106 protein-coding genes and 1 pseudogene (1 of these 107 running past the window's edge) are annotated in these 114,219 nt (G+C 73.7%); 55 read left to right on the forward strand and 52 right to left on the reverse strand.

Annotation, left to right across the window (positions count from 1 at the left end):
- Positions 1-108 precede the first annotated feature (108 nt).
- Positions 109-1,281, reverse strand: coding sequence for a macrolide family glycosyltransferase (locus ACFYON_RS24105; RefSeq protein WP_387321100.1), 1,173 nt, complete (start codon positions 1,279-1,281; stop codon positions 109-111).
- A 127-nt stretch (positions 1,282-1,408) separates the two neighbouring features.
- On the opposite strand from ACFYON_RS24105, the gene ACFYON_RS24110 reads away from it, so the two are divergent.
- Positions 1,409-2,002, forward strand: a complete 594-nt coding sequence (locus ACFYON_RS24110; RefSeq protein WP_355047553.1) for a TetR/AcrR family transcriptional regulator — start codon at positions 1,409-1,411, stop codon at positions 2,000-2,002.
- On the opposite strand, the pseudogene ACFYON_RS24115 reads toward ACFYON_RS24110, so the two are convergent.
- Positions 1,982-2,727: pseudogene (locus ACFYON_RS24115) on the reverse strand (SDR family oxidoreductase). The gene ACFYON_RS24110 and the pseudogene ACFYON_RS24115 sit on opposite strands and share 21 nt — an antisense overlap.
- Positions 2,728-3,235: 508 nt before the next feature.
- On the opposite strand from ACFYON_RS24115, the gene ACFYON_RS24120 reads away from it, so the two are divergent.
- Positions 3,236-3,481: a hypothetical protein gene (locus ACFYON_RS24120; RefSeq protein WP_354869434.1), complete on the forward strand. Its 246-nt coding sequence runs from the start codon at positions 3,236-3,238 to the stop codon at positions 3,479-3,481.
- Here the strand turns inward: ACFYON_RS24120 and ACFYON_RS24125 are convergent.
- Positions 3,478-4,335: an MBL fold metallo-hydrolase gene (locus ACFYON_RS24125; RefSeq protein WP_387190054.1), complete on the reverse strand. Its 858-nt coding sequence runs from the start codon at positions 4,333-4,335 to the stop codon at positions 3,478-3,480. The two genes, ACFYON_RS24120 and ACFYON_RS24125, sit on opposite strands and share 4 nt — an antisense overlap.
- A 43-nt stretch (positions 4,336-4,378) precedes the next feature.
- On the opposite strand from ACFYON_RS24125, the gene ACFYON_RS24130 reads away from it, so the two are divergent.
- The 3 genes from ACFYON_RS24130 to ACFYON_RS24140 are packed head-to-tail and all read left to right on the forward strand — an operon-like array spanning position 4,379 to position 6,744.
- Positions 4,379-5,365 carry a hypothetical protein gene (locus ACFYON_RS24130; RefSeq protein WP_387190051.1) on the forward strand — a complete coding sequence of 329 codons (987 nt, stop codon included), beginning with the start codon at positions 4,379-4,381 and terminating at the stop codon, positions 5,363-5,365.
- A 39-nt stretch (positions 5,366-5,404) separates the two neighbouring features.
- Positions 5,405-6,181 (forward strand): class I SAM-dependent methyltransferase, encoded by a 777-nt coding sequence (locus ACFYON_RS24135; protein WP_387190048.1) that lies wholly within the window; start codon positions 5,405-5,407, stop codon positions 6,179-6,181.
- A complete protein-coding gene (locus ACFYON_RS24140) occupies positions 6,178-6,744 on the forward strand; it encodes a maleylpyruvate isomerase N-terminal domain-containing protein (RefSeq protein ID WP_354869443.1) in 567 nt (188 codons plus the stop codon). Before ACFYON_RS24135 ends, ACFYON_RS24140 begins: the two co-directional genes overlap by 4 nt.
- A 7-nt stretch (positions 6,745-6,751) precedes the next feature.
- Here ACFYON_RS24140 and ACFYON_RS24145 read toward each other — a convergent pair whose 3' ends face one another.
- Positions 6,752-7,222 carry a DUF1992 domain-containing protein gene (locus ACFYON_RS24145; RefSeq protein ID WP_354869445.1) on the reverse strand — a complete coding sequence of 157 codons (471 nt, stop codon included), beginning with the start codon at positions 7,220-7,222 and terminating at the stop codon, positions 6,752-6,754.
- 134 nt (positions 7,223-7,356) lie between these two features.
- Between ACFYON_RS24145 and ACFYON_RS24150 the strand changes: the two genes are divergently transcribed.
- Complete coding sequence (locus ACFYON_RS24150) at positions 7,357-7,752, forward strand: YkvA family protein (RefSeq protein ID WP_387190044.1); 396 nt, start codon at positions 7,357-7,359, stop codon at positions 7,750-7,752.
- Here ACFYON_RS24150 and ACFYON_RS24155 read toward each other — a convergent pair.
- Positions 7,747-8,289, reverse strand: coding sequence for a GNAT family N-acetyltransferase (locus ACFYON_RS24155; RefSeq protein WP_387190041.1), 543 nt, complete (start codon positions 8,287-8,289; stop codon positions 7,747-7,749). The genes ACFYON_RS24150 and ACFYON_RS24155 overlap by 6 nt on opposite strands.
- Positions 8,290-8,417: 128 nt before the next feature.
- Between ACFYON_RS24155 and ACFYON_RS24160 the strand changes: the two genes are divergently transcribed.
- Positions 8,418-9,068 (forward strand): LysE family translocator, encoded by a 651-nt coding sequence (locus ACFYON_RS24160; protein ID WP_387321055.1) that lies wholly within the window; start codon positions 8,418-8,420, stop codon positions 9,066-9,068.
- Between the two features lie 43 nt (positions 9,069-9,111).
- Here the strand turns inward: ACFYON_RS24160 and ACFYON_RS24165 are convergent, their stop codons facing one another.
- On the reverse strand, positions 9,112-11,121 hold the full coding sequence (locus ACFYON_RS24165; protein WP_387190038.1) for a beta-galactosidase: 2,010 nt from the start codon (positions 11,119-11,121) through the stop codon (positions 9,112-9,114).
- A 115-nt stretch (positions 11,122-11,236) separates the two neighbouring features.
- On the opposite strand from ACFYON_RS24165, the gene ACFYON_RS24170 reads away from it, so the two are divergent.
- The 4 genes from ACFYON_RS24170 to ACFYON_RS24185 all read left to right on the forward strand — a co-directional run bounded on the left by ACFYON_RS24170 (position 11,237) and on the right by ACFYON_RS24185 (position 18,517).
- Positions 11,237-13,600 carry a TIM-barrel domain-containing protein gene (locus tag ACFYON_RS24170; RefSeq protein ID WP_387190035.1) on the forward strand — a complete coding sequence of 788 codons (2,364 nt, stop codon included), beginning with the start codon at positions 11,237-11,239 and terminating at the stop codon, positions 13,598-13,600.
- A gap of 48 nt (positions 13,601-13,648) precedes the next feature.
- Positions 13,649-14,845, forward strand: a complete 1,197-nt coding sequence (locus tag ACFYON_RS24175; RefSeq protein ID WP_387190032.1) for an ROK family protein — start codon at positions 13,649-13,651, stop codon at positions 14,843-14,845.
- A 241-nt stretch (positions 14,846-15,086) separates the two neighbouring features.
- Positions 15,087-17,495: a glycoside hydrolase family 3 C-terminal domain-containing protein gene (locus ACFYON_RS24180; RefSeq protein WP_387190029.1), complete on the forward strand. Its 2,409-nt coding sequence runs from the start codon at positions 15,087-15,089 to the stop codon at positions 17,493-17,495.
- Complete coding sequence (locus tag ACFYON_RS24185; RefSeq protein ID WP_387190026.1) at positions 17,492-18,517, forward strand: LacI family DNA-binding transcriptional regulator; 1,026 nt, start codon at positions 17,492-17,494, stop codon at positions 18,515-18,517. The genes ACFYON_RS24180 and ACFYON_RS24185 overlap by 4 nt, the downstream gene beginning before the upstream one ends.
- Before the next feature lie 53 nt (positions 18,518-18,570).
- Here ACFYON_RS24185 and ACFYON_RS24190 read toward each other — a convergent pair whose 3' ends face one another.
- From ACFYON_RS24190 to ACFYON_RS24215, 6 genes are all read right to left on the reverse strand, one after another.
- A complete protein-coding gene (locus ACFYON_RS24190; RefSeq protein WP_387321058.1) occupies positions 18,571-19,095 on the reverse strand; it encodes a hypothetical protein in 525 nt (174 codons plus the stop codon).
- A 164-nt stretch (positions 19,096-19,259) separates the two neighbouring features.
- The gene (locus ACFYON_RS24195; protein ID WP_387189888.1) at positions 19,260-20,303 is read right to left on the reverse strand and encodes a hypothetical protein; all 1,044 of its coding nucleotides are present in this window, start codon (positions 20,301-20,303) and stop codon (positions 19,260-19,262) included.
- Positions 20,297-20,986, reverse strand: a complete 690-nt coding sequence (locus ACFYON_RS24200) for an ATP-binding cassette domain-containing protein (RefSeq protein WP_387189891.1) — start codon at positions 20,984-20,986, stop codon at positions 20,297-20,299. Before ACFYON_RS24200 ends, ACFYON_RS24195 begins: the two co-directional genes overlap by 7 nt.
- Complete coding sequence (locus ACFYON_RS24205; protein ID WP_354869475.1) at positions 20,983-21,828, reverse strand: zf-HC2 domain-containing protein; 846 nt, start codon at positions 21,826-21,828, stop codon at positions 20,983-20,985. Before ACFYON_RS24205 ends, ACFYON_RS24200 begins: the two co-directional genes overlap by 4 nt.
- 17 nt (positions 21,829-21,845) lie before the next feature.
- Positions 21,846-21,983: a sigma factor-like helix-turn-helix DNA-binding protein gene (locus tag ACFYON_RS24210; RefSeq protein WP_387188518.1), complete on the reverse strand. Its 138-nt coding sequence runs from the start codon at positions 21,981-21,983 to the stop codon at positions 21,846-21,848.
- Positions 21,944-22,414, reverse strand: coding sequence for an RNA polymerase sigma factor (locus ACFYON_RS24215; RefSeq protein ID WP_387188473.1), 471 nt, complete (start codon positions 22,412-22,414; stop codon positions 21,944-21,946). The genes ACFYON_RS24210 and ACFYON_RS24215 overlap by 40 nt, the downstream gene beginning before the upstream one ends.
- A gap of 126 nt (positions 22,415-22,540) precedes the next feature.
- Here ACFYON_RS24215 and ACFYON_RS24220 point away from each other — a divergent pair, with 126 nt between their 5' ends.
- Positions 22,541-22,957: a hypothetical protein gene (locus ACFYON_RS24220; RefSeq protein WP_357710827.1), complete on the forward strand. Its 417-nt coding sequence runs from the start codon at positions 22,541-22,543 to the stop codon at positions 22,955-22,957.
- On the opposite strand, the gene ACFYON_RS24225 is transcribed toward ACFYON_RS24220, so the two are convergent.
- Genes ACFYON_RS24225 through ACFYON_RS24240 form a run of 4 tightly spaced genes read right to left on the reverse strand, consistent with a single transcriptional unit; the run spans position 22,954 to position 26,381 of the window.
- Positions 22,954-23,463, reverse strand: coding sequence for an NUDIX domain-containing protein (locus tag ACFYON_RS24225; protein ID WP_354869480.1), 510 nt, complete (start codon positions 23,461-23,463; stop codon positions 22,954-22,956). The genes ACFYON_RS24220 and ACFYON_RS24225 overlap by 4 nt on opposite strands.
- Positions 23,464-23,472: 9 nt before the next feature.
- Positions 23,473-24,360, reverse strand: a complete 888-nt coding sequence (locus ACFYON_RS24230) for an SDR family NAD(P)-dependent oxidoreductase (RefSeq protein WP_357710831.1) — start codon at positions 24,358-24,360, stop codon at positions 23,473-23,475.
- Positions 24,357-25,664 carry an NAD(P)-binding domain-containing protein gene (locus ACFYON_RS24235; protein ID WP_357710834.1) on the reverse strand — a complete coding sequence of 436 codons (1,308 nt, stop codon included), beginning with the start codon at positions 25,662-25,664 and terminating at the stop codon, positions 24,357-24,359. The genes ACFYON_RS24230 and ACFYON_RS24235 overlap by 4 nt, the downstream gene beginning before the upstream one ends.
- Before the next feature lie 54 nt (positions 25,665-25,718).
- A complete protein-coding gene (locus ACFYON_RS24240; RefSeq protein WP_354869486.1) occupies positions 25,719-26,381 on the reverse strand; it encodes a TetR/AcrR family transcriptional regulator in 663 nt (220 codons plus the stop codon).
- 73 nt (positions 26,382-26,454) lie between these two features.
- Between ACFYON_RS24240 and ACFYON_RS24245 the strand changes: the two genes are divergently transcribed.
- From ACFYON_RS24245 to ACFYON_RS24255, 3 genes are read left to right on the forward strand one after another with little or no spacing between them, the layout of a single operon-like run.
- Positions 26,455-27,807, forward strand: a complete 1,353-nt coding sequence (locus tag ACFYON_RS24245; RefSeq protein WP_354869489.1) for an MFS transporter — start codon at positions 26,455-26,457, stop codon at positions 27,805-27,807.
- Between the two features lie 12 nt (positions 27,808-27,819).
- Positions 27,820-29,025: a hypothetical protein gene (locus ACFYON_RS24250; protein WP_354869492.1), complete on the forward strand. Its 1,206-nt coding sequence runs from the start codon at positions 27,820-27,822 to the stop codon at positions 29,023-29,025.
- A 58-nt stretch (positions 29,026-29,083) separates the two neighbouring features.
- On the forward strand, positions 29,084-29,674 hold the full coding sequence (locus tag ACFYON_RS24255; RefSeq protein ID WP_354869495.1) for a pyridoxamine 5'-phosphate oxidase family protein: 591 nt from the start codon (positions 29,084-29,086) through the stop codon (positions 29,672-29,674).
- Positions 29,675-29,680: 6 nt separating this feature from the next.
- Here ACFYON_RS24255 and ACFYON_RS24260 read toward each other — a convergent pair whose 3' ends face one another.
- On the reverse strand, positions 29,681-31,162 hold the full coding sequence (locus ACFYON_RS24260) for a peptide MFS transporter (protein WP_354869496.1): 1,482 nt from the start codon (positions 31,160-31,162) through the stop codon (positions 29,681-29,683).
- 226 nt (positions 31,163-31,388) lie between these two features.
- Between ACFYON_RS24260 and ACFYON_RS24265 the strand changes: the two genes are divergently transcribed.
- The gene (locus tag ACFYON_RS24265; protein WP_181568348.1) at positions 31,389-31,730 is read left to right on the forward strand and encodes an RNA polymerase-binding protein RbpA; all 342 of its coding nucleotides are present in this window, start codon (positions 31,389-31,391) and stop codon (positions 31,728-31,730) included.
- A gap of 64 nt (positions 31,731-31,794) precedes the next feature.
- On the opposite strand, the gene ACFYON_RS24270 is transcribed toward ACFYON_RS24265, so the two are convergent.
- From ACFYON_RS24270 to lnt, 3 genes are read right to left on the reverse strand one after another with little or no spacing between them, the layout of a single operon-like run.
- The gene (locus ACFYON_RS24270; protein WP_354869498.1) at positions 31,795-32,316 is read right to left on the reverse strand and encodes an FxsA family protein; all 522 of its coding nucleotides are present in this window, start codon (positions 32,314-32,316) and stop codon (positions 31,795-31,797) included.
- A 53-nt stretch (positions 32,317-32,369) separates the two neighbouring features.
- A complete protein-coding gene (locus tag ACFYON_RS24275) occupies positions 32,370-33,161 on the reverse strand; it encodes a polyprenol monophosphomannose synthase (protein WP_354869500.1) in 792 nt (263 codons plus the stop codon).
- Positions 33,162-33,183: 22 nt separating this feature from the next.
- Complete coding sequence (gene lnt, locus ACFYON_RS24280) at positions 33,184-34,794, reverse strand: apolipoprotein N-acyltransferase (RefSeq protein ID WP_387188485.1); 1,611 nt, start codon at positions 34,792-34,794, stop codon at positions 33,184-33,186.
- Positions 34,795-34,898: 104 nt separating this feature from the next.
- Here lnt and ACFYON_RS24285 point away from each other — a divergent pair, with 104 nt between their 5' ends.
- The 3 genes from ACFYON_RS24285 (at position 34,899) to ACFYON_RS24295 (ending at position 39,822) form a co-directional block, all read left to right on the forward strand.
- Positions 34,899-38,003 (forward strand): BTAD domain-containing putative transcriptional regulator, encoded by a 3,105-nt coding sequence (locus tag ACFYON_RS24285; RefSeq protein ID WP_357710844.1) that lies wholly within the window; start codon positions 34,899-34,901, stop codon positions 38,001-38,003.
- Between the two features lie 65 nt (positions 38,004-38,068).
- Positions 38,069-39,043: an ATP-binding cassette domain-containing protein gene (locus tag ACFYON_RS24290; protein WP_357710848.1), complete on the forward strand. Its 975-nt coding sequence runs from the start codon at positions 38,069-38,071 to the stop codon at positions 39,041-39,043.
- Positions 39,040-39,822, forward strand: a complete 783-nt coding sequence (locus tag ACFYON_RS24295; RefSeq protein WP_387321062.1) for an ABC transporter permease — start codon at positions 39,040-39,042, stop codon at positions 39,820-39,822. Before ACFYON_RS24290 ends, ACFYON_RS24295 begins: the two co-directional genes overlap by 4 nt.
- Before the next feature lie 433 nt (positions 39,823-40,255).
- Here ACFYON_RS24295 and ACFYON_RS24300 read toward each other — a convergent pair whose 3' ends face one another.
- The 6 genes from ACFYON_RS24300 to ACFYON_RS24325 are packed head-to-tail and all read right to left on the reverse strand — an operon-like array spanning position 40,256 to position 46,930.
- Positions 40,256-41,590 (reverse strand): glutamate mutase L, encoded by a 1,335-nt coding sequence (locus ACFYON_RS24300; protein ID WP_354869811.1) that lies wholly within the window; start codon positions 41,588-41,590, stop codon positions 40,256-40,258.
- A gap of 17 nt (positions 41,591-41,607) precedes the next feature.
- Positions 41,608-42,000, reverse strand: coding sequence for a hotdog domain-containing protein (locus ACFYON_RS24305; protein WP_355015187.1), 393 nt, complete (start codon positions 41,998-42,000; stop codon positions 41,608-41,610).
- Positions 42,000-42,752 carry an OAM dimerization domain-containing protein gene (locus tag ACFYON_RS24310; protein WP_355097244.1) on the reverse strand — a complete coding sequence of 251 codons (753 nt, stop codon included), beginning with the start codon at positions 42,750-42,752 and terminating at the stop codon, positions 42,000-42,002. The genes ACFYON_RS24305 and ACFYON_RS24310 overlap by 1 nt, the downstream gene beginning before the upstream one ends.
- Positions 42,749-44,308: a lysine 5,6-aminomutase subunit alpha gene (locus ACFYON_RS24315; RefSeq protein ID WP_387257513.1), complete on the reverse strand. Its 1,560-nt coding sequence runs from the start codon at positions 44,306-44,308 to the stop codon at positions 42,749-42,751. The genes ACFYON_RS24310 and ACFYON_RS24315 overlap by 4 nt, the downstream gene beginning before the upstream one ends.
- Positions 44,305-45,876, reverse strand: coding sequence for an amidohydrolase (locus tag ACFYON_RS24320; protein WP_387321064.1), 1,572 nt, complete (start codon positions 45,874-45,876; stop codon positions 44,305-44,307). Before ACFYON_RS24320 ends, ACFYON_RS24315 begins: the two co-directional genes overlap by 4 nt.
- Positions 45,877-45,880: 4 nt before the next feature.
- The gene (locus ACFYON_RS24325; RefSeq protein ID WP_354869813.1) at positions 45,881-46,930 is read right to left on the reverse strand and encodes a zinc-binding alcohol dehydrogenase; all 1,050 of its coding nucleotides are present in this window, start codon (positions 46,928-46,930) and stop codon (positions 45,881-45,883) included.
- 155 nt (positions 46,931-47,085) lie between these two features.
- Here ACFYON_RS24325 and ACFYON_RS24330 point away from each other — a divergent pair, with 155 nt between their 5' ends.
- Complete coding sequence (locus ACFYON_RS24330; RefSeq protein ID WP_354869516.1) at positions 47,086-48,492, forward strand: lysine 2,3-aminomutase; 1,407 nt, start codon at positions 47,086-47,088, stop codon at positions 48,490-48,492.
- Positions 48,493-48,548: 56 nt separating this feature from the next.
- On the opposite strand, the gene ACFYON_RS24335 is transcribed toward ACFYON_RS24330, so the two are convergent.
- On the reverse strand, positions 48,549-48,743 hold the full coding sequence (locus tag ACFYON_RS24335; protein WP_354869518.1) for a CsbD family protein: 195 nt from the start codon (positions 48,741-48,743) through the stop codon (positions 48,549-48,551).
- A 151-nt stretch (positions 48,744-48,894) separates the two neighbouring features.
- Between ACFYON_RS24335 and ACFYON_RS24340 the strand changes: the two genes are divergently transcribed.
- Entirely contained in the window at positions 48,895-49,506 is a 612-nt protein-coding gene (locus tag ACFYON_RS24340) for a histidine phosphatase family protein (protein ID WP_354869520.1), read from the forward strand.
- Here the strand turns inward: ACFYON_RS24340 and ACFYON_RS24345 are convergent.
- From ACFYON_RS24345 to ACFYON_RS24355, 3 genes are read right to left on the reverse strand one after another with little or no spacing between them, the layout of a single operon-like run.
- Positions 49,439-49,942, reverse strand: a complete 504-nt coding sequence (locus ACFYON_RS24345) for an Lrp/AsnC family transcriptional regulator (RefSeq protein ID WP_354869522.1) — start codon at positions 49,940-49,942, stop codon at positions 49,439-49,441. The genes ACFYON_RS24340 and ACFYON_RS24345 overlap by 68 nt on opposite strands.
- Positions 49,943-50,001: 59 nt before the next feature.
- On the reverse strand, positions 50,002-50,217 hold the full coding sequence (locus ACFYON_RS24350; protein ID WP_354869524.1) for a DUF433 domain-containing protein: 216 nt from the start codon (positions 50,215-50,217) through the stop codon (positions 50,002-50,004).
- A gap of 9 nt (positions 50,218-50,226) precedes the next feature.
- Positions 50,227-51,369, reverse strand: a complete 1,143-nt coding sequence (locus ACFYON_RS24355; RefSeq protein ID WP_355095564.1) for an acyl-CoA dehydrogenase family protein — start codon at positions 51,367-51,369, stop codon at positions 50,227-50,229.
- 330 nt (positions 51,370-51,699) lie between these two features.
- Between ACFYON_RS24355 and ACFYON_RS24360 the strand changes: the two genes are divergently transcribed.
- Genes ACFYON_RS24360 through fxsT form a run of 3 tightly spaced genes read left to right on the forward strand, consistent with a single transcriptional unit; the run spans position 51,700 to position 58,138 of the window.
- Complete coding sequence (locus ACFYON_RS24360) at positions 51,700-53,190, forward strand: hypothetical protein (RefSeq protein WP_354869528.1); 1,491 nt, start codon at positions 51,700-51,702, stop codon at positions 53,188-53,190.
- Complete coding sequence (locus ACFYON_RS24365) at positions 53,187-54,197, forward strand: ATP-binding protein (RefSeq protein ID WP_354869530.1); 1,011 nt, start codon at positions 53,187-53,189, stop codon at positions 54,195-54,197. The genes ACFYON_RS24360 and ACFYON_RS24365 overlap by 4 nt, the downstream gene beginning before the upstream one ends.
- Positions 54,194-58,138: an FxSxx-COOH system tetratricopeptide repeat protein gene (fxsT, locus tag ACFYON_RS24370; protein WP_387321066.1), complete on the forward strand. Its 3,945-nt coding sequence runs from the start codon at positions 54,194-54,196 to the stop codon at positions 58,136-58,138. Before ACFYON_RS24365 ends, fxsT begins: the two co-directional genes overlap by 4 nt.
- Positions 58,139-58,185: 47 nt before the next feature.
- On the opposite strand, the gene ACFYON_RS24375 is transcribed toward fxsT, so the two are convergent.
- Positions 58,186-60,024: an HEXXH motif domain-containing protein gene (locus ACFYON_RS24375; RefSeq protein WP_357710865.1), complete on the reverse strand. Its 1,839-nt coding sequence runs from the start codon at positions 60,022-60,024 to the stop codon at positions 58,186-58,188.
- A gap of 25 nt (positions 60,025-60,049) precedes the next feature.
- Positions 60,050-60,229, reverse strand: coding sequence for a hypothetical protein (locus ACFYON_RS24380; RefSeq protein ID WP_354869538.1), 180 nt, complete (start codon positions 60,227-60,229; stop codon positions 60,050-60,052).
- Positions 60,230-60,347: 118 nt separating this feature from the next.
- Between ACFYON_RS24380 and ACFYON_RS24385 the strand changes: the two genes are divergently transcribed.
- From ACFYON_RS24385 to ACFYON_RS24430, 10 genes are all read left to right on the forward strand, one after another.
- Positions 60,348-61,346, forward strand: coding sequence for a hypothetical protein (locus ACFYON_RS24385; RefSeq protein ID WP_387321068.1), 999 nt, complete (start codon positions 60,348-60,350; stop codon positions 61,344-61,346).
- Positions 61,347-61,454: 108 nt separating this feature from the next.
- Entirely contained in the window at positions 61,455-61,835 is a 381-nt protein-coding gene (locus ACFYON_RS24390) for a YccF domain-containing protein (RefSeq protein ID WP_354869542.1), read from the forward strand.
- A gap of 287 nt (positions 61,836-62,122) precedes the next feature.
- Positions 62,123-62,845: an FkbM family methyltransferase gene (locus tag ACFYON_RS24395; protein WP_357710935.1), complete on the forward strand. Its 723-nt coding sequence runs from the start codon at positions 62,123-62,125 to the stop codon at positions 62,843-62,845.
- 218 nt (positions 62,846-63,063) lie between these two features.
- On the forward strand, positions 63,064-64,071 hold the full coding sequence (locus tag ACFYON_RS24400; protein WP_357710871.1) for a LacI family DNA-binding transcriptional regulator: 1,008 nt from the start codon (positions 63,064-63,066) through the stop codon (positions 64,069-64,071).
- A 118-nt stretch (positions 64,072-64,189) separates the two neighbouring features.
- The gene (locus tag ACFYON_RS24405) at positions 64,190-65,866 is read left to right on the forward strand and encodes an ABC transporter substrate-binding protein (RefSeq protein WP_354869547.1); all 1,677 of its coding nucleotides are present in this window, start codon (positions 64,190-64,192) and stop codon (positions 65,864-65,866) included.
- 87 nt (positions 65,867-65,953) lie between these two features.
- Positions 65,954-67,060 carry an ABC transporter ATP-binding protein gene (locus tag ACFYON_RS24410; RefSeq protein WP_354869549.1) on the forward strand — a complete coding sequence of 369 codons (1,107 nt, stop codon included), beginning with the start codon at positions 65,954-65,956 and terminating at the stop codon, positions 67,058-67,060.
- Complete coding sequence (locus tag ACFYON_RS24415) at positions 67,057-68,034, forward strand: ABC transporter permease (protein ID WP_354869551.1); 978 nt, start codon at positions 67,057-67,059, stop codon at positions 68,032-68,034. Before ACFYON_RS24410 ends, ACFYON_RS24415 begins: the two co-directional genes overlap by 4 nt.
- Before the next feature lie 3 nt (positions 68,035-68,037).
- Positions 68,038-69,084, forward strand: coding sequence for an ABC transporter permease (locus ACFYON_RS24420; RefSeq protein ID WP_354869553.1), 1,047 nt, complete (start codon positions 68,038-68,040; stop codon positions 69,082-69,084).
- Positions 69,081-70,088, forward strand: coding sequence for an ABC transporter ATP-binding protein (locus ACFYON_RS24425; protein ID WP_387321070.1), 1,008 nt, complete (start codon positions 69,081-69,083; stop codon positions 70,086-70,088). The genes ACFYON_RS24420 and ACFYON_RS24425 overlap by 4 nt, the downstream gene beginning before the upstream one ends.
- 39 nt (positions 70,089-70,127) lie before the next feature.
- Positions 70,128-71,540 carry a GH1 family beta-glucosidase gene (locus tag ACFYON_RS24430; protein ID WP_354869557.1) on the forward strand — a complete coding sequence of 471 codons (1,413 nt, stop codon included), beginning with the start codon at positions 70,128-70,130 and terminating at the stop codon, positions 71,538-71,540.
- 27 nt (positions 71,541-71,567) lie between these two features.
- Here the strand turns inward: ACFYON_RS24430 and ACFYON_RS24435 are convergent, their stop codons facing one another.
- Positions 71,568-72,812: an ROK family transcriptional regulator gene (locus tag ACFYON_RS24435; RefSeq protein WP_354869560.1), complete on the reverse strand. Its 1,245-nt coding sequence runs from the start codon at positions 72,810-72,812 to the stop codon at positions 71,568-71,570.
- A gap of 142 nt (positions 72,813-72,954) precedes the next feature.
- Here ACFYON_RS24435 and ACFYON_RS24440 point away from each other — a divergent pair, with 142 nt between their 5' ends.
- Together ACFYON_RS24440 and sthA are read left to right on the forward strand one after the other, a co-directional pair.
- The gene (locus tag ACFYON_RS24440) at positions 72,955-74,310 is read left to right on the forward strand and encodes a glycosyl hydrolase family 18 protein (protein WP_354869563.1); all 1,356 of its coding nucleotides are present in this window, start codon (positions 72,955-72,957) and stop codon (positions 74,308-74,310) included.
- Positions 74,311-74,390: 80 nt separating this feature from the next.
- Positions 74,391-75,794, forward strand: a complete 1,404-nt coding sequence (sthA, locus tag ACFYON_RS24445) for a Si-specific NAD(P)(+) transhydrogenase (protein WP_354869565.1) — start codon at positions 74,391-74,393, stop codon at positions 75,792-75,794.
- Positions 75,795-75,826: 32 nt separating this feature from the next.
- On the opposite strand, the gene ACFYON_RS24450 is transcribed toward sthA, so the two are convergent.
- From ACFYON_RS24450 to ACFYON_RS24475, 6 genes are read right to left on the reverse strand one after another with little or no spacing between them, the layout of a single operon-like run.
- Positions 75,827-77,614, reverse strand: a complete 1,788-nt coding sequence (locus ACFYON_RS24450; protein ID WP_354869567.1) for a gamma-glutamyltransferase family protein — start codon at positions 77,612-77,614, stop codon at positions 75,827-75,829.
- Between the two features lie 10 nt (positions 77,615-77,624).
- Positions 77,625-78,662, reverse strand: coding sequence for an ABC transporter ATP-binding protein (locus ACFYON_RS24455; RefSeq protein ID WP_387321072.1), 1,038 nt, complete (start codon positions 78,660-78,662; stop codon positions 77,625-77,627).
- Complete coding sequence (locus ACFYON_RS24460) at positions 78,659-79,636, reverse strand: ABC transporter ATP-binding protein (RefSeq protein WP_387321074.1); 978 nt, start codon at positions 79,634-79,636, stop codon at positions 78,659-78,661. The genes ACFYON_RS24455 and ACFYON_RS24460 overlap by 4 nt, the downstream gene beginning before the upstream one ends.
- Positions 79,633-80,514 (reverse strand): ABC transporter permease, encoded by an 882-nt coding sequence (locus tag ACFYON_RS24465; protein ID WP_387321076.1) that lies wholly within the window; start codon positions 80,512-80,514, stop codon positions 79,633-79,635. Before ACFYON_RS24465 ends, ACFYON_RS24460 begins: the two co-directional genes overlap by 4 nt.
- Positions 80,511-81,455 (reverse strand): ABC transporter permease, encoded by a 945-nt coding sequence (locus ACFYON_RS24470; RefSeq protein ID WP_387321078.1) that lies wholly within the window; start codon positions 81,453-81,455, stop codon positions 80,511-80,513. Before ACFYON_RS24470 ends, ACFYON_RS24465 begins: the two co-directional genes overlap by 4 nt.
- The gene (locus ACFYON_RS24475; protein ID WP_387321080.1) at positions 81,455-82,993 is read right to left on the reverse strand and encodes an ABC transporter substrate-binding protein; all 1,539 of its coding nucleotides are present in this window, start codon (positions 82,991-82,993) and stop codon (positions 81,455-81,457) included. The genes ACFYON_RS24470 and ACFYON_RS24475 overlap by 1 nt, the downstream gene beginning before the upstream one ends.
- Before the next feature lie 177 nt (positions 82,994-83,170).
- Between ACFYON_RS24475 and ACFYON_RS24480 the strand changes: the two genes are divergently transcribed.
- A complete protein-coding gene (locus ACFYON_RS24480) occupies positions 83,171-84,799 on the forward strand; it encodes an acyl-CoA dehydrogenase family protein (protein ID WP_387321082.1) in 1,629 nt (542 codons plus the stop codon).
- Between the two features lie 9 nt (positions 84,800-84,808).
- Positions 84,809-85,630, forward strand: coding sequence for an MOSC domain-containing protein (locus tag ACFYON_RS24485; protein ID WP_387321084.1), 822 nt, complete (start codon positions 84,809-84,811; stop codon positions 85,628-85,630).
- 6 nt (positions 85,631-85,636) lie between these two features.
- Here ACFYON_RS24485 and ACFYON_RS24490 read toward each other — a convergent pair whose 3' ends face one another.
- The gene (locus tag ACFYON_RS24490) at positions 85,637-86,191 is read right to left on the reverse strand and encodes a GNAT family N-acetyltransferase (RefSeq protein ID WP_387321086.1); all 555 of its coding nucleotides are present in this window, start codon (positions 86,189-86,191) and stop codon (positions 85,637-85,639) included.
- Positions 86,192-86,225: 34 nt separating this feature from the next.
- On the opposite strand from ACFYON_RS24490, the gene ACFYON_RS24495 reads away from it, so the two are divergent.
- Positions 86,226-87,434, forward strand: coding sequence for a MalY/PatB family protein (locus ACFYON_RS24495; protein ID WP_354869592.1), 1,209 nt, complete (start codon positions 86,226-86,228; stop codon positions 87,432-87,434).
- Positions 87,435-87,465: 31 nt separating this feature from the next.
- Here the strand turns inward: ACFYON_RS24495 and ACFYON_RS24500 are convergent, their stop codons facing one another.
- Positions 87,466-88,047 (reverse strand): DinB family protein, encoded by a 582-nt coding sequence (locus ACFYON_RS24500; protein ID WP_354869593.1) that lies wholly within the window; start codon positions 88,045-88,047, stop codon positions 87,466-87,468.
- A gap of 85 nt (positions 88,048-88,132) precedes the next feature.
- Here ACFYON_RS24500 and ACFYON_RS24505 point away from each other — a divergent pair, with 85 nt between their 5' ends.
- Positions 88,133-89,143 (forward strand): helix-turn-helix transcriptional regulator, encoded by a 1,011-nt coding sequence (locus tag ACFYON_RS24505; RefSeq protein ID WP_387189945.1) that lies wholly within the window; start codon positions 88,133-88,135, stop codon positions 89,141-89,143.
- Positions 89,144-89,175: 32 nt separating this feature from the next.
- Here ACFYON_RS24505 and ACFYON_RS24510 read toward each other — a convergent pair whose 3' ends face one another.
- The 4 genes from ACFYON_RS24510 to ACFYON_RS24525 form a co-directional block, all read right to left on the reverse strand.
- The gene (locus ACFYON_RS24510; protein ID WP_354869597.1) at positions 89,176-89,487 is read right to left on the reverse strand and encodes an NIPSNAP family protein; all 312 of its coding nucleotides are present in this window, start codon (positions 89,485-89,487) and stop codon (positions 89,176-89,178) included.
- Positions 89,488-89,620: 133 nt separating this feature from the next.
- Positions 89,621-90,904, reverse strand: a complete 1,284-nt coding sequence (locus ACFYON_RS24515) for a putative sulfate exporter family transporter (RefSeq protein WP_354869599.1) — start codon at positions 90,902-90,904, stop codon at positions 89,621-89,623.
- Positions 90,904-91,050, reverse strand: coding sequence for a hypothetical protein (locus ACFYON_RS24520; protein WP_354869602.1), 147 nt, complete (start codon positions 91,048-91,050; stop codon positions 90,904-90,906). Before ACFYON_RS24520 ends, ACFYON_RS24515 begins: the two co-directional genes overlap by 1 nt.
- Positions 91,051-91,152: 102 nt before the next feature.
- Positions 91,153-91,941, reverse strand: a complete 789-nt coding sequence (locus tag ACFYON_RS24525) for a TetR/AcrR family transcriptional regulator (protein ID WP_354869605.1) — start codon at positions 91,939-91,941, stop codon at positions 91,153-91,155.
- Positions 91,942-92,166: 225 nt separating this feature from the next.
- Here ACFYON_RS24525 and helR point away from each other — a divergent pair, with 225 nt between their 5' ends.
- Positions 92,167-94,338, forward strand: a complete 2,172-nt coding sequence (gene helR / locus ACFYON_RS24530) for an RNA polymerase recycling motor ATPase HelR (protein WP_354869608.1) — start codon at positions 92,167-92,169, stop codon at positions 94,336-94,338.
- A 46-nt stretch (positions 94,339-94,384) separates the two neighbouring features.
- Here the strand turns inward: helR and ACFYON_RS24535 are convergent, their stop codons facing one another.
- The 3 genes from ACFYON_RS24535 to ACFYON_RS24545 all read right to left on the reverse strand — a co-directional run bounded on the left by ACFYON_RS24535 (position 94,385) and on the right by ACFYON_RS24545 (position 96,360).
- Positions 94,385-95,194 (reverse strand): ABC transporter permease, encoded by an 810-nt coding sequence (locus ACFYON_RS24535; protein WP_354869611.1) that lies wholly within the window; start codon positions 95,192-95,194, stop codon positions 94,385-94,387.
- A complete protein-coding gene (locus ACFYON_RS24540) occupies positions 95,191-96,159 on the reverse strand; it encodes an ATP-binding cassette domain-containing protein (RefSeq protein WP_354869613.1) in 969 nt (322 codons plus the stop codon). The genes ACFYON_RS24535 and ACFYON_RS24540 overlap by 4 nt, the downstream gene beginning before the upstream one ends.
- 66 nt (positions 96,160-96,225) lie before the next feature.
- Positions 96,226-96,360 carry a response regulator transcription factor gene (locus tag ACFYON_RS24545; protein WP_387188523.1) on the reverse strand — a complete coding sequence of 45 codons (135 nt, stop codon included), beginning with the start codon at positions 96,358-96,360 and terminating at the stop codon, positions 96,226-96,228.
- A gap of 95 nt (positions 96,361-96,455) precedes the next feature.
- On the opposite strand from ACFYON_RS24545, the gene ACFYON_RS24550 reads away from it, so the two are divergent.
- The gene (locus ACFYON_RS24550) at positions 96,456-96,584 is read left to right on the forward strand and encodes a hypothetical protein (RefSeq protein WP_354869615.1); all 129 of its coding nucleotides are present in this window, start codon (positions 96,456-96,458) and stop codon (positions 96,582-96,584) included.
- A gap of 50 nt (positions 96,585-96,634) precedes the next feature.
- On the opposite strand, the gene ACFYON_RS24555 is transcribed toward ACFYON_RS24550, so the two are convergent.
- The gene (locus ACFYON_RS24555; protein WP_354869617.1) at positions 96,635-97,513 is read right to left on the reverse strand and encodes an alpha/beta hydrolase; all 879 of its coding nucleotides are present in this window, start codon (positions 97,511-97,513) and stop codon (positions 96,635-96,637) included.
- Between the two features lie 100 nt (positions 97,514-97,613).
- On the opposite strand from ACFYON_RS24555, the gene ACFYON_RS24560 reads away from it, so the two are divergent.
- The 10 genes from ACFYON_RS24560 (at position 97,614) to ACFYON_RS24605 (ending at position 107,418) form a co-directional block, all read left to right on the forward strand.
- Complete coding sequence (locus tag ACFYON_RS24560; protein ID WP_354869619.1) at positions 97,614-99,581, forward strand: BTAD domain-containing putative transcriptional regulator; 1,968 nt, start codon at positions 97,614-97,616, stop codon at positions 99,579-99,581.
- Between the two features lie 41 nt (positions 99,582-99,622).
- Entirely contained in the window at positions 99,623-100,990 is a 1,368-nt protein-coding gene (locus tag ACFYON_RS24565; RefSeq protein ID WP_354869622.1) for a pyridoxal-dependent decarboxylase, read from the forward strand.
- Between the two features lie 160 nt (positions 100,991-101,150).
- Positions 101,151-104,027: an MXAN_6230/SCO0854 family RING domain-containing protein gene (locus tag ACFYON_RS24570; protein WP_354869624.1), complete on the forward strand. Its 2,877-nt coding sequence runs from the start codon at positions 101,151-101,153 to the stop codon at positions 104,025-104,027.
- Between the two features lie 85 nt (positions 104,028-104,112).
- Positions 104,113-104,514, forward strand: a complete 402-nt coding sequence (locus tag ACFYON_RS24575) for a YbaB/EbfC family nucleoid-associated protein (protein ID WP_354869627.1) — start codon at positions 104,113-104,115, stop codon at positions 104,512-104,514.
- Entirely contained in the window at positions 104,501-104,821 is a 321-nt protein-coding gene (locus tag ACFYON_RS24580; RefSeq protein ID WP_354869629.1) for a type VII secretion target, read from the forward strand. Before ACFYON_RS24575 ends, ACFYON_RS24580 begins: the two co-directional genes overlap by 14 nt.
- Positions 104,818-106,116 carry a hypothetical protein gene (locus ACFYON_RS24585; protein ID WP_354869632.1) on the forward strand — a complete coding sequence of 433 codons (1,299 nt, stop codon included), beginning with the start codon at positions 104,818-104,820 and terminating at the stop codon, positions 106,114-106,116. The genes ACFYON_RS24580 and ACFYON_RS24585 overlap by 4 nt, the downstream gene beginning before the upstream one ends.
- Positions 106,117-106,129: 13 nt before the next feature.
- Positions 106,130-106,603 carry a hypothetical protein gene (locus ACFYON_RS24590; protein ID WP_354869634.1) on the forward strand — a complete coding sequence of 158 codons (474 nt, stop codon included), beginning with the start codon at positions 106,130-106,132 and terminating at the stop codon, positions 106,601-106,603.
- A gap of 2 nt (positions 106,604-106,605) precedes the next feature.
- Positions 106,606-106,812: a DUF4926 domain-containing protein gene (locus ACFYON_RS24595; protein WP_354869637.1), complete on the forward strand. Its 207-nt coding sequence runs from the start codon at positions 106,606-106,608 to the stop codon at positions 106,810-106,812.
- Between the two features lie 33 nt (positions 106,813-106,845).
- Positions 106,846-107,166, forward strand: a complete 321-nt coding sequence (locus tag ACFYON_RS24600) for a hypothetical protein (protein WP_354869640.1) — start codon at positions 106,846-106,848, stop codon at positions 107,164-107,166.
- Positions 107,167-107,187: 21 nt separating this feature from the next.
- A complete protein-coding gene (locus tag ACFYON_RS24605) occupies positions 107,188-107,418 on the forward strand; it encodes a hypothetical protein (RefSeq protein ID WP_354869642.1) in 231 nt (76 codons plus the stop codon).
- 343 nt (positions 107,419-107,761) lie between these two features.
- On the opposite strand, the gene ACFYON_RS24610 is transcribed toward ACFYON_RS24605, so the two are convergent.
- The gene (locus tag ACFYON_RS24610; RefSeq protein WP_354869645.1) at positions 107,762-108,553 is read right to left on the reverse strand and encodes a methyltransferase domain-containing protein; all 792 of its coding nucleotides are present in this window, start codon (positions 108,551-108,553) and stop codon (positions 107,762-107,764) included.
- 194 nt (positions 108,554-108,747) lie between these two features.
- Between ACFYON_RS24610 and ACFYON_RS24615 the strand changes: the two genes are divergently transcribed.
- From ACFYON_RS24615 to ACFYON_RS24625, 3 genes are read left to right on the forward strand one after another with little or no spacing between them, the layout of a single operon-like run.
- Positions 108,748-109,584, forward strand: coding sequence for a CPBP family intramembrane glutamic endopeptidase (locus ACFYON_RS24615; protein ID WP_354869648.1), 837 nt, complete (start codon positions 108,748-108,750; stop codon positions 109,582-109,584).
- A complete protein-coding gene (locus ACFYON_RS24620; protein ID WP_354869650.1) occupies positions 109,584-110,738 on the forward strand; it encodes a histidine kinase in 1,155 nt (384 codons plus the stop codon). Before ACFYON_RS24615 ends, ACFYON_RS24620 begins: the two co-directional genes overlap by 1 nt.
- Positions 110,735-111,394 (forward strand): response regulator transcription factor, encoded by a 660-nt coding sequence (locus ACFYON_RS24625; protein WP_354869652.1) that lies wholly within the window; start codon positions 110,735-110,737, stop codon positions 111,392-111,394. The genes ACFYON_RS24620 and ACFYON_RS24625 overlap by 4 nt, the downstream gene beginning before the upstream one ends.
- Positions 111,395-111,406: 12 nt before the next feature.
- On the opposite strand, the gene ACFYON_RS24630 is transcribed toward ACFYON_RS24625, so the two are convergent.
- Positions 111,407-113,551: a UvrD-helicase domain-containing protein gene (locus tag ACFYON_RS24630; RefSeq protein WP_354869654.1), complete on the reverse strand. Its 2,145-nt coding sequence runs from the start codon at positions 113,549-113,551 to the stop codon at positions 111,407-111,409.
- Positions 113,552-113,579: 28 nt separating this feature from the next.
- On the reverse strand, positions 113,580-114,219 hold the 3' end of the coding sequence (locus tag ACFYON_RS24635) for a DUF262 domain-containing protein (protein WP_354869656.1). The gene runs 1,916 nt beyond the window's last position; the window shows 640 of its 2,556 coding nt (coding positions 1,917-2,556); its start codon lies off the right edge, out of view; the stop codon is at positions 113,580-113,582.

Below are 114,219 nucleotides of genomic sequence, written 5' to 3' on the forward strand. Positions count from 1 at the left end.
CGCGCCTGCCCCCGCCCCCCCCCCCCCCCCCCCCCCGCCGCCCCCCCCCCCCCCCCCCCCCCCCCCCCCCCCCCCCCCCCCCCCCCCCCCCCCCCCCCCCCCCGCTTCTCACCCGCCGCGCGCCGCGCCGAGTTCGGCCTCGATCAGATCGGCGGCCCGGTCCGCGCCCCCGGCGGCGCGGGCCCGCCGCTGCAGCTCGGCGCTGCGGGCCACCACTGTCGGGTCCGAGGTGAGGGCCAGCAGCGTCGCACGCAGCTCCGCGGCGGTGACGCCGGTCGAGTCGACGACCCGGGCGACGCCGAGGGCGGCCAGTTGCTCGGCGTTGGCGAACTGGTCGGCCGCCTGCGGTACGGCGATCATCGGCGTACCGCAGTAGAGACCTTCGCTGCTGCCGCCCATGCCGGCGTGGGTGACGAAGGCATCCGCCTGCTCCAGTACGGCCAGCTGCGGCACCCACCGGTGAACCTCGACGCTGTCCGGGACGGGACCGAGTTCGGCCGGGTCGACGTACTTGCCGATCTGGAGAACGGTGTGCCAGCCGGGCAGATCGCCGAACGCGGCGACGCAGCGGCGGTAGAACTCGGGCCGCTGGGTGAAGGCGGAGCCGAGCGAGACGAGCAGCACCTTCTCGGCGTGCTCCGGTCGTACCCAGGAACCCTGGTCGGCGCGGTCGCCCAGGACCGGGCCGACGAAGCTGTAGACCGACCGGTCCACCCGGTCGGCGTTCGGCTGGAGCGCCTCCGGCGGCAGGACGAGGCTGCGGGGCGGCCGGCCCTGGAACGCCATGCTGTCGGTGACCGACGAACCCTCCGCCGTCAGCCATGCCGTGAACCGCTGGTAGTACTCGGCGCCGCGGGGATCGGCCCGCATCGCCTCCACGACGGGCGCCATCTCCTGCTCGTAGCCGTCCCAGGCGACGAACGTCGAGGAGAGCTGGACGGCCGGGATCCCCCACTGCTCGCCGAGCAGCCGGGCAGGCGCGCCGGCGATGTCGTAGAGGAACAGGTCCGGCCGGTCGCCGGCGTAGGCGGCCCGCAGCTGCGGCAGCATGGCGACGGCGTCGTCGAGGAAGAGCGTGAGCTGCGCGATCGGGTCGTCGGTTCCGGCGCCGCCGTCGCCGGGCAGCGTCGAGGCGTACGGCTTCAGCTCCGCGCCGGTGGACCGGATGACCTCGGCGAAGGCGGGGTCGTTGGCGTAGGTGACCCGGTGGCCGCGCCGCACGAGGGTACGAATGATATCCAGGCTCGGGTTGACGTGGCCGTGGAACGGAATGCTGACCATGGCGATGTGCGGCAAGGGGTCTCCTGATCTCTGCTGAGACGAGACGTCCCGTCTCGCTTACCCAGCAGAGCATGGCGCGGCCTCGCCCGTCAAGACGATACGTCTCGTCTCGCTGTAGGCTGCCGCTGTGACCCCGCAGCCCACCCGCCGCAACGAGCAGTCCCGCCGCGCGATTCTCGCCGCCGCGCTGGAGCTGCTGACCGAGACCGGATACCAGACCCTGACCGTCGAGGCGATCGCCGCCCGCGCCGGGGTCGGCAAGCAGACCATCTACCGCTGGTGGCGTGGCAAGGGCGCGGTCATCCTGGACGCGCTCGCCGACAATGTGCCGGCGGCCCTCGCCCTGCCCGACACCGGCGACCTGCGGGCTGATCTGCGTGAGGTTCTCCGGGCCACCGTCGCCGAGTTCGCCGATCCACGGCTGTCCGCCACCACCCGCGCCATCACCATCGAGACACTCGCCGACGAGGACCTGGCCGGTCAGGCGCGCGACCGGCTGCTCCGCCCTCAGTTGAACGCGGTCCGCGCCCGCCTGGAGGCCGCCCGTGAGGCCGGCCAGGTCAGCCCCGACGCTCCCCTGGACCTGGTGGTGGAGTTGCTGTTCGGCCCGCTCTACCACCGCTGGCTGCTGCGCAACGGCCCACTCACCGACGACTACGCCGACGGCATCGTCGACCTGGTCGTCGCCGCGGTCACCCCGTCAGCGGGCGCCGGCCACTAGCCAGTCGTCGAAGCTGGTCGGCGCGATACGCGCGTCGTCGCCAGGCAGCAGCACGTTGCCTGCCATCGACGTACCGAACACACCCGACCACGTCGGGACAAGCCGGACCCGGCGACCCCGCGCCTCATTGGTACGCCGAGCCATGTCGACGAGATCCTCCGTCGCGGGCCCGGCGATGTCGACGTGGTGTCCCTGCGGTTCACCGACCGCGACCTCGGCGAGGATGTCGGCGACGTCCCGGGGTGCGATCGGTTGTACCAGCAGCGGCGCGACAGTGGCGGTGCCGTCGCGCTCGGTCCAGCCGGTGACCATCGCGGCGAAGTCGTGGAACTGGGTGGCCGGGACGATCGTCCACGGCACCGGCCCGCCTGCCGCCAGTCGCTCCTGCTCCCGCTTGCCCGCGTAGTGGGCGTTGTCGTCGACCCGGTGGATGCCGACGATCGACAGCAGCACGTGGTGCCGTACGCCGGCGCGCTGTTCGGCCGCCAGCAGGTTGCGCGTGAGGGCGCCGAGATACGCCATCGTCTCGGAACGCTCACGTGCCGCCACATTGGTCGTGTCGACCACTGACTCGACGCCGGCGAGCGCCTCGTCCAGCCCGTCGCCTTCAGGAGATCCACACCCTGCGAGCGGCTGATGCGTACGACGTCGTGGCCCTGCCGCTCCAGCGCGGCGACGGTGAGCGCCCCGATGCGGCCTGTTGCCCCGGCAACCGCGATCCGCATCGCCATCCCCCTCTCGGACGTACCCGCCTCACGGTAGTCGGTTGAGGACCGAGACACGGTCCCTCGCGGCACCACCGCCGCGCGCACATAACTGTCATTATGGTGTGATGAGTGTTTGCACCTTTTGTCGGACTCGGTATCGGATTTCCATTACCGGTAATCCATTAATGAGACAGAGCACAGGGTTGCCTCAGTATTGAGGTCTGGAAGGATCGAGGTGTGCGAGCCGCGAACCGGAGATGGGGGCACGTCGCCCTGATCCCCTGCCTGTTGCTCGGGGCGGCCGGTTGCACGAGGAAGGACGATGCGGAGCGGCCTGAACCGGCAGTGTCGCAGTCCGCCTCCCCCAGCGCACAGGCCGCGCCGCTGCCAGCGCTGCCTGAGGGCGGCCAGCGTCTGCGGTGCGCCGATTCGATCACCTGTGCTGCAACCCGACGAGTCATCCGATGGACCAGGGCCGACGCGTCTCTTCGCCAAATGGGGCCTGCTCGTACGGACCGGAGCGGCTGTGGAGGTGCGGGTGGTGCCCGGCTGGGAGGACCGCGCCCGCATCGGGTGGGGCCCGGGCGCCGCCCCGACGACCACGGTGCAGGTCGAGGCGTGCCCGGCCGCGAGCGCTCCGGCCGCGTGGTCGGTCTACACCGGCGGCACCTGGGTGGCGAGCCCGGCGTGCGTACCACTGGTGATCCGGTCTGAGGGACAGCAGGTCGAGGTCCGCCTGGCGATAGGCGCCGCGTGTGGCGAGAACAACTAGCGTTCCAACGGCCTGACGACCTCGAAGGGCTCCGGGAACCGTACGGCGATGCCGCTCTCCCGACTCTTGCGGTCGAGAAACGCCCTGGCCACGGCGAACTTGTCGAAGAACCCCGCCAGCGGCCGCAGCCCGCGGTCCAGGGAGACGAAGAAGTCGTCCCAGTGGATCGGCACGATCAGGCGGGGCCGGGTCGCGTCCACCACGTGCCGCCAGTAGTCGTCCCGGAACCGTTCGGACTGCACACCCAGCGCGCCGATCGCGAGGTAGACGACGTCGACGTCGAGCCCGTCGAAGGTGTGCGGGACGAAGTTGGCGCTCGGATGGACGAGCAGCGAGCCGTCGGGGTGGGTGACGAGGAACGAGAAGCAGCCGCCGTCGCGGTAACCGCTCGCCCTGACCGGCGGCACGAGCGGCTTCTCGATCGTGCCGGGAAACCTGTTGCCCGGGCTATGGACGCCGGCGAGCACGCGCACGGTGAACGCGCCGACGCGGTGTTCGTCGCCGTCGGCGATGCGGGTCATCGACTGCTCGGCGAGGCCCGCGCCGCGTCCCACGTTCAGCGTCGACTCGGAGCCGAACAGCCGGCCGCCGAGGTGCTTGACGACCACGGGGGCGTCCATGACGTGGTCGTAGTGCGAGTGGGCGACGAAGAGCGCGTCAAGGCGGGTCAGGCCGGCCCGAGAGAGCGCACTGGTGATCCGCCCGAGGTCGGGAGCCACGCGACCAAGCGCGACACGGAGCAGAGAGGGCCTGCTCAGGAAGCCGTCGATCAGGATGCCCGACGTCCCGTCGGACACGTGAACGGTCGACGTGCCGAAGAAGATGGACTCGACCGACGCTCCACTGGAGCCCATTCGTACATGGTAGTGCCGTCGCTGCGGCGAATACCATGCCGCGGTGATCAAGAATCAGCCGGAAGCGCCGGTCGGCCCGGAACAGTTCCGGGCGCACGCGGCGAACCTGGACGCCGTACGGTCGCTGCTCGGTGAGGTCCACGCCGCCCAGGAGCGAGCCGGGCAGGACGTGGCGGCCTTCGGTTCGGTGGCCGGCTGGCTGCTGTCCGGCATGCACGACCGCCACGTCAGGCAGCAGGAGCTGATCGCGTACGTGGAAGAGACGATGTTCTCGTGGGCGGACCTGCTGCGCCGGGTGGCCGACGGCGACCAGGAGTTGAAGACGATCGTTCGTCACGACGACGACGTCGCCACCCGTGACGGCACGCCGGTGGTGGAAGGGCCGGAACACTCGTTCGAGGGTCTCCAGGCCGGCGTGACCTCGCGGGTCGAGCAGCGGGAATGGATCGCCGCACCACTGGCCGACGCCGCGCCCGTGGCCGAGTTCGCCGCGCCGGTCGACGACTGGTACGCCGCCCTGCGCGTCGGCGGCCTGGAGTACGCCCTGACGCACATCGAGCCGCTGCGTCACCTGATCGACGGCCTCGCCGGCCTGCCGCGGGTCGTCGCGTGCGACGCCGACGGATGGGAGGCGAACGGCAGGGACCTGTTGTGTCTGAGCGTGCTCCTGAGGCAGTGCGTGGCCGAGGACATGCCGCGGCGCGACCGGCTGGACGTCCGGTCGTATCACGCCCGGATGGCGTACAACGTCGATGCCCTCCTCGGGCTCGCCGAGGTCGCCGCGAGCATGGCCGTGATCACGAGGCACGCCGGCGAGCTGGTCGGCCTCACCACCGACATCGTCCGTGGCGTCATCGGTGACCTGTTCGCCCGGGTGATCGCCTGGGTCACCGGCGTGCCCGCCGGCATCCCCGTACCGTCGGCCGGCGTGCAATTCGGCATCGTGGTGGTGACGGCGTGGCGCATCCACGCCTACATCGACGCGCTGGAGACGAGCATCGGTGAGCTCTCGCGCAGCGTGGACGGCTAGCCCCACGCGGCGATCGCCGGCCGTCGATAGGGTGACCGGATGGATGAGGACGCACGACGCCGGCACTCGTCGTCGTTCGGCGCGGCGGCGACCGCCTACGCCGAACACCGCCCGGACTACGCGCCGGCCGCCGTGCGGTGGGCGCTCGAACCCGCACCCGGCGCGCGGGTGCTCGACCTCGGCGCGGGCACCGGCAAGCTCACCGCCACACTGGCTCAGGTGAGCGGCGACGTGACGGCGGTCGAGCCGGACGAGGCCATGCTCGCCGAGCTGCGTCGCGCCGCGCCGGGCGTACGTGCGCTGCCCGGCAGCGCCGAGGCGATCCCGCTGCCGGACGCCTCCGTCGATGCCGTGGTCGCCGGCAACGCCATGCACTGGTTCGACATGGCCGTGGCCGGTCCGGAGATCGCCCGGGTCCTCGCGCCCGGCGGCGTCCTGGCCGGGCTGTGGAATGTGGTGGACGACCGGGTCGACTGGGTGGCCGGGCTGGCGGCGGTCAGCGGAAGCGCCGCGATCGGCCCCCGGGACACGCCAGCGAGCTGGCGCGTCGCCACGGCCGGCATGTACCTGCCGAGGACGGGCGAGGCCCGGTTCGACTCACCGGAGCAGGCGGAGTTCCCGCACGGGCAGCGCCGTACCGCCGACTCGCTCGTGGCGACGCTGGCCACCCGGGCCGGGATGCTGGTCATGCCGGAGCGGGAACGCACGCAGACACTCGATCGCATCCGCGCGTACCTGGCGAGCCGCCCGGAGACGGCCGACGGGGAGTTCACGCTGCCGATGCTCACCTGCGTGCTGCGGGTGCGGTGCAGGTGAACAGCGCGGACGTCCGGGCCGCCGCCGCCGCGATGACCGCCGTGCTGCGGCCCGCCACCGACCGGGACTGGACGGGACGCGCGGGAGACCTGGACTGGTCCTGCTGGACCACCGCCGCGCACATCGCGCACGACCTGACCGCGTACGCCGGTCAGGTGTCCGGCCGGCCGGACGGCGGCTATCTCCCGTTCGACCTACGGGTACGCGCCGACGCGGCGCCCGCCGAGGTGCTGACTGTCGCGGCGTCGGCGGCCGGGATGCTCGCCGCCACCATCGACGCCGCGAGCCCGGACGACCGGGCGTGGCACTTCGGCCCGTGCGATCCGGGCGGTTTCGCCGCGATGGGCGTGGCCGAGATCCTGCTGCACACCCACGACCTGACCCGAGGGCTCGGGCTGGACTGGTCGCCACCGGCCGAGTTGTGCGCCCGGGTGGTGCGCCGGTTGTTCCCGGACGCCCCGGAGGGCGACCCGGCGCCGGTGCTGCTGTGGCTGACCGGACGCGCACCGCTCGGCGACCGGCCACGACGTACCGCCTGGACCTGGCAGGCGGCGCGTCCCTGACGCGTTGTCAGCGGCGCCACCAGCGCCAACGGCGGCGCGGGCGGGTCTGGGCGGCGCGCGGCGGCTCGGGCGCCGCGACGCCCGGCCTGGCGCGTTCCCGGTCGGCCCGCCAGCGGCGCACCGCCTCTTCGACGTTCACCGGGCGGACGACCACGCGCGGCCCGGTCGGGGTACGCAGCCAGGCCACCACCTCGGTGTTGAGGGCCGCCACGTACGACCGGACGGACTCCTCGGTCGGCAGGTCGCGCAGCTCGGCCGGAAGCTGTTCGATGCGGCGGCGCAGTTGCAGCGGCGTGGGCAGCAGCAGGTCGGACGGGATCTGCTCGCGCTCCATGAAGCTGCGGATCCACCAGCCCTCGTCGTAGGGCGTGTCGCGGCCCGGGATGGGTTTGCCGGCGCCCGGCAGGTTGTCGAACTCGCCGCGCTCCTGGGCCGAGCGGATCTGCGCCTCGACCGCGGCCTCCCAGCTTGTCGTCACCGCCGTCACCTCCCCTACCCACGTTATCCGCCGCCGTCCGACAAGGGTCAGCGTCGCCCGCGGCCGGGCTGTTCCCGTAGGCCGGGCGGGGCCGCCGCGTAGCGTGCCACCGGGTACGAAAAAGGGGTGACGGCGTGCGGGACTGGGTCATCGGCCTCGCTGTGGCGACGGCCTGCCTGGTCGTGAGCTGGGCGGTGCTGGTGCTGCTGGCCCGGCGCCTGCCGCCGGGGATGCTGCGCGATCTGGCCGCGTTCGTGCCCGACTGCGTGACGGCCGTGCGACGGCTGCGCCGCGATCCGCGCGTGCCCCGCCGTGCCCGGGTCGCGATCGTCGTCGCCGGGCTCTGGGTGGCCAGTCCGATCGACCTGATCCCGGAGTTCCTGCCGGTGATCGGCCCGCTGGACGACATCGTGGTGGTGGCGCTCGCGCTGCGCTACGCCGCCCGGCAGGTGCTGCTCGACGCGTGGCCGGGCGAGCCGCGTCTGCTGCTGCGCCTGCTCGGCGGCACTGTCACGTCTCCTCCGTCATGAGACCGGCCGGTGGCGGACGTGGCGGTGGCCGTCCCGGGGGAACGGCGGGCGGGCCGGCAGCACCTCGGCGAAGGCGTACCCGCTCTTCTCCGCCACCCGGCAGGAGGCCGGGTTGTCGACCTGGTGCAGCAGTTCCAGGTGGGTCAGGCCGACGGCGGCGAACCGGGCGAACGCCCACGCGGTGACCGCCTCCACCGCCCGTGGCGCGACGCCCCGGCCGCGCGCCGGAGCGGCCGTCCAGTAGCCGACCTCGGCGGCCGGGCGTCCCGGGCGGACGTCCTTGAGCACCACGCAGGCCACCACCTGCTCCCCCTCCAGCGCCGCGAACATGAACCGGTGCCCGGCCGCCCAGCCGTGGTGGCTGCGGCGCAGGAACACCCGCGCCTGCGCCGGTCCGGTCACCGGATGACGGGTCCAGGCGCGCAGCACCGGATCCCGGTAGGCCTCGATCAGCGCGTCGGCGTCACAGTCGCGCCACGGGCGCAGCAGCAGACCGGGTGCGGTCGAAGTGGCCGGCGCGGACAGGACGATCGGCATGCGGCAAGTATCACCGCCGCGCACCCGATCACGTGACCCGCGCAACAGCCCACAACCGTCCCATGGGCGCTCGCGGACACCGGCAACCGGCGTAGGGTCCGGTTCACGGTCGGTAGCGGGGAGGCGACGTGGTCACTGTCGGCGCGGTGATGGGGATCGCCCTGGTGGCGCTCGGTCTGGTGCTCACACCCGGCCCGAACATGGTCTACCTGGTGTCCCGGTCGGTGACGCAGGGGCGGCGGGCCGGGCTGGTGTCGCTGCTCGGCGTGGCGGCCGGCTTCCTGGTCTACCTGGCCGCCGCGGTGGCCGGCATCGCCACCGTCTTCGTGCTGGTCCCGCCGCTGTACACGGCGGTGAAGCTCGCCGGTGCCGCCTATCTGCTGTGGCTGGCCTGGCGGACGCTGGGCCCGGGCGGCCGGTCGGCGTTCACCCCGGCGCCGCTGCCGCCGGACCGGCCCCGGCGCCTGTTCACCATGGGGCTGGTCACCAACCTGCTCAACCCGAAGATCGCCATCCTGTACGTGTCGCTGCTGCCGCAGTTCGTCGACCCGGCGCGCGGGCACGTGGCGGTGCAGAGCCTGCTGCTCGGCCTGACCCAGATCGTGGTGGCGCTGACCGTGAACGCGCTGATCGTGCTCAGCGCCGGGTCGGTGTCGGCATTCCTCACCCGCCGGCCGGGCTGGGCGCGGCTGCAGCGGTGGGTGATGGGCACCGTGCTGGCGGCGCTCGCGGTGCGGATCGCCGCCGACCGCTCCCGCGCCGCCGTCGCCACCCCCTGACCCGGGGTACGCGCGTCAGCCCGTGAACACCGCCGGGGCGGCGTCACGGGTTCTCCTCGCGCACCACCGCCACACCACCCGGTGCCACGGTCAATACGCCGTCGACCGCCGCGCCGGTCAGCAGTTCTAACCCCGCAGCCGGCACCCGCTGTGGTTCCTCGGTGTGGTTGAGCAGGTAGAGCAGGGTCCCGTCGCCGTCGTGGCGGCGTACCGCCTCGACGCCCGGCGGCGCGTCCGGGCAGGCAGGGGTGACACCGGCGAGCCGGGCCGCCTCGGTGAGCAGCCGCCGGTAGGTGTCGTCGTCGGGGCGGGTGGAGACGTACCAGGCGTACGCGTCGCCGATCCGGCGCCGGGTGATCGCGGGCCGGCCGTCCAGCGCTCCCCCGGCGTACGCGCTGATCGTCTCCGCCCCGGCCGGGTGGACCGTCTCCGACCAGATCCGGCCGGTCCCGCCGCCGGTCAGCGGGACCCGCTGGTCGTCGGCGAGGGGATGGAACTCCTCGACCCGCACGCCGAGCAGGTCCCGGTACGCGCCCGGGTAGCCGCCGAGGCGTACCCGGGCGTGCTCGTCGGCGACGCCGCTGAGCCAGGTCACCAGCAGGTGCCCGCCCGCGTCGACGTGCCGGCGTACCCAGTCGACTGTGGCGTCCGAGGCCAGGTACAGGGCGGGGAGCACGAGCAGCCGGTGACCGTCGAGCGGAGCGCCGGGCGGCACCACGTCGGCGGTGACGCCCGCGTGCCACAGCGTCCGGTGCGCGGCGGCCGCCTCGCCGCTGTGGTCGAGTCCGGCGCGGGGCATCCCCGGGTGCCGCAGCGCCCAGTCGCTCGCCGCGTCGTACGCGATGGCCACGCCTGCCTCGACGCGGCCCGGTGCGGTCCCGGCGAGCCGGGCCAGCGCGGAGCCCAGGTCGGTGGCCTCGCGGAACACGCGGGTGTCGGCTCCGGCGTGCGACACCACGGCGGAGTGGAAGCGTTCCGCGCCGCCGGCCGGGGCACGCCACTGGAAGAACATCACCCCGGCGGAGCCGCGCGCGACGTGGGCGAGGCTGTGCCGGGTCATCCGGCCGGGCTCCTTGGTGTGCATCCGCCCGGCGGTGTGGATCTGGTTGGGGGCGCTCTCCGTCAGCAGCCACGGCGCGGGCTCTCCGGCGCCGTGGCGCGCCCAGCCTCGGGTCAGGTCGGCGGCGAACGCGGTCTGCTCCTCCGCGCCCACGTCGATCGCCGACGGGTAGTGGTCGACGGCGACCAGGTCCACCTCGCGCGCCCAGCGGGCGTGGTCGACCGGCACCCAGTCGCCGAGGACGTAGTTGGTGGTGACCGGCACCGCCGGGTTCGCCGCGCGCAGCAGGTCCCGCTGCTCGGTGTACGCGGACAGCAACGTGTCGGACCAGAAGCGGCGGAAGTCGAGCAGTTGGCCGGGGTTGGCGAGGTACTGGGTGGCGCGGGGGGTGCCGACCTGCGCCCAGTCGGAGTAGTGCTGGCTCCAGAAGCTGGTGGCCCAGGCGTCGTTGAGCGCGTCGAGGTCGCCGTACCGGGTGGTGAGCCAGCGGCGGAACGCCGCCTCGGCGTGCGGGCAGTGGCAGGTGGTGCCGTACTCGTTGTGCACGTGCCACAGCGCCAGCGCCGGGTGGTGTGCGTAGCGGGCGGCCAGCACCCCGGCGATGTTCCGGGCGGCGTCCCGGTACGCGGGCGCGGCGGCGCAGTAGGTGTCCCGGCTGCCGTGGGTCAGGCGTACGCCGCCGACGGTGACCGGCAGCGCGTCCGGGTGACGCAGCGAGAACCACGGCGGCGGCGACGCGGTGGGGGTGGCCAGGGCGGCCCGGATGCCGCCGGAGTGCAGCAGGTCCAGCACGCGATCGAGCCAGTCGAGCGTGTAACGGCCGGGTTCGGGTTCCAGTCGGGACCAGGCGAACACGCCGACGGTGACCAGGTTGACCCCGGCGGCGCGCATCAGGCCGACGTCCTCGCGCCACACCCCGGGCGGCCACTGCTCCGGGTTCCAGTCCCCGCCGTAGCAGAGCCGGCCGTCGCCCCACAACGCTTTAGTTGGCATCCCGGCCAAAATAGGAAGAGGTGCGACGGAAAGTCAATGCCGTCGATCATTGACAGTTAGTTGGGATTCCAAAGAAACTGGCGGGACCACCCGTGGACGCCGCGAGGAGACGCCCATGCCGTACCGCCCGCCGCTGGTCCCGTACGAGACGTTCGTGGCCGACCCGCCCGACCTGCCGGTCCGCGCCCCCGGCGAGGAGGGCGCCGACGACGTGCTGCGGGCCGAGGTGGCCGCGACCGACGCGCACGGCGTCACGCTGACCGCGACCTGCACGTCCGGTCGCACGCTCGTCGCGCGCATCGAGGCCGCCGGGGACGGGATCATCCGGGTACGCCTCGCCGACGACCTCTCCGTCCGCAGCCGCTCCGCCGCAGCGCTGACGCTGGTCGACCCGCGGCCGCACCCGGCCACCGTGACCGTCGACGGCGACCACGTCCGCGTCGGCGCCGGTGGCGTGGTCGCCGAGCTGCGCCTGGACCCGTGGGGACTGCGCTTCCGCGCCCCCGACGGGCGGCTGCTGCTGGCCTCCGACGCCGGCACCCGGGACATCAGCGGCCGGCGGCGCACGCTGCCGCTGGGCCGCTCCACAGTCGACGGCGAGCCGGTCGCCTGGCACGAGAGCTTCGTCGCGCCCGGCGACGAACGGTTCGTCGGCTTCGGCGAGAAGTTCACGCCGCTGGACAAGCGCGGCCAGCGCCCGCTGATGTGGAACTTCGACGCCTTCGGCGGGGAGTCCGACCGCTCGCACAAGAACGTCCCGTTCTACCTGTCCGACCGCGGCTACGGCGTCCTGGTCGACAGCGGGCTGCCGGTGCAGTTCGACATGTGCGCCAGCACCCACAGCACCGTGCAGATCCTCGTCCCGGACGACCTGCTCGACTACTACGTGCTGGCCGGGCCCACCCCGGCCCAGGTGCTCGACCGGCTGGACACGCTCACCGGGCGGCCGTACCTGCCGCCGAGGTGGGCGTTCGGTGCGTGGATCTCGTCTGGCTTCTTCCCGGACAGCCAGCAGCGCGTGCTGGAACGGGCCCGGCGCCTCCGCGAGCGGGACATCCCCTGCGACGTGCTGCACCTGGACTGCTACTGGCAGGTCGCCGGGCACTGGTCGGACCTGCGCTGGGACGCCGACGCCTTCCCCGACCCGGACGGCATGCTCAAGGACCTCACCGAGCAGGGCTTCCGGGTGTGCCTCTGGATGAACCCGTATCTGATGACCGGCAGCCCGCTCTACGCCGAGGCCGAGGCCGCCGGGTACTTCCTGCGCCGCCCGGACGGCGGCACGTACGTCGCCGACACCTGGCACGGCAGCTACCCGGAATGCGCCGTCGTGGACCTCACCAACCCGGCCGCGGTGCGCTGGTTCCAGGGCCTGCTGCGACCGCTGCTGGCGCAGGGCGTCGCCGTGTTCAAGACCGACTTCGCCGAGGGCGTGCCCGCCGACGCGGTGGCACACAACGGCATGACCGGCGTCGAACTGCACAACGTGTACGCGTTGCTGTTCAACGACGCGGTAGCCGACGTCACCGAGGAGGTGGCCGGGCACCGCACCGTGTGGGCCCGCTCGTCGTACCTGGGCGGGCAGCGGCACAGCGCGCAGTGGAGCGGCGACGTCAACGCCACCTGGCCCGGCATGGCCAGCACGCTGCGCGGCGGCCTGTCCCACGGGCTGTCCGGGGTGCCGTTCTGGAGCCATGACACCGGCGGCTTCCACGGCACCCCCGAGCCGGACCTCTACGTGCGCTGGACCCAGTTCGGCGCGCTCTCCCCGCTGGTGCGGCTGCACGGCACCACCAGCCGGCTGCCGTGGGAGTTCCCGCCCGAGGCGGAACGACACGCGGTGGACGCGCTGCGGCTGCGCTACCGGCTGCTGCCGTACCTCTGGTCGGCTGCGGTGGCGAGCGCCCGCAACGGCGGCCCGATGATGCGGGCGCTGCTCGTCGACACCCCGGACGACCCGGTCGCGTGGGCCACCGACCTCCAGTACCGCCTCGGCCCCGACCTGCTGGTGGCGCCGGTGCTCGACCCGTCCGGGGAACGCGTCGTGTACCTGCCGGCCGGCGACGACTGGCTCGACGCGTACACCGGGCAGCGGCACCCCGGCGGACGGCACCTGCGGGTGAGCGTGCCGCTGGACCGGCTGCCGCTGTACGTGCGGCACGGCGCGCTGATTCCCACGGTGGCGCCCGCGGCGACGGTCGGAACGGGCCAGTTCCGGGACGTCACGCTGGTGGCCTGGGGCGGCGTCGACGGCGTGAGCGTGGTGCAGGACCCCGACGGCGACACCACGGTCACCGCCGTGCGCGACGGCGACACGCTGCGCGTACGCGTGGACGGACCGCTGGACGTGCGGCGGGTCGGCGTGGTCGGGGCGGACCCGCCGCGCCGGGTCGTGCTCGGCGGCGAGCCGGTGCCGGTGACGCCGTTCGCGCCGTGGTTCGGCGGCGGGGACCGGCCGGCCGGAACCTCCCCTATTTAGTTTAAGCTGTAGCCGAACTCGGGGCCGGGCGCAGGAGGCGGGCAGTACGTGATCAGCATCGACCGGCCGACGGCCGACCTCGGCGACGTGCGGGTGACCAACCGGGCCGCCGTGCTCCGGCACGTCCGCCGGCACGCCCCCTGCTCCCGGGCCGACGTGGCCGCACGGACCGGCCTGAACAAGGCGACCGTCTCCAGCCTGGTGGCCGAGCTGATCGAGCACGGCCTGCTGCGCGAGACCGGGCTGACCGAGAACCGGGTGGGCCGCCCCGCCACCATGCTCGTCCTCGACGGCTCTCGCTACGTCGGGCTCGGCCTGCGCGTGGGCGCGGACGAACTGGTGGCGGTCGCCGCCGGACTGGGCGGCGACCCGGTGCTCACCTGGCGGCGCGCGTTCCCCGCCGCTACCGCCGCTCCCGAGGAGACGGTGAAGGCGCTCGCCGCGCTGACCCGGCGTGCCGTCACCCGGGTCGGCGCGGACCGTACGGTGCTCGGCCTGACCATCGCCGTGCCCGGGCTGGTGGACCCCGACGGCGCCGTGCCGGCCGCCCCGGCGTTGGGCTGGCGCGGCGTGCCGCTGGCCGCGTCGGTCCGCCGCGCGCTGCGCGATCCCGGCTTCCCCGTCGCCGTCGACACCGAGGCCAACCTCGCCGTGCTGGCCGAGCGGCGGCACGGCCCGTACGCCGCCACGACCGACCTGATCCACCTCACCGGCGGTCCGGCGATCGGCGCGGGACTGATCAGCGGCGGCCGGCTGCTGCGCGGCGGCCGGGGCTTCGCCGGCGACGTCGGCCACCTGCCACTGGCGGCGGACGGCCCGCCGTGTGACTGCGGGCGGCGTGGTTGCCTCACCGCGCTGCTGGGCGTGGACGCGGTGGTCGGCCGTCTGCTGCCCGGCGCCGGGCCGGTCACCGACCATCTGCCGGAGGTCGAACGGATCCAGGCCCTGGCCCGCGCCGGGGACGAGCCGACACGGACCGGGCTCACCGAGATCGGCCGGTTGCTCGGGCAGGCGGCGTCGGTGCTGTCCGGGCTGCTCGACCCGGAGGTGGTGGTGGTCGGCGGGCACCTGGCGGCGCTCGCGCCGTGGCTGCTGCCGGCCGCCCACGCCGAGATCGCGTCCCGCGCGCCGGTCCCGCCCGGCGTACGGCTGGAGGCCAGCACGCTCGGGTCCGCAGCCGGTGCGCTGGGCGGGGCCACCGCCGCGCTGGCCACAGTGGAGGCGGGGCGGCTGCCCGCCGGTTGACCCCTTGACCGCACCGGCCGGAAGGTGTCAACCTCGGTAACGCCGCGTTCCGGGACCGGGCAACCCCGAAGCGGCGTGTTTTTCGGCGGTTGTCGAAGCGCTTCACCACCGCTCCGGGCCGACCCCGCCGACCGGCCACCACCACCCTTGACTCGCGTGCGCGCCGCCGCATCACCGGCTCGTTCGTCGAAGCGCTTCGACGAACGAGTGGCGACCCGTACGCCGACCGGAGGCGCCCACCATGACCGACCCCGTCCCCCACCGTCTGGACGACCTGCTGGCCCGGCTCACGCTGCCGGAGAAGCTCGGCCTGCTGCACCAGTGGCAGGCGCCGGTGCCCCGGCTCGGCCTGCGCCCGTTCCGCACCGGCACCGAGGCGCTGCACGGCGTCGCGTGGCTCGGCACCGCCACCGTCTTCCCGCAGGCGATCGGCCTGGCCGCGAGCTGGAACCCGGACCTGATCCGGGCCGTCGGCGCCGCCGTCGGCGACGAGGTGCGGGTCAAGCACCGGGCCGACCCGGATCGCGTCGGCCTCAACGTGTGGGCGCCGGTGGTCAACCCGCTGCGCGACCCCCGCTGGGGACGCAACGAGGAGGGCTGGTCCGAGGATCCGTGGCTGACCGGCCGGCTCGCCACCGCGTACGGCCTCGGGTTGCGCGGCGACCACCCGATCAGGCTGCGTACCGCGCCGACGCTCAAGCACTTCCTCGGCTACAACAACGAGACCGACCGGGCCACCACCTCCAGCGACCTGCCGCCACGGGTGCTGCACGAGTACGAGCTGCCGGCGTTCCGCGCCCCGCTGGCGGCTGGCGCGGCGGTGGCGGTGATGGCGTCGTACAACCTGGTCGACGGCGTGCCGGCGCACCTGAGCCCGCTGATCGAGGGCGAACTGCGCGGCTACGCCGACGACGACATCATGGTGGTCGGCGACGCCGGAGCCGTCGGCAACATCGCCGGCGTGCAGGAACACCTGCCCGACCACGTGGCCGGCTTCGCCGCCGCGCTGCGGGCCGGCATCGACAGCTTCACCGAGGACGACGAGGACAGTGCCCCCACTGTGGAGCGGCTCACCGAGGCGCTGGCCCGCGGTCTGATCGAGCCCGCCCACGTGGACCGGGCGGTGCGCCGGATCCTGTCCGTGCGGCTGCGCCTGGGCGACCTGGACCCGGACCCGCACGACGACGTGCCGCCCGACACGCTCGACAGCCTCGCCCACCGGGAACTCGCCCGCGAGGCCGCCCGCCAGTCGGTGGTGCTGCTGCGCAACGACGGCCTGCTGCCGCTGCGCCCCGGCACCCGGGTCGCGGTGCTCGGCCCGCTCGCCGACACCGTGCTCACCGACTGGTACAGCGGCACCCCGCCGTACGCGATCAGCGCGTACGCCGGGCTGCTCGGACGCCTGCCCGAGGTGACCACCCACCCCGGCACGGACCGGATCACGCTGCACGTCGGCGACCGGGCGGTACGCCACGACGGCGACGGCCCGCTGGCACTCGGCGACAGCCCGTCCGAGTTCGACGTGGTCGACTGGGGGCAGGACGTGGTGGCGCTGCGCGCCGTGGACACCGGCCGGTACGTCGGCGCCGACGACTCCGGGGCGCTCGTCGCCGACCGCGACGGACCGGGCGGCTGGGTGGTACGCGAGACGTTCCGCCTGCACCACCGGCCCGACGGGACCGCGCTGCTGCACCACCTGGCCACCGGCCGGCACGTCGGCGTCGCACCGGACGGGCGGCTGAGCGTCGCCACCGGCGACCCGGCCGTGTTCACAGTGACGCTGCTCGTGGACGGGGCCGCCGAGGCCGCCGCGCTGGCGGCCGCCGCCGACGCGGCGGTGGTGGTGCTCGGCAACCACCCGATGGTCAACGGCCGGGAGACCGAGGACCGTGCCGACCTGGCGCTGCCGACCGGCCAGGCGGAGCTGCTGCGGGCCGTGCACGCCGCGAACCCGCGTACCGTGCTGGCGCTGACGAGCAGCTACCCGTACGCGGTGGGCTGGGCGCAGGAACACCTGCCGGCCGTGCTGTGGAGCGCCCACGGCGGCCAGGAACACGGCAACGGGCTCGCCGACGTGCTGCTCGGCGCCGCCGACCCGGGCGGGCGGCTTACCCAGACCTGGTACGCCGACGCCGCCGAACTGCCCGACCTGCTCGACTACGACGTCATCGGCGCCGACGCCACCTACCTCTACCACCGGGGCGAGCCGCTGTACCCGTTCGGGCACGGGCTCAGCTACGCCGAGTTCGACTACGCTGACCTCCAGTTGAGCACCGCCACGGCGCGCGCCGGCGAGGAGGTGGAGGTGAGCGTCGAGGTCACCAACACGGGCCGCCGCCCGGGCACCGAGGTCGTGCAGCTCTACACCCGGCAGCGGCGCTCCCGGGTCAAGCAGCCGCTGCGGCAGTTGCGCGACTTCGCCCGCGTCACGCTCGACCCGGGCTGCGCCGCCCGGGTGACGATGCGGCTGCGTACCGCCGATCTGGCCTGGTGGGACGAGACGCGCGCCGCGATGGTGGTGGAGGACGCCGTCCACTCGGTGCTGGTCGGCCGGTCCGCGCGGGACATCCGGCTCGTCGGCGCGCTCACGGTGACCGGCGGCGACGCCACAGCCGAACCGGCGGGGACCAGCTTCGGGGCGGCCCGGTGACCGGCCGGAGCCCCGGTGAGCAGGTCACCATCGCCGACGTGGCCCGCCACGCCGGGGTGGCGGCCAGCACCGTGTCGTACGTGCTCAGCGGCAAACGCACCATCTCGGCCACCACCCGCGGCCGGGTGCTCGCCAGCGTCCGCGCGCTGGGCTACCACCCGCACGCCGGGGCCCGCGCGCTCGCCAGCCGCAAGGCGAACGTGATCGCCCTGGTGCTGCCGCTGCGTACCGGCATGCAGGTGCCGGTGGTGATGCGCTTCGCCACCGCGGTGGTCACCACCGCCCGCCGCCACGACCACGACGTGCTGCTGGTCACCGCCGACGAGGGGCCGGCGGGCCTGCACCGCATCGCCGGCAGCGCGCTCGTCGACGGCGTGCTGCTGATGGACGTGGAGCTGGAGGACTCCCGGGTGCCGTTGCTGCGGGAGCTGGCGCTACCGGGTGTCCTGATCGGGCACCCCGCCGACAGCACCGGCCTGGCCTGCGTGGACCTCGACTTCCGGCGCGCCGGTGAGCTGTGCGTGGAACACCTGGCCGCCGCCGGGCACCGGCGGATCGCGCTGCTCGGCGCGCCCGCCGCGGTCTACGACCGGGGCACCGGGTTCGCCCACCGCACCCGCGCCGGGGTACGCGCCGCCGCCGGGCGGCTCGGCGTCGACGCGGTGACCCGGCCCTGCGAGGAGGGACCGGCCGCGGTACGCCACGACCTGGAGGCGCTGCTCGCCGACCACCCGGACGTCACCGGGCTGGTGGTGCAGAACGAGTCGGCCGTCGGGCCGGTGCTGGCCACGCTGCCGCTGCTGGGCCGGCGGGTGCCCCGTGATGTGTCGGTGGTCGCGATCTGCCCGGACGAGCTGGCCGAACAGTCCGGGCTCACCGGCGTGCCGGTGCCCGCCGAGGAGGTCGGCCGGCAGGCGGTGGCGTTGCTGATGCGGCGGTTGAGCGGCGAGTCGGTGCCGGAGGTAACGTTGCTGGAGCCGCACCTGACAGTGCGGGACACCAGCGCCGGGACCGGCCGGTGACGGCGCACCGCGTCCACGACACGCGCCGGCCGACGACTGGACGGACGCGTTCCTCACCGGCAACGGCGAGCTGGGGCCGGGATCGGAGCGGCGGCTCGCCGTGCCGGCCGGAACCGCAGCGGCCAGGTGTCCCGGTTCGCCAGGACCAGCGCTAGCACGATGATCGGCAGCGAGGCGAGCCAGTACCGGTGAACCGGGGACCAGTTCGGCGTACCCGGCACCGGCCACGGCGAGTACGTCCCGCTGAGGAAGAGGCTTGCCGCCACGAGGACCGCCTGTGTGCCGGGCCCGGCCAGTGCCGCTGTCGACGTGTGCCAGTACCGGGCTGCGACGGCGGCCCCGGCGAGGCCGGTCAGCCCGCACACCGCGGCCTCGACGACGAGGTCCTTGGCGGGCCCGATGGCGGCCGCGCCCAAGGCGCTGCGAACCATCGCGTACAGCACCAGCCAGACGATCGCCGCCGGCACCAACATCACCATCAGCCGCAGCCACTGGCGCAGCCAACGCGGCATGGGCACGACTGTCAGCGGGGCCATCCGGTCCACCATCGCGAAGCTCACCGCCGCCCCGAACAGCACCGCTGCCGATCGTAGCCCCCACAGCCCGACCCCCGGTGCTGGGTCGTCGAGCAGGGCGGGCAGCACGGCAAGGCCCGACATCAACGCGGCTACGGCGGGCGGCCCCCACGGTACCGCGCGGATCAGCGGCCGTAGCAGCAGGAGAGCCTGCCGCCAACGCATCCTCACCGACACGGCGTGACCTGCTCGGTCCCCGCGGCGGCGATGCCCCGGACGCCGAGCGGATCGAGGATGTCGCCGACCGGAGCGGCCGAGACGACGGCGTCCCAGTGCGCCGCCAGGATCGCCGTCACCCGTTCGCGCGGCTGACCGAGCAGCGTGACGGCGGCGTCGGTCTCCGCACGGCCTGCTTTGAGCCGGCCGAGTCGCACCTGGTTGCTTTCGAGCACCTTTCGTCCATCGGGCAGGGCCTGCGCGATCAGCCACAGTGCCACGACGGTGCGCATCTGACCCGCACCCGAACATGACTGCTTGCCGAACGGATCGTCCGCGGTCGCCGCCGGCAGGGCCGTGAGCGCCCGCACGTACCGCTGGACCAGGCCGACCCTGGACTGTGCTGCCCATTTGCCGTGTCGGCCCCAGATGAGGTCGGTGTCCACAGTCGGCCTCTCCGCCGTAGCCGACTGCAAAAACTGGACGTTGTCGCGCTGCCGCACGCCAGGCAGGACACCGGCCACGCCCGCCGGCACGGCCCGCGTCACCGGTTCGACGGCATCCCGCCACAGCGGGATCCAACTCTGGTAGCCCGGCAGAGCGCAGTACCGCACGGCGTCGTGCTCTTCGCAGCGCAGTACGGCGGGCCCGATGTAGTCGTCCATCATCGCCTTGGTCACGGGCTGGCTGAAACTACCCGGCTGGTCCCGCATCTGCTGGGACACCGCCACCGCGCCCAGCGCCATGGCTACCACCGCTACCACCGTCGACACCACCATGCGGTACCGCGCCAGTGCGATCGCGACCACCACGGCCAGCAGCGCCAGCAGGTAGGCCGCATGCCAGCCGGTGGGCTCCGGCGCGCCCGGCGCCCAGTTCTGCCGCAGCAGCACTGGCGACAGCCACCAGCCGACGTTGTTGCCACCGTTGCCTATACCAGGCAGCACGTGGATCATAATCGCGCTGGCCACCACCGCGAGCGGGCCCGCCGCGGTCGCCGGCAGCCACCGCCCCACGGCGACCCCGAGGGCGGCGCCGATCGGCGGGATCAGCACGACGGGTGCCAGGTTCCACCCGTCGAAGGTGCCGGCCCGAAGACCGGCCGCCCGTCCCGCATCACGACGACCCGTTCGCACAGCGCACCCACGTCCTCCGTCTGGTGGGTGGACAGCAGCACGGTCCGGCTCTCGCCGAGACGAGAGATCAGGGCCCGGAAGCTCATCCGCTGCTCCGGATCGAGCCCCACGGTCGGCTCGTCGAGGATCAACAGGGCCGGGTTCCCCAACAGGGCCTGCGCCAGAGCGACCCGCTGGCGCATCCCACCGGACAGTTTGCGAACCTTCGTCCCGGCTCGGTCGCTCAACTGGACCTCCTCCAGCACCCGGCGCACCTCACGGTGCCGCTCGCGCCGGTCGGTCAGCTCCTTCAGCACGGCGACGTAGTCAAGCAGGGCGAAGGCGGTGAAGTTCGGATAGAGGCCCGGGTTCTGCGGCAGGTAGCCGAGGCGGCGGCGCAGGGCCGTCCGTTGCTCGGCCGCGGCCGGGTCGTGTCCGAGGACGTGGAGCCGGCCGCAGTCGGGGGCCAGCGCCGTGGCCAGGCAGCGCAGCAGGGTCGTCTTGCCCGCGCCGTTAGGGCCGAGAAAGCCGGTAAGCCCGGTGCCGATCTCCAGATCGACGTCGTCCAAGGCGACAGTGGAGCCGAAGCGCTTGCCGAGCCCGGCGATACGTACGGTGGTCAACGGGAACCTCCCAGTTCGAGGCGGCGCCGCCGCATGATCAGGATCAGGGCGGCCACCAGCCCGGCGACCAGATACGCCGCCTGGGCCGTGGGTCCGAAGATCTGCCGCTGCACGGCCGTGTCGACCGAGACACCGGGCGCGGCCAGCACGTTCGCCAGCACGGTCACCATCGTCAGCCAGGCGCCGCCGAGCAGGCCGGCGGCGAGTTGTAGCGGCATCACCGTGGCCATGGCCAGGGAGCCGAGGCAGAGCAGGAAGGCGGGCAGCAGCCAGGCCACGGCGTACCAGCCGCGATCGGGCAGCAGCATGGCGGCCGCGACGCCCATGCTCATCGAGACCCCCACCACGGCCAGGGCCCGCCACAACACCAGACTCGGACCGGCCATCGGGGTCGTCGAGGAGATCTCGTGCAGGCGGTCGACCACCGCGCCGTACGCGGTCGTCACGGCGAGCACCGGCAGCACCGGCGCCGCCACGAGAAACCACAGCAGGGTGGGCTGCCCTTCCCGGCCCAGGTAGGCGGCCGAGACGGCGAAGGCCAGCACCACCGCGGTGGCCGCCAGCCAGGAGCGGCGCAGCGCCGGGGTGGCCGCCAGGACGAGCGCCCGGTGCTCGGGCACACCGAGCAGGCACAGCATCCGTTCGGCGAGGCTGCGGCGGGGCGCCTGCACCACGTCGAGCACGGCTTGGAAGTTGTCGTCGAGCCAGCGGGGATCGCCACGGACAGTGGCCCGGCAGGGCTCACACCCGGTCATGTGGACCTCCACCGCCATCACCCGGGCCGCGTCGAGCCCACCCCGCTGGTACTCGTCAATCAACTCTGGATGCACGTGCCAGCTCATCCGCCCCTCCTCCGCGTTCACGTCAGCAACTCCCGCAGCCTTGCCCTAGCCCGCATCAAGCGGGTCTTGGCGGTGCCCTCCGGAACGCCGAGCAGCCGAGCCGCCTCGCGCACCGTCAACCCGTCGATCGCGGTGGTCTGGATGACCGCCCGCAGCTCCGGCGGGAGCCGGGAGAGGGCAGCACCAGATCACCGTGCTCGACCCCGAGCAGCACCAACTCCTCGGCGGACGGCGTCGTCACGGCCCCCTCGGGCACGGCCACCCCCGAAACCCCCAGCCATCGATGAGCCGGCCCCCGCAGCGTGGAGAGCAGACGACGGATCGCGATGGTCCAGATCCACGCGGCAGCGTCAGCTCCCGTGTCCGAGTACCGGTGAGCGTCGCGCCACACCGCCACGAATGTGTCCTGGATGGCGGCGTCGACGACGTCGGGGTCGGCGCACCGACGCGTCAGCCGGGCGCGCAGCCATGGGGCATGCCGCCGATGCAGGAGTTGCAGGGCATCCACCTGCGAACGCGCCACCGCGCGCAGCAGCTCGACATCGCTGCTGAGCTCCGTGGCGCGCCCGCCCCCGTCTTCACTCATTCGCTGCACACAAGAGCTATCGCCGTCGTTGCCGCATTCGGTTCACCGACGGTTGACGCTGTCCGACCCGAGAACGGCCCGTACGACGACACCGGCCGGACCGCACCCGTCGCGGCCAACGCCACCATGGACGTCGCCGCGGCCCGGAACGCGCTGTGGCGGGCCGCCGAGGTGACCGGCGCCGACCGGTGGGCCGGGGTACGGCCACCGGCTTCCTGGTCGACGGGCGCGGTGCGCTCGCCGAGTGGGCGTGGCCCGGCAGCAGTCTGCACGGTGCCTGCGGTGCTGATCGAGTCGCTGGTGCAGTCGCGTCCGGTAACGCTGCGGCTGCTGCCCGCGCCGCTGCCGGGCCTGCCCGCCGGGACGCTGCGCGGCATCCCCTGCCGGGGCCGGGTCACCGTCGATGAGCTGACCTGGGCGCCGGGCCGGCTGCGGGCGCGGCTGGTGTCCCCGGTGGCGCAGCGCGTGGTCGTGCACGCGCCGGGCGGCCACCGTGTGGTGGAACTGGCCCCGGACCGGCCGTACGAGGTGGCGTTCGGCTAGATGTTGTCCGGGCAGGTCAGCGCCGGGTGACTCTCCCCCGGCGCGGCGTACCAGGGCGGGGCGTCGTCGGCGAGAGCGGTGCCGATCCGCAGCCGGGACCAGTCGTCCAGGTCGGGCAGCGTGTCCGGGGCGAACCAGGCCACCGCCAGTGACTCGTCGCCGTCGGCCGTCGGCGCCCCGCCGACCGCCCGGCAGCGGAACCAGACGTTCAGGTATTCGCAGGCGTCGCCGTTGGGGTAGACCACCGGATGGGTCGCGACGCCGGCGAGCCGGTCGATCGCCACCTTTACGCCGGTCTCCTCGCGCACCTCACGCACCAGGGCGTCGGCGGGCTGCTCGCCCGGGTCGACGGTGCCGGCCGGGACGGACCAGCGGCCGTTGTCGCCCCGGCGAGCCAGCAGCACCCGGCCCGCGCCGTCGGTGACCACCCCACTGACGCCGTACAGCATCAGCAGGTCGTGGCCGACGTGCCGGCGCAGCCGGGCGATGTAGGGCGAGACAGCCATGCGAGCACGCTACCGGCGGTCCTGCCGGTGCCGCCGGACCATTCCCTCGGCCAGCGCCGCTCCGTCGAGGGCACCGGCGGCCAGCCGCCCGGCGACGGTACGGCGCACGATCCGGTCGGCGAGCGCCGGAGCGTGCCGGGCCAGCGCCATCTCGATCCGGCCGCGCCGGGTGGTGGCCACGTCCCGTGGGGCGCGCCGGGCGGTGGCGGCGCGCAGGATCGCGGCGACCACCCCCTCGACCGGCTCCGGGCGGGACACCCCGCTCAGCGACAGCCCGGCCGCCACGGTGCTGTCGTGGATCGGGGAGGCGACCATGCTGGGGTAGACGACGCTGACGCCGACGTGCGTGCCGACCTCGTGGCGCAGTGCGTCGGCGTACGCGACGAGCGCCCGCTTGCTGACCCCGTACGCGGCGGCGAGCGGCAGCGGCAGCACGGCCATCCGGCTCGCCACGAAGATCACCCGACCGCGGGCTTCCTCCAGGGCGGGCATGGCGGCGGCGGTGGTGCGCCAGGCGGCGAGCAGGTTCACCTCGATCTGGCGGCGCACCACCTCGTCCGGCGGCAGCTCGGCGGGCGCGGGCCCGCCCACCCCGGCGTTGTTGATGAGCAGGTCGAGCCCGCCGAGCCGGTCGACGGCGGCGGCCACCGCGGGTGGCGTCGCGGCCGGGTCGGTCAGGTCGACGCCGAGCACCGGCGGTGTGGCGTCGAGGTCGGCGTGCAGGTCCAGCCCGACCACGCGGGCGCCGGCGGCGGTTAGTGCCGCGCCCAGATGCTGCCCGAACGTGCCCCGGGCGCCGGTGACCAGCACCCGCCGCCCGGCCAGAGCGCTGCGGCCCGGCGCGCCGGCTCCGGTCCGCTGCGGCCCGGCGGCCGGGTCCCGGCCTGCCGCGCTCATCGGGCCGCTCCGGCCCGGCGCCGCCCGGCGGCCAGCTCGCGGCCCAGTTGGGCCAGGTAGACGTCGAAGTCCACGCGCATGTGCGGGCGGCGCTGCCCCCACCGGGCGGTGGCGGCGCGCAGCTCCTCGCGGCAGGCGGCGGCCTGCCGGGCCGCGTCCGGTGGCGCCCAGGTGCCCGCCAGGCGCGCGGCCACCAGCCGGGCCTGCGCCTCGACCAGGGGGAACGCCGCGCCGGTGGACTGCATGAGCCCGACGAACGCCAGCCCGGACGCGTCCAGGTGGAACACGTGCCGGTACAGCGGCAGCCGGTCCGCGCCGTCGCCGACCAGCGCCGCGTCGAGGAACGGCATCTCGACCCGGTAGCCGGTGCACCACACGACCAGGTCGACCTCGTCGGCGCGGCCGTCGGTGAACTCGACCCGGTCGCCGTCGAAGCGGGCGATGCCGGGCCGGGCCTGGATGTCGCCGTGGGTGAGCCGGGACAGCAGCGCGTCGGACAGCGTCGGGTGGTCCTGGAGGAAGCCGTGCGCCGGCGCGGGCAGCCCGTACCGGCTGGGCGACCCGACCGCAGTGGTGATCATGGTCTGGCTGATCCGCTGCCGCAGCCGCCACGGCAGCCGCCGGGCCAGTGCGCCGTTCAGCGTGTCCGAGGGGCGGCCGAGCAGGTACTTCGGGACCACCCAGACGCCGCGGCGCAGCGACAGCAGCGTGCGTTCGGCGGCGTACGAGGCGTCGACGGCGATGTCCATGGCGGAGTTGCCGCCGCCGACCACGAGCACCCGCCGCCCGGCGAGCTGCTCCGGTCCCCGGTAGTCGTGGCTGTGCATCTGCTCGGCCGTGCACTCGCCCGGGTACGGCTCGGGCCGCTTCGGGGACCGGTTGTGCCCGTTGGCGACCACGACCGCCTCGACGTCGACCTCGACCGGGCCGTCCGGGCCGGTGGCACGCACCCGCCAGCCGTCGCCGGCGCGGGTGACCCGCTCGACGGTGTGCCGCAGCCGTACCGCATCGCGCAGCCCGAACCGGTCGGCGTAGTCGCCGAGGTAGCCGGCGACGCGGGTGTGGTCGGGGTAGTCGGGCCAGTCGGCCGGCATCGGGTGGTCGGCGAACTCGGTGCGGCCCTTGCTGGTGTTCAGGTGCAGCGTGCGGTACGCGGGCGAGTCGGGTGCGCCGTACACCCAAAGGCCGCCGAGCGTGTCGGCCGTCTCGAACGCGATCGCCGGGACACCGGCGTCGGCGAGCGCCTTGAGCGTGGCCAGCCCGGCGGCGCCGGCGCCGACGACCGCGACCCTCGGTGTGGCCATACCCGCCTCCTTAATCCAACGACCGATGGATAATCCCCGGAGGGCGGGCCGGCGTCAAGTCCGGGTGTCGTTCGGGCCGCCCTGGTAGAGCGCGTCGAGGAACCGGTGCACGAACGCCCGGAACTCGCGCCGCTCCCGGGCGCCGGACCCGGCCCCGGCGGCCAGCGCCACCACGTGCCCGTGCACCGCCCAGACCAGGCTGCGCACCGTCACGTGCGGGGTCGGCTCGGTCAGCGTGCCCGCCTCGGCCGCGGCCAGCAACAGCTCCTCGACCAACGCGTACAGCGGCGCGGCGTAGCGGCGGTCCAGTTCGCCGTGCCGCTGCGGCTCCAGCCAGCGGCGCAGCCACAGCGCTGTCGTCTCCGGCCGGTCCTCCAGGAAGTCGACGAACACGTCCACCAGGTCGTGCAGCGCCCGCAGCGCGTCGGGCGGCCCGGCCGACAGGGCCGCCCGGGCACGTTCCCCGGCCGCCTCGACGACCTCGCGTTCGGCGCTGAAGACCCGGGCGAAGCAGGCGTCGTAGAGCTGCGCCTTGGCACCGGTGTGGTGCACGACGGTGGCGGCGTCCACGCCCGCCGCGGCGGCGACGTCGCGAACGCTCACCGCGTCGAAGCCCCGCTCGGCGAACAACGCGGTGGCGGCGGCGAGCACCAGGTCACGGGTCGGCCGCTGGTCGTCGCGGCGGGGCCGGCCCGGACGGCGTCGAGGCGTGGTCATCCGGCCATTCTTCCCCCTACAATCCAGCAACCGTTGGATTGGGGTCGGCGTGCCCCGAGGACAGGAGACCGCCATGACCGGGCTGGATCAGCGCTCCGAGGCGCTCACCCTGCCGCGCGGCCCGCTCGTCGGGTTCGCCACCGGCTCGCTCGGCATGGGCGTCTGGGTCACCGTGCCCGGGCTGCTGCTGCTCTACTTCCTGACCGACGTGCTGGCGGTCGCGCCGTGGCTGGCCGGGCTCACGCTGCTGCTGCCGAAGATCGCCGACGTGCTGCTGCACCCGTGGATCGGGCACCGCTGCGACGTGGAGCAGGCCCGCCGGGGCCACCGCCGCAGGCTGCTGCTGGCCGGATGCGCGCTGCCGCTGGCGTTCGCCGGCCTGTTCGCCGTGCCCGGCGGCCTCACCGGCGCCGCCGCGGCGGGCTGGGTGGCGGTGTTCTTCGTGGCCGGCAACCTGCTGTTCGCCGGGTACCAGGTGCCCTACCTGGCGACCCCGGCGGACCTGCGGATCGGCTACCACGAGCGGACCCGGCTGATGGCGTTCCGGATGGTGGTGCTGACCCTCGGCATCCTGGTCTCCGGGCTGCTCGCGCCGCTGCTGGCCGGCGGCGACGACGCGACCCGCGACGGGTACCTGCGGATGGGCGTCGCGCTGGCGGCCGGGATGTTCGCCGCGATGCTGGTCGGCGTCGCCGGGATCGGCCGGTTGCGCCGTGCCGCCGCCGACACGGCCCCGCCGCACGGCCCGGGCGGGTGGCGGGCACTGGGGGCGAGCCTGCGGGACCGGCAGTTCCGCTGGCTGGTCGGCGCGTACCTGGCCATGTCCACCACCACTCACCTGGTGCTCGCCGGGGTGCCCTACTACGCCGAGTACGAGCTCGGCCGCCCCGGCCTCACCACGGTGCTGGTGGCCGCGTTCGTCGCGCCGGCGCTGCTGGTCACCCCGGGCTGGCTGGCGGTGGCGCGGCGGATCGGCAAGCAACGCGCCCTGCTCGCCGGGCAGGCCGCGTTCGCCGCCGGGTCGCTCGTGCTGGCGATCGGCCGTCCGGCCGGGCTGCCGGTGCTGGTGGCCGCCGTGGCGGTGCTCGGGGTGGCGTTCGCCGGCATGCAGCTGCTGCCGTTCTCGATGCTGCCCGACGTGATCCGCGCGGCCGGCGGCACCGAGCGGGCCGGCACGTACACCGGGGTGTGGACCGCCACCGAGGCCACCGGGGCGGCGCTGGGCCCCTACGCGTACGCGTTGTGCCTGGCCGCCGGCGGTTTCGTGGCCTCGACCGCCGGGCAGAGCGTGACCCAGTCCCCGGCCGCGCTCGACGCGCTGCGCTACGGCTTCGGGCTGCTGCCCGCCGCCGTGATGGTGGTCGCGGTGCTGCTGCAACGCCGCTACACCCTCGACGGCGCGGCCCGCGCGAACGCCGCCGGATAGACTCCGCCCCCGATGGACGCCGAGCCCGCCACCGACACCCGACCCTGCGCCCACTGCGGACGTGACGTGCCGCAACGCGTCGGCGCGGGCCGCCCGTTCCGCTACTGCCGGGACAACGACGGCGCCTGCCAGCGGGCCGCCCGCAACTCGCGGATGCGCCACCGCAACTCCCCCGGCCTGCCCGGGCAGGTGGCGCGCACCTGGGAGGCGGTGGACCGGCTCGACCAGATCGTGGAGACGCTCACCGAGGCGCTGCACGCCGAACTGTCCCCGGCCGGCGTGGAACGGCAGCTCGCCGAACTGCGGGCGGAGACGGCCGCGCAGGTCGCGGCGGCCCACGCCGAACGCGACGAGGCCCGCCGGGAGGCCGAGGACGCCACCGCGGCGGCGGCCCGCGGCCGTCAGCAGACCCACGCCGCGTACGCCGAACGCGACGCCGCCACCGACCGCGCCGACCGGGCGGACGCGGCGGCCACGGCGGCGGCCGAGCGGGCCGCCGCGGCCGAGGAGGCCCGCGACGCCGCCCGCGCCGAGGCCGGCGCCGCGCAGGCGCTGCGGGTGCAGGCCGAACGCGACCGCGACGCCGCCCGGCACGAACTGCGCACGGTACGCGCCGAACGCGACACCGAACGCCGCCGGGCGGCCGAGCTGACCGCCGAACGGGACGGCGCCCGCGCCGACGCCGAACGGGCCACCCGCTCCGCGACCGAGGCCCTGGACCGGGCCGAGCAGTCCCGCGCCGAGGCGCAGGCCGCCCAGGGGCGGGCCGCCGAGGCGGAGCGCGCGGCCCGGACCGCCGCTGAACGCGCCGACGCCGAGGCCGCCGCCGTGCGGCAGGCCGTCGCCGAACGGGACCGCGCCGACGTGGCACGCGCCGACGCCGAGGCGGCGCTGGAACGCGCCCGCGCCGAGGCGAGCGCGGCGATCGAGGCCGTCCGTGCCGAGGCTGCCGCCTCCGTCGAGCGCGCCCGTGCCGACATGGCCGCCGCCGTGGAGCAGGCTGCCGCCCGTACCGCCGAGCGGGACGCGCTCGCCGCGGAGCTGGCCGAGGCGCGGCGGGCCGCGAGCGCCGCCGAGGCCCGGGCGGCCGACCTGGCCGCGCGCACGGCCGTGATCGAGGCCGACCGGGACGCCGCGCAGCGCCGGGCCGGGCAGCTCGCCGACCAGGTGAGCGATCTGGCGACCGCACTGGCGCGGCTCGGCACGCGTACCGGCTGAGCGGCCACGGGCTGGGAACGGGGCAGCGCCGCGCCGGGCCGGCGGCGAGGATCGGGGCATGGGAAAGACGTACGAGCGCATCGACGGCCGGCTGCGGGACTTCATCGAGACGCAGCCGATGTTCTTCGTGGCCACCGCCCCGCTGTCCGGTGACGGCACCGTCAACCTGTCCCCGAAAGGGCTGCGCGGCTGCTTCGCGGTGCTCGACGAGCACACCGTGGCATACCTGGACTTCGCCGGCAGCAACGCCGAGACCATCGCCCATCTGCGGGAGAACGGCCGCATCACGCTGATGTGGTGCGCGTTCGCCGGCCCGCCGAACATCGTGCGGGTGCACGGGCGCGGCGAGCCGGTGTTCCGCGACGACCCGCGCTGGCCCGGCCTGCTGCGGCACTTCCCGGACATCGACCCGGGTCCGCACGGTCTGCGGGCGATCATCGTGGCGCACGCCGAGCTGATCCGCGACACGTGCGGCTACGCGGTGCCGTTCATGACCTACGACGCCGACCGTGACCTGCACGAACGCCGGTTCGCCCGGGAGGACGACGCGTCGCTGAGCGCGTACTTCGCCGGCAAGGACCACGTGGCCGCCAGCATCGACGGGCTCCCCGGACTGCCGTTGCCGCTGCCACCGACCCCGGCGGTGTGAGCGCGGTCAGTGGATGCCGGCCATCAGGTGCCGGATCTGGCGGGTGAACATCACCGCGGCCACGCCCAGCAGCACCGAGGCCAGCCCGAAGGTCAGGAAGTACACCGGCTGGGACCAAGTTTCGGCCAGCCGCGCCACCTGACCGCCGATGGCGTCACCGACGGCGGTGGCGAGGAACCACAGGCCCAGCATCTGGCTGGCGTACTTGACCGGGGCGAGTTTCGTGGTGGCGGACAGGCCGACCGGGCTCAGCGACAGCTCACCGGCGACCTGGATCGCGTACACCGCGACAAGCCACAGCGGTGAGACCAGGTCGCCGCCGACGGCGGCCCGCGCGGCGGCGGCCATCAGCACGAACGACAGGCCGTTGAGCACCAGGCCGACGGCGAACTTCGTGGGCGTGGACACCCGGTGCCCGAGCTTGAGCCACAGCGCGGCGGCCAGCGGCGCGCCGATGATGATCAGGATCGGGTTCACCGACTGCAACCAGGAAGCCGGGAAGGTGAACCCGCCCACCGACCGGTCGGTCTGGTCGGCGGCGAAGATGTTCAGCACCGATCCGGCCTGGTCGTAGATGAGCCAGAACGCGGCGGCGAACAGGAACAGCCACACGTACGCCTTCATCCGGCTGCGTTCGGTCCCGCTGATCTCCCGGTCGGTGAGGATCCGCGCGAAGTAGCCGACCGTCACCAGCACCGTGACCACTGTGAGCAGGTTGACCACGGCGTCGACGGTGAACCAGCCGGCCAGCAGCAGCACCAGCAGCACGGCCAGCAGCACGACGCTCGCCACGCCGACGCGGGTCAGCGCGCGCCGCCGGTCCGCGCCGAGCAGCGGGTCCGCCGGGCGGGCGCCCGCGTCGCCCAGGTTGCGGCGGCCCAGCACGTACTGGAGGACGCCGAAGGTCATGCCGATCGCGGCGGCGCCGAACCCCAGATGCCAGTTGATCTTCTCGCCGAGGAAGCCGGTGATCAGAGGGGCGATGAACGCGCCCAGGTTGATGCCCATGTAGAAGATGGAGAACCCGGCGTCGCGACGCGGCGAGTCCCGCTCGTACAGGTCACCCACCATGGTGGAGATGTTCGGTTTGAGCAGACCGGTGCCCAGCACGATCAGCGCCATGCCGGCGAAGACGCTCCACCCGGTGGGGATCGCCATCACGTAGTGGCCGGCGGCGATCACCACGCCGCCCCACAGCACGCTGCGGCGCGCGCCGATCAGCCGGTCGGCGACCCAGCCGCCGGGCAGCGCCATCAGGTAGACCATGGCGTTGTAGGTGCCGTACACGGCGTTGGCGCTGGACTCGCCGATGTCCAGGCCGCCGTCGGCGACCGTGGCGGTCAGGTACAGCACCAGGATCGCCCGCATGCCGTAGAAGCTGAACCGCTCCCACATCTCGGTGAGGAAGAGCGTGGACAGCGCGCGGGGATGACCGAAGAAGGTCTTCCCGGCGGGTGGTCGGGCTCCGACCGGCGCGTCGTTGCTCATCGTCACCTCCGGCACACGGACAGGTGGGTAACATCCCCGCTGGCAGGCGAACCAACCCACCGATTCGGCCCGGCCGGGGACGAGCCCGCCGGGCAGCTGTCATGGCCGGTTACCCTTGACGCTCCCGACCCGTTTACGGCCCTGCCGCCGTGGGCCCGGGGAATGGGCGAGCGGTCACCGGCCGTTACACCCGAAGACCAGCACCACGAACGAGGGGAAGTCGATCATGGGCGAGCGCATGCTGCGCGGTAGCCGGCTGGGAGCGGTCAGCTACGAGTCCGACCGCAACACGGAGCTCGCGCCACGCCAGACCCGCGAGTACCTCTGCGCCAAGGGCCACCAGTTCGAGGTCCCGTTCGCCGTCGACGCCGAGGTCCCGGCGACCTGGGAGTGCAAGTTCGACGGCAGCGTCGCCCGCCTGGTCGACGGCACCGAGCCGGAGCAGAAGAAGGCCAAGCCGCCGCGTACCCACTGGGACATGCTGCTGGAGCGGCGCTCGATCGCCGAGCTGGAGGACATCCTCGCCGAGCGTCTCCAGGAGGTCCGTACCCGCCGCGGTCGTGCCTGACCGTCCGTAACGCGCTGAAACGCCCCCGGGTGATCCCGGGGGCGTTTCGCTGTCTCCAGGCGCCTCAGCGGTCGACGATCTCGCCCTCGATGGCCTTGCCCGGGTCGGTGACCGGCGACGGCGACGGAGCCGGTGCGGGCTCAGGGGCCGGCTGCGACGCACCACGGTACACACGCACCCGGCGCGGCCCGAACAGGTCACCGGCCACCATCGACGACACCCGCCGCTCGGTGGCCCGGCGCACCCCGCCACCGGCCAGCCGGCGCAGCGGCGGCACCAGCAACAGCAGCCCCACCACGCCGCTGACCAGGCCCGGCAGCGCCAGCAGCAACGCACCAAGCAGGCCGATCAGCCCGTCGGTCACCTCCGGCCCCGGCGGCCGGCCGGCCTGCGCCGCCGCGCGGAAGCCGCGCCACGCCCGCATGCCCTCACGGCGCAGCAGCACCAGGCCCAGCAGGGACGCCCCGAACACCAGCAGCACCGCCGCGCCGAACCCGACAGCGCGGCCGACCAGCACGAAAACGGTCACCTCCAGCAGCGCGAGCAGCAGCAGGGCCGGTGGCACGAACTTCAGTCCTCGGCGCATCTCACCTCATCAGCACGGGGTCATCACGCACCTCAAGCATGACACGCCCTCGCTCAAGGCCAGCGCGCGAGCGCGTCCGGGCGAGACGACGCGGCCGCCAGGCGGTCCCGCACCCCCCAGCGGGTGACCCGCCACAGCGCCTCCGCCACGATCAGCGGGCTCATCTTGCTGTCGCCGTGTTCCCGCTCGGCGAACGTGATCGGCACCTCCACGATCCGCACCCCGGCGCGGTGCGCCAGCCGGGACAGCTCCACCTGGAAGGCGTACCCCTGCGAACGCACCGAATCCAGGTCGATCGCGTCCAGCGCGCTGGACCGGTACACCCGGTAGCCGCCGGTGGCGTCGCTGACCGGCATGCCCAGCGCCAGCCGCGCGTACAGGTTGCCGACCCGGGACAGCAGCAGCCGCCGCCACGGCCAGTTCAGCACCCGCGCGCCGCGGGTCCACCGGGAGCCGATCACCACGTCGGCGTCGTTGGCGGCGTGCAGCAGCGCCGGCAGGTCCTCCGGGGCGTGCGAGCCGTCGGCGTCCATCTCCACCACCGCGTCGTAGCCGCGTGCCCGCGCCCAGGCGAACCCGGCCAGGTAGGCCGCGCCGAGCCCTTCCTTGCCGGCCCGGTGCAGCACGTGCACCCGCGGATCGCCGGCGGCGATCGTGTCGGCGATCGCGCCGGTGCCGTCGGGGCTGTTGTCGTCGGCGACGAGGACGTCCACCGCCGGCGCCGCCTCGCGCACCCGGGCGACGATGCGCCCCACGTTGTCGGCCTCGTTGTAGGTGGGGATGACCACCAGGACCCGTCCCACCCCGGGATGACCGACCGTCCGCCTGTCGGCTGCCACGCCCACCGTCGCACCGCCTCTCGTCGGCTCAGCCGGGAGCGACCTCCCGGCGGCGGCGCAGCACCGCCGCGCCGGCCAGGGCGGCGACCGCCAGCGCCGTCAGCGCCACCTCCGGCCACACTCCGGCCGTGGTCGCCGGGGTGCGCCCGTCGCCGAGTTCCATCTGCCGCACCACCACCGCGGCGGTGTTGAACCCGGTCGCACCGTCTACCCGCCCGTCCGGGGAAACGAACCCGGACACCCCGACGGTGGAGGCCATCAACGCCGCCCGGCCGTGCTCCACGGCCCGCAGCCGCACCATCGCCAACTGCTGGCGGGCCTCGGCCACGTCGAACGTGGCGTTGTTCGTCTGCACCACCAGCAGTTGCGCGCCGCCGGTGACGGTGTCCCGGACGATGCCGTCGTAGGCGACCTCGAAACAGATCACGTCGCCGAGGACGGCCGGGCCGGCGTCCAGGACACCGGGACGGTCACCGGCTACGAAATCGGACCGGACCCGGTCGACCTGGGAGCTGACCTTGCGGGCGATGGACCGCAACGGCACGTACTCGGCGAACGGCACCGGATGTCGTTTCGTGTACACCTGATCCAGGTCCGGGCCGGTGCCCGGCCGCCACAGCAGCCCCGCGTTGCGCACCTCACCCGCCCCCGGGCCGACCAGCACGGCACCGACCAGGATCGGTGCGCCGATCGCGTCTGCGGCCAGGGAGATCCGCTCCCCCGCGCCCGCGTTGCGCAGCGGGTCGATGTCGCTGGAGTTCTCCGGCCACACCACCACGTCGGGGCGGTCCTGCCCGCCCTCGGCGACCCTCCGCGCCAGCTCCAGCGTCGCGTCGACGTGGTTGTTCAGCACCGCCTGCCGCTGCGCGTTGAAGTCCAGCCCGAGACGCGGCACGTTGCCCTGCACGACGGCCACGGTGACGGTGTCGCCCGCGCCGCGTACCCCCGTCGGCACGGCCGTGCCGACGGCGAGCAGCGCCACCAGGACGGCGGTGAGCCCGGCCACCGGCCGCCACTGCCCGGGTGCGCGCCGCCAGTCCCGCCACGCGGCGGTGACCAGCAGCCCACCGGCGACCGCGACGGCGAACGTGACCAACGGGGCGCCGCCGAGCGCGGCCAGCTTCAGCAGCGGCGAGGTGTCCTGGCTGAACGCCAGCCGCCCCCACGGGAACCCGCCGAACGGGGCGCGGTCACGCAGCGCCTCCTGCCCCACCCACAGCACACCGGTCAGCAGCGGCCACACCGCCCGCTGCCGGTCGGCCAGCGGCGAGACCCAGGCCGCGGCGGCGCCCAGCAGCGCCAGATAGGCGGCCTGCAGCAGCGACAGCAGCGCCCACGGCAGGTAGCCGGTGTGCAGGTTCGTCCACTCCAGCAGCGGCGCGAACAACGCCAGCCCGGTCAGAAAGCCCAGGCCGGCGCCGGCGCGCAGCCGCCGTCGGTGCACGGCGGCGGCCAGCAACGCCACACCGACCGGCGCCAGCGGCCACCACCCGTACGGCGGGAACGCCAGCAGCAGCGCCACCCCCGCCGCCACGGCGGCCGGCACGGCCAGCGTCCACGGCAGGGGACGCGCGCCGCCGGCAACGGGTGCCCCGTCGGTGGCACGCGGCTGTTCCCGGTCCAGTGTCGTCACCGGCATCCCCCCACGATCACTGGCCGAAGGCTACCCGCCCGCACCGGCGGGCGGCCGTAGCGGTGTGGGGCGTGCCACGCGCGCGGCGCGGACAGGCGACAATCGGGCGCATGCGGTTCGGTGTGCTCGGCGCGACGCAGGCGTACGCCGCTGACGGCAGCGTGCTGCCGGTCACCGGCGTACGGCTACGCGCGCTGCTGGTGCTGCTGCTCGACGCCGACCGCACCGTGACGCCGCAGCGCCTTACCGACGGCGTGTACGGCGACCGGCCGCCCGAGCAGGCCGCGAACGCGCTCCAGTCGCAGGTGTCGCGGCTGCGCCGGTCACTGCCCGGCGTGCCCATCGAGTTCGGGCCGGCCGGCTACCGGCTGGCGATCGACAGGCAGCGGGTTGACGTACACCGGTTCACCGCACTGGCCGAGGCCGGGCGGGCCGCGCTGGCCGCCGGTGATCCGGCCGGCGCGGCGGCGCTGCTGCGCGACGCGCTCGGGCTGTGGCGCGGCGAACCCCTCGCGGACGTGACCGTGGCGCCCTTCGCCGAGGCGGAGGCGGCCCGGCTGCGCCAGGCCCGCCTGGCCGCGGTCGAGGATCGCGTCGAGGCGGAGCTGGCCCTGGCGCCGGCCGCCGCGCCGCTGATCGCCGAGCTGCGGGACCTGGTGGCGGCACATCCGCTGCGGGAACGGCTGCACGGGCTGCTGATGCGGGCCCTGCACGGCGCCGGCCGCCGCGCCGAGGCGCTCGCCGTCTACGCCGACGCGCGCCGGGTGCTGGCCGAGGAGCTGGGCACCGACCCGTCGGCGGAGCTGGTCGCGTTGCACACGGCGCTGCTGCGTGACGACGCCGCGCCGCCCGCCCGGCTGCCTAGCCCGCTGACCAGTTTCGTCGGCCGGGACGGGGAACTGCGGCGCGTCGGGGAGCTGCTCGGCTCGGCGCGGCTGGTCACCCTGCACGGACCGGGCGGCGCCGGCAAGACCCGGCTGGCCACCACCGTCGCGTCCGGCCACGACGGCCCGGTGTGCCTGGTGGAGCTGGCCGCTGTCGCACCCGGGGCGGCGGTAGCGCCGGCCGTGCTGGCGGCGCTGGACCTGCGCGACGCCGGCCTGCGCACACCCGGCGGCCCGGCTGACCTGACCGCCCGGCTGGTGGCGGCGCTGGCCGACCGGCGGCTGCTGCTGGTGCTGGACAACTGCGAACACGTGATCGACGACGCGGCCCGGCTGACCGGCCGGCTGCTCGCCGCCGCGCCCGGACTGCGGGTGCTCGCCACCAGTCGGGAGCCGCTGGGCCTCACCGGCGAGGCGCTGTGCCCGGTCGGCGGGCTGCCCGCACCGGACGGGCCGGCCGCGCCGGAGACCGCCGCCGCGTACCCGGCGGTGCGGCTGTTCACCGACCGGGCCGCCGACGTGTCACCCGGGTTCCGTCTCGACGCCGCCACCACCCCGGCGGTGCTGCGGATCTGCCGTACCCTCGACGGGCTGCCGCTGGCCCTGGAGCTGGCCGCGGCGCGGCTGCGGGCCCTGCCGGTGACGCAGGTCGCGGCGCGTCTGGACGACCGGTTCCGGCTGCTGCGCCGCGGCGACCGCACCGCGGCCCCCCGGCACCGCACGCTGGAGGCGGTCGTGGGGTGGAGCTGGGACCTGCTCGACGCCCCGGAGCGGCGGCTGGCCGCCCGGATGAGCGTGTTCGCCGGCGCCGCCGACCTGGCCGCGGTGCAGGCGGTGTGCGCGCCGGACGCCGGTGACGTCCTGGACGTGCTCGCCGGCCTGGTGGACAAGTCGCTGGTGGAGGCCACCGGCGGGCGCTACCGGATGCTGGAGACGATCCGCGAGTTCGCGGCGGCCCGGCTGGCCGAGCACGGCGAGACCGGGCGGGTGCGGGACGCGCACGCCGCGTACTTCCTGGATCTGGCGCTGGCCGGCGACGCGGGCCTGCGCGGCGGCGGCCAGGACCGGTGGCTGCGCCGCCTGGACGCCGCGCGCGACGACCTGCACGTGGCGCTGCGGCACGCGGACACCGCCACCGGGTTGCGGCTGGTCGCGACGCTGGCGTTCTACTGGTGGCTGCGGGGCCTGCGCGGCGAGGGCGCGGCGCTGGCCCGGCGGCTGGTCGGCCGGCTCGACGGCCCGCCCGACGGCCTGTCCGAGGAGTACGCGCTGGGCCTGCTGGTCGCCACGCTCGCCGGCGGCGACCGCAGCGACGTGGACACCGCGTCGCGGATCCTGTGGACCCTGGCCCGCCCGCCCCGGCATCCGTTCCTGCTCTACCTGTCCGGCATGGCCAGCGGTCCCCCGTCACCGCAGGACGCGGCGGCGCTGCACGAGCAGGCCGTCCGGGACCGGCTGGTCGGCGCCGACCCGTGGAGCCGGGCGCTGGGCCTGCTGGGTACCGCGATGGTCGGCATACTGCACGGCCGCCACGAGCAGGCCCGCACCGACCTGGACGCCGCGCTGGCCGGTTTCCGGGCCCTGGACGACCGCTGGGGCATGATCGTGACGCTGAGCACGCTGGCCGAGGCCGCCTACCGCACCGGCGACGTCGGGTCGGCGGCCGCGCCGATGGCGCAGGCGCTGGACCTGGCCGAGCAGCTCGGCTCCACCCTCGACCTGGCGGAACTGCTGCGTACCCGCGCCGACGGGCGGCTGCTCGCCGGTGACCTGCCCGGCGCGGCCGAGGACTACCGGCGGGTGCGGCGCATCGCCGGTCCGGCCGGCGCGCCGGAACTGGTCGCCGCCGCGCATCTGGGTCTCGCCGAGATCGCCCGCCGCGACGGCGACCCGCAGCAGGCGCGGGCGCTGTGCGAGCGGGCGGTCGCCGACTGCCCGTCGGGCTGGTTCGGCGCCGAGGTGGTGCGGCTGGCGGCGCTGGTGATGCTCGGGCAGCTCGCCGACGCCGCCGGCGACCCGGCGGCCGCCCGCGGCCACTACCGGCAGGTCCTCACCGCCGGTGCCGGGGTGTGGGACGTGCCGGTGGTGGCCGCGGCGGCGGACGGGCTGGCCGGGCCGCTGCTGCGCGCCGGCGACCACGAGACGGCGGCCCGCCTGCTCGGCGCGGCGGCGGCGCTGCTGGCGGGCACCGGCGCGGCCGACGCCCCGGCCGGCACACCGACCGCCGCCACGCTGCGGGAACGCCTGGGTGAGGCGGCGTTCACCAGCCCGTACGCCCAAGGCGCGGGCCTGCCCCGGCAGCGGGCCCTGGCGCTGCTCGACGGCCGCTGACCGGCGCGGCGCCGCCCGGTGCGCGCGGTACGCGGCCGGTCAGCGACGCCGGGGACGCTGACGCCATGACCGACGACGCGACGGCCGTGCTGGCCGACGGAATACGAAAACGGTACGGCCGCACGACGGCCCTGGACGGCTTCGACCTGGCCGTGCCGGCCGGCACCGTGTACGGGGTGCTCGGCCCCAACGGGGCGGGCAAGACCACGGCGGTGCGGGTCCTCACCACGCTGCTGCGTTTCGACGCCGGCCGGGCCCGGGTGGCCGGGCACGACGTCGCCGCCGAACCCGACCGGGTGCGGGCCGCGATCAGCCTGACCGGCCAGTACGCGGCGGTCGACGAGGTGCTCAGCGGGCGGCAGAACCTGGTGCTGTTCGGCCGGCTGCGGCGGCTGACCGCCCGGCGGGCCCGGCGCCGCGCCGAGGATCTGCTGGACCGGTTCGGCCTGGCCGAGGCCGCCGACCGGTCGGCCGGCGGCTACTCCGGTGGGATGCGCCGCCGCCTGGACCTGGCGGCGAGCCTGGTGGTGCCGCCGCGGGTGCTGTTCCTCGACGAGCCGACCACCGGCCTGGACCCGCGCAGCCGCAACGGTCTGTGGACGGCGGTGCGGGAACTGGTCGCCGACGGCACCACGGTGCTGCTGACCACCCAGTACCTGCAGGAGGCCGACCACCTCGCCGACCGGGTGTGCGTCATCGACGCCGGCCGGGTCGTGGCCGAGGGCACCCCGGAGCGGCTGAAGGCCCGCATCGGCGCCGACCGGCTGGAACTGGTGGTCCGCGACGCGGCGGACCTGCCGGCGGCGGCGGCCCTCGTGGGACGCGCCACCGGCGCGACCACGACGGTGGACGCCGAACTGCGGCGCGTCGACGCGCCGGTGAGCGACCGGATCACCGTGCTCACCGCCGTGCTGCGGGCCCTCGACGACGCCGGGGTCGCGGTGGAGGACGTGCTGGTGCGCCGCCCGACGCTGGACGAGGCGTTCCTGCGGCTCACCGGCGGTCACGCCGACGCGCAGCGGGTGGGGGTGGCGTCGTGAGGGCGCTGGCCGACGGGTGGCTGATGGCCGGACGCAACATGCGGCACGTGGTACGCGCCCCGGAGGAGATCATCCTCTACTTCAGCCTGCCGATCGTGTTCGTGCTGGTGTTCGGCTACGTGTTCGGCAGCGGCATGTCCGTGCCGGGTGACGGCAACTACCGGGAGTTCCTGCTGCCGGGCGTGTTCGTCATGACGATGCTCTACGGTCTCGGCGCGACCGCGTCGGCGATCGCGGTGGACGCCGGCCGGGGCGTGGTGGACCGGTTCCGGTCGCTGCCGATGGCCCGTTCGGCGCTGCTGTCCGGCCGCGCCGGCGCCGACCTGGTACGGGCATGCCTGGAGATGACCACGCTGGTGGTGTGCGGGCTGCTGGTGGGCTGGCACTGGCGCGACGGCGTCGGCCCGGCGCTGGCCGCGGTGGCGCTGATCCTGCTGCTGCGCGTCGCGATGACCTGGGTGGGCATTCTGTTCGGGCTGCTCGTGCCCAACCCGGACACGGTCGCGGTGGTGGTGTTCCCGCTGGCGTTCCCGCTCAGCGCGCTGTCCAACGTGTTCGTGGCGCCGGAGCTGATGCCGGACTGGCTGGGCGCGATCGCCGCCTGGAACCCGCTGTCGGCGACAGTGGCCGCGGCCCGGGACCTGTTCGGCAACCCGGGCCTCGGTGGGGACTCGTGGCCGGCGCGGCACGCGCTGGAACTGGCGATCGTCTGGCCGCTGGCGCTGATCGCGGTGGCCGCGCCGGCGGCGGTGCGCCGCTACCGGCGACTCGGCCGCTGAGCGGGCCGGGCCGCTGACACGGGGGATATCGGGGGGATGAAATCGGGGCGCGGCCGAAGCCGCGCCCCGATGCTCCCAGGCCCTTCCCGGCCGGTGGGGCGAAGACGATCGGCGCCGACCTTCGGACCGACCCGACGTGGACTGGCTGCCCCCGCCTGGCCGTTGTCTACTGGCCGTGCCTCTCACCCTGCCCGTACACCGGTAACCGCGGCCGGTTCGCGCCGCCCCGCCGACCCCCGCCCGCTGGACCTGGCCGCCGCAACCTTCCGGTCGCTCGGCCAGCGGACGAAGGGACGAAGCGAACAACAGCCGCTTCCCGTGGTAGGACTCAAAGACGGTACGGCGCAGACCCCCGCCGCTGTCAACCCACCCCGGCCTGTCGTGTGATGCGACACGGCGTGTCGCGTCGGCGCGTCTCGATCCCGAGCCCGGTTCAGGCGCCCAGGTGGTGCCGCAGCATCGCCGCCGCCGCGCCCGGATGGTCGGCGGCGAGCAGCCCCGCGGCGGCCAGCACGTAGTCCACGTCGACGACCGGGCGGGCCCCCCGCGGCAACGGCCACCCGCCGGCGTGGTCGGTGAGCACCGCGTCGAGCACCGCCGCCGCGTCACCGGGGTCGGCGTGGCGCAGCACCCCACCGGAGCCGACGAGCAGCTTCACCTCCCGCAGGTCCCGCCCGGCCCGCTCCCCCGTCGCCGCGCCCCGCGCGTGCCGCCGCAACGCCACGGTCGCCGCCAGCGCGGCGATACGCCGGTCCACGGCCCGCTCGGCGTCCCCGGCCGGCAGGAACCCCGGATCGGCGGCCCGCACCGCCGCCGCTGCCGCCAGCTCCGGCTCGTCGGCCGCGTCGAGCAGCCGCTCCTCGACCGCGGCGCGCACCACACCGGGCGCGCTCCACCGCATGCCCAGGTCACCCTCGACGGTGCGGGCCCGCCACAGCGTCCCGGCCACCTCCTGGCTCGGGCCGCTGTCACGCTCGTCGGGGGTGAGCACCGAGTACACGTCGGTGGTCGCCCCGCCGACGTCCACCACGGCCAGGTCACCGCCGAGCGTGCCGGCGAGGACCTCCACGCCGGTCAGCACCGCGTCCGGGGTGGCCGCCCGGACCAGCCGCGCGAACCGGGCGCCCCGGGACAGCTTCTTGCCGCCGATGACGTGCCGCAGGAACACCTCCCGGATGGCCGCCCGCGCCGACGCCGGCTCCAGCACCCCGATGCGCGGCAGCACGTTGCCCGCCGCCGTCACCGGCACCCCCGCGCCCGCCAGCAGCGCGTACAGGTCGTCCCGCACCTCGACGTTGCCCGCCAGCACCACCGGCACCCGGAAGCGGGCCTTCGCCAGCCGCGTCGCGTTGTGCGTCACCGTCTCGAAGTCGCCGCCGTCCGTGCCGCCGACGAGCAGCACCACGTCCGGACGGGCCGACCGCAACGCCGCCACGTCCGCGCCGGACAACCGGCCCGCCGCCACGTGCACCACGTTCGCGCCCGCCGACAGACCGACCCGCCGACCCGCCTGAGCGGTCACCAGCGGCTCGTAACCCACCACCGCCAGGCGCAGCCCACCCCCAGCCGACGAACACACGAACCAGGGCGCCTCAGCGACCCCGGCCGACGCGAGGGCCGCGCCGGCCGCGGCGTCCAAGCCGTGCAGCACGTCGGTGCCCACGGTGGTCGGCGCCGACGCCGCCGCGACGAGCCGGCCGCCGTCGAGGTCCACCACCGCCGCCTTCGTGTACGTCGACCCGACGTCGGCGCAGACGACGACGCTCACGCCGGGCTGCCGTTCGTTCACGCCGACGGGGGCACGACCACCGTGCCGGTCGCGGTGACCGCCACGATCGGCTCGTCGAGCACCTCGGCGGCCGACTCGCCCTTGTCCGGGCGGCCCCGGCACACCACAGCCGCGGCGAAGTCGATGGTGCGGCTGCGCGTGCCCACCCGGGTCACCGTCGCCGTCACCTCCAACACGTCACCGGCCTTCATCGGCGCCCGGAACTGCACATCCGCGTACGAGGCGAACAACCCCTCGTCGCCGTCGGTGCGGATGCACACCTCGGTGGCCACGTCACCGAACAACCCCAGCGCGTACGCCCCGTCGACCAGGTTGCCCGCGTAGTGGGCGTGGGAGTACGGCACATACCGGCGGTGGGTGACGGTCAGACCGACACGCGGATCGCTCATCAGGTGTTCGCCTTCCTGGAGGTGATCAGGGCGTGGACGAGGTAGCTGGCGACCTCGCCCGGAGTGGTGCCACGGCCGAAAATTCTGTCCACGCCCAGCTCACCGGTCATCGTCTCGTCGAACCGCGGCCCACCGACGATCAGCAGCGGCCGCTTCCCGGCCGGCATCGCCTCCCGGAACGCCGCCGACATCTCCCGCGTGTTGTGCAGGTGCGCGTCGCGCTGCGTCACCACCTGCGACACCAGCACCGCGTCGGCGCGTTCCCGCCGGGCCGCCTCGACCAGCTCCGGCACGCTCACCTGGGCGCCCAGGTTCGTGACCTTCAGCTCCCGGTAGTACTCCAGGCCCTTCTCCCCGGCGATGCCCTTCACGTTGAGGATCGCGTCGATGCCGACGGTGTGCGCGTCGGTGCCGATGCAGGCACCCACCACCGACAGCTTGCGACGCAGCCGCCGCTTCACCACCGCGTTGACCTCCTTGGCCGACAGCAGCGGATAGTCGCGCTCCACCACCTGCACCTTCGCCAGGTCCACCAGGTGGTTCACCCGCCCGTACACCACGAAGAACGTGAACCCGTCACCGATCGGCTTGGCGTGCACCAGCATCGCCGGGTCCATGCCCATCCTGTTCGCGAGCTGCACCGCCGCGCCCTCACCCCGCTTGTCGTGCGGCACCGGCAACGTGAACGACACCTGCACCATGCCGTCACCGGTGGTGTCCCCGTACGGCCGCACGACCGTCTTCTCGCTCATGAGGGTTGCTCCAGGATCTCCGTGGCCGGGTTGTAGTAGTCCGCCTCGTGCCGCGCCACCCCGTCGAGGCCCTTGCCCCGGTCCGCCGGCCGCTTCATGATCCCGAACGTCCCCTCGGCGATCGCCGTCAGCAACGACTGATCCCCGATGCGCTCCAGCAGGTCCACCGCCTCACCCAGCACCCGGTGCGCCCGCGCCTGGATGAACCCGCCCGGCGCCGGCACGAAGTCCTCGTGCAACCCGCCCGCCGCGCCCAGCACGTACCGCACGTTCTGCAGGGCGATGTCCCGGTCCGACAGCCACGGCGTCACCACCGCCTCGGTCATCATCCCCACCAGCAGGATCCCCTGCCCGGTCATCGTGCCCACCAGATTGAAGAACCCGTCCAGCAGGTTGCCCCGGAACACGTCCCCGGTCATGTGCTTCGTCGGCGGCATCCACTTCAACGGCGCGTCCGGGAACAACTCCCGCGCCAGCAACGCGTGCGCCAGCTCCAACCGGAACGACTCCGGCACATCCGGGTTGATCTCGAACGCGTGCCCCAGCCCCAACTGCCAGTCCGCCAGCCCCGCCTCGTGCGCGAAGAACTCGTTCAGCAACTGCGACACCGTCACCGTGTGCGCCTCGTCCACCGCGTCCGCGGTGGTCAGGTAGTTGTCCTCACCGGTGTTGATGATGATCCCCGCCCGCGCGTGCACCTGCCGCGAGAACCGCTGGTCCACGAACGTGCGGATCGGGTTGATGTCGCGGAACAGGATCCCGTACATCGAGTCGTTGAGCATCATGTCCAGCCGCTCCAGGCCGGCCAGCGTCGCCATCTCCGGCATGCACAGACCCGACGCGTAGTTCGTCAACCGCACGTACCGGCCCAGCTCCTTCGACGACTCGTCCAGCGCCGCCCGCATCAACCGGAAATTCTCCTGCGTCGCGTACGTGCCCGCGAAACCCTCCCGGGTCGCCCCCTCCGGCACGTAGTCCAGCAGCGACTGCCCCGTCGACCGGATCACCGCGATCACGTCCGCGCCGGCCCGCGCCGCCGCCTGCGCCTGCGGAATGTCCTCGTAGATGTCACCGGTCGCCACGATCAGGTAGATCCACGGCCGCCGCTCCGGATCCCCGAACCGCTTGACGAGGCGGTCCCGCTCCGCGCGCCGCCGGTCGATCCGCCGCACCCCCGCGGCGACCGCCTTGCGCGACGCCCGCCGCGCCGCCGTCGCCGCCTTCCCCGACGGCTGCGCGAACCGCACCGACCCGGCCGCCGCCTTCTGCGCCAGCAACGTCACATCGGTGATGCCCTCACGCGCCAGCGCGTCGAACACCGGCGCCGCCACCCCGTGACCCAGCCCCACATCCGCAACCACCGCGTCCACCAGCCGGTTCACCCACGGAATGCCGTCCGGGTCCGCGCCGGTCACCCCCGCCAGCCGCAGCACCGCCCGCTCCACCGACACCGTGGTGTGGCTGCGCGCCAGATCCACCACCGGCTGCCCGGCCCGGCGCGCCAACTCCCGCGCCCGCGCCACCAGCGCCGGATCCAGCCCAAGCTTCCCTGTCACGAAGACCCTTCCTGATAGATCACGTCACCGCGCAACACAGTGGCCCGGCACACCGGCAGGGGCGTCGGATCGTCCGCGCCCCGCAACTCCGGATCCTCGGCCAGCACCACCGGCAACCCCCGCTCCACGCCCGCCGGGGTGTCCCACACCGCGAACGTCGCCGGCGCCCCCAACGCCAGCACACCCTCGTTGTCCAGATGCACCGCCCGCCAGCCGCCGCGCGTGTGCGCCGCGAACGCCGCCCGCACACTCATCCGCTGCGCCGGATTGTGATGCGCTGCCGCCGCCCGCACCGACCCCCACGGATCAACCGGCGTCACCGGCGAATCCGACCCGAACGCGAGCGCCACCCCGACACCGTGCATCGCACCCATCGGATTCGACTCCAGCGACCGCGCCAACCCCAGCCGCGACTCGTACATCCGGCCCGCGCCGCCCCACAACCTGTCGAACGCCGGCTGCATCGACGCCACGATCCCGAACTCCACGAACCCGGCGATCAACGCCTTGCTCATGATCTCCGCGTGCTCCACCCGGTGCCGGGCCGCCCGCAACCGGTCCGTGCCCAGCGTCCGCGCCGCCAGCCCGAACCCCTGAAGCACCGTCCCGATCGCCGCGTCCCCGATCGCGTGGAACCCGCCCTGCATCCCGTGCGCCGCACAGTCCAGCAGATGATCACGGACCTGCTCCGCCGACACGTACCCGTGCCCGCACGCCCCCGCCTCACCGTCCAGGTACGCCGCCGACACGTGCGCCGTCCGCGACCCCAGCGCCCCGTCGGCGAACAGGTCACCACCCGCGCCCACCGCGCCCAGCTCCCGGGCCTTCGCCGCACCCAGCAGCTCACCCCAGTACCCGTACACCTCCGGCGCCCCGGCCCCCGACAACGCCAGCAGCCCGGTGAAGTCCTCCTCGTCGGAGATGTCCGGACCACCGCACTCGTGCACCGCCGCCACACCCAGCGACGCCGCGTGCTCCAGGGCCCGCCGCTGCGCCGCCACCCGCTGCGCCCGCGTCACCGACCCGAACGCCGCCGCCCGCACCACGTGGTGCGCGTCCCGCCGCAACCACCCCGACGCGTCGTACCCGGCCGCCGACACCACCTGCGGACACGCCGCCAGCGACGCCGCCGACACCAGCGCCGAATGGATCGACGCCTGCGACAGGTACACCCGCCGCCCACCGGCCGCCCGATCCAGCGCCGCCGCATCCGGCAACGCCGCCTCCACCCAGCCCGACTCGTCCCAGCCGTGCCCCAGCACCACCGCGTCATCCGGCAGACCCGCCGCGAACGCCGACACCGCCGCCAGCAACTCACCCGCCGACCGCACCGCCGACAGATCCAGCCCCGACAACGCCAACCCGGTATCCGTCGCGTGCACGTGCGCGTCCACGAACGCCGGCGTCACCAGCGCACCACCCAACTCCACCACCCGGTCCGCCCGCGGCGCCTCCGCGTCCATACCCAACCAGGCGATCCGCCCGCCGCGCACCAGCAGCGCCGTCGCGCTCGGGTCGGCCGGACAGTGCAGCACTCCGCCGCGATACAGCGTCGAGGGGTTCGTCATGGTGTCAGTCTGCCGAAAGACGCGCCTCGAACAGGCCGCGCACCCCCGGCTCGGCCCGCAACAGGTCCAGCGCCAGCGTCGCGTGCCCCGGCACGTACCCGTTGCCCACAAGCATCGTCACGTCCGCCGCCAGGCCCTCCGCGCCCAGCGCCGCCGCCGCGAAACTCGTCGCCATCGAGAAGAAGATCACCGTACCGCCGTCCGCCGTGGCCAGCACCGCGCCGTGTTCACACCCCGGCACGTCCACGCACACCACAGTCACGTCCGCCGGCACACCCAGCGCCGTCGTCACCGCCGTCGACAACCCCACCGGATCCCGTGCGTCAGCCAGCGCCACCGCGTCGGCCAGCCCGGCCGCCGTCAGCGCCTCCCGCTCCGCCTCCACCGGAACCACCCCGACGGTACGGACGGCGCCCGCCCGCCGCGCCGCCGCCAGCGACAACGACCCGCTCTTGCCGGCACCACCGATCACCGCCACCGACACCGGACGCGGATCACCCTCACGGGAACGTCGCGCCACCTGCTCGGCCACCACCCGCGCCGTCAACGCCGGCGCCCCGCACACGTCCAGCACCGCCAGGGACAACTCCGGGTGCAGGTCCGGCGGCAGCACCGCCGCGATCGACCGGGCGAACAGGATCGCGTACCCGTCGCACGGCACCTGCTCGCTGCGCCCGTCCCACCGGGCCAGCCCGTCGGTGATCGTCAGCGGCGTCAACGTCAGCGACACGAGCGTCGCCACCCGGTCACCCGCCCGCAGCCCCAGCGGCGACCGGCGCCCCGCCTCCTCGACAGTGCCGATCAGCATCCCGCCGGAACCGGTCACCGGGTTCTGCATCTTGCCCCGGGTCGACACGATCTCCAGCACCTCGGCGCGGACCTTGTCCCCGTCACCGCCGTGCTTCTCCGCCAGCTGCCGGAAACTCGCCGCGTCCAGGTTCAGCCGCTCGACCCGGATCCGCACCTCGTTCGCCCCGATTCGCGGGTCGGGGTCCAGTCGCCAGGCCGCCTGCGGCAGCACCCCCGCCGGTTCCACGACTCGGTGCAGACCCACCGGTGACGTCACGCCGACCCCCTATGTTCAGCCGCCCGAACCCCTGGCCAGGGCTCGCGTCGCGGGAAAACTTCCGGCAGACTAATTTCTTCACCGCAGATTTTCCAGTAGCCTACGCATCCGTTGATCAACCCGCACGCAGACGAGGAGGGGCCGTGACCCAGACCCAACCGGTGGAGAGCATCCCGACGCCCCGCCCCGCGCCGGTCGCCGTCCCGACCGCCGGACAGCCCTACGAATACCGCCGCGCGCCCCTCGTCGAACCCGACTGGACCCGCTTCCCCGGCTGGCGCCACATCACCCGCGACCAGTGGGAGAGCGCCCAGTGGCAGCGGGTCAACTGCGTCAAGAACATCAAGCAGCTCCGCGCCGTCCTCGGCGACACCGTCGACGAGACGTTCTACGCCGACCTGGAGGCCGACCAGAAGGCCCTGGCCACCATGTCCATGCTCGTGCCGCCACAGATGCTCAACACCATGGTGCCGCATCAGCCGATGAGCACCGAGGCGCTGCTCGCCGACCCGATCCGCCGCTACATGATCCCGGTCGCCTCCGACCGGCGCACCGACTGGCCCTCGCACCCGTACGCCAGCCGCGACAGCCTCCACGAGCACGACATGTGGGTCGCCGAAGGGCTCACCCACCGCTACCCCACCAAGGTCCTCGCCGAACTGCTCTCCACCTGCCCGCAGTACTGCGGGCACTGCACCCGCATGGACCTCGTCGGCAACTCCACCCCCGCCGTCGACAAGCTCAAGCTCACCCTGAAGCCGGTCGACCGCTACGACGCCCACATCACCTACCTCAAGGCCCACCCCGGCGTACGCGACGTGGTCGTCTCCGGCGGCGACGTCGCCAACGTGCCGTGGCGCAACCTCGAGTCGTACCTGATGCGCCTGCTGGAGATCGAGACGATCCGCGACATCCGGCTCGCCACCAAGGCCCTCATGGGCCTGCCCCAGCACTGGCTGCAGCCCGACGTGGTCGAGGGCCTCGAACGGGTCGCCCGCACCGCCGCCCGCCGCGGCGTCAACCTGGCCATCCACACTCACGTCAACCACGCCCAGTCGCTGACCCCGCTGGTCGCCAAGGCCGCACAGACCGCGCTCGACGTCGGCGTACGCGACGTGCGCAACCAGGGCGTGCTCATGCGCGGCGTCAACGCCACCAACGCCGACCTGCTCGACCTGTGCTTCGCGCTGCAGGGCGAGGCGGGCATCCTGCCGTACTACTTCTACATGTGCGACATGATCCCCAACGCCGAGCACTGGCGTGTCCCGGTCTGGCACGCCCAGCAGCTCCAGCACGACATCATGGGCTACCTGCCCGGCTACGCCACCCCACGGATCGTCTGCGACGTGCCGTTCGTCGGCAAGCGCTGGGTGCACATGCTCACCGACTACGACCGCGAGCGCGGCATCTCCTACTGGACCAAGAACTACCGCACCTCGATCGAGTCGGCGGACCTGGAGGCGCTGAACAAGCGGTACGCCTACTACGACCCGATCGACACGCTGCCGGAGGCCGGCCAGGCCTGGTGGCGCGCGCACCGCGACGACTGATCCCACGCACCCGACGGCGGGCCACCTCGCGATGAGGTGGCCCGCCGTTCGCGTACTCACTTGGTGAAGGCGTCCTTGACGTCGCGGCCGGCCTGCTTGGCGTGCTCCCCGGCCTGCCGGGCCCGCGCCGTGCTCTGCTCGGAGGCGCCGTCGGCCCGCAACCGCTCGTTGTCGGTCACGTCGCCGATGCGCTCCTTGGCCAGGCCGCTGATCTCCTGAGCCTTGTTCTTGGCCTTGTCGGTGAAGCTCATGTCGCTCTCCGATCGTCCGGCTGAGCCTTGCCCTTGCCGCGTTCCCGGTATCTGTCGTTCCGAACGCCGTGTGGTGTCCCACATCGCGTACGGCATCCTAGGACAATAGGTTGAAGAGGTCGGCGTACCGGCGACGTGATTGACTGGGCCGGTGAACGAGATCCTGCTGATCCGGCACGGTGAGACTGCCTGGAGCGCCGCCCACCGGCACACCTCGTACACGGATCTCGAACTGACCCCCGACGGCGAGCGGCAGGCTGCCGCGCTGGCTCCCCTGCTCGCCGGCCGGCGCTTCGCCCGGGTGCTGTCCAGCCCTCGGCGGCGCGCCACCCGCACCGCCGAGCTGGCCGGGCTCACCGTGGACGCGATCGAACCCGACCTGGCCGAGTGGAACTACGGCGAGTACGAGGGCCGCACCACCGCGGACATCCAGCGGGAGCGGCCGGACTGGTCGATCTGGACCGACGGCGGCCCCGGTGGGGAGTCACCGCACCAGGTGGGCGACCGCCTTGACCGGGTACTGGGTCGGGTGACAGCGCTGCTGGAGCAGGGCGACGTCGCGCTGGTCGGACACGGGCACAGCCTGCGGGTGCTGGGCGCGCGCTGGATCGGGCTGCCGCCCTCGGCCGGCGCGCTGCTGCGGCTGGACACCGCGACGCTCAGCGTGCTCGGTCACGAGCACGGCCGGCGGGTGGTCAGACGGTGGAACCTGCCGGCTCCGACGCCGGCCGGGGACGCCCCCGGCCGGACAGCTCGCCACTGATCTTCGGCGGCCGGTTCTCGTACGGCGTGGACAGCACCACTGTCGTCCGCGTGGTGACGTTCGCGGAGGTGCGGATCTCCTGCAGCACCCGTTCCAGGTCGGCCGGGCTGGCCACCCGCACCAGCAGGAGGTAGAAGTCCTCCCCCGCCACCGAGTAGCACGAGTCGATCTCGGACAGGTGCGCCAGCCGCTCCGGCGCGTCGTCCGGCTGCGACGGGTCGAACGGCCGGATCGCCACGAACGCGGTCAGCGGCAGATCCAGCGCCTCGAACGACACCCGCGCGGCGTACCCCTTGATCACCCCGCGCTGCTCCAACCGGCGGACCCGCTGGTGCGCGGCCGACACCGACAGGCCCACCCGCTCGGCCAGGTCCGTGTACGACAGCCGACCGTCCCCGGTCAGCGCGGCGACGATGGCACGGTCGATCTCCTCCACGCGCTGCACCCTAGCCGGAAAAGCGCTCCCACGCCGCACCCGGCCCGCCGCGGTGGTCCTCAGCGCGCCGTCCGGTCACGCACCGCGTCCGCGGCGTAGTTCAGCACCTCCGCCATGTCCTCCTCGTCCAGGAACGGCAGGTCGGTGAGGATGTCTGTGACGGACATGCCGTCGGCCATCATGGCCAGCAGGGTGGCCACGGGGACGCGCGACTGCCGCACGCAGGGCGCACCCCCCATGACGTCGGGGTCCACGGTGATCCGGGGGAAGGTCACCGCGACAGGCTAGCCCTTCGCCAGCGCGCGGGAGATGACCAGCCGCTGGATCTGGTTGGTGCCCTCGACGATCTGCAGCACCTTGGCCTCGCGCATGCACCGCTCGACCGGGTGGTCGGCGACGTACCCGGCGCCGCCGAGCACCTGCACCGCGTCGGTGGTCACCCGCATCGCCACGTCGGTGGCGAACAGCTTCGCCTTCGCCGCCTCGATCGAGTACGGGCGGCCGGCGTCGCGCAGCCGCGCGGCGGCGAGCGTGAGCGCCCGGGCCGCGGAGATCTGGGTGGCGGCGTCGGCCAGGTTGAACCCGAGCCCCTGGAAGTCGATGATCGCGCGGCCGAACTGACGGCGCTCCCGGGCGTACCCGACCGCGTAGTCCAGCGCGCCCTGGGCCAGGCCCACCGCGCACGCGGCGATGCCCAGGCGACCCGAGTCCAGCGCGGACATGGCGATGGCGAACCCGGCGCCCTCGCCGCCGATCAGCCGCTCCGCCGGCACCCGGGCGTCGTCGAAGGCGATCTGCGCGATCGGCGAGGCGTGCAGGCCCATGGTGCGCTCGGCGGCCTGCGGGTGGATGCCCGGCGTGGACCGGTCGGCCAGGAGGCAGGAGATGCCCTTCGGGCCGGGACCGCCGGTGCGGCAGAAGATGTTGTAGAAGTCGGCGACCCGGGCGTGCGTGATCCACGCCTTGGTGCCGGTCACCACGTACGCGTCGCCGTCGCGCACCGCCCGCGTGGTCAGCGACGCGGCGTCCGAGCCACCTTGCGGCTCGGAGAGGCAGTACGCCCCGAGCAGCTCCCCACCGATCATGTCGGGCAGCAGTTTGCGCTGCTCGTCGGTGCCGAACTGGGCCAGCGGATAGCAGGACAGCGTGTGCACGCTGACCGCCTCGGCCACGGCGAGCCACCGGCTGGCGAGGATCTCCAGCACCTGGAGGTACACCTCGTACGGCTGGTCGGCGCCGCCGTGCTCCTCGGCGTACGGCAAACCGAGCAGGCCGGCCCGGCCCAGAGTGCGCAGCACCTCCCGGGGGAACTCGCCGCGGGACTCGAAACCGGCGGCTGCCGGGGCCAGCTCGCGGTCGGCGAGTTCGGTGGCGAGGTCCAGCAGGTCGTGGGCCTCGTCGGTGGGCAGGATCCGGTCGACGTTCATAGCGCGGTGAGCTCCGTGGGGTGGGTGAGCCGGTGCGGCGTCCGGGGTACGGACACGTTCAGCTTAACGTTCGTTCGGGTAGGGAAGGGAGCGCCTCCGCGCACGCCCCGTGGTCGCCACGTGACCGCACCGTCAGAATGGTGCGTGCTCGGCCGTCATCGATCGGAGGACGCCGATGGATGACGCCGCCGGTGTCGGAGACCGGACAGTCTACGTGAGACGGTCTCCACCACTGCGATCATGGACGTCCATCGCCGCCGCCCGTCGCCGTGCCGTCGCGGCCCCGCCGGTCGGCCCTGTTCCCCCGCCGCGTGACGAACCGGATGACACATGACGCAGCTTCCGTCTCCCGGCGCCGACCCCCGGCGCCGCATCGAGGAGGAACTGGTCGAGCTGCTGTCCGGGATGCGCCTGCTCCAGGAGGCCGACAGCCGCCAGCAGCTGGTCGTCCGGCTGCGCGAGCGGCTGTCCGACCAGGGCCTCAACGACCATCGCAACCCCCGCGCGCAGAGCGAGGAGATCGTCCGCGTCTGCCGGGCCGACCTGGGCGCCCTGGTCGACGTCGTCGCCCTCTTCGGGCCGGCCGCGGCCCAGCTCGACCGGCTGCGCCGACTGCACCACGAGACCGACGTGGTGGAGCTGCTGACCCCCGCGGACTGGACCGAGCTGCGTCCGGCGCTGTCCACGCACCGCCCGGACTCGCTCGGCTGGCTCTACCAGCGGGCCACCGACCACACGACCGCCACACCCCCGTCGTGGTGCGTCAGCGCCTGGGACGTCTTCGTCTACCTGACCGGACAGAACGCGCCCGCGCGCGGGCTGCCCCCGAACATGCTCTTCCTGGTCCTGCTGGAGCACGACGTGGACACCGCCACGGCCCGCGCTATCCGCGACCGCAACCAGCGGCAGGCCAGCCTGCTGGGTCTGACCGGGGACCTGGACCTGCGGCGGGCCCGGGTCAACGCCGGCGACCAGACCCCCGAGCCGTACGTCTACCTGGTGATCCAGGTCGAGCCGGACCTCGCCCCCGGCAGCACCGTCTACACCGTCTCCCACTACCGGCAGTGGCAGGGCGCGCAGGGCTGGCACTCCCGCCGCCACGGCCAGCTCACCGACGTCGCGTACGCGGACCTGGAGGCGACGGTGGAGCGGATCGTCCACCAGATGGAGATCGAGTGGTCGGACCGGCGGGCCGACGTCGCCGTCGAGCTGGTCCTGCCGGTGGAGCTGCTCAACGAGGACGTCGCCTGGTGGCGTAAGGAGGCGGCCAGCGCCCACCTGGAGCAGAAGGTGCTGGCGATGGACTACCCGGTGGTCGTCCGCAGTCTCGACCGGCTGCGCCAGCCCGAGTGGCACCGGGCGTGGCGGCGCCGCTGGGAACACCTCCAGGCCGAGCCGGCGCACAGCCGCCTCTTCCGCAGCCGGCCCGACGGCACGGCGTACTTCACCCGGCTGGAGGCCGAGCTGACCGCCGACCTGAGCTGGTCGACGCTGCTGCTCAGCTCCGCGCCGGCGACGGCGCCGGAGAACCGGTTCGGCTTCAAGGAAGTGATGACCGCCCTGCGGGCGGGTCTGCCGGTGATCGTCTGGCACCGCACCCGCCCGTCCGACACGGAGTTCTGGGAGGAGATCCGGGACATGACCGCCGACGGACGCATCGCGCGCCTCCCGGTGCACGCCCGGCGGGCGCGGCTGGACGCGCTCGCCCTGGAACCGCACACCGAGCGGCACAACGGCCGCCACCTGGTGCTGCTCTGGGACGATCCGGACCGCACCCCGGAGCTGAACCGGCCGGACGACCGGCTGGGGTGGCCGGCATGAGCGCGCCGGGGAACGCCGGCTGGCGCGTCTACCGGGGCACCGGGGAGCCGATCGACCCGGCCGAGCGGGACCGGCGCTGGCCGGCGCCGCCGCGCTGGCGTGCCTTCGACGGCGGGCCGGACGAGCCGCCGGCACCCGCCGAGGATCCGGACCGGGAGCGTCGGCTCGGCCCGGTCACGACCCGCCACCCGGACCCCGGCGAGGTGGACCTGGTCAACGCGGCGCTGTTGCTCCGCCGCCCGCTGCTGGTCACCGGCCGGGCCGGCTCCGGCCGGTCCAGCCTGGCCTACCGGATCGCCCGGGAGCTGGGCCTCGGCCGGGTGCTGCACTGGCCGGTCAGCACGCACGACACGGTCCGCGCGGGCCTCTGGCAGCACGACCCGCTCGGGCGGGTGCGCGCGGGGCAGAGCCCCGGCCGGTCCGTCGGGGAGGAACTCGGCGAGCACCTCAGTCTCGGGCCTCTGGGCACCGCGCTGCTGCCCTACCGCATCCCCCGGGTGCTGCTCATCGACGAACTGGACCAGAGCGACATCGACCTTCCCCAGCAACTGCGTACCGTGTTCGACGACGGCGGCTTCGCCATTCCCGAGCTGGTCCGGGCGGCGCCGCGCAGCCCCGAGGTGACGGTGCACACGGCCGACCCGGGCGGCCGGGCCACGGTGCGCGGCGGCCGGATCCGGTGCCACGAGTTCCCGCTGGTGGTGATGACCTGCACCGAGGACCGGGCGTTCCCGCCGGCGTTTTTGCGCCACTGCCTGCGGCTGCGGATGGCCGACCCGGACGAGGCGACCCTGCTGGGGATGGTGGACGCCCACTTCGCCGGGCGTCCACCGGCCGCCGCCGGGCTGGTGCGGGCGTTCCTGGACCGGCAACGCGATCCGGACGCGCCCACACTGGACCAGCTCCTCGACGCGGTGCAGCTCGCCACCGCCGAGGGGGGCGAGGCCGACTGGGACCGCCTCGCCGAGGTGCTGTGGCGTGGCGGGCCGACGGCGGACCCGGAATGACGGTGCCGGCCCGGCTCGCCGTCGGCCCGGCCGGTCCCGGCACGGCCTCCGGCGAGGAGAACCTCGCCGAGGTGCTGCGTCCCTTCCGGCGGCTGGTCTCGCCGCGGGAACTGATCGTGTACGACGAGGAGGCCACCGCCGCCCAGGCCGAGGCCGGCCTGGTCCGGCCCGTGCTGCGGCGGGCCGCCCGGGCTCGCTGGGACGCGGTGCTCGTGGTGGACGACCACCCGTCGATGACGGTCTGGTCGGCCCGGGTGCGGACCTTCGTCACGCTGCTGCGCCGGCACGTGGCCTTCCACGACGTACGCGTGTGCCGCCTCTCCACCGGCGGGACCGGCCCCGAGGAGGTGGTGCTGCGCCACGGTCGCCACGGCCCGGCCGTGCCCGCGGGGACGGGACTGCCGACGGTACGGCGGCACCGGATCGTCCTGGTGCTCTCCGACGGGGCCGCCCCGGCCTGGCGGAGCGGAGCGGCGCTGCCGCACCTGCGGGCGTGGGCGCAACGCCACCCGGTGGCCGTTCTGCACCTGCTGCCGCAGCAGATGTGGCACCGGGGCGGCCTCGCCGCGCAGCGTCTGGGCCTGCGGGCGCCCCGGGCCGGGGTGCCGAACGCCCGCCTGTGGTGGCGGCAGCCGGACCCGCTCCGGGCGCTGCCCGACCTGGGCCGTCCGGCGGATCCCGACGCCATCCCGGTGCCGGTGGTGGAGCTGCGGACCCGCTGGCTGGCCGCCTGGGTGGACCTGATCGCGGGCCGCCATCCGCGCTGGGTCGACCTGCCGGCCGTGCTGGCGTACGCCCGGACGCCGCAACCGCCCGAACGGCGTGCGCCGCAGCGGTGGGATCCGGCGGCGGCGGTACGCGAGTTCGTCTCCTGGGCGTCACCGACGGCGCTGCGGCTGGCCACCGGCCTGGCCGCGGCGCCGCTGGAGCCGGCGGTGATCGCGGTGGTCCGCGACGAGGTGGTGCGGGAGGCCGGCGACGTGCACCTCGCCGAGGTGTTCACCGGCCCGCTGGTCGAGCCGCGACCGGGACGGGCGGGCGTCGGCTTCCGCCCCGGCGTCCGGGAGGAGCTGCTGGCGACTGGCCGCCGGGCCGACACGGCACGGGTCTGGCGGGCCCTCGCGGCGCGGCTCGGCCCGGACCGGCCGGAGCTGGCGGCGTGGGGCCGGGTGCTGTCCGACCCGGACGGCACGCCGCTGGACCCGGCGGGTTCCGTCGCCCGGATCGAGATGGCGGTGCTGCGCGCGCTGTCCGGTCGCTATCTGGGGCGGGCCCGGCGGCTGCGCGAGGCGATCGAGCCGGACACGCCGGGCGAACGCGACGTCCGCGACACTCCCGCATCGCGGGGCACGAATGTCATCATGGCGGTAGGCGAAGATGCCGACGTCCCCCGTAGCGTCCCCGCTGAAGGAGCCGGTTTGTCGTCGACCCCAGTGGACGCCACCACCCCGAGCCGGACCCCCGCCGTCTGGGGCAACGTCCCGCCACGTAACCCGAACTTCACCGGCCGCGCCGACCTGCTCGCCCTGCTGCACCGGCAGATACAGGGCGGCACCACGGCGGTGCTGCCGCACGCGCTGCACGGCATGGGCGGGGTGGGCAAGTCGCATCTCGCCGTCGAGTACGTCTACCAGCATCAGGGCGAGTACGACCTGATCTGGTGGATCCCCGCCGAGCGCGCCACCCAGATCGGCGCCTCGCTCGTCGAGCTGGCCCACCGGATGAACCTGACCGCCGGGCCGGACGTGGGCAGCGCCCGCCTCGCTGTGCAGGAGGCGCTGCGGCTCGGCCGGCCCCACCCGCGCTGGTTGCTGATCTTCGACAACGCGGAGAGCCCCGAGGTGCTCCTGCCGTACCTGCCCATCGGCGGCTCCGGCAGCATCATGATCACCTCGCGCAACCCGCAGTGGGCCACCATGGCGCGCACGCTCGAGGTGAACGTCTTCACCCGCACCGAGAGCGTCGAGCTGCTCCGCCGGCGCGGCCCGGAACTCACCGACGAACAGGCCGACCAGCTCGCCGAGGCGCTCGGCGACCTGCCGCTGGCCCTGGAACAGGCCGCCGCCTGGCGTGCCGAGACCGGCATGCCGGCCGAGGAGTACCTGCGGCTGTTCGAGGAGAAGCGGGTCGAGCTGCTCGAACAGGCACCCCCGATGGACTACCAGCTCCCGGTGGCCGCCGCGTGGAACGTCTCGCTGGACCGGCTGGTGGTCGCCAACCCGGCCGCGTTCCGCCTGCTGCAGGTGTGTTCCTTCCTCGCCCCGGAGCCCATCCCCCGCACGCTGTTCAGCGGCGCGCAGAACGCCGACATCCACCCCGACCTCAACGGCGCGCTGCGCGACCCGATGCGGCTCGGCCGGGCGATCCGCGACATCAACAGGTACGCGCTGGCCCGTGTCATCCACCGCACCAACTCGATCCAGATGCACCGGCTGATCCAGGCGGTGCTCCTTGACCGGATGAACGACGCCGAACGTGACGCCATGCGCGCCAGCGCCCACCGGCTGCTCGCCACCGGCGACCGCAACGACCCGGACACGCCCGGCAACTGGCCCAGCTACGCCGACCTGTACCCGCACGTGCTGGTCTCCGGCGCGGTCGAGTCCGCCCAGGGCTGGGTGCATCAGCTCGTCTACAACGAGGCCCGCTACCTCTACTGGTGGGGCGACATGGAGGCGTCGCTGGAGCTGTCCCGGCACGCCTACCAGACCTGGCGGGAGCGGCTCGGCGAGACCGACCCGATGACGCTCCAAGTCGGTCAGTGGCTCGGTTTCATGCTCTACCGGCTCGGCCGGCACTCCGAGGCCGCCGACCTGAACACCCGGATCCTGCGGGCCCACGAGAGCGCCGCCGCCGAGGACACCGAGGAGCTGTTGAGCGCCCTCGGCGCGGTCGCCGCCGACCTGCGGGTCGCCGGCGACTTCACCCAGGCCCTCCGGATCGACGAGGACGTCTACCGGCGGCACGTGGCGCTGCTCGGCGAGGACGACCCGAGCACGCTCAACGCCGCCCACAACCTCGCCGTCAGCCTGCGTCTCACCGGTGACATGCGGCGGGCCTTCGCGGTCGACCAGGCCACCTACGCGCACCGGGTGCTGCTGTTCGGCGAGGACCACGCGCAGACGCTGGAATCCCTGCTGAACCTCATCATCGACCGGCGGGAACTGGGCGAGTACCTGCCCGCACGGGCCGAGATGCAGAACGTGGTGGACCGGCTGCCGCTGGTCTGGGGCAGCGCCCAGACGCAGACGCTGCTGGCCCGCCGCCGGCTGGCCTCCGCGGTGCGCAAGGCCGGCGACCACGTCGCCGCCCGCGCCCTCTCCCAGGAGGTACGCGACGGCTTCGCCGCCCGATACGGCGAGGCCCACCCGGACACGCTGCTCGCCGCGTTCGGTCTCGCCGTCGACCTGCGCGCCACCGGCGAACTGGACGCCGCGGCGCAACTCAGCGAGGAGATCGGCGAGCACTACCGGCAACTGTTCGGCGACGAGCACCCGTACACGGTGGCGGCCCGGGCGAACGCGGCGATCGTGCACCGGCTGCGTGGCGACGCGGCGCGGGCGCGGGCGATGAACGAGGCGGGTCTGGCGGTGCTCACCCGCCGGCTGGGCGGGGATCATCCGCTGGCCCTGGCCGCGTCCATCAACCTCGGCAACGACCTCTTCGTGCTCGGGGAGCACCAGGCCGCGTACGAGCTGGACCGGGCGACAGTGGAGCGGGCGCGGGAGGTGTTCGGGCCGGAGCACCCGACCACGCTGATCGCGCTGGGCAACCTGGCGATGGACCTGATCGCGCTGGGCCGGAACGCGGAGGGGCGGGCGCTGCTCGACGAGACCGGCCCGACGTTCCACCGGACCCTCGGCGACACGCACCCGGCGACCCGAGCCGGTCTGGACCCGACGGTCCGCGGCGACTGCGACCTGGACCCGATGCCGTTGTAGCCGGGGTCCACGGTGGCGGTCGGTCACCGCCACCGTGGACCGTGGTGTCAAGCCGCGGAGGGCCCCACCCAGGCCGCCAGGTCCACCGGATCGACAGGCGCCCCGGCGCGGAGCAGACGGTGCACGGCCCGGACCAGCTCGGGCCGGCTCCGCAGCGCCTCGGCCGCCGGGGAGAGGCCCAGCGCGGCTGTGGTCAGCCCCAGCCCGGCCCACGCCGACGGGCTGGCCGAGCCGGCCGCCAGCTCCGCGAGGTAGAGCTCATGCGCCTGCCCGACGTCACCGGCGGCGTAGGCGAGGTCGGCCGCGGACGCGCCGGTGACCTGCTCGCCGACGCTCGACGGGTCCTTGCGCAACCGCGCGAAGCCCTCCGCGTCGGTGAGCCGCCACAGCAACAGCACCGCGCGGGTGTCGAGCCGGCGCGCTCCGGCGTCCGCCTCGACCGGCGGCTCCGGGTAGTCGCCGTCCGGACGGGCGTCACCGGCCTCCCGGGCCGCCGCGAACGCCTGCGCCACCGCCGGGTCGGGGCGCCGATGGTGCAGCCGCCACTGTGCCCGGTGGTCGTCCACAGCGGCGTCGGCCGCGGCGAGCACCTCCGCCGGCACCGGCTCGGGCCACCAGGTCGCGGCGGTGTCGGCCAGGCCGTCCAGCAGGCGCCGGCCGACGTCGGTCAGCTCGGGCCGGGCCCGCAGCGCCGCCAGGGTCGTGGTGACCTGCCGCCGCCACCTGGCGAACTCGAAGTGCGCCACGGTCCGCGCCGCACCGCCGGCCACCGGACGGTACGCCCGCCAGAACTCGGTGATCCCGACGAAGGCGTACACGCCCTGGAGGAGACCGCCCAGCGGGCGCGGGTCGTCCCGCCACGGCGCGTACAGCCGGTGCGGCGGCTCGGCGGTCAGCAGCGGGGTCAGGTGCAGCAGGCCGCCGAGCTTGATGTGCTGGAACTCGTGGACCAGCGTGACCGCGAGTTCCGGCGCGTCCTCCGGCTCGGAGATGAGCATGCTGCCGAACGCGTCCCCGGCCGACGCGCTCATGGTGCGGAACCGCTCCGCCGGGCGTTGCGGCACCACCGAGAACAGGCCACGGGCGATGGGCGCCGCACGCTCCGGGCACACCCGGACGAGCAGTTCCCACGCCTGGGTGAGCAGCGTCCGCCAGCGGTCGATCGCCGCGACCGTGTCCAGGTCCGGCGGGGTCGGGCTGCGCAGGTTCCGGTACGGGTCGAGAAAGTCCAGCCCGACCGTCAGCGCCTGCCCTCCGGCCTCGGCCCGGACGGTGGGCAGCGCGAACCAGCCGTCCGTGCCGCCGCCCGCACCGTCGAACCTGACCCGGTGTCCGTCCAGCGAGACTGTCGCCCCGCCGTCGGCGGCGGCGACCTCGGCCACCGTCCACCGCTGCCCGGCCGGCAGCACGGCGCCACCGAGCGTCGGCAGCGCGGCGAACCCGTCGCGCACCGGCACCCGCAGCGTGAACGACGGCAGGCCCGCGCGTACGCCGGCCGCGGCCGCGAGCGCGTGCAGATATCCGAGGTCGACCCAGAGTGGACCCTCGGCGGTGACCGTGGAGCCGCGCAGCCGGCGCAGGACGTAACCGGCCCAGGTGCCGACGTGCGGATGCGCGAGCAGCCGGTCGACCACGGCCGGGGCGTGGCGTTGCGCGGCGACCAGCAGCGCCCAGGCGTCGGCCACCGGTGGCAGCGGGCCCGCCGCCTCCGGTGTCTCGGCCACCGCGTCCAGCACGGCGCGCAGTTGCAGGAGCCGCCAACTGTGCTCGGCGGTCAGGAGCTCGTCGACGGTGCCGGCGTCGCCGCCGCCCGCCGCCAGGGCCCCGAAGTGGTGGCGGCCGAGCCGGTGCCGCACCGGCTCGTCCAACGGCAGCGTGACGGTCATGCGTCCTCCACCCGGACGGCCGAAATCAGTCGAGTCGTTGCGGATTGTAACCACTGGTGATGCTCTCGGGATCGTCGACACGGCGCAGCAGCCGGCCCATGACCGGACCGAGAATCTCCTGGTCAAGCTCAGGAAGGCGATCCAACGAGACCGCTCCAAGATCGACTAACTCCGAGTCGACATCGATTGCGTACGGTTGATTCACGGGGAGTCATTATCCATATTGGCGGCCCTCGACAGCGCCCGGCTTGCCGAATCGCCACAACGTGGCGCGACGGCTTTCGGACCGTCCTCGGCGAGCGGCACGGTGCTAGCGTGACGCTGTGGCCACAACCACTGTGGTGTTCGTCCACGGCTTCCTCTCCTCGGACGAGGTGTGGTCGGCCTGCCGCGACCTGATCCGCCGCGATCCCGCGCTCGCCGACGTGGAGACACACGCCTTCCGCTACGCCACATCGTTGCTGTCCCTGCACCCGCTGCGGCAGGTGCCGACGTTCGACGAGGTGGCCGACAGCCTGCGCACGTTCCTGCGCCACGATCTCGCCGACCGTCCCCGGTTGGCGTTGGTCACGCACAGCCAGGGCGGTCTGGTCGCGCAGCGGGCCCTGGCCCGGATGCTCACCGACGACGACCCCGACCTGGCCCGCATCCGCCTCCTGCTCATGTACGCCTGCCCGACGGCGGGTTCCGACCTCGGCCTGCCGGCCCGCCGGGCGTTGCTGCGCGCCAACCCGCAGGAACGACAGCTACGGCCGCTCAACGCCGCGGTGCTCGACGCCCAACGCGCCGTGCTGCACCGGCTCGTGCACGTGCCCGAGCCGTCGATGCGGGTGCTGGCGTTCGCGGGCGAGAGCGACGGCGTGGTGTCGGCGGCGTCCGCCCGCAGCGTCTTCCCGGACGCCGGTGTGCTGCCCGGCGACCACTTCGGCATCGTCCGGCCCGACTCACCGCAGCACCGGTCCTATGTCGTCCTCCGACAGGCGCTGCTGCACCTGGCCGCCCAGGAGGACCGGCCGCGGGCGAACATCGTTCCCGCGCCCCGCAACGACGGCGAACTGGTGGATCTGCTTCTCGAGGTGCCCGGGATGGCCGACCCGGCGTTCCGCGCGCTCGCGTACGCGCGGTTGCCGCCGCGCGTACGCGAGCAGTTGTCCCGGCCCGGGCCGGCCCGGCTGGAACTGCTCGCGGCGCTCGACACGCTGCGCGACTACCGGCACCTCGCCGCCGGCCGGGCGTTCGCCGACGCCCTGGCGGCCCTGGTGCCCGAGCATCCCGTCGTGGCCGAGGTGCGGGAGCGGCTGGTGGCCCTCGACGTGGGCTGACCCCGCGCCGGCCGTCCGGTCCGCCTCGATCTCGGTCATGCCGGACGCCCGGAGCAGCTCGCCGATCACTGTTCCCGGGCCCTTGCGGGGGCGAGGGATCATGGAGTGGTGATCCGCTTTCTGCTGAACCTGCTGTGGCTCGTCTTCGGTGGGGGTTTCGTCCTGGCCCTGGGCTACGGCGTGGCCGCCCTGATCTGCTTCCTCCTGGTTGTCACCATCCCGTTCGGCGTCGCCTCGCTACGGCTCGCCCTGTACTCGCTGTGGCCGTTCGGCCGCACGATCGTGCCCAGGCCCGGCGCCGGTCTCCCCTCCGGTCTGGCCAACGTGCTCTGGGTGGTGCTGGCCGGCTGGTGGCTGGCCCTGTCGCACATCCTCGCCGGCGTCGCGCTCTGCGTGACGATCATCGGCATCCCGTTCGGGGTGGCCAACTTCAAGCTGGTCCCGGCCGCGCTGTGGCCGCTCGGCCAGGAGGTCGTCGAAACCCCGTAACCACTTCCCGATCCCGGCGACGCCGGCTGAGGGCCGGGTGGGCATGCTCGGCCGGTGCCACGGCCCGGCGAGTGGAACGTCATAGGTGTCAAACACGGGCGCAGACACTCATGACGTTCCACTCACGTGGCACCCCTCCCGCGCGAAGTGGGACACCTCCCCAAGGCGTCCTAGGAGGATGGGGTGATTGCCTCGGGAATGCGAACAGGGCTCGCCGGAGCGGTGCGCTGGCTAACGTCGGAGGGGTGCGCGACAGGGTGATCGAGGCGCTCAGGGCGGACCCGGCGATGACCGGGCTGCGCCGCTCGCTGGACTTCTACCACGGCGACCCGGCGCGCGACGCCGCCCTGGACGCGTTCTACGCCCCGCTGGTCCGCGCCGGTGACCTGGTCTTCGACGTCGGCGCCCACGTGGGTGACCGGCTGGGCAGCTTCCGCCGCCTCGGCGCGACAGTGGTGGCCGTGGAGCCGCAGCCGCTGTGCGCCCGGGTGCTGCGCGAGATGCACGCGGGCGACGACGCGGTGACAGTGGTCGAGGCGGCGTGCGGGCGTACCGCCGGAGCGGTGCGGTTGCACGTGAACTCGACCAACCCGACCGTCTCCACCGCCTCCCCCGGGTTCGTGCGCGCCGCCGACGGGGCGCCCGGCTGGGCGGGCGAGACCTGGGACCGGCAGATCGAGGTGCCGGGAACAACGCTGGACGCGCTCGTGGCCGCGTACGGCGCGCCGGCGTTCGTCAAGATCGACGTGGAGGGCTTCGAGGACGCCGTGCTGGCCGGGCTGAGCCGGCCGGTTCCGGCGTTGTCGTTCGAGTTCACCACCATCGCCCGGGCGACCGCGGCACGCTGCCTGGACCGGCTCACCGCGCTCGGCTTCACCGGCTTCACGGTGGCGCTCGGCGACGAGATGACGTTCGGGCTGCCGGGCTGGCGGCCGGCCGCCGAGGTGGCGGCGCACCTGGACGCGCTGCCGGACGAGGCCAACTCCGGCGACGTGTACGCGCGCCCCTGAACGTCCAGTTCGGACGGCCGGCGACGCATCGACCCTGCTCATCACCGTGATCGACAGGCCCGCTGCCCGGGCGCTTTTTTCACAGCTCAAAATTAGCAATACATCGTTACCCGTCTGTGATTGACGTGACCTGCGCCACTTGGGTTGACTGCCACCGGAACCGCTTCCGCAACCGGTTCCGAAACACCCCGCACATCCCTGCGACCCGGGAGCGTCACGTGCCGATCACCATCGCCGACGTCGCCACCCGCGCCGGGGTGAGCAAGACGACGGTGTCCCGGGTGCTCAACGGCAAGGGCGAGGTGCACACGCGCACCGCCGACCGGGTCCGCGCCGTGATCAGCGACCTCGGGTACGTGCCGAGCGCCCGCGCCGTCGGTCTGGCCCGGGGGCGTACCCGGGTGGTCGGCATGCTGGTGCCGGCGCTGACCTGGCCCTGGATGGGCGAGGTGCTGCAGGGCGCGGCCGACGTGGTCGAGGCCGCCGGCTACGGCATGCTGCTGTTCACCTGCACCCACGGCGACGAGTCGATGCGCCGGTTCGCCTCCCAGGTCTCGGCCAAGTCGTTCGACGGCCTGCTGGTGGTCGAACCCGAGGGCACGCTGGACTACATCACCGGGCTGCACCGCCGCGGCCTGCCGGTCATCCTCATCGACGACCGGGGCCACCAGCCGGGCTTCCCGTCGGTGCGGACCACGAACGAGGCGGGCGCCCGGGCCGCCGCCGCACACCTGCTGACGCTCGGCCGGCGGCGTCCGCTGGTGGTCACCGGCCTGCGCCGGTTCGGCTGCACCCGGGAGCGGCTCGCCGGGTTCGCCGGCGCCTACGCCGACGCGGGCGTGCCGATCGAGCCGGACCGGGTGGTGGAGGGCGACTTCACCTTCGAGTGCGGGCGCGCGGCGGTGCGGCGGCTGCTCGCCGACGGCGTACCGTTCGACGCCGTCTTCGCCCACAACGACCTGGCGGCCGCCGGGGCGTTGCAGGCGCTGCGCGACGCCGGACGGCGCGTCCCGCAGGACGTGGCGGTGGTCGGCTTCGACGACCTGCCGCTGGCCGGGCACACCCACCCGCCGCTGAGCTCCGTGCGCCAACCCCTGCGGGAGATGGGTACGGCCGCCGCGCGCCTGCTCATCGATCACCTCGCCGGCACCTCGCTGCCGGACACCCCGACCGTCATCCCCACCGGCTTCACCGCCCGCGACTCGACGGGCGTCCACGTCACCTGACCCATCCCGCCGTACCCGGCGACCATGCCGGCGGGCCCGCCCGCCGGTGGCACCACCGCACACCCCTCCATCCACCACATCCCGCCCGAGAAAGGCGGGATTACCGAGGGAGACCTCCATGAGAAGACGGCAACTCCTCGCCCTGGCGCTGGCCGGCGCGATGGTCACCGGCGCCGCCGCCTGCGGCGACAGCCCGAACGCCAACAAGAAGAGCGGCCAGGCCGCGACAGTGCTGAACGTCGGCATGCCCAACGGCCCGCAGGCGGAGAACAACAACCCGTTCCTCACCACCTCGGCCGCCGCGTCGCTGGGTTACCGGTGGCAGATCTACGAGCCGCTGATGATGTGGAACCCGGTCAAGCCGGCCGAGCCGTTCAAGCCGTGGCTGGCCACCAAGGCCGAGTGGTCGTCGGACTACAAGTCGGTCAAGGTGACGATCCGGGAGAACGCCACCTGGTCCGACGGGCAGAAGGTCACCGCCGAGGACGTCGCGTTCACCTACAACCTGGTGAAGAAGTTCCCGGCGCTCAACGACCAGGGCGTGCCGTACACCGACGCCGTCGCCAGCGGCAACGAGGTCACCATCTCGATGTCCAGCCCGCAGTTCGTCAACCAGCAGAAGGTGCTGTGGCGGGTGCCGATCGTGCCGAAGCACCTGTGGGAGAAGATCGCCGATCCGGCCACCGACCCGGTGAAGCAGCCGGTCGGCAGCGGCCCGTACACGCTCAAGTCGTTCACCCCGGCGACCACGACGCTCTCCGTGCGCGACAGCGGCTACTGGCAGGACCCGCCGAAGGTCAAGGAACTGCGGTACACGTCCTACACGGACAACAGCGCACAGACCACCGCGCTGGCGAACGGCGAGTCGGAGTGGAGCTTCGTCTTCATCCCGAACTACCAGACCGTGTTCGTGGCGAAGGACCAGCAGAACCACAAGATGTGGGCGCCGCCGGTGCTGGGCATCCACGGCCTCTACGTGAACACCACGAAGAAGCCGTTCGACGACCCGACGCTGCGCAAGGCGATGAACATGGCCATCGATCGGGCGGACATCTTCACCACCGCCGAGGCCGGCTACTTCCACCCCGAGGTCAAGAGCGTGACCGGCCTGCCGAGCCCGGCCGGTGACTCGTTCATCGCGCCGGAGTACAAGGGCCAGGAGCACAAGGTCGACGTCGACGGCGCCAAGGCGCTGCTCACCGGCGCCGGCTACAAGCTCGACGGCAACACGCTCAAGGACAAGAGCGGCAAGCCGGTCACGATCCGGCTCACCGACCCGGCCGGCTGGTCGGACTACCAGACCAGCCTGGAGATCGTGAAGGGCAACCTGGCGAAGATCGGCATCGCGGCCACCGTCGACAAGGCCAACCAGGACGCCTGGTTCCGCAACGTCGAGCAGGGCAACTTCGAGGCCACGGTGCGGTGGACCGAGAGCGGCGCCACGCCGTACGACATCTACCGGACCATCATGGACGGCCGCGTGCTCAAGCCGGTCGGCACCGCCTCCCCGGCGGGCAACTTCGGCCGGTTCCAGAGCAAGGAGGCCACCGACGCGCTGGTGTCGTACGCCAACGCCACCGACGACGCCACCCGCACCACCGCGCTGACCACCCTGCAGAAGATCTTCGTCGAGCAGGTGCCGATGATCCCGGTCGGCGCGGACAACATCGGCGGCGCGTACAGCACGAAGAACTGGACCGGCTGGCCGGACGACTCGAACCCGTACGGCGCGCTCCAGCCCACCCAGCCCAACGCGGTCGACGTGGTGCTGCACCTCAAGCCGGCCGCCGGCTGACCCGGTGCCGCCGGCCCGGCCACCATCGCCCGGCCGGGCCGGCGGCGCCCCCGCCCCTCGCTTCGGCAACCCAGACAGGAATGCGGCATGACGTTGACCGAGAGCGCACCGGCGCCGGCCGACGAGGTGGTGCTGGAGGCCGTCGGCCTGACCAAGCACTTCCCCGTCCGCCGGCGGCTGCGTGACCTCCTCTCCCGCACCCCGGCGGTGGTGCACGCCGTCGACGACGTATCGATCGCGTTGCGCCGGGGCCGCGTGACAGCGCTCGTCGGCGAGTCCGGCTCCGGCAAGTCCACAGTCGCCCGGCTGCTGGCCCAGCTCTATCCGCGCACCGGCGGCGACATCCGGCTGCACGGCGAGTCGACCCGGGTACGCGGCGGGCGACGGTTCCGGGCGTACGTGCGCCGGGTGCAGCTGATCCTGCAGGACCCGTTCGCCTCGCTGAACCCGGTGCACACGGTCCGCTACCACCTGACCCGGTCGCTGCGCGTCCACGGCAACGCCGGGACCGGGCCGGACGGGCTGGAGAAGGCGCTCGCCGACCTGCTGACCCGGGTCGCGCTCACCCCGCCGGAGCGCTACCTCGACGCGTTCCCGCACGAGCTGTCCGGCGGGCAGCGCCAGCGGGTCGCCATCGCGCGGGCGCTCGGCGCCGACCCCGAGGTGCTGCTCGCCGACGAGCCGGTGTCCATGCTCGACGTGTCCATCCGCCTCGGCGTGCTCAACCTGCTCCAGGACCTGAAGGACCGGCTCGACCTGGCGATCCTCTACATCACCCACGACATCGCCTCGGCCCGCTACTTCGCCGACGAGACGATCGTCATGTACGCCGGGCGGATGGTCGAGGGGGGCGACAGCGAGACGGTCACCCAGCGCCCGGCCCACCCGTACACCCGGCTGTTGATCGAGTCGGCGCCGGACCCGGAGCGGATCACCGGCGCGGGCGGCGACGGCGCGGCGGCGGGCGAGCGGGGTCACGGCGAGCCGCCCAGCCTGATCCGCCCGCCGGCCGGGTGCCGGTTCCACCCGCGCTGCCCGGCGGCCATGCCACGCTGCGCCACCGACCTGCCGCCGCCGATCCCGGTCGACGACGCGCCCGGGCACTGGGCGGCGTGCTGGCTGTACGACGCCGAGACCGTCACTGCGGAGAAGGCGGAGAAGGCGGAGAACGCCGGGACGGAGGCGGCCCGATGAGGTTCCTGCTGCAACGGGTGGCCTTCTACCTCTTCACCGCCTGGGCGGCGATCACGCTCAACTTCTTCATCCCGCGGATGGTGCCGGGCGACCCGGTGCAGTCGCTGATCTCCCGCAACCAGGGCCGGATCAGCGCCGACGCGGTCGCGTCGCTGCGGGTGCTGTTCGGGCTGGACTCCGACCGCTCGCTGTGGGAGCAGTACGTCGCCTACTGGGGGCAGCTCCTGCGCGGCGACCTGGGACTGTCGTTCACGTTCTTCCCCGCCCCGGTGTCGGAGGTGATCGGGAACAGCCTGCCGTGGACGGTCGGCCTGGTCGGCGTCACCACCATCGTGAGCTTCCTGCTCGGCACCGCGCTCGGCGTCGGCGCGGGCTGGCGGCGCGGTTCCTGGATCGACGGGCTGCTGCCGGCCACCACGTTCCTCTCCTCGATCCCGTACTTCTGGCTGGGCCTGGTCGCCATCGCGCTGTTCGCCGGGCCGGGCAGCTTCTTCCCGTCCTCCGGCGGCTACGAGCCGGGCCTGGTGCCGGCGTTCGACGCGTACTTCGTGCCCAGTGCCATCCAGCACAGCATCCTGCCGGCAGCGACGATCCTGGTGTCGTCGATGAGCGGCTGGATCCTCAGCATGCGCAACATGATGGTCACGGTCGCCAGCGAGGACTACATCACCGTGGCGCACGCCAAGGGGCTCTCCGAGCGCCGGGTGGCGCTCAGCTACGCCGCGCGCAACGCGCTGCTGCCGAACGTCTCCGGGTTCGCGCTGTCGCTCGGCTTCATCGTCGGCGGCACGCTCCTCGTGGAGATCGTCTTCTCGTACCCGGGTCTGGGGTTCCAGCTCTTCCAGGCCGTCGGCGCGAAGGACTACCCGCTGATGCAGGGCATCTTCCTGATCATCACGATCTCGGTGCTGGTGGCGAACCTGCTCGCCGACATGGCGTACCTGCTCCTCGACCCGCGGACCCGAAAGAGCTGAACGATGACACTCTCCCCGTCCAGCATCGAGCAGGTCATCCCCGGCCAGGGGGCGATGGCGCAGCCGTCGGCCCGGGCCCGCCGCCGCCGGTTCCGGTTCGTCGCCAACGGCAAGGCCGCCACCGGCCTGGCCGTCCTCGGGGTGTACGTGCTCCTGGCGGTGATCGGACCGTGGATCGCACCGTACGACCCGGACGCGCGCAGCGCCGACGTGCTCCAGGCCCCCTCGGCCCGGCACTGGTTCGGCACCACCCACCTCGGGCAGGACATCTTCAGCCAGATCCTGGTCGGCGCGCGCAGCGTGATGGTGGTGGGCCTGACCGCCGGCGTGCTCGCCACGATCCTGTCCATCCTGATCGGCGTGACCGCCGGCTACCTGGGCGGCGCGGCCGACGAGGGCCTGTCGGCGGTGTCGAACGTGTTCCTGGTGATCCCGGCGCTGCCGCTGATCATCATCGTCACGTCCCTCGTCGACCAGGCCAGCGACACGCTCGTGGCGCTCATCATCGGCCTCACGTCGTGGGCCTGGGGCGCACGGGTGCTGCGCGCCCAGACGCTGTCGTTACGCCGCCGCGACTACGTGGAGGCCGCCCGGGCCACCGGCGAACGGACCTGGCGGATCATCGGCTTCGAGATCCTGCCCAACCTGACCGCGATCATCGCCTCCGGCTTCGTCGGCACCGTCATCTTCGCGGTGATGTCGGAGATCACCCTGGCGTTCATCGGCGTCTCGTCGCTGACGTCGTGGAACTGGGGCACGATCCTGTTCTGGGCGCAGGGACAGCAGGCCCTGGCGCAGGGCGCCTGGTGGTGGTTCGTCCCGGCCGGGCTGGCCATCGCGCTGCTCGGCACCGCGCTGGCGCTGATCAACTTCGGCATCGACGAGTTCGTCAGCCCTCGGCTGCGTACCGGCGGCCGGACCCGGATCCGTACCGCCGACGGGCGTGCCGTCCGAATGCGCGTCGGGTTCACCCCGGTCCTCGCGCCGAACCCGGCCCCGGTCCCGATGCAGCGGCCGGCGGACCCCATCCGAGAGGACACGACCTCATGAGCGACCAGGTGCTGGAGATCCGCCGGCTGTGCGTCGACTACGGCGTCGGCGCGGACGCGGTCCGCGCGGTCCGCGACGTCGACCTGACGCTGCACCGCGGCGAGGTGCTCGGCCTGGCCGGGGAGAGCGGCAGCGGCAAGTCCACCCTCGCGTACGGGCTGACCCGGCTGCTGCCCCCGCCCGGCGTGGTCAGCGGCGGGCAGGTGATCTACCACCCGGCCGACGGTCCGCCGGTCGACGTGCTCACGCTCAGCCCGGCGAAGCTGCGCGCGTTCCGCTGGGCGCAGGCGTCGATCGTGTTCCAGGGCGCGATGAACTCGCTGAACCCGGTGCACCAGGTCTCCACCCAGCTGCTCGACGTGATCCGGGCGCACGAACCCAGCAGCACGGCGGCGGACCGGCTCGCGCGGGCGAAGGAGCTGCTGCGCCTGGTCGGCATCTCCGCCGACCGGCTGGACAGCTACCCGCACCAGCTCTCCGGCGGCATGCGGCAACGCGTCATGATCGCGATGGCGCTGGCGCTGGAGCCGCAGGTGGTCATCATGGACGAGCCGACCACAGCGCTGGACGTGGTGATGCAGCGGCAGATCCTCGGCCAGCTCGCCGAGCTGCGCGACCGCCTCGGCTTCGCGGTCCTGTTCATCACGCACGACCTGTCGCTGCTTGTCGAGTTCTCCGACCGCATCGCGATCATGTACGGCGGCCGGATCGTCGAGGAGGCGCCCGCCGCCCGGCTGTACCGGGAGCCGCTGCACCCGTACACCGAGGGGTTGCTGCACTCGTTCCCGGCGCTGCACGGGCCGCGCCGAGAGCTGACCGGCATTCCCGGCTCCCCGCCGGACCTGCGCGCCATGCCGTCCGGCTGCGCGTTCCACCCCCGCTGCCCGAAGGCGTTCGACGGGTGCGACGAGCAGGTGCCGGTGCTCGGCGCGCCGCGCGTCGACGACCCGGCGCGGGCCGTCGCGTGCCGGCTGTACCCGGCCGTCGCGCCCGTGTCCCGCTGACCCGCCCGACACCACCACCCGTCACCCGCGAGGAGAACCATGGACACCGACCTCACCCGCCCGTCGTCAGTCGCCGGTACGGACCCGATCGACACGCTGCCGCCGACCTTCCGCTGGGGGGTGGCGACGTCGTCGTACCAGATCGAGGGCGCGGTGGCCGAGGAGGGCCGCACGCCGTCCATCTGGGACACGTTCTGCCGCGTGCCGGGCGCGGTGGCAAACGGCGACCACGGCGACGTGGCCTGCGACCACTACCACCGGATGCCGCAGGACGTCGCGCTCATCGCCGACCTGGGGCTGGACACGTACCGGTTCTCGGTGGCCTGGCCGCGGGTGCAGCCGGGCGGGCGCGGCCCGGCGAACGTGGCCGGGCTGGCCTTCTACGACCGGCTGGTGGACGAGCTGCTCGGCCGCGACGTCGAGCCGTGGGTGACGCTGTACCACTGGGACCTGCCGCAGGAGCTTGAGGACGCGGGCGGCTGGCCGAACCGGGACACCGCGTACCGGTTCGCCGACTACGCCGAGCTGGTCTTCGCCGCGCTCGGCGACCGGGTACGCACCTGGACCACGCTCAACGAGCCGTGGTGCTCGGCGATGCTCGGGTACGCCTACGGCGACCACGCCCCGGGCCGGCGGAACCTGGGCGACGGCATCGCCGCCGCGCACCACCTGCTGCTCGGGCACGGCCTGGCGACGCGGCGGCTGCGCGAGGCGGCCCGGTCCCCGATCGAGCTGGGCCTGACGCTGAACCTGGCCACCGCCGACCCGGCCACCGGCAGCGCGGCCGACCGGGACGCCGCGCGGGCCGCCGACGGGCTGGACAACCGGCTCTACCTCGACCCGGTCCTGCGCGGCGAGTACCCGCAGGACGTGGTCGCGGACCTGGCCGCGGAGGGGGTGGAGATCCCGGTCCAGGACGGCGACCTGGACGTCATCGCCACCCCGATCGACGTGCTGGGGGTCAACTACTACTTCGGGCAGCTGCACTCCGGCGTGGACGAGCAGGGCCGCGACCGCGACGGCGACGGCAGGCCGGTACGCCGAGTGGTCCGCCGCGACCTGCCGCGTACCGCGATGGACTGGGAGATCGTGCCGGCGTCCTTCACCGACCTGCTGGTGCGGCTGCACCGCGACTACCCGGGCGTGCCCATGGTGATCACGGAGAACGGCGCCGCGTTCGACGACGAGCCGGACGCCGACGGGTTCGTCGCCGACGACGACCGGGTCGGCTACCTCACCGAGCACCTGCGCGCGGTGGCCCGGGCCCGGGCGGCCGGCGCCGACGTGCGCGGCTACTTCGCCTGGTCGCTGCTGGACAACTTCGAGTGGGCGTACGGCTACGACAAGCGGTTCGGCATCGTCCGGGTGGACTACGACACGCAGCGCCGCACCCCCAAGCGCAGCGCGCTGTGGTACCGCGACACCGTCCGGCGGGTACGCGGGCAGCGCTGACGCCGCGCGGCGTGAGGGCCGGGCCGGTCAGTGACGGCGGCCCGGCCCCCACGCCGGGGACGGGCGGGCGGCCGGGTCGCGGGCCACGCCGCCGTCGCGCAGCAGCCGGGTCATCGGCAGGGTGGCCGCGCCCATCGCGACCGCGTCCGGTCCGAGCCGGCACAGCTCGATCGAGGTCTGCGCGTACGGCTGGCGCAGCGCGTGCCGCGCGGTGGCCGCGCGGATCGCCGGTAGGTGCCGCTCGCCCAGGGCCAGCCCGGCCCAGCCGCCGAGCACCACCCGCTGCGGGTTGAACAGGTTCACCAGGTTCGCCACCCCGGCGCCCAGATAGCCGACCGTCTCGTCGATCACCTTCGCGGCGGTGCGTCCGGTGGAACGCAGCAGCTCACCGAAGGCGGTCTCCTCGTCCACGCCCGGTGCCGGGCGGCCCCGGTTGGCCTGGCGGAACCGGTCCAGCACCGCCTCCGCCCCGACGTACGCCTCCAGGCAGCCCAGGTTGCCGCAGCGGCAGCGGCGGCCCCCGTACACGATGGTGGTGTGGCCCCACTCCCCCGCGCCGCTGTGCGCGCCGCGGTAGCCGACGCCGTCGGCGACCACGCTCGCGCCGACGCCGGAGCCGACCAGGGCGACCACCGCGTGCCGGACGCCGCGGCCGGCGCCGAACCACATCTCGGCCTGGCCGAGCGTCTTCGCGCCGTTGTCCACGTGCACCGGCACGTCGGTGCCGGCGCGCAGCATCGCGCCGAGCGGGACGCCGTCCCAGCCGAGCGTCTGGGCGTGCACCACGGCGTCGGCGGCGCGCTCGACGGTGCCGGCGACGGCGACGCCGAAGCCGAGCACGGCGGCCGGGTCGACGCCGGCCTGCTCGGTCACCGCGGCGAGGCCGTGCCGCAGGTGCGCGGCGACCCGCTCGGGCTCGGGATCGGCCGCGGCGATCGGGTACTCCGCCTTGGCGAGCGCGGTCATGCTCAGGTCGAACAGCTCCACCTGGACGCGGGTCTCGCCGACGTCGGCGCCGACCAGGTAGCCGTAGCCGGGCGCGACGCGCAGCAGCACGCGGGGACGCCCGCCGTCGGACTCGACCGAGCCGGCCTCCTCGACCAGGCCCTCGTTGATCATCTCGCCGACCAGGTTGCTGACGCTCGCCAGGCTGAGCGCTGTGGACTGCCCCAGCTCGTGCCGGCTGAGCGGGCCGTCGAGCCAGATCCGGGTCAGCAGGACCGAGCGGTTGGCCCGGCGCATGTCGCGCACCGTGGTGCGTCTGGCGTCCACGTCCGCCGCCGTCCTTCCCGGCCGCCCGCGGGCGGCTCCCGTTCCTGCTTCACGCCCTGACCGGGGTGGTGACAGGGTACGCCGCATTTACATTTAACAAAGTTAACTGATAGCCTCCGGCGCATCGATGAGGAGGTATGTCATGCGACTCGGACGTGGGATGACCGCTCTGCTCGGTGGCGTCGCGCTGCTCGGCGCCACCGCCGCCGCCCTGCCCGCCACCGCCGCCACACCGGCCGGGGCCGTCGGCGCGCTCGTCGCGTGTGACGCGCCGGCCTGGGCCGAGGGCGTCACCTGGACCGCCGGCAGCCGGGCCACCTATGCCGGCCGGCTCTACCAGGCGCTCGTCACGCACACCCCGCCGGCCGGCGCGGGCTGGAACCCGGCCGCCGTACCGGCGCTCTGGACCGACCTCGGCGCCTGCACCGGCGGCACGCCGTCGCCGAGCCCCACCACCCGGCCGCCGTCGCCCACGCCCTCCCCGACCGTCTCCCCCACGCGGACGCCGACCGCCTCGCCGAGCCCGACGACGCCCGGTGGCGACACCTGCGCGCTGCGGTCCCGGCCGTCCGGGAAGGTGCTCCAGGGCTACTGGGAGAACTGGGACGGCGCCGCGAACGGCGTGCACCCCGGCCTCGGGTGGATCCCGATCACCGACTCCCGCATCACCGGGCACGGCTACAACGTGGTGACCACCGCGTTCCCGGTCATCCGCGCCGACGGCACGGTGCTCTGGGAGGACGGCATGGACGCCGGCGTCAGGGTGCCCACCCCGGCGCAGGTGTGCCAGGCCAAGGCCGCCGGGCTGACCGTGCTGCTGTCCATCGGCGGCGCCACCGCCGGCATCGACCTCAGCTCCAGCGTGGTCGCCGACCGGTTCGTCGCCACCGTCGTGCCGATCCTCAAGCGGCACAACTTCGACGGCATCGACATCGACATCGAGACCGGCCTGACCGGCAGCGGGAACATCAACCAGCTCTCCCCCTCGCAGGCCAACCTGATCCGGATCATCGACGGGGTGCTGGCCCAGATGCCGGCCGGCTTCGGGCTCACCATGGCGCCGGAGACCGCGTACGTCACCGGCGGCAGCGTCACCTACGGCTCGATCTGGGGCGCATACCTGCCGATCGTGAAGAAGTACGCCGACAACGGGCGACTGTGGTGGCTGAACATGCAGTACTACAACGGCGCGATGTACGGCTGCGCCGGCGACTCGTACCCGGCCGGCACGGTGGATGGTTTCGTCGCGCAGACCAACTGCCTCGACGCCGGCCTGGTCGTCCAGGGCACCACCATCCGCGTACCGCTGGACCGGCAGGTCCCCGGGCTGCCCGCGCAGGCCGGCGCCGGCGGCGGCTACCTGAGCCCGGCGCTGGTGGCCCAGGCGTGGAACACCTACCAGGGCCGCCTGAAGGGCCTGATGACCTGGTCGGTCAACTGGGACGGGTCGAAGGGCTGGACGTTCGGCGACAACGTCCGTTCCCTGCAGGGCCGTTGAGCCGGCGGGGCTCCGCGTTCGACCCCGGCGCGGAGTCCCACCGCTGGCGCGGGTTGCGAGACCCTGCCAGGCTGGCGCTCGTGTATGACTACGACCTGCTGGTGCTGGGCTCCGGACCGAGTGGACAGAAGGCGGCGATCGCCGCGGCCAAGCTGGGCCGCCGCGTCGCGATCGTGGACCGCCGCGACATGCTCGGCGGCGTGTGCATAAACACCGGCACCGTGCCGTCCAAGACACTGCGTGAGGCGGTCCTCTACCTGACCGGGCTGAGCCAGCGCGACCTCTACGGCAGCAGCTACCGGGTCAAGGAGGAGATCACCGTCGCCGACCTGGCGGCCCGCACCCAGCACGTGATCACCCGGCAGACCGACGTCATCCGCAACCAACTGGCCCGCAACAAGATCTCGCTGATCACCGGCACCGGCCGGTTCGCCGACGCCCACTCCGTCTGGGTGGACGCCGGTTCCGGCCGGGAGACCCGGGTCAGCTTCGACAAGGCCGTCATCGCCGCCGGCACCCGCCCGGCCCGACCGGACAGCGTCGACTTCGACGACCGCACGATCGTCGACTCCGACGGCGTCATCAACCTCCAGGCCGTCCCGGGCAGCATGGTGGTGGTCGGCGCCGGGGTGATCGGCATGGAGTACGCGTCCCTGTTCGCCGCGCTCGGCACGAAGGTCACTGTGGTCGAGCGTCGCCCCCGGATGCTCGACTTCTGCGACGAGGAGATCGTCGAGTCCCTGAAGTACCACCTGCGGGACCTGTCGGTGACCTTCCGATTCGGCGAGGAGGTGGCCTCCGTGGAGAAACACCGCAGCGCCGCGCTCTGCGTCCTGCGCAGCGGCAAGAAGATCGTCGCGGACACGGTGATGTACTCCGCCGGCCGGCAGGGGCAGACCGACGACCTCGCGCTGGAGGCGGCCGGGCTCACCGCCGACCACCGGGGCCGGATCACCGTCGACGACAACTACCGCACCACCGTCGACACCATCTACGCCGTCGGCGACGTGATCGGCTTCCCCGCGCTGGCGTCCACCTCGATGGAGCAGGGCCGGCTGGCCGCCCAGCACGCCTGCGGGGAACCGGCGCGCGGCATGTCGGACCTGCAACCGATCGGCATCTACACCATTCCGGAGATCAGCTTCGTCGGAAAGACCGAGGAGGAGTTGACCGAGGCGTCCGTACCGTTCGAGGTGGGCATCGCCCGCTACCGGGAGCTGGCCCGGGGGCAGATCGTCGGCGACTCGTACGGGATGCTGAAGCTGATCGTCTCGCCCGAGGACGGCCGGCTGCTCGGGGTGCACGTCTTCGGCACCGGCGCCACCGAGATCGTCCACATCGGGCAGGCCGTGATGGGCTGCGGCGGCACGGTCGACTACCTGATCGACGCCGTCTTCAACTACCCCACCCTCGCGGAGGCGTACAAGGTGGCGGCCCTGGACGCCGCCAACAAGATCCGCAACATAACCCGAATCGACACCTGACCCGCCACCCCCGTCGGAAGGGGGACGGGCCGTCAGCGGCCGGTGGCGTAGCCCTGGGCGCCTCGGGGGTTGGCCGCCGCCGACAGGACTCCGGTGCGCGGGTCACGGGTCACGGCGCACATGCGGCCCAGGCTCCACGGGTCGGACAGGCGTACGGTGTGGCCCCGGGCGCGCAGGCCCGCCAGCACGTCCGGGTCGATCCGGTCCTCCAGCACCAGCACGCCCGGCTCGACCTCGCGCGGATAGAACGACGCGGGCAGGCTCGTCGTGTGCCACGTCGGGGCGTCGATCGCCTCCTGCAACTCCTGCCCGCCGGCCAGGTGCCGCAGCAGGAACAGCAGCTGCCACTGGTCCTGCTGGTCGCCGCCGGGCGTGCCGCACGCCATCACCGGCTCGCCGTCGCGCAGCACCAGCGTCGGGCTGAGCGTGGTACGCGGACGACGGCCCGGCCGCAGCGTCGAGGCGAGCCCGTCCTCCAGCCAGCACATCTGCAACCGGCTGCCGAGCGGGAAGCCCAGCTCCGGAATCACTGGTGAGCTCTGCAACCAGCCGCCGCTGGGCGTGGCGGAGATGATGTTGCCCCACCGGTCCACCACGTCGACGTGGCAGGTGTCACCGCGGGTCACGCCGTCGGCCCGTACCGTCGGTTCGCCGGTGCTCGGATCTTGCGGGACCGTCCGGCGGTGCGCGTCGGCGCGCAGGTGCGACGGCAGCCGGGGCGGCTCACCCGCCGGGCTGCCGGGACGCAGCGACGTGTCGGCACGGTCGCCGACCAGCGCGGCCCGCGAACGGGCGTAGCCGGCCGACAGCAGTTCACGGCCCGGCACGCCGGTGTCGCCGTACCACGCCTCCCGGTCGGCGAAGGCGAGCTTCAGCGCCTCGGCCTGCGCGTGGATGCCGTCCAGGCCGGACGGGTCGTAGACCGCCGGATCGTCGAGCGCGTCCAGGACGGCCAGGGTCTGCAGCAGCACCGGCCCCTGGCCCCAGAAGCCGGTCTTGGCCACCGTGTGCCCGTGCCAGTCCAGCGTGACCGGCGCCTCCCAGGTGGCCGACCAGCGGGCCAGGTCGTCGCCGGTGACCAGCCCGGCGTGCGCCCGCCCGCTGGAGTCGCGGAACGGCAGCCGGCTGAACGCGTCGATCGCCTCGGCGACGAAACCCTCCCGCCAGGCGCGCCGGGCCGCCTCGATCTGCGCCTCCCGGTCCGTACCGGCGGCCCGTCCCGCGTCGACGAGGCGGCGCAGCGTGTCCGCGTACGCCGGGTTGGTGACCATCTCCCCCGGCGCGGGTGGGCGGCCGTGGCGCAGCCAGAGGCGTGCGGAGGTCGGCCAGTGCTCGGTGAACAGCGACCGGACCCGCGCCACTGTCTGCCCGGCGGCGCCGACGAGCGGATGACCGGCGGCGGCGTAGCCGATCGCCGGTTCAAGCACCTCGGCGAGCGTGCGGGTGCCGTGGTCGCGCAGCAGCAACAGCCAGGCGTCGACGGCGCCGGGCACCACTGCGGCGAGCGGGCCGGCGCCGGGCACGAGGTCCAGGCCGAGCGAGCGGAAGTGCGCGACCGAGGCGGCGGCCGGGGCCGGGCCCTGGCCGCAGAGCACCCGCGGGGTGGGGTCGGTCGCGGTGGCGAGGATCGCCGGCACCTCGCCGGCCGGGCCGTTGAGGTGCGGCTCCACGACGTGCAGCACGAACCCGGCGGCCACCGCGGCGTCGAAGGCGTTGCCGCCGCGTTCCAGCACGCCCATCGCCGACTGGCTGGCCAGCCAGTGCGTGGAGGAGACCATGCCGAACGTGCCGCGCAGCGTCGGCCGGGTGGGGAACGCCATGGGCGCGAGCCTACGGCGTGCCGGCGACGTCGGCGCGCGTCGTCGCGCCGTCCTCCGCCAGGCCGCCGCCGCGCTCGCCGTCGAGCGGGAACAGGCACGCCGCGTGGTGGTCCGGGCCGACCTCGGCGAGCGCCGGATCGGTCTCGGCGCACGCGGGGCGGGCCTGGGGACAGCGGGTACGGAAGCGGCAGCCGCTCGGCGGGTCCACCGGGCTGGGGATGTCGCCGGTGAGCACGATCCGGCGGCGCTCCCGCTCCACCCGAGGGTCGGCCACCGGCACCGCGGAGAGCAGCGCCGCCGTGTAGGGGTGCGCCGGGCGCCGGTAGATCCGCTCGGGTGGGCCGGTCTCGACGATGCGGCCCAGGTACATCACCGCGATCCGGTCGCTCATGTGCTCGACGGCGGCCAGGTCGTGCGCGATGAACAGGTAGGTCAGCCCGAGGTCGCGTTGCAGGTGCCGGAGCAGGTTCATGATCTGCGCCTGCACGCTCAGGTCGAGCGAGGCGATCGGCTCGTCCAGGACGATCAGGTCCGGCTCCCCGGCCAGCGCGCGAGCCACGCCGACCCGCTGGCGCTGGCCGCCGGACAGCTCGTGCGGATACCGGCCGGCGGTGTCGGCGCGCAGGCCGACCAGGTCCAGCAGCTCCGCGATCCGGTCCTTGCGCGCGGCGGCGGAGGTGGCGAGCCGGTGCACGATCAGCGGCTCGGCGATGCTGTCGCCGACGGTACGGCGCGGGTCAAGCGACGCCTGCGGGTCCTGGAAGACCATCGCCACGTGGCGGCGCGTCGCGCGCAGGCGGCGCCGGGACCAGCGGGTCACGTCGTCGCCGGCGACCCGGACCCGGCCGGCGGTCGGGTCGACCAGCCGCAGCAGCGCCAGACCGGCTGTGGACTTGCCGCTGCCCGACTCGCCGACCAGCCCGAGCGTCTCGCCCCGGCGTACGGCGAGGCTGACGCCGTCCACCGCGCGGACCGTTCCGGCAGGGGTCGGGAAGTGCACCATCAGGTCGTCCAGCTCGGCCACCACGTCCGGGATGTCGGCGCTCATCCGGCTTCTCCACTGTAGAAGGTGCGGACCGTGTGCCCGTCGCCGACCGCCGTCAGCGGGGGCAGCTCGTGCTCGCAGCGGGGGTCGGCGCGGACCGGGCAGCGCGGCCAGAACGCGCAGCCGGGCGGCAGGTCCAGCGGGCTCGGCGGCGAACCGGGAATGGCCACGAGGTCCTCGCCGCGCCGCGACGGGTCCGGCCGGGCCGCCAGCAGCGCCCGGGTGTACGGGTGCGTGGGCGTGTCGAACACCGCGTCGACAGGCCCCTGCTCGACGATCCGTCCCCCGTACATGACCGCGACGGTGTCGGCGATGCCGGCGACCACGCCCAGGTCGTGGGTGACCCAGACGACTGCGGTGCCGAGCCGGGCCTGGAGTTCGGCGACCAGTTCGATGATCTGCGCCTGCGTGGTGACGTCGAGCGCTGTGGTCGGCTCGTCGGCGATCAGCAGGTCCGGCTCGCAGGCGAGTGCCATGGCGATGGCGACGCGCTGGCGCATGCCGCCGGAGAACTGGTGCGGGTACGCGTCGACGCGCTGCGCCGCCGACGGGATGCCGACCAGCTCCAGCAGCTCGACCGCCCGGTCGCGGGCGGCGCGGCGGGTCAGCCCGAGGTGCTCCTCGGCCGCCTCGGTGACCTGCCGGCCCACCGGCAGCACCGGGTTGAGCGAGGTCAACGGATCCTGGAAGACGAACCCGACGTGCCGGCCGCGTACCTTGCGCCGGCGGTCGTCCGGCAGCGCGGTCAGCTCGGTGTCGAGCAGCCGGACCCGGCCGGTGACTGTCGCGGCGCGCGGCGCGAGGCCGGTGGCGGCCAGCAGGGTCATGCTCTTGCCGCTGCCGGACTCGCCGACCAGGGCGAACGTCTCCCCCTGCCGCACCTGCCAGGACACCCCGGCCACCGCGCGGGCCGGGCCGCGGCGGGTGCCGATGGTCACGGTGAGGTCGTCCACGGACAGCACTGTCGAACCGGTCATGTGGTGCTCCTGCGGGCCTCGCCGAGGGTGAGCTGGCGCGGGTCGAGCACGTCCCGCAGCGCGTCGCCGACCAGGTTGAACGCCAGCACGGTGAGGAAGATCGCCGCGCCCGGGAACACGCCCAGCCACCACGCGTCGGTGACGAAGCCGCGCCCGTCGAACAGCATCCGGCCCCAGGCCGGCGCGGGCGGCTGGATGCCCAGGCCGAGGAAGGACAACGCGGCCTCGGAGAGGATCGCGAACGCCAGCGACAGCGACGTCTGCACGATCAGCGGCGCGGCGATGTTCGGCAGCACGTGCCGGCGCATGATGCGCAGGTCGGACGCGCCGATGGACACGGCGGCCCGGACGAACACCTGCTCGCGTACGGAGAGCACACCGGCGCGGGTGATCCGGGCGAAGATGGGCGTGTAGACCACCCCGATGGCGACCGTGGCGGTGAGCAGGCCGGGCCCGAGCACCGCCACGATGGCCACCGCCAGCAGCAGCACGGGGAACGCGAACAGCACGTCCATGCAGCGCATCAGCAGGCTGTCCAGCCAGCCCCGGTAGTAGCCGGCGAACAGCCCGAGCGTCACGCCCGCGACCAGCGAGATGCCGACGCTGACGGCACCGACCTGAAGCGACACGCGGGCGGCGACCAGCACCCGGCTGAGCACGTCGCGGCCCAGCTCGTCGGTGCCGAACGGGTGCGCGCCGCTGGGTGGGCGCAGCATCTGGTCCACGTCGACGTCGTTGACACCGGCCGGGGCCAGCCACGGACCGGCGACCCCGACCACCACCAGCACCACGAGCACGATCGTCCCGCCGACGGCGAGCGGATCACGGCGCAGCGCGTCGAGGACCCGGCGTCCGGTGCTCTCGGTCGTCGCGCTCACTTGACCGTGATCCTCGGGTCGAGGCGGGCATACAGGACGTCCACCAGCAGGTTGACCAGCAGGAACAGGGCGGCGACCAGCAACACCGCGCCCTGCAGGACCGGATAGTCGCGGGCCTGCACCGCGTCGAAGGTGAGCCGGCCGATGCCCGGCCAGGCGAACAGCACCTCGATCACGATGACGCCACCGAGCAGGCTGGCCAGTTGCACCGCCACCACGGTGACCACCGGGATCAGCGCGTTGCGCAGCACGTGCCGCAGAATCACCACCCGGTTGCGCAGCCCCTTCGCCTCGGCGGTCCGCACGTAGTCGGCGGAGAGCACCTCCAGCACCGAGGAGCGGATGAACCGGGTCAGGATCGAGGCGGTGACCAGGCCGACGGTGACCGCGGGCAGCGCCACGTGGGTGGCCCACCGGCCGGGGTCGTCGGTCAGCGCCACGTAGCCCGACGGCGGCAGCCAGCCCAGCACCCCGGCGAACAGCAGGATGCCCATGATGCCCATCCAGAAGTCCGGCACGGAGACGCCGAACTGGCTGAACACACGGGCGGCGTGGTCGATCGCGGAGCCGCTGCGCACGGCCGCGAGGATGCCCAGCGGGAACGCGACGAGCAACGCGAACACCACGGCGGTGACGGCCAGCGACAGCGTGGCGGGCAGCCGTTCCAGCACGATCTGGCTCACCGGCTGGCCGGTGCGGAAGCTGACCCCCAGGTCACCGGTGAGCGCGTGCCCGAGGTAGCTGGCGTACTGCACCGGCAGGGGCTGGTCGAGGCCGGCGCGCTCCCGCAGCGCCTCGTACGTCTGCGGGTCGAACCGGGTGCCGAGCGCCACCCGGACCGGGTCGCCCGGCACCAGTTGCAGCAGCAGGAACACCACGAGGGTCACGCCGACCAGCACGATCGCCGACTGGAGAACCCGCCGCAGGACGAAGCGGGCCATCACTTGGCCAGGGCGACCGACCGGAACCGGATCGCCCGATCGGTGCGCACGTCGTAGCCGGAGACCTTCTTCGACCAACCCTGCACCACGTCCGGGTTGTAGAGGTAGAGGTAGCTGGCGTCGTCGACGATCTGCTTCGCCGCCTGCTCGTACGCCTGCTTGCGGGCGCCCTGGTCGGTCTGGGTACGGGCGTCGTCGAGCAGCTTGTCCACGGCCGGGTTCGCGTACTTGTGGAAGTTGAACGTGCCGCCGCTGTGGTGCTGGGCGTAGTAGAACTCGTCCGGGTCGATGTTGCCGAGCCAGCCGAGCATGAACCCGTCGAAGTTGCCCTTCGCCTGCTCGTCGAGCCACTGGGCGAAGTCCAGCGTACGGATCTTCACGGTGATGCCGACGTCCTTGAGCTGCGCGGCGATGACCTGGGCAGCGGTGACCGTCTCCGGGTACTCGCTGGTGACCATCAGATCCATGGTCAGGTTGCTCACGCCGGCCTGGCCGAGCATCTGCTTCGCCTTGCCCGGGTCGTGGCTGTAGGGCGCGTAGTCGAAGTGGAACGCGCTCGCCTTCGGAATGGCGGTCTGGTTGACGGTGGCCAGCCCGAACTTCGCCGCCTTGGTGATCGCCTCGCGGTCCAGCGCGTAGCCGACCGCGCGCCGCACCTCGGGGTTGTCGAACGGCTTGCGGGCCTCGTTGAGCGCCACGTACCAGTAGTCGGTCGACGGCGCCGACTTCACAGTGATGTCACCGTCGTCCTTGAGCGAGCCGACCTGCTGCGGCGGCAGGTTGTCGGTCCACTGGACCTGGCCGCTGCGCAGGTTCTGCAACGCGACCGTCGGGTCCTTGACGAAGGTGAACGTGACGCCGTCAAGCTTCGGCTTCTCGCCCCAGTAGGCGTCGTTGCGGACCAGCTTGACGCTGTCGCCCGAGGTGTAGCCGGCAACCTTGAACGGGCCGCTGCCGACCGGTGCGGTCTTCACCGCGCCGGACTCCACGTTGGCCTTCTGCACGATCGCCACACCCTTGAACCCGCCGAGGTTCGCCAGCAGGTTCGGCGTGGGCGCGGACAGCGTCACCACCACTGTGGCCGGGTCGGGCCCGGTAACCGACTTGACGGTGGCGAACTTGTACGCGTTGTTCAGCTTCTCCTTGATGATCCGCTCATAGGAGTAGACGACGTCGGCTGAGGTCAGCGGCGAGCCGTCGGAGAACTTCACGCCCTCGCGCAGCGTGAACGTCCAGGTGAGCTGGTCCGCGCTGGTGGTCCACTTCGTCGCCAGCGCCGGCACCATCTTCAGGTCGGCGTCCGGCTCGACGAGCGTGTCGTAGACGTTTTCCAGCACCTGGAAGCTGTAGTATGCCGAAGTCTTGTGTGGGTCGAGCTGGTCCGGCTCGCCGCCGATCGCGGCGTTGAGGACACCGCCCGCGCCCCCGGAGTTCCCCCCGCCGCCGACGTCGACGGCCTCGCCGCCGGTGCATCCGGACAGGACGCCGACGGTCAGTGTGAGTGCGGCGGCGATCGCGACGATCTTGTTCCTGGACACAGGCCCCCCTAGCCGCTCCCCGGACAAAAGAAAGTTCCGGCGAGTCTTATCTCCGAGCCGGATGATGTCAAACGAATCCAGCCAAATTGACGTGTCCCCGGGTGCTTGCCGGTGCGAAGTGAACGGTGGTTCAATCCGGGCCCGAGCTGATCCGCCATCCGCGCTGGGAGTTGCCGCGTGACCACACACGAGGTCGTCAACCAGGTCCCCCCGATGGTCGGCCACGACACCGCCGACGACCCGGCGTTGCGCGACGGCGTGACCCGCGAGGGCGCCGGCTGGGCGCTGCCCGGGCTGCGCGAACTGGGCCGGCTCGCCGGTGGCGAGGAGGCCGCCGAGCACGGGCGGCTCGCCAACGAGCACCCCCCGGTGCTGCGCACCCACGACCGGTTCGGCCGGCGGATCGACGAGGTGGAGTTCCACCCGTCCTGGCACGAGCTGATGCGTACCGCCGTCGGTCACGGCCTGCACGCCGCGCCGTGGGCCGACGACCGGCCGGGCGCGCACGTGGCCCGCGCGGCCGGCTTCTACCTGTGGCGGCCCGACGCCGGGCACGGCTGCCCGATCTCGATGACCTACGCGGCGGTGCCCGCGCTGCGGCACGCCCCGGACCTGGCCGCCCGCTACGAGCCGCTGCTCACCACCCGCGAGTACGACTTCGGGCTGCGCCCGCCGCAGACCAAGCGCGGGCTGCTCGCCGGCATGTCGATGACCGAGAAGCAGGGCGGCTCGGACGTCCGCGCCAACACCACCACGGCCCGGCCGGAGCCGGACGGCAGCTACCGGCTGGTCGGGCACAAGTGGTTCACCTCGGCGCCCATGTGCGACCTGTTCCTCACCCTCGCCCAGGCGCCCGGCGGCCTCACCTGCTTCCTGGTCCCCCGGGTGCTGCCCGACGGCGCCCGCAACCCGATGCGGCTGATGCGGCTCAAGGACAAGCTCGGCAACCGCTCCAACGCCTCCGCCGAGGTCGAGTACGAGCACGCGGTGGCGTGGCGCGTCGGCGACGAGGGCCGGGGCGTCCGCACCATCATCGACATGGTCAACCTGACCCGGCTCGACTGCGTGATCGGCGCGGCGGCCGGAATGCGCCAGGGCGTGACCACCGCCGTGCACCACGCCACCCACCGGCGCGCGTTCGGCAGCTACCTGGCCGACCAGCCGCTGATGCGCAACGTGCTGGCCGACCTGGCGGTGGAGTCCGAGGCGGCCACCGTCCTCATGGTCCGGCTGGCCGGCGCGACCGACCGGTCGGCGCGCGGCGACGACGGCGAGACCGCGTTCAAACGGCTCGCGCTCGCCGTCGGCAAGTACTGGGTGTGCAAGCGCTGGCCGGGGCACGCCGCGGAGGCGCTGGAGTGCCTGGGCGGCAACGGCTACGTGGAGGAGTCCGGCATGCCGCGGCTGTTCCGCGAGTCGCCGCTGAACTCGATCTGGGAGGGCTCAGGCAACGTCGCCGCACTGGACGTGCTGCGCGCGCTGACCCGGGAACCGCAGGTGCTCGCCGCGTACGAGGCGGAGGTGGCCGCCGCGGCCGGCGCGGACGCCCGACTGGACGCCGCGGTCCGCCGGGTCCGCGACGAACTGGCCGACCACAGCGACCTGGAACTGCGCGCCCGCCGGGTGGTGGAGCGGCTGGCGCTGGTGCTCCAGGGCGCGCTGCTGGTACGCCACGGCCACCCGGCGGTCGCCGACGCGTTCTGCGCGTCGCGGCTCGGCGGCGACCACGGGCAGGCGTACGGGACGCTGCCGGGCGGGCTGGACCTGGCCGCGATCATCGACCGCGCCACGCCCAAGATCGGCTAGGGTGCGGTGATGCGGCTCGCCTCGGCGCACCTGTATCCGGTCAAGTCCCTCGGCGGCGCCGACGTCGACCGGGCCGTGGTCGAGCCGTGGGGGTTGCGGCACGACCGTCGCTGGCTGCTGCTGCGCCCCGACGGCGGCAAACTGACGTCGAGTGCCCTGCCGGACCTGCTCGGCCTGACCGCCGCGCCCGGACCCGGGTCGGTCACGCTCACCGCCCGCGACGGCGCGTCGCTCACCGTCGCCGAACCGGTGGACGGATCGCCGGTCGCCACCGGCGTGTCCCGGTTGGACACGGTCCGGCTCGCTCCCGCCGGGGCCCACGACTGGCTCTCCGCGCGGCTGGGCCGTCCGGTGCGGCTGGCCTGGCTGGACGATCCGCGCCGCCGGCCGATGTCGGCCGAGCACGGCGGTGGCCCCGACGATCCGCTCAACCTGTCCGACGCCGGACCGCTGCTCCTCGCCACGGCGCCGTCGCTGCGCCGGCTGCGGGACTGGATCGTCGAGGGCGCGCTGGAGCGCGGCGAGCCCGCCCCGGAGCCGCTGGTGATGGCCCGGTTCCGGCCGACAGTGGTGCTGGACGGGCCGTTCGAGCCGTTCGCCGAGGACGGCTGGACGCGTGTTCGCATCGGCGCCGTCGACTTCCGGGTGTCCGAACGCTGCGACCGCTGCTCGGTGACCCTGATCGACCCGGAGACCCTCGCCAGCGGGAAGGAGCCGATCCGCACGCTGGCCCGGCACCGGCGCCACGACGGCAAGACCTGGTTCGGCATCCGCCTGGTCCCGCTGACCACCGGCGAGATCCGGGTCGGCGATTCGGTCGCCGTGTCCTGACCCGGCTCAGCGGGACCGCCACTCGTCGGTCAGGATCGCGTAGACGAGCTGGTCGGCCCAGCCGCCCCGGAACCGGTAGCTGCGCACGTGCCGCGCCTCCCGCCGCATCCCGAGCCGGGCCATCAGGCGGGCCGACGGCTCGTTGTCCGCGTGGCAACGGGCCATCACCCGGTGCAGCCCGAACTCGCCGAAACCCCAGTCCAGCAGCGCGCCGGCCGCCTCCGTGGCCAGCCCTCGGCCGCCGTGATCGGGGTGGAAGACGTACCCCAGCTCGGCGGTGCTGTCGACCCGGCTGCGCCAGACGAGCTCCACCGCGCCGATCACCCGGGCATCGCCGACCACTGCCAGGGTCAGGCAGTCGCCCTCCGCGCGCAGCGCGTCCTCCGCCGCCATCGCCGCGACCGACAACCGCGACTCCTCCCGGGTACGCGGCCAGGCTCCGAGCATCCAGCGGACCACGTCCGGGCGGCGCTGCCAGGCGTGCACGTCGTCGAGATCGTCGAGCGTCACCGGGCGCAGCAGCAGCCGGGACGTGCGCAGCGGGTACGCCGGGTGGGCCATCGGGCGATGGTAGGTGCCGCCTAGGGTGGGACGCATGGCCGTTTCCGCCGACGAGGGCAACCCGCTCACCCAGCTCACGCTCGACCAGCTGCGACAGCGCACCAGCGTGAAGTGGCGGCTGCACCCGCCGGACGTGCTGCCGCTGTGGGTGGCCGAGCAGGACGTGCCGCTGGCGCCGCCGGTGGCCGAGGCGCTGCGCCGGGCCGTCGAGCTGGGCGACACCGGCTACTCGTACGGCACCGGGTACGCCGAGGCGGTCGGCGGGTTCGCCGCGCAGCGGTGGGACTGGGCCGACTTCCCGGTCGGCCGCACCACGCTCGTGCCGGACGTGATGATGGGTACGGTCGAGGTGCTGCGCCTGGTCACCGGCCCTGGTGACGCGGTGGTGGTCACTCCCCCGGTCTACCCGCCGTTCTACGCGTTCGTCACCAACGCCGGGCGGCAGGTCCTCGAGGCGCCGCTCGGCGCGGACCTGCGGCTCGACCCCGCAGCGCTGGAGGAGGCGTTCCGGCGTGCCCGCGCGCTCGGCGACCGGCCGGCGTTCCTGCTGTGCAACCCGCACAATCCGACGGGTGTGGTGCACCGCCCCGACGAGCTGGCCACAGTCGCCGCGCTGGCCGCCCGGTACGGCGTACGGGTGGTGGCCGACGAGATCCACTCGCCGCTGGCGCTGCCCGGCGCCCGGTTCACGCCGTACCTGACGGTGCCGGGCGCGGAGAACGCGTTCGCGCTGGTGTCGGCGTCGAAGGCGTGGAACCTGGCCGGGCTCAAGGCGGCGCTGGCGGTCGCCGGGCCGGACGCGGCGGACGACCTGGCCCGGATGCCGGAGGAGGTCAGCCACGGTCCCAGCCACCTCGGGGTGCTCGCGCACACCGCCGCGTTCCGGGCCGGCGGTCCGTGGCTGGACCGGCTGCTCGACGGCCTGGACGCGAACCGGGCGCTGCTCGGGTCACTGCTGAGCGAACACCTGCCCGCTGTGTCGTGGCGGCCGCCCGAGGGCACGTACCTGGCCTGGCTGGACTGCCGCGACCTCGGCGTACCCACCGAGGCCGGAGACGGGCCGGGGGTGGCCAGCGACCTGGCCGGGCCGGCGCGGATGTTCCTCGACCGGGCCCGGGTGGCGCTCAGCTCCGGGCACGTCTTCGGCGCCGGTGGGGCCGGCTTCGTGCGGCTCAACTTCGCCACCTCCCCCGCCGTGCTCACCGAGGCGGTGGCCCGGATGGGCCGGGCGGCGGCCGCCTGACCGCCCGCCCGGCGCCGGCCTGCGGGCCGGCTCAGGTGGTGGTCTGCCCGTCGATGGTCTCGCGCAGGATGTCCGCGTGCCCGGCGTGCTGCGTGGTCTCGGCGATGACGTGCATCAGCACCCGCCGGATGCTGCGGACCGCGCCCGGCTCGCTCCACGGCGCCTCCGGCACCGGCCAGGTCGCCGACAGGTCCTCGACGCCGGCGACGACCTCTTCGGTACGGGCCGCGATGCGGGCGTACCGGTCCAGGATGGCCGGCAGCGTGTCCTCGGGCAGCATCTGGAAGTCCCGCCCCCGATCGATCGCCCACTGCGGCAGCTCGCGGGCCTGGCCGGACATGAAGTCCTCCCAGGTGACGCCCTCGGGCAGGGCGAAGGACATCGCCGACGGGCCCTCGATCACGAACCGCAGCCACGCCTCCTCGGTGGACGCGACGTGTTTGATCAGCCCGCCCAGGCAGAGCGCGCTGACTGTGGGCTTCTGCCCGGCCTGCTCGTCGGTGAGGCCGCGCACCGTGTTGATCAGCATGTTCCGGGCGTCGGCGAGCTCGGCCAGCAGGTCGGCCCGCTCGGCGTCCAGGGTGGTGGGGGTCGTGGTGGTGGTGCCGGTCATCGTCATCGGTTCCTTCCGGTCCTGATCGGTACGGGTCCACCCTCGCAGGCATAGCGGTCAGGAAGTGTCCTCTTCTCGCGGCAGAATGCGTGTCGTGCCGAAGACTTCCGCCCGACTGCTCTCGCTGCTGTCCCTGTTGCAGGCGCGACGGGACTGGCCGGGATCGCTGCTCGCCGAACGGCTGCGGGTCAGCCCGCGTACCGTGCGCCGCGACGTCGACCGGCTGCGCGAGCTGGGCTATCCGATCGAGAGCGCCAAGGGGCCGGACGGCGGCTACCGGCTGGGCGCCGGTTCGGCGCTGCCGCCGCTGCTCTTCGACGACGAGCAGGCGGTCGCCCTCACGGTGGCGTTGCAGACCGCCGCCGGCGGCGTGACGGGCATCGAGGAGGCGGCCGCGCGGGCGCTGGCCACGGTCCGGCAGGTGATGCCGGCACGGCTGCGGCACCGGGTCGACGCGTTGCGGGTGGTCGACGTGCAACGCGCCGACGCGCCGGCCCGGCACCGGGTCGAACCGGAGCTGCTGATGACGGTGAGCGCCGCCGTGCACGCCCGCGAGGAGCTGCGCTTCGACTACGAGTCGGTGTCCGCCGCGCCCCCGGATCCGAATCGGCCGCCGCGCCGGGTGCAGCCGCACCACCTCGTCACCTGGGGTGGGCGCTGGTACCTGGTCGCCTGGGACCTCGACCGCGACGACTGGCGCACGTTCCGGGTCGACCGGATCAGCCCGCGTACGCCCACCGGTCCCCGCTTCACGCCCCGTGAGCTGCCCGGCGGGGACGTGGCCGCGTACGTCGCCGGCCGGTTCAAGGGCGCCACCGGGCCCGGTGACTGGCCCTGCCGGGGCGAGGTGATCCTCGACCTGCCCGCCCGGACGGCCTCCGCGTGGACCCGCGACGGGATCGTCGAGGAGCTGGGCCCGGACCGCTGCCGGCTGGTGCTCGGCGGCTGGTCGTGGGCCGGGCTGGCCGCCGTGCTCGGCCGCTACGACGCCGACATCGAGGTGATCGGGCCGCCGGAGCTGCGGGAGGCGTTCGCCCGCCTGGCCCGCCGCTACGCCGCCGCCGCACAGACCCCGGACGCGCCGCGCAGCGGTTGACCGCGCCTCCCACTGCGCCCGCGTGCCGGGTGTCAGTCGGTGGGCAGGAGCGGGCGCATGAAGGTGCGCTCGTACCGCAGCACGCAGCCCGACTCCTCACGGATCCGGTCGGCGGCGACGAACTCCGGGTCCACTCCGAACCGGGTCCGGTACTGCTCGTACGCCGCCAGGCTCTCGAAGCTGAACAGCGCCTCGGCCTGGTCGCTGGCGCCCTCGGCGGGCAGGAAGTAGCCGTGGTGCACGCCGCCGTGCCGTGCCACCAGCCGCATCCAGGTGCGGGCGAACCGCTCGAACGCGTCGATCTGTGCGGGGTCGATCGTGTAGTGCACGACGCAGGTGATCACGCGGCCACGATAGCGACGCCGGTCCCGGCCCGGCGCTCAGGCCGGCCGTGCCCGAGCAGCGCGTCGACGTCGGCATCGACCGGGGTGTCGGCGGGCTCGGTCACGGTGTTCCTCCAGGTGCGGGCGGGGCGGGTCAGACCGTGAAGCCGTGGAACAGCACCGAGGCCAGTCCGAGGGCCAGCACCAGGTTGAACACGGTGGCGGCGGCGAACACCGTCACCGGCCGCCAGCCGGCCTCGCGCAGCGAGGACACGCGGACCTCCAGACCGATGCTGACGAAGGCCAGGATGAGGAACCAGACCCGCAGGTCGGTGACGATCGCGATGGTGGCCTTGCCGTCCGCTCCGGCCGAGTCGAGGTACCAGGTGGCGATCACCGAGGCCGCTACGAAACCGAGGACGAACTTCGGGAACCGGCGCCACAGCTCGCCCAGGCCGGGGCGCGGGGCGTCCGGGCGGCGCTCCACCCGCAGCGCGAAGTACGCGGTGAGCGCCACCGCGACCACGCCCATCAGCGCGTTCTGAGTGACCTTGACGATGCTGGCGATCTGCAGCGCGTCCTCACCGGCGAGCGCGCCCGCGGCGGTGACCGCGGCTGTGGTGTCGATGTTGCCGCCGATCCAGGCGCCGGCGACCGCGTCGGAGAGGCCGAGCACGTCGGCCAGCCACGGCAGCAGGAAGATCGACGGCAGCGCGAATGCGATGACCAGGCTGGCCGTGTACGCGAGTTGTTCCCGGCGGGCCCGGACCGCTCCGGCGGCGGCGATGGCGGCGCTGACCCCGCAGATCGACACGGCTGAGGCCAGCAGCGCCCGCAGCTTCTCGTCCAGCCCGAACCGTCCGGCCAGCCACCAGGTGAACAGGAACACGCCGCTGATCAGCAGCAGCGCCTGGGCGATGGCGGGCCCGGCGGCGCTTCCGATGACGGCGAGGTTGATCGAGGCGCCGAGCAGCACCAGGCCGGTCTTGATGAAGAACTCGGTACGGAACGCCGCGGAGATCCGCTCACGCAGGCCGGTCACGGTGACGACGGCGTTGCCGAGCAGCCCGAGCAGGATCGCGTAGACCGGGTACTCGACGGCGGCTGCGACGTCCTCGACGGCGCTGCCCTCGGCCCAGACCGGCACGTTCTGTTCCAGATACCGGGTGAGCGCGGCGAGGCCGAGCACCACCAGCAGGCCCAGGGCGGTCCACGCCCAGAACGCGCCGGAGCGCAGGTCGGCAGGCGGCGTGGCGTCCGAGGGCGTTCCGGACGGCCGGTCCGTCGTGGTCGCGGCCCCGACGGCCGGAGGGCTCCCGGCGGCCGGAGGGCTCCCGGCGGCCGGGGCGGCGGTGCGCGGCTCGACGACAGTGGACGGCTGAGCGGCGGCGCGCGGCTGGGCGGCGGCCGAGCCGGCGGGTTCCGGTGCGCCGGCCATCACGGCACCAGCCCGGCGGGGATGGCGCCGGCCAGCACCAGGAGCAGCAGCGCGAGGCCGAGGATCGTGGCGGCCCAGTCCTCGTTGAACGCGAGCCGCGAACTGCCGGAGGTCGGCGGTTCGGGTGGCGTGGAAGCGTTGCTCATGGGGGGTCCTTCGGGTGCGCGGGGGCGACGGAGGGCAGCCGGAGGCGAGGGGTGACCGAAGCGGCTGCCCGATGGAAGGAGTTTCCTACTTAACCAGTAGGATTACAAGGCCTCTCCACGCTCCGCGCCCGCCGCACGTTCGGCGACCACCACCGAGATGCCGTCGAGCACCCGCTGGAGACCGAACTCGAAGGCGTGGTCCGGTCCGTACGCGGCGCCGTGTGCCATGCCGGCGGCGGTGCCGACCCGCGCGGCGAGCGGGAAGCTGCCGGCGGTCATGAACTTCTCCAGCCACGGCCCGTGCGTCTGCCACCACTGGTCGTCGGTCATCCCGGTCTCACGTTCCAGCTCGGCCACGTCCAGGGCGGCCCGGGCCGCGCTCTTGACGTGCCCCAGCACGAGCGTGAGCACCGCGTCCATCTCCACGTCGTCGAGCCCGATGTCCGCGACGGCGTGCAGCTCGTAGTCGTACTTGGCGAGCACGTTCGGGCCGAGCACCGGCCGGGTGGTCTCGGCGCGCAGCAGCCACGGGTGGGCCCGGTAGAGCACCAGGTTGTCCCGGGCGATGCGTTCCAGCCGGCCGCGCCACCCACCCGGCACGTCGGCCGGGCGCGGGAGGTCACCGAGGACGGTGTCCACCATGACGTCGAGCAGTTCCGCCTTACCGGGCACGTACGTGTAGACGGACATGGTGCCGACGCCGAGCGCCTCACTGACCCGGCGCATGGTGAGCGCGTCGATGCCCTCGGCGTCGGCGATCTCGACGGCCGTGCGCACGATCCGTTCGACGCTGAGGGCGGGACCGGCGCCCCGGCTGGCCGGCTCCCGGGTGCGCCAGAGAAGGGCCAGGCTGCGGGCGGGATCGGCCTTGCGCCGGCGCTCCTTCGACATGGTGCCGTCATCCTACCGACCACGCCGGTCACCGGCCGTCGGCGGGACGCCGGAAAAGGGCGGCCCGAGAATTGTTCGCGCAAAAAGAATGGCGGGTTCTCCCGCCACTACCAACATATAGCGCACCCCCGGTCTTGCCGCAAGACCCGGGTAAGGGCGCACAATTGCCGGCCGTAACCCATTGCCGAGGCATTCGAAAGAGCCGCGAAGAGCGGAGGCTCGGCCGTGCCCGTGATCGGAGACGAGTTGAACCTGCCCACCACGAGCGTTTTCGATCTTCCTGAGCGTCTGTCGGCGAAGGCCGACCCGCAACTGATCACCGCCGACGAGCGGCACTTCGCCGCCATCGCGGACAGCCTGCGCCGCTCGATCGCCGAGCTGACCGACCGGCTCGACGAGACGCGCCGGGCCGCGGGCGGCCGGGGCCGGCAGGCGGTCGACCGGGACCAGGAGGTCCGGCGGTTGAGCGCGCGCCTGCGTACGCTGCGCCGTTACGGCCTGGATCTGTGCCTGGGCCGGATGGTCGGCGCGGACGGCGCCGAACCGGTGTACGTGGGTCGGCTCGGCCTGACCGACGGCGCGGGCGGCCGGCTGTTGCTGGACTGGCGCTCCCCCGCCGCCGAGCCGTTCTTCGGCGCGACCCACGCCGACCCGATGGGCCTGGCCAGCCGCCGCCGCTACCGGTGGAGCGGAGGCCGGATCACCGACTACTGGGACGAGGTGTTCGCCGCCGACGCTCTGGCCGGGCACGCCGCGCTGGACGACCAGTCGGCGTTCATCGCCAGCCTGGGCGCGACCCGGTCGGCCCGTATGCGCGACGTGCTCGGCACCATCCAGGCCGATCAGGACGCGATCATCCGGGCCGGATCACGGGGCGCGCTGGTGGTCGACGGCGGTCCCGGCACCGGCAAGACGGTGGTGGCGCTGCACCGCACCGCCTACCTGCTGCACGCCGACCCGCGGCTGGGCGAGCGCCGGGGCGGCGTGCTGGTGGTCGGGCCGCACCAGCCGTACCTGAACTACGTGTCCGATGTGCTGCCCAGCCTCGGTGAGGAGGACGTGCAGATCTGCACGCCGGCCGACCTGGTGCCCGAGGGCGCGGCGGCGGCGCCGGAGACCGACCCGGAGGTGGCCCGGCTGAAGGCGTCAGCGGATCCGGTGCGGACGGTCGACGCCGCGGTCCGGTTCTACGAGGAGCCGCCCGCCACCGGGATGACGGTCGCTGTCGAGGACGTCGAGTTGCGGCTGACCGCCGACGACTGGGTGACGGCGTTCGAGGCGGCCGGTCCGGGCGTCCCGCACAATGAGGGCCGCGACGACGTGTGGGAGGAACTGCTCACGATCCTGGTGGAGAAGTACCGCGGCGACGAGCCGGAGGAGACGGTCCGCCGGGCGTTGGGGCGCGACCGGGAGCTGGTCACCGCGTTCGGCCGGGCGTGGCCGCTGCTGGACCCACTCGACGTGGTGGCCGACCTGTGGTCGGTGCCGGCCTACCTGCGCCGGTGCGCTCCCGGGCTGAGCGTGGAGGAGATCCGTACGCTGCGGCGGGCCGACCCCCGGGCCTGGACGGTGGCGGACCTGCCGTGGCTGGACGCGGCCCGGCGCCGCGTCGGCGACCCGGAGGCGTCCCTGCGGCGGCGGCGTGACGAGGCGGTGCTGGCCGCGCAGCGGACGCAGATGGACACGGTGGTCGACGCGCTGATCGCGTCGCACGCCTACGACGACGGCGAGGGCCTGATGACCATGCTGTACGGCGAGGACATGCGCACCAGCCTGGTCGACTCCAGCGCGCTGAGCGTGCCCGACCCGGACCTGCTGGCCGGGCCGTTCGCGCACGTCGTGGTGGACGAGGCGCAGGAGCTGACCGACGCGCAGTGGCAGATGCTGCTGGCGCGCTGCCCGTCGCGCAGCTTCACCGTGGTCGGCGACCGGGCGCAGGCCCGGCACGGCTTCACCGAGTCGTGGCCGCACCGGCTGGCGCGGGTCGGGTTCGACCACATCGAGGTGGCGACGCTGACCGTCAACTACCGCACCCCGGCGCAGGTGATGGCGGCGGCCGAGCCGGTGATCCGGGCCGTGCTGCCGGACGCCAACGTGCCCACCTCCATCCGCGACGGCGCACCGGTGCGGTACGGCGACCGCGCCGACCTGCGCGCGGTGGTGGACGGCTGGCTCGCCGCCCACAGCGAGGGCCTCGCGTGCGTCATCGGCGATCCGGCGTTCCCGGCGACGGACCGGGTCCAGTCGCTGAGCCCGGTGCTGGCCAAGGGGCTGGAGTTCGACCTGGTGGTGCTGGTCGACCCGGAGTCGTTCGGCGCCGGGGTCGCCGGCGCGGTGGACCGGTACGTGGCGATGACCCGGGCCACCGGCGAGCTGGTCGTGCTCACCGGGCCGTGACCGGACCCCCGGGGGGCGGAGCGTGCACCGCCCCCGGGGGTGCGCCTCAGCGGCTCAGCGCCCGGTAGCGGCGCAACGACAGCGGCAGGAACACCGCGACCAGCACCAGCGGCCACAGCACCGCCAGCAGCGGGTGGTGCGCGGCCACCCACGAGTCGCCGCCCCAGCCGGGGTTGCCGAACAGCTCCCGGGTCGCCCCGACGGTCGCCGACAGCGGATTCCACTCGGCTACCGCGCCCAGCCACGCGGGCATGGTGGACGGCGCCACGAACGCGCTGGACAGGAAGCCGAGCGGGAACTCCAGCGTCTGCACGGCGGTCACCGCGCTCTGCCCCTTCACGGTCAGGCCGAGGAAGACGCCCACCCAGACCAGCGCGAACCGCAGCAGCAGGATCAGCCCGAGCGCGGCGAGCGTGTCTGCGACGTCGCCGCGCGCCCGCCACCCGACGGCCAGGCCGACGAGCAGCATGACGGCGAGCGTCACCACCGCGAACATCAGGTCGGCGACCGCGCGGCCGAGCAGCGGGGCCAGCCGGGACACCGGCATGGACCGCAGCCGGTCGGTGACGCCGCGGTCCAGGTCCGCCGAGACCGCCATGGTGGTCATGCTGATGCCGAAGACCATGGTCATGGCGAACATGCCGGGCATCAGGAACTCGCGGTAGCTGCCCCCGCCGGGCACCTGGAGCGCGCCGCCGAACAGGTACGCGAACATCAGCACCATCAGGATGTCGAAGCCCAGCGAGCCGATCAGCGGGCCGGGCTCGCGCCGCCAGTGCGCCAGCGCGCGCCCCGTCAGGGTCAGGCCGTCGGTGGCCAGGGACGGCCGCCGGGCCGGGGTCACGGTCGCGGTCACGCGGTCACCTCCATGCCGGTCCGGCTGGCGGACGAAACGCCGGTGAGCTGGAGGAACACCTCGTCCAGTGTGGGTCGCCGCAGCGCGACGTCGACCACGCCCACGCCGTCGGCGTCCAACGCGCGCAGCACCTCGGTCAGCGCGCTCGCCCGGTCGCCGACCTGGGCGCTGACCGCCCGGCGGTCCCTGTCGAGGGCCGGTTCGGCAACGGCGACGGCGCGCAGCCGCCCGGCTGCGGTGGCGAGGTCGGCGGCGTCGCGGACGACCAGCTCGATCCGGTCGCCGCCGAGGCGGGACTTGAGCGCGTCCGGGGTGCCCTCGGCGATCACCCGTCCGGCGTCGAGCACGCAGACACGGTCGGCGAGCTGGTCGGCCTCGTCCAGGTACTGCGTGGTTAGCAGCACTGTGGTGCCACCGCGCACCAGGTCGCGTACCGCCTCCCAGACCTCGTTGCGCCCGCGTGGGTCGAGCGCCGTGGTCGGCTCGTCCAGGAACAGCACCGACGGCGCGAGGATCATGCCCGCCGCCAGGTCGAGGCGGCGGCGCATGCCACCGGAGTACGTGCGCACCGGCCGCCCGCCGGCGTCGGCGAGCCCGAACCGGTCGAGCAGTTCGGTCGCGCGCCGCCTCGCCCCGGCCCGGTCCAGGTGGAACAGGCGGCCGAAGACGACCAGGTTCTCCCGCCCGCTCAGCGCCTCGTCCACGGCCGGGTGCTGCCCGACCAGGCCGATGCGGTGGCGCACCTGGTCGGGTTGCCCCGCCACGTCGAAGCCGGCGACCTCGGCCCGTCCGGCGTCGAAGCGCAGCAGCGTGGCCAGGATGCGTACGGCTGTGGTCTTGCCGGCGCCGTTCGGGCCGAGCAGCCCGCACACGGTGCCCGGTCGCACCCGCAGGTCGAATCCGTCCAGCGCGGCCGTGTCCCCGTACCGCTTGCGCAGGCCCTCCGCGAGGATCGCGTGTTCCACGTTTGTGCCCCCTCCGTCGACGAGGGCACTAACGTACAACGTACGGTATGTCGTGCGCCAACGTTTTCAGTCGACGACGCGGTGCTCCCAGGCCCAGACCGCGATCTCGGTGCGGTTGCGCAGGCCGAGCTTGGTCTGCACCGCGGAGACGTGGCTCTTGACGGTGCTCAGCGAGATGAACAGCTCCGCGCCGATCTCCAGGTTGGTGCGGCACCTGTTTCCGTGACCCGCCGCGCACCGGCGCCACCGGCACGTTCGGTGACACCGCGGTTTGCCTCGGCGGGCTCGACCTGCACGTGGACCTGGCCTACCAGCCGAACCGCCGGTTCTGGGCGTTCCAGTGGATCGAACTGGCGCTCCACCTCGGCGCGGCCGGTCTGCTGGCGGCGTTCGGCCTGTGGCACGTCCGGAGACGGGCCGGCTGAGCGGACGAGGGCGGACGGTCCGGGCGCGAGCCGCGCCCGGACCGCCGTACCTATCGCTTGAGCAGCGCGCGCAGCGCCTCGGCGATCTCGCCGGGGGCCTCCTCGGCCATGAAGTGACCGGCCGTGGTGGTGCGGTGCTCCAGGTCCGGGGCCCAGGCCCGCCACACCGCCGCCGCGTCGTAGCCGAGCGCGGCGCCCCAGTCCTGCTGGATGACGGTGACCGGCATGGCCAGCCGACGCCCGGCGTCCCGGTCCGCCCGGTCGTGCGCCACGTCGATCCCGGCCGACGCCCGGTAGTCCGCGACGATCGAGTCGACCGCCTCCCGGGATGCCCGCAGGTACTCGGCGCGCACCTCCGCCGGCATGACCGCCGGGTCACCGGCCCAGGCGTCGAGGAAGTACCCGAAGAACGCGTCGGCGCTGGCCGCGATCATCTGCTCGGGCAGGCCGGGCGGCTGAGCCATCAGGTAGAGGTGGAACGCCACCGACGCGGAGGCGCCGTGCAGGACGTCCCACATGTCGAGGGTGGGCAGCACGTCCAGCGACGCCAGGTGGGTGACCGCGTCCGGGTGGTCCAGGCCGGCCCGGACCGCCACCAGGGCGCCCCGGTCGTGCCCGGCCAGCGCGAACCGCTCGTGTCCGAGCGCGCGGGCCAGCGCCACCACGTCGGCGGCCATGGTCCGCTTGCTGTAGGTGTCCTCGGTGGCAGCGGCCGGCTTGTCGCTGGCGCCGTAGCCGCGCAGGTCGGGGCAGATCACCGTGTGCTCGGCGGCCAGGTCGGCGGCGACGTGCCGCCACATCAGGTGGGTCTGCGGGAAGCCGTGCAGCAGCACGACCGGGCTGCCCGAGCCTCCCACCGCCACGTTCAGCGCCACACCCTCGGCGACCGGAACGCGCTGGTAGTCGAATCCCGCGATGGCGGTGCTCATCTTGATCCCTCTTTCGTCTCGTCGTACCGGTCAAGCGTGGCGGCGCCCGATGAGCAGCCGATGAGCGCGATACGGTGACCACCGGGTCGAGGAGGGGTCGGTGCCTGTCGGTTTCGGTGTGCTGGGTCCGGTCACGGCCTGGGACGACGCGGGTGCGCCGGTCGACCTGAAGGGGCCCCGGCACCGGGCCGTGCTGGCCCGGCTGGTCGCCGCCCGGGGCCGGACCGTGCCGGTCGGGCAGATCGTCGACGACCTGTGGGACGACCCGCCGGCCGGCGCTGTGGGCGCGGTCCGCACGTTCGTCGCGGCGTTGCGCCGCCGCCTGGAACCGCACCGTCCGCCACGCGAGCCGGCCCGGCTGCTGGTCACCGGCGGACCGGGGTACGCGCTGCGCGCCGAACCGGAGAGCGTCGACGCCTGGCGGTTCGAGGACACCGTCGCCGCTGTCGCCGACGCGCTGCCCCGGGCCGCGCTCGACCGGCTCGACGAGGCGCTGGGCTGGTGGCGCGGGCCCGCGTACGCCGACTTCGACCAGCCGTGGGCGCACGCCGAACGGTCCCGCCTCGACCAGATCCGGCTGACAGCCGTGGAGCGGCGGGCCGAGGCGCTGCTGGCGCTGGACCGGGCCGCCGACGCCGTGCCCGATCTCGACGCCCACGTCGCGCAGTATCCGTGGCGGGAGGACGGGTGGGCGCTGCTGGCGTCGGCGCTCTATCGCGCCGGGCGGCAGGCCGACGCGCTCGCCGTGCTGCGCCGGGCCCGGGAGCTGCTGCGCGACCAGCTCGGACTCGACCCGGGACCGCGGCTGCGGCGGCTGGAGACCGACCTGCTGCGCCAGGCCGAACCCGAGCCGACCGGCCCGGCACGGGTCTGGGCGGAGACCGCCGCCGCGTACGAGCGCAGTGTGGTGCCCGGCGCGCGGGCCCGGCTGGAGTCCACGGTCGGGATGCTGCGCAGCCTCGCGGTGACCGGGCCGGGCGGCTTGGAGGCCGCCCGGGGCCAGCGCGAGGCGGCCATCAGCGCGGCCGAGCAACTGGGCGACCCGGAGTTCACCGCGCGGGTGATCGGCGGGTACGACGTACCCGCGATCTGGACCCGCTCGGACGACCCGGCGCAGGCGGCCCGGGTGGTCACGGCAGCGCAGCGGGCCCTGGCCGGGCTGGGCCCGGACGCGCCGGAGGCGACCCGCGCCCGGCTGCTGGCCACCGTCGCGATCGAGTCCCGGGGTACGGCGTCGCCGGGCCCGGCCGAGGCGGCGCGGGAGGCGGAGGCGATCGCCCGGCGGGTGGCCGACCCGGCGCTGCTGGCCCAGGCGCTCAACGGCCTGTACATGCAGACGTTCCAGCAGGCCGGACTGGCCGCTCGGCGCGACGCGATCGGTGCCGAACTCGTCGCGCTCGCGGCCCGGCACGGCCTGGCCACAGTGGAGATCCTCGGGCACCTGATCCGGGTGCAGGCGCGCAGCGCGCACGCCGACTTCACCGCCGCCGACGCGCACGCCGACGCGGCGGACCGGCTCGCCGCCCGGCACGAGAGCCCGCTGGTCGGCGTGTTCACGGGCGGTTACCGGGCCATGCGGACCGCCGCGACCGGCGCCGCGTACCCGGACGCGGAGGCGGCGTACCTGACGTGGGCGACCGGGCTGGCCGGCTGCGGGATGCCCGGCGTGGAACGCGGACTGCCGCCGCTGACGCTGCTGTGCCTGCGGGTGTGGCACGACCGGCCGGCCGCCTTCCCCGACGACACCGACTGGGGCCCGTACGCGCCGTGGGCCCGCCCGCTGCTGCTGCTCGCCGCCGGCCGCCGGGGCGAGGCCGCGAGGGCGTTGCGCCGCACCCCGGCGCCGCCGCACGACCTGCTGCTGGAGGCGCTGTGGTGCCTGACCGGCCGGGCCGCCGTGGCGCTCGACGACCGGGACGCGATGCGCCGGGCCCGCGTCGCGCTGGCCCCGGCGGCGCACGAGGTGGCCGGGGCCGGTAGCGGCCTGCTCACCGTCGGGCCGGTCGCCGCGCACCTGGACCGCCTCGACGCCGCACTCGGGGTGACCGATGGTCAGGACCGTTCATGAGGGCAGCTCGGATGGAGTGCGGCCTCGGCTAGGGTGCGGCGATGGACGAGCTGAGGCACCTGTTCCGGCACGCCGCCGACCACGCGGCCGACTACCGGCTGTCGCTGCCGGACCGGCCGGTCGGCGTACCCGTGGACCAGGCCGCGCTGAACAAGGCGTTCGCCGTCCCGCTGCCGGACGCGCCCACCCCGCCCGAGCAGGTGCTCGCGGAGCTGGTGGCCGCCGCCGAACCGGGACTCGTCGCCACCGCCGGGCCGCGCTACTTCGGCTTCGTGATCGGTGGCGCGTCACCGGCCGCCACCGCCGCGGACATGCTGGCCGCCGGGTGGGACCAGAACGCGTTCAACGCGGTCACCTCCCCCGCCGCGGTGGCCGCCGAGACGGCCGCCGGGACCTGGCTCAAGGAGTTGCTCGGTATCCCGGCCACCGCGTCGGTCGGGTTCGTCACCGGCGGGCAGGCCGCCAACACCGCCGGGCTCGCCGCCGCCCGCCACCAGGTGCTCGCCGACGCCGGGTGGGACGTGGAACGGTACGGCCTACGCGGCGCACCCCCGGTCCGGGTGCTCGCCGGCGCCGAACGGCACGCCACCGTCGACAGGTCGCTGCGCCTGCTCGGCCTCGGCACCGACGCGCTACGCCCGGTGCCCACCGACGGGCAGGGTGCCATCGACCCGGACGCACTGGCCGTGGCGCTGCGCGACGCCGGCCCCGGCCCGACCGTCGTCTGCCTGCAGGCGGGCAACGTGAACACCGGCGCGTGCGACGACCTGCGCCGCGCCTGCGACCTCATCCACCGGTACGGCGGCTGGGCGCACGTGGACGGCGCGTTCGGGCTGTGGGCGGCGGCCAGTCCGGGCATCCGGCACCTGGTGGACGGGGTGGAACTGGCCGACTCGTGGGCCTGCGACGGTCACAAGTGGCTGAACCTGCCGTACGACACGGCGTTCGCGTTCTGCGCCCGGCCCGACGCGCACGCGGCGGCCATGTCGTACACGGCCGCGTACCTGGTGGGGTCCGGCGGCGTGCCGGCAGGGGCGGACCTGACCGCGGAGTCCTCCCGCCGGGCCCGTGGCTTCGCGGCCTGGGCGGGCCTGCGGGAGCTGGGCCGCGACGGCGTCGCCGCGCTTGTGGAGCGGTGCTGCGCGCTGGCTCGCCGGTTCGGCGACGGGCTGAGCGCGGCCGGGTTCGAGGTGGTGAACGACGTGGTGCTCAACCAGGTGCTTGTCGGGTTCGGCGACGACGCGCGCACCGACCGGGTGGTGGCCGCGGTGCAGGCCGACGGGACCTGCTGGGTGGGCGGGACGACGTGGCGGGGACGACGGCTGATGCGGATCTCGGTGTCGAACGCGACCACGACGGAGGCGGACGTGGACCGGTCGGTGGCGGTGATCCGCCGGCTCGCCGGCTGAGAGGCGCGGCCGGCGGAAGAGGGGGCTGAGACGGTCGCCGTCGGTCCGTATGATCCGGTACGCGGTGGGCGGCTCCCCGCGGTGCTTCCTTCTCTCTTCTGATGGATTCTAGCGTCGCGACTCTCCGCCCTCCGCCTCACTCAACGGGGAGGCGGCACCGGTGGACGCACTCGCGGTCGTGGTGCTGCGCCGCACCGGTCGGGTGCCGGCGATCCCCGCCGCCACGCCACCGCCGGACGGGCCGGCGTGGGTGCGGGCCCTGGAGGCGGACCTCGCCGACCGGGGTTGGGTGCTCCAGCACGACCTGCGGGTCGCCGCGTCCGGCCTGCACGCGTCGCTGCGGGTCCGCTGGGCCGACTGGCTGCTGGCGGCCGTCGACGACATGGTCGGCGCGGACCGTCCGATGCTCCCGCTCTACCGTTCGTTCCCGAATACGCCGCACGACGTCGACGCAATCTACGTCCGACGGGTGCTCACCCACCTGTTCGCAGTGCCCGACGCGCCGTGCGTGCTGTGCGGCCGGGAGGTGGGTGGGGCGCCGCTGGACCCGTGCGGGCACGTCGTCTGCCCGGCCTGCTTCCCGCCGGAGCAGTTCACCGCCTGCCCGATCTGCGGGCGGCGGATCGCACCGGACAACACCTACCTGCCCGTCGTCGCTCCCCCGGCGTCCCGTCGTGCGTCCGTCAGGGACGCCGCGTCGGCGACCCCGCTGCCGGTGCGCCTGGTCGGGCACGAGGTCGACCCGATGGGTGCCGCGCGCCGGCTCCGCGACGACCTGGTGACGCGGGCGACCCCGCTCAGCGAAGCCGACCGGGCCGACCTCAAGGTGCTCGTCGACGCCACCGCGCCCGGCCGTTTGCACTGGCTGCCCGAGGTGGTGCCGGCCCGGGAGACACTGGCGACGGTCATCGCGTGGGCGCTGCACGCGGCGGCGCTGCGCCCCGGCTACCCCGAGGTGGTGGCGACGGCACGGCTGCGCTGGTCGACCGCCACGGACGCGGCGCGGACGCTGTGGGCGTACTCGGGGGGAGATCCCGGCCTGGTCCGGCCCGCGCCGCAGGACGAACCCGGATGGCGACCTCCGGGCGAGCCGGCGGTGACCGTGCCGACCCCCCGGGTCCGCGCCCTGCCTCGTCCGCTGCGCCGGGCGGTCCTGGCGCACCTGGACGACTGCGGTGCGGCGGACGCCGCCGAGGACCTGCACCGGCACGCCACGGTGTGGAAACGGCTCGGCGAGCGGCTGCACCCGTACGAACAGGCGGCCGCCCACCCGGCGGCGGCCGTGGCCTTCGCGGCGCTGCGCGGCACCCGCACCGAGCGGGCGGGCACGCTCGGTGCGGCGATCGTGGCGGCGTGCGCCCGGGAACCCCGACACCTCCGGCTCACCGAGCATCCCGACGGGCGGGTGTCGGTGCGGCTGCGCACCCACGCCTCGCTCGTCGAGGCCGCCCTGGCCGACGGTGACGCGGCCGGCGCCGCGCGGCTGCTCACCGAACGCCCGGGCGACCTGTGGCGGCGACTCGACCACCTGCTGCGGACCGCCGGCGACGACAAGTCGGCCCGGGGCGAGGTGCTGGCCGCGCTGCGCGCCACCGCCGCGCGGGTGTCCACCGGCGTGCTCGCCTCGGCTGCGGCGCAGCTGGCCGGCCGCGCCGGGACGGTCCGGGCGGCCGACGCCGACATCGCCGCGGTCGAACGGGCCCGGGTGGCGGCCCGAGCCGTCGCGGCGACCCGTCCGGCGCCGGTGGTCACGACCGGCCTGATGCAGATGATCCGCGACGCCGTGCGTCGCCACCGCGTCGGCCCGCCGGCGTCGCCACCGGCGGGCGGGCAGCCGCAGCGGGTGGACGCCCTGGCCGAGCCCGCCAATCGGGTTCTTCTGCGCGTACCACGGCGGGTCTTCTTCCCCCGCGGCGACGTGGCGACCACCTGGAGCGAGCCGGAGCGGCGGGTCGCCCTGCCGCCGACGACCGTCGAACCGGTCCGCCGACTCGTCGACGACGAGCTGACCCGCCGGGCCCGCCGGCTCGACCGGTACGCCGTGGCGGTGCTCGACGCCGACCTGGTCCACGTGCCCGCGCCGGTGCGTGAACGCGCCGGCTCCGACCAGCTCGCCGGCTGGCCCCGGGGCAGTCTCCGGACGCTGCCCGACGCCGACGTGCTGCGGCTGTTCCTGCACTGGGCGCAGCCCACCGACGTCCGGGTCGACCTCGACCTGTCCTGTGTGTTCTTCGACAGGGACTGGGCGCGGCTCGGGCACTGCGATTTCACCGCGTTGCGGTACGCCGGCAGCGCCGCCGTCCACTCCGGGGACCTCACCTCCGCCCCGGCCCCACTCGGCGCCACCGAGTTCCTCGACCTCCACCTGCAGCGGCTGGTCGAACGCGGCGCACGGTACGCCGTGCCGCTGGTGTTCAGCTTCAACTCCGTGCCGTTCCAGGCCCTCGACGAGGCGTTCGCCGGCGTGATGCTCCCCATGCGAGGTGGCGAGCAGTTCGACGGGGCCCGGGTCCTGCAACGGTTCGACCTGCGCGGGAACGCCCGCATGCTGCTGCCGCTGGTGGTCGACCTGCACGCCCGGCGGCTGCTGTGGACCGACCTGACCCTCCCCGGCCGTGGGTACGGCCACCACGTCGGTCGGCACGGCGACCAGCTCGCCCTGGCCGCCGCCGCGCAGTGGCAGCACTTCCTCGACGGGCACCGGACCACTGTGTTCGACCTGCTCGCCTGGCACGCCGCCGGCCGCGCCGACCGGGTGCTCGTCGCGCACCGCGACGGCACCTGGAGCGACACCGGGACGGACGTGGACGCCCTGCGTGCCGCCGCCGGGGCGCCGACCGGCGCCCTCCGCGCCCTGCCCGACCTGGCGGGCCTGCGGGTCCTGGCCGGCGCGACCGATCCGGACCGGCTCCGGCGGGTGGCCGGCGCCGGCCCGGTCCGGGCCGGCTCCACCGCGCTGACGGTGACCGGCACACCCGACGAGCCCTGGACCGCCACGTCACCGGCGGGCCTGCTCGCCCTGCTGACCGCGTCCTGAAGCGCGCACCGCCGACGCACGGGGCAGTACGCAGCGCGACGGGTTGGTAACGTGCCGGCCATCAGGTCCCTTGGGGAGGGTGGCCATGTGGGCGGATGAGGACGCGCTGGACGCGGCGGCACGCCGGCTCGACGACTGGGAGTCGTCGCTGGCCGACCGGGCGGCGCGCGCCCGCGACCTGTCCGCCCGCACCCAGGCGCTGACCGGCATCGCCCGCAGCGCCGACGGGCTGGTCGAGGTCACCGTCGACGCGTCCGGGCTGCCCACGGACGTACGACTGGACGAGCGTGTCCGGCAGCACTCCGCCGCGCACACCGCCCGGCAGATCCTGGCGGTCACCCGGGACGCGCGGGCGGACCTGCTGCGGCGGCTCATCGAGGCGACCACCGAGACGCTCGGCGCGGACGACCCGGCCGCGACGGCGATAGTCGAGTCGCACCGGCGACGGCTCGGCCCCGATCCGGGCACGCCGGATGCAGCCCGGTGACGGCCTCCAGGTCAACCCGGACGACCTGACCGCGCACGCCGCCCGCCTCGGCCGCCGCGCCGAGAGCATCGACACCGCGCGGCAGGCCGGTCAGCATGTCCGGCTCAGTGCCGACGCGTACGGGCAACTCTGCGCGATCATGCCGGTGCTGCTCGACGGCCTCCAGCGGAGCCTGACCGACGGCATCGGCACCGCCGCCGCCTCGGTCCGGGACACCGCCGGGAAGCTCCGGTCGAGTGCCGAGCGCTACCGCGCGTCCGACAGCCGCGCCGCCCACCTGCTCGACCGGGTACGGGACCGCAGGTGACCACTAACCCGCTGGTCGCCGCCGCGGCGGACTCCGGCCCGAGTCCTTGGGCCGGCGTGTGGATCTGCGAGGACATCGAACTCATCGCCCAGGGCGTACGCAACGGCAGCTGGATCGACGGCAGCCTCGGCGTCGTCAGCGCCGGCCTCGACGCGCTCGCCCTCGTGTCCGACCCGGCCGGGGTCCTCCTCCAGTACGGCATCGCCTGGCTCATCGAACACGTCAAGCCGCTCAGCGAGGCCCTCGACTGGCTCGCCGGTGACCCCGCCGAGATCACCGCGCACGCGCAAACCTGGCGCGACGTCGCCGCGTCACTGCACGACGACGCCGCCGAGCTGGCCCACGCCGTCCGCACCGAGGTCACCGGCTGGATCGGCGCCGCCGCCACCGGCTACCGCCGCTGGGCTGCCGAGCAGCAGCAGGCCGTCACCGGGCTGGCGCAAGGCGCCGAGGCGATGGCCGCGATCACCGAGGGCGCCGCCGGCCTGGTCGCGGCCGTGCGGCTGCTGGTGCGCGACGCCATCGCCGCCTGCGTGTCCCGCCTGATCGTGTACGCGGCCGAACTGGTCGCCACGGCCGGGCTGGCTACGCCGCTGGTGGTGGAGCAGGTGACGACGACCGTGGCGTCGTGGGCGGCGCGGATCGCGCGGTTGTTGCGGGGGTTGCTGGCCAGTCTGCGGCGGCTGATGCCGGAGATGCGGCGGCTCGGCGACCTGATCGAGAAGTTGAGGGAGGCACTGAACCGGCCTTCGTCCGCCCGACCAGAGAGGACTCCTGGCAGCGGTGGCCCCGGGCGCCACAACAGTCACCCGACGAGGCCCCCGCACTTCGACCCTGGCAAGCAGCACGGTCCCCTCGGCGCCGACTTCCGGCCCGAGGTGAATGACCCTCGCGGCTTGTTCGACGACAAGGAAAGAGCGGTCGGCGACCGCCTGGCCGAGGAAGGGGACATGGTCCATCCACGGGAACGCGACGACAGCCTGTACAAGTTCAAGAATCCGGACTCGATGGTGCGGTCCGGACCAGACGATCCCGGCGTGGTGACCGAATTCAAGACCCTCGACCGCTCCAGCAGCGAAGCGGTACGTCGTAACATCATGGCCGCCGGTAAGCAGGTCGACCAGACCGGCGGCGGCAGAGCGGTCATCGACGGACGCCCGGTGGGGCTGAGCGAGGAGGAGGCACGCCGGGGTTTCGCACGAGCGCTCGGCCAGCACAGACAGCACGGCAGCGCCATGCCCGACCAGGTCCGCATCATTCTCGGCGACAACCGAATAATCACGCTTCCCGACTAGTCTGGTGTCGCACATGTCGACTTTGGAACACATCTTTCTCCACGCGGCGGACGAGCCGGAAGCGGTCGCCGACCGGATTGCTTCGGCGATCGGGTTGCGGGCTTCGATCGGCCCTGAGGGCGGCTTCTATCTGAGCCGTCCCGCGCAGTGCGGCCCAGGCGGGGAGGTCGGCGGCGAGGTCGCTCGCAACTACCTCGCCTATCCCTCCGACGTTCCGGAGGAACAGTCGCTCCTGGACGCCTATGAGATCCTCTGGGATTTCGGGTACACCGGCAGAGACCGGGATGTCCAACTGCGTGAGGCCCGCCGCGTCTTCGAACAGCTCGCCGCTGCGCGGCTGTGGCCGGCTGTGCTGGTGGCAGGTCTCGACACGCTGATCGCCGCCTGGGATCCCGACCTCGAACTCACCTGGTTTCCCAGCGGGACGTCACCGGACGCGGTCGATCGGGACGCCTGGCAGCAGTATCTCGCCCGTCTCCGCCACTGATCGTGGACCTGTACGAACTGGTAGCACTCAGGGACGCCGTACCCGAGGAGGGCCTTGCCGCCGGAGCGGTCGGCACCATCGTGCACGTGTTCCACAGACCCGACCTCGCCTACGAAGTGGAGTTCGCCGATCAGGACGGTCGAACCCTCGGCGCTGTTGTCCTCACGCCGAACAAGCTCAAGCAGGTCGACACCACCGAGACCGAGTAGCAGCTCTGAACTGGCCGGAAGGGTAACGCAGTAGTGGCCGGCCTCGTCGTTCTGCGACCCGGGGTGGACTGGACAGTGACCGGCGGACTATTCGACTGGACGCTGGAGTTCCTGATCGCCCGGCTGTCGAACAGAAGTGCCGCAATGCATCTTCAGGAGATCGTCGACAACAACCTCGGTTCGTTCTGGCTGGAGGGCCTGACGCCGGAGGCCCAGCGCGAAGTCGTCAACCACTTACGCGACGGCCTGGTCGCGGCGGGTGAACAGGATCTGCCGGAGACAGATCAAAAGTCGGACGCACTGACACATCTCCGGGAACTCGTCGCCGCGACCCACAGATTGCCGGGAAAGTAAGGATCGTCGGAGAGAGGTGACATGGGCATGATGGTGGCCGCCCGCCGGATCGAGGACTCGGCGGACGAGGTGCGTTACGCGTTCGGTTTTGAGGGCAGGTTCAATCGCATCCTCGTCCTCGATCCGCAGACCCTGCGGGCGCGAGTCGAGGACGGCGACTTCAACGACGCTGCCAGCGCCATCACCGCCACAATCGTCAACGCCTGGCGCGGCCGGGGCTACTTCCCGGAACGCGTGCTCTTCGCGAGTTAGCTGAGAAACCAACCGGTCAGACCGGAGCAGCACCTCGTGGCTTCATTCGACGAGTGGCTGGACGCGTACGAGGTCGTCTACCGCGCCCTGCCCGCCGAGTCGACCACCAGTGCCCGAACTGCGGTCACCGGACCCTGCGCATGGTGTTCACCACGCCCCCCGGCGCCGGTCACGGCTACGTCTCGTTCTGGTGCGACACCTGTCTGGAGGGCATCCACGTCTCGCGAGCTCCGGTTCCCGCCGGAGTGACGGCCCTGTCCACTGCCGCACCGATCGAGGAACGCACCAGAGGTATCCCCAACTACCGCCTGGTGACGTAGCTGAACCCCCGTCCGGCGATCGGCTATGAGCCGGCGATCCCGCACTGCAACCGGACGATGACCCGCTCGGTCACCACGTCCACCCCGCCGAGGGCGTCGCGCACGTCGGCGGCGAACCCCGCCCGCTGCCGCGAGGACGGCAACCGTTCGGCGGACATGGCGGAGAAGACGCCGCCGACCATGTCGTCGACCGTCAGCAGGGCGTCGTACCGCACCGACGTCTCCTCGTACCGATAACCGGCACGCACGAGCGCCTCCCGGTTGCGCCGACGCCCGGCCTCGTCGGTCTGGCACGTGCCGGTGACCGGGTGGCCGAGCATCCGTTCCAGGCATCCGCGCAGGGCGAGCGACCATTCGGTGTCCTGCATCCAGAGGGGTTCGCCGTTTGTGACGACGGCGATGCCACCACCCGGACGCAGCAACGGCCGGGCCGCCTCGAACAGGGCGTCGCGGTCCATGAAGTGAATGGCGACGGCGACGGTCAGCGCACCGACCGTCCGCTCACCGACCAGCCGGGACAACGCGGGCACCTCACTGTCCCCGCCGAGCATCCAGAGGGCGTTCGCCGTCCCCTGCTCCACGGCGGTACGCCGGGCGATCGCCAGCATGTCCGGTTCCGGGTCCATGCCGATGACCGCGCCCACCCGGTCGGCGAGCGGGATGCTCAACTGGCCGGTACCGCAGCCGAGGTCGACCACCGTGTCGTCGGCGCCGAGCCGGAAGGCCGTCGTCAGCGCGTCGAGCACCTCGGGCGGATAGCCGCGCCGATGTCGTGCGTAGTAGGTCGCCACCTCACCGCCGAAGCCCGTCGCCATGCCGGAAGCCTGCCCGCCGCGACCGTCCCGACGCCAGCCGTTCTGCTGAGGGCACGCCCTCCGGCCGCCGCCGCTGTCCCCCGTGCGAGCTACCCGCAAGTGTCCACCGCACGGTGACGATTCCCGGCCCGCGAATCCATAGCGTTTCAGGTGTTCCGCAGCGCTCCGGCCGCGGACCTTCCGAAGGAATAGTCATGCGTGTGGTGAAGCAGTTCCTGGCCGTCGTCGCGGTCAGTCTCGTCGGCAGCCGGGCGGTCCTCGCGGTACAGGACAACGCCGGGCTCAGCCTGATCCTCGGCGTCGCGACCGCCGCGGCCGCGATCATGGCGTACGGGTGGGTGGTGCGCCGCACCGAACGCCGCGAGGTGACCGAGCTGGCCCGGGACGGCGCGGCCGCCCGGCTCAACCGCGGGGTGCTCATCGGTTTCGCCATGGTCGCGGCGGTCATCGTCAACATCGCCCTCATGGGTGGCTACCACGTGCACGGTCTCGGCTCGGTGTCCGGCGCGGTCGGCATCTTCGGGCTCATGGCCGCCGCGGCGGTGACCGAGGAGCTGATGTTCCGCGGCCTGCTGTTCCGCCTGATCGAGGAACGGCTCGGTACGTGGCTCTCGCTGCTGCTGACCGGCGTACTGTTCGGCCTGGTGCACCTGCTGAACCCGGACGCCAGCCTGTGGGGTGCGACCGCCATCGCGATCGAGGCCGGGTTCATGCTGGCGGCCTGCTACGCCGCGACCCGCAATCTGTGGGTGCCGATCGGGCTGCACTTCGGCTGGAACTTCGCCGCCAGCGGCGTCTTCAGCGTCGTCGTCTCCGGCAACGGCGAGTCGACCGGGCTACTGGACGCCACCACGTCCGGTTCGACGCTGCTGAGCGGCGGCGACTTCGGGCCGGAGGGCAGCCTCTACACGGTGGCCGCCGGGGCGGCGCTGACAGTGGTCTTCCTCTGGCTGGCCCACCGCCGCGGCCACATCGTGCGAGGTCGCCGCCGTGCGGTCGGGGCCCCGGCGGAAAGCGTTACGGTCTCCTGATGATCACCCGACGGATGTTCCCGGACTCGTGGCGGCGCTGGCCCGTCACGGTCCGGGATCTCCCGCTCGCGCTGGTGATCGCACTCGCGTCCGTGACCCCACCGCTGCGCGACATCGGTACGCAGCTCGGCAATCTGCCCGCCCGGCCGTTCGACGCGCTGACCGTGGTGGTGATCGCCCTGGAGTGCCTTCCGCTGGCGCTGCGCCGCAGCCGGCCCACGCTGTCCCTCGCCCTGGTGTCGCTCGGCTTCGCCGTCGACCAGGTGCGCGCGTACCACACCTTCGCGGGCACCGCGCTCGCCATCGCGCTGCTGAGTGCGGGCGCCCACCTGGACCGGGGCCGCCGTACCACGCTGCTCGTCGGCTCCCTCGCGTACGCGGGACTTGCCGTCGCCCTCGACCGGCAGGGGTCGACCGAGGGTATTGTCGGCTTCACCACCTTCTACCTGCTGCTGGCGCTCGCCTGGGGCGCCGGGTCGTGGCTGCGGCAGAACCGCCTCGCCGAGGCCGAGCGCCGCCGGCACGTCGCCGAGACCGCCCGCGCCGCCGAACGCGCCCGCATCGCCGGTGAGCTGCACGACGTGGTGACCCACCACGTGACGGCGATGGTGGTGCAGGCCGAGGCAGCCCGCTACCTGACCGCCGCGCCCGACCGCCTCGACACCACCCTGACCGCCATCACCGACACCGGTCGCCGCGCCATCGGTGACCTGCGGGTGCTGCTCGACGTGCTCAACCCCGACCACGGTACGGAGCCGCGCACCCCGTCGGTCGGCGAACTGCATGCACTGGTGGAGCAGACCCGGCAGGCCGGACAGCCGGTGGAGTTCACGCAGGAGGGCAGCCCGGCGGAGGTGACCGGCGGGGCGGAGCTTGCGGCGTACCGGGTGGTGCAGGAGGCGCTGACGAACGCCCTCAAGCACGCCCACGGCCGCTCCACCGCCGTCCACGTACACCATGGCGACAGGGAGATCACGGTGGAGATCAGCACGGAGGGCCCCGGCACACGAGCCGCGGGTCCGGGCGGAAGCGGACGCGGCCTGGCCGGGCTGCGCGAGCGCGTCACGCTCCTCGGCGGCGAATTCGACGCCGGGCGCCGCGCCGACGGCGGCTTCGTGGTCCGGGCACGCATCCCCACCGGGAGCGCGTCGTGACCGCGCCGATCCGGGTGCTCGTCTGCGACGACCAGGCCCTGATCCGTACCGGATTCGCCACCATCATCGACGCGCAGCCGGACATGGAGGCGGTGGGTGAGTGCGGCGACGGCCGCGCCGCTGTCGACCTCGCCGGTCGCCTGCGGCCCGACGTGGTGGTGATGGACGTACGCATGCCGGTGCTCGACGGCATCGAGGCGACCCGCCTGCTGGCCGGAGCGGGCGTCGCCCACCCGGTCAAGGTGCTGGTGGTGACGACGTTCAACCTCGACGAGTACGTCTACGAGGCGCTGCGCGCCGGCGCGAGCGGGTTCCTGCTCAAGGACGCCCCACCGGCGCAACTGCTGCACGGCATCCGCACCGTCGCCTCCGGCGCCGCGCTGCTCGCGCCGGAGGTGACGCGGCAGCTCGTCGGCCGGTACGCGGCGCGGATCCGCCCGGCCGAGGGCACGCCGGCGGACGTGGGGCTGACGCCGCGTGAGCTGGAGGTGCTGCGGCTGATCGCCGACGGGCTGTCGAACAGCGAGATCGCGGCAAGGTTGGTGATCAGCCAGGAGACGGTGAAGACGTACGTGTCGCGGATCCTCACGAAGCTGGATCTGCGGGACCGGGTGCAGGCGGTGGTGTACGCGTACCGCACGGGCCTGGTCACCTGAGCGTCTCCCGCCCTACGGCTTGACGAACGACAGGTAGTCGCTGGGCGTGCCGCTCCAGGACACGTACAGGTCTTCGCGGGCACGTGTGGCGGCCACGAACAGCAGGCAGCGTTCCCGGAGAAGGTCGTTGTCGTGCTGCACCTGGTCTACCTCCGCCGGCGTCACCTCTTTTGCGAACGGGATTGCCTTCGCCGTCACGCCGGCCAACGCCACACAGCGGAACTCCAGCCCTTTCATGGCATGCATGGTGGCCAGCCGCACCCCGTCGACGTCCGCGCCCGGCTGATCCCGTACCCAGACCACTGGGACGCCGGCTGCGGTCAAGGCGTCGTGCACGCTGCGCAGGGTCGTGGTGAACCGGGCACAGACGGCGATCTCGCCCGGTGCGACGCCCTGCCCGATCCACTCCCGCGCCTTCTTCACCAGGGCGGCGACCTCCACATGCGGCGACGCGTGGCCCTGGGCCTGGGGCTTGCGTCCGTGCAGCAGCGACCGGTAGCCGGTCAGATCGTCCTCGCCGTCACCGCCGAGTTCGCCGATGCGCGCGCCGACAAGTACCCGGGTCGCCCAGGTGAGGATCTCCTCGGTGCTGCGATAGTTGACACGCAGCCGGCTGCTGCGCCCGGTCACCGAGATGCCGAGCGAGCCCAGCGACACCCGCGAGTCATAGATGCGCTGGTGCGGGTCACCGGTGATGAAGAGATCGTCGGGTCCGGGTGCCACCGCGGCGCGTAGCACCCGCCACTGCGCCGGGTGCAGATCCTGCGCCTCGTCGATCACCACGTGACGGAAACCGTGTTCGGCGAGCTCCACATCCGCGAGCAGATCCGCCGCACGGGCGCAGATCTGCAGATGCGTCGCCGAAGCGGCCGCGGCCAGGTCGGCGTGGAACATCTCGACGGCATCCCATACGCGGTCACGCTGCCGTACACCCAGCACCGATCCCCTACCCCGTCGGCTGGCCGCCCGGTAGTCCTCTCGGCTGCGCAGGTTCTGGGCGAGGATGACGTGCCGGTATTCCTGCGCCAGGAACTGCTCCGGCCACGGCAGCGTCAGCCGGCGGCACACCCGCCGCCAGGCCTGCCGTTCATCGACGTCGCCCACCGGCGTCGGCACACGCCCCGCGAGGGCCCGCACCGAGCGGCTCGCGAACGCGTTGACGGTGGTCACCTCCACCCGGGAGAGCTGCTTCTCGTCGTCGAGCAGCAACGCGAGCTGCTCGCGCAACGTCGCGGCCAAGGCATTCGTGTAGGTGGTCAGCAGAGTCCGGCTGTCCGGCGTCCGGGAGAGCAGATGCTTGACCCGGTGCAGCGCCGCCACCGTCTTCCCGGTACCCGGGCCGCCGCTGACCTGGGCCGGACCGTTGTAGGACGGCCGGTAGGCGACGCGGCGCTGCGAGGGGTGCAGGAACACCCGCCAAGCCGCGAACGGCTTGTCCAGGATCTCGGCCAGCTCGTCAGGGCGGGCGACCAGGGTGATGCGGTTGCTGGTGTTCGCGATCGCCACCGCCAGGCTCTCGCTCGCCTCCTTCGGCGCGTCGACCGGCCGGCGTTCGGTCACCAGGTCGCGGTAGACCTCATCGGGGGTGAAACCCTCGGCTAGGTATTGCAGCACTTCGAACTGATCCTCGGGCAGCAGCGTGCCGAACGCTTCGAGCTGCGGCTTGTCGATGATGGTGCGGACGGCGCGCAGCACCTGGTCGTCGATGCCGAGGTGCCGGAGCGCCGTGTCGGAGTGCTTCGCGAACAGCAGGCTGGGTGCCTGCGCCGCCGCCTTCTCGAGCGCCGGGGTGAGCTGTTCGATGGCAACAGCGTTGCGTACCTCTAGCGCTCGCGTCGCCGTATTGACGGTGTAGAGCCGCTTCGCGGCCCAGGTGTACGCGTCGTCGTGGGGCACGACGTTGAGCAACAGGAACGTGTCGCCGCCGTCGTCGGGCGCGAGGACCACACCACGCCAGAAGTCGTTGATCCGGATGGTCCGCATCCGCGGATCCCGGGCGTTGGTCACCGACTCCAGATGCAGCCCTTTGTCAGCGTGCAGCTCGGCGATGGTGAGCTGCTGGAACTTCTCCATCGCCTTGCGTACGCCGGCCTTGACGGGTTTCTCCAAGACGTCGTAGCTCTGCCAAAAGGTGTTGGCAAAGGCGAGCTGCGGCACGGGTGGACCTCTCCAGGGTGGCGGGCGGTCAGTCGATGACCAGTTCGTCCGACGCGGGCGTCTGCGCCTGGTCGTAGAACCAGCGGAGGTGGTCGAGCAACGCCTCTCGGGCCTCGGTGTCGGCGAGGACCGTCAGCGGGAAACCGGGGCGCATGGTGAGCTTCGCGGCCGCGATCTCCACCCCTGGCAACTCGTTGAGTCGCTGGCGCAGTTCCTCCCGCAGGGCGACGTCGTCGAACGGGGTGCGGACACTCAGGTGCTGGAAGACGACCTCGAACTTGCCGCTCGGATAGATCGCCGCCGGCCACATGTCGCCCAGCTCGTGGTGTCGTTCCCGCGCCATCAGGAAGCAGGAGGTCTCGCCCCGCGTTCCGTAGAGCAGAGTGCCGCCCATCGCGGTCCACGCTTCGAGGACGACCTGCGTGGCGGTGGCGACCGCCGCCCCTTGCAGGGTGATTACCTGTTCGAGGAAGCGTGCGGGGTAGTCGACCTGCTGGCCGGACCGCTGTCGGGGCAGGCGCTCCGGCAGGTCTTCGGGCGTGATGCCGGCGAGCTGGGCCAGCTCCTCAGTCCGCATTCGCTGGGTCTGGTCGGCGCGTCCGTTGTCGTCGAAGCGAACCCCCTCGGCGCGGAGCACGTCGCGCGGGTCGTCGGTGCGATTCGGGTCG

Source organism: Micromonospora sp. NPDC005686 (genome assembly GCF_042871665.1).
Taxonomy (GTDB): Bacteria; Actinomycetota; Actinomycetes; order Mycobacteriales; family Micromonosporaceae; genus Micromonospora.

Coding starts and splice junctions, on each gene's coding strand:
- ACFYON_RS24260 (WP_354869496.1), bottom strand. CDS start 31,162: ATGAGCAACGACGCGCCGGTCGGAGCCCGACCACCCGCCGGGAAGACC.
- ACFYON_RS24335 (WP_354869518.1), bottom strand. CDS start 48,743: ATGAGCTTCACCGACAAGGCCAAGAACAAGGCTCAGGAGATCAGCGGC.
- ACFYON_RS24440 (WP_354869563.1), top strand. CDS start 72,955: ATGCGACTCGGACGTGGGATGACCGCTCTGCTCGGTGGCGTCGCGCTG.
- ACFYON_RS24225 (WP_354869480.1), bottom strand. CDS start 23,463: ATGGCTGTCTCGCCCTACATCGCCCGGCTGCGCCGGCACGTCGGCCAC.
- ACFYON_RS24395 (WP_357710935.1), top strand. CDS start 62,123: ATGACCGGGCTGCGCCGCTCGCTGGACTTCTACCACGGCGACCCGGCG.
- ACFYON_RS24355 (WP_355095564.1), bottom strand. CDS start 51,369: ATGAACGTCGACCGGATCCTGCCCACCGACGAGGCCCACGACCTGCTG.
- lnt (WP_387188485.1), bottom strand. CDS start 34,794: ATGCCGGTGACGACACTGGACCGGGAACAGCCGCGTGCCACCGACGGG.
- ACFYON_RS24620 (WP_354869650.1), top strand. CDS start 109,584: ATGATCACCCGACGGATGTTCCCGGACTCGTGGCGGCGCTGGCCCGTC.
- ACFYON_RS24215 (WP_387188473.1), bottom strand. CDS start 22,414: ATGAGTGAAGACGGGGGCGGGCGCGCCACGGAGCTCAGCAGCGATGTC.
- fxsT (WP_387321066.1), top strand. CDS start 54,194: ATGACGGTGCCGGCCCGGCTCGCCGTCGGCCCGGCCGGTCCCGGCACG.
- ACFYON_RS24470 (WP_387321078.1), bottom strand. CDS start 81,455: ATGGCCCGCTTCGTCCTGCGGCGGGTTCTCCAGTCGGCGATCGTGCTG.
- ACFYON_RS24490 (WP_387321086.1), bottom strand. CDS start 86,191: ATGGCCCACCCGGCGTACCCGCTGCGCACGTCCCGGCTGCTGCTGCGC.
- ACFYON_RS24565 (WP_354869622.1), top strand. CDS start 99,623: ATGGACGAGCTGAGGCACCTGTTCCGGCACGCCGCCGACCACGCGGCC.
- ACFYON_RS24265 (WP_181568348.1), top strand. CDS start 31,389: ATGGGCGAGCGCATGCTGCGCGGTAGCCGGCTGGGAGCGGTCAGCTAC.
- ACFYON_RS24410 (WP_354869549.1), top strand. CDS start 65,954: ATGACGTTGACCGAGAGCGCACCGGCGCCGGCCGACGAGGTGGTGCTG.
- ACFYON_RS24555 (WP_354869617.1), bottom strand. CDS start 97,513: ATGAGCACCGCCATCGCGGGATTCGACTACCAGCGCGTTCCGGTCGCC.
- ACFYON_RS24525 (WP_354869605.1), bottom strand. CDS start 91,941: ATGTCGAAGGAGCGCCGGCGCAAGGCCGATCCCGCCCGCAGCCTGGCC.
- ACFYON_RS24135 (WP_387190048.1), top strand. CDS start 5,405: ATGGATGAGGACGCACGACGCCGGCACTCGTCGTCGTTCGGCGCGGCG.
- ACFYON_RS24180 (WP_387190029.1), top strand. CDS start 15,087: ATGACCGACCCCGTCCCCCACCGTCTGGACGACCTGCTGGCCCGGCTC.
- ACFYON_RS24520 (WP_354869602.1), bottom strand. CDS start 91,050: ATGAGCAACGCTTCCACGCCACCCGAACCGCCGACCTCCGGCAGTTCG.
- ACFYON_RS24235 (WP_357710834.1), bottom strand. CDS start 25,664: ATGGCCACACCGAGGGTCGCGGTCGTCGGCGCCGGCGCCGCCGGGCTG.
- ACFYON_RS24290 (WP_357710848.1), top strand. CDS start 38,069: ATGACCGACGACGCGACGGCCGTGCTGGCCGACGGAATACGAAAACGG.
- ACFYON_RS24305 (WP_355015187.1), bottom strand. CDS start 42,000: ATGAGCGATCCGCGTGTCGGTCTGACCGTCACCCACCGCCGGTATGTG.
- ACFYON_RS24105 (WP_387321100.1), bottom strand. CDS start 1,281: ATGGTCAGCATTCCGTTCCACGGCCACGTCAACCCGAGCCTGGATATC.
- ACFYON_RS24450 (WP_354869567.1), bottom strand. CDS start 77,614: ATGGCGTTCCCCACCCGGCCGACGCTGCGCGGCACGTTCGGCATGGTC.
- ACFYON_RS24455 (WP_387321072.1), bottom strand. CDS start 78,662: ATGAGCGCCGACATCCCGGACGTGGTGGCCGAGCTGGACGACCTGATG.
- ACFYON_RS24255 (WP_354869495.1), top strand. CDS start 29,084: ATGGGAAAGACGTACGAGCGCATCGACGGCCGGCTGCGGGACTTCATC.
- ACFYON_RS24165 (WP_387190038.1), bottom strand. CDS start 11,121: ATGCCAACTAAAGCGTTGTGGGGCGACGGCCGGCTCTGCTACGGCGGG.
- ACFYON_RS24310 (WP_355097244.1), bottom strand. CDS start 42,752: ATGAGCGAGAAGACGGTCGTGCGGCCGTACGGGGACACCACCGGTGAC.
- ACFYON_RS24590 (WP_354869634.1), top strand. CDS start 106,130: ATGTCGACTTTGGAACACATCTTTCTCCACGCGGCGGACGAGCCGGAA.
- ACFYON_RS24615 (WP_354869648.1), top strand. CDS start 108,748: ATGCGTGTGGTGAAGCAGTTCCTGGCCGTCGTCGCGGTCAGTCTCGTC.
- ACFYON_RS24415 (WP_354869551.1), top strand. CDS start 67,057: ATGAGGTTCCTGCTGCAACGGGTGGCCTTCTACCTCTTCACCGCCTGG.
- ACFYON_RS24245 (WP_354869489.1), top strand. CDS start 26,455: ATGACCGGGCTGGATCAGCGCTCCGAGGCGCTCACCCTGCCGCGCGGC.
- ACFYON_RS24155 (WP_387190041.1), bottom strand. CDS start 8,289: ATGCCGATCGTCCTGTCCGCGCCGGCCACTTCGACCGCACCCGGTCTG.
- ACFYON_RS24285 (WP_357710844.1), top strand. CDS start 34,899: ATGCGGTTCGGTGTGCTCGGCGCGACGCAGGCGTACGCCGCTGACGGC.
- ACFYON_RS24250 (WP_354869492.1), top strand. CDS start 27,820: ATGGACGCCGAGCCCGCCACCGACACCCGACCCTGCGCCCACTGCGGA.
- ACFYON_RS24505 (WP_387189945.1), top strand. CDS start 88,133: ATGCGTGTCGTGCCGAAGACTTCCGCCCGACTGCTCTCGCTGCTGTCC.
- ACFYON_RS24365 (WP_354869530.1), top strand. CDS start 53,187: ATGAGCGCGCCGGGGAACGCCGGCTGGCGCGTCTACCGGGGCACCGGG.
- ACFYON_RS24500 (WP_354869593.1), bottom strand. CDS start 88,047: ATGACCGGCACCACCACCACGACCCCCACCACCCTGGACGCCGAGCGG.
- ACFYON_RS24125 (WP_387190054.1), bottom strand. CDS start 4,335: ATGGGCTCCAGTGGAGCGTCGGTCGAGTCCATCTTCTTCGGCACGTCG.
- ACFYON_RS24205 (WP_354869475.1), bottom strand. CDS start 21,828: ATGAGCTGGCACGTGCATCCAGAGTTGATTGACGAGTACCAGCGGGGT.
- ACFYON_RS24515 (WP_354869599.1), bottom strand. CDS start 90,904: ATGGCCGGCGCACCGGAACCCGCCGGCTCGGCCGCCGCCCAGCCGCGC.
- ACFYON_RS24460 (WP_387321074.1), bottom strand. CDS start 79,636: ATGACCGGTTCGACAGTGCTGTCCGTGGACGACCTCACCGTGACCATC.
- ACFYON_RS24575 (WP_354869627.1), top strand. CDS start 104,113: ATGTGGGCGGATGAGGACGCGCTGGACGCGGCGGCACGCCGGCTCGAC.
- ACFYON_RS24320 (WP_387321064.1), bottom strand. CDS start 45,876: ATGACGAACCCCTCGACGCTGTATCGCGGCGGAGTGCTGCACTGTCCG.
- ACFYON_RS24230 (WP_357710831.1), bottom strand. CDS start 24,360: ATGAGCGCGGCAGGCCGGGACCCGGCCGCCGGGCCGCAGCGGACCGGA.
- ACFYON_RS24605 (WP_354869642.1), top strand. CDS start 107,188: ATGGGCATGATGGTGGCCGCCCGCCGGATCGAGGACTCGGCGGACGAG.
- ACFYON_RS24610 (WP_354869645.1), bottom strand. CDS start 108,553: ATGGCGACGGGCTTCGGCGGTGAGGTGGCGACCTACTACGCACGACAT.
- ACFYON_RS24170 (WP_387190035.1), top strand. CDS start 11,237: ATGCCGTACCGCCCGCCGCTGGTCCCGTACGAGACGTTCGTGGCCGAC.
- ACFYON_RS24580 (WP_354869629.1), top strand. CDS start 104,501: ATGCAGCCCGGTGACGGCCTCCAGGTCAACCCGGACGACCTGACCGCG.
- ACFYON_RS24375 (WP_357710865.1), bottom strand. CDS start 60,024: ATGACCGTCACGCTGCCGTTGGACGAGCCGGTGCGGCACCGGCTCGGC.
- ACFYON_RS24485 (WP_387321084.1), top strand. CDS start 84,809: ATGCGGCTCGCCTCGGCGCACCTGTATCCGGTCAAGTCCCTCGGCGGC.
- ACFYON_RS24240 (WP_354869486.1), bottom strand. CDS start 26,381: ATGACCACGCCTCGACGCCGTCCGGGCCGGCCCCGCCGCGACGACCAG.
- ACFYON_RS24405 (WP_354869547.1), top strand. CDS start 64,190: ATGAGAAGACGGCAACTCCTCGCCCTGGCGCTGGCCGGCGCGATGGTC.
- ACFYON_RS24220 (WP_357710827.1), top strand. CDS start 22,541: ATGGACGTCGCCGCGGCCCGGAACGCGCTGTGGCGGGCCGCCGAGGTG.
- ACFYON_RS24495 (WP_354869592.1), top strand. CDS start 86,226: ATGGCCGTTTCCGCCGACGAGGGCAACCCGCTCACCCAGCTCACGCTC.
- ACFYON_RS24420 (WP_354869553.1), top strand. CDS start 68,038: ATGACACTCTCCCCGTCCAGCATCGAGCAGGTCATCCCCGGCCAGGGG.
- ACFYON_RS24430 (WP_354869557.1), top strand. CDS start 70,128: ATGGACACCGACCTCACCCGCCCGTCGTCAGTCGCCGGTACGGACCCG.
- ACFYON_RS24270 (WP_354869498.1), bottom strand. CDS start 32,316: ATGCGCCGAGGACTGAAGTTCGTGCCACCGGCCCTGCTGCTGCTCGCG.
- ACFYON_RS24425 (WP_387321070.1), top strand. CDS start 69,081: ATGAGCGACCAGGTGCTGGAGATCCGCCGGCTGTGCGTCGACTACGGC.
- ACFYON_RS24360 (WP_354869528.1), top strand. CDS start 51,700: ATGACGCAGCTTCCGTCTCCCGGCGCCGACCCCCGGCGCCGCATCGAG.